Below are 91,287 nucleotides of genomic sequence, written 5' to 3' on the forward strand. Positions count from 1 at the left end.
TGTTGATGATTTTTACAGGCATATGGTTTATTATCTTGGCGAGGTTGAACCATATGATGCAATTATCGTCGGTGATGATGCAGCATTTAATTTTGCTGTAGATAATAAGGATACATTATTTAAAGATATTCCGATATTTTTTGAAGGTGTCAACAATGATGATAAGGCAGTTGCAGTCTCAGCATCATCGCAGATTACAGGTGTCATTGAAAGTCTTTCATACAAAAATACAATTAAGGCTGCATCAAAGATTATTCCGGATGCCAAAAAGATTGTTGCGATTCTTGATGATACTGTTACCGGTATGGGTGAGAGAATACAGTATTATAAATATAAAAATATTTATCCGCAATATGAGTTTGATGAAATTAATGCATCAAAACTAAGTCAGCATGATTTGATTGAAAAAGTAAAAAGTCTTGATTCGGATACGATTCTTATATATATAATGTGCAGCAGTGATAAAGACGGAAATACATATATAGATTCACAGGGAATAAAGCTTGTATCAGAAAATGCACCTGTTCCTACATTCAGTATTGTGTCTATAGGTATGGGAAAAGGCGTTATCGGTGGTGAGATGGTATCTCAGAAGGAGATGGCAAAAATTGCGGCGTCAATGGTACAGCAGTATTTTAATGGTACAGATGTTTCAAGTATTGGAATACAGACAGAACCGCCGAGAGTGATTATGTTTGATGAGAATGTTATGAAAAAATATGAAGTTTCATCAAAATTGCTTCCTAAAAATGCAATTATTATCAATCATGAACAGAATTTTTTTGAAAGAAATAGGGATATTATTATCTTTTCTGGAATTATAATAGCATTTCTAATTATTATATCTGTATGTCTGTTTGCATCTAATATGCATAAAGAGAAGATAAATAAGAATTTAAGTATTTCAACGGAAAAATATGAAAAGCTTGCAAATCATGATATGTTGACAGGTCTTCCGAACAGAATGGCATTTAAGGAAGATTTGATAAAGTATTTTGGTGATAATAAGCAATTTAGTGTATTTTTGTTTGATATTGATAAATTTAAACATATTAATGATACCTACGGACATAATAGCGGAGATATGGTTCTAAGGGAAGTTGCCCAGAGAATACAAAAAATAAATGATAATCTGTTCCGAGTATACAGATTTGCAGGTGATGAATTTACTGTTATCGTTGACAGTCATGATTATAACGTTGTAAGTCAGTATGCACATCGTATAATTGATTCTTTTAAAGAATCATATGAAGTTGACAATGCTATGATAAATATTCATTCAAGCCTTGGAATTGCAATGGTGCCCGAGAATGGAACAAATGAAGATTCTGTTGTAGCGGCAGCAGATGATGCAATGTATTTTATTAAAAAACTTGGTGGAAATAATTATCACTTTTCTGATAAATAATGGGAAGTCCGCTTATGGCGGACTTCCTATTATTTATAGTGCACCTTGCGGTACACGTTTCTCCCATTATTTATATTATTTACACTTAAATGAAGCACAGACTGTTTCTGATGCATCCTGTGCACAGATGCCTGAGATATCGATATGGTCGGCACTACATTTTTTGTCTTCGTTATATACACAATTAGAAGCCTCACATGAGATACTTAGATTGATTTTAGGAGATTCGCTTGCGTTTTTTGCTGTTTCACTGTCGGCTTCGTAGAAACTGCCGCAGCATGTTTCATCGCATTTACATGCACTGTTTCCATGAACTTTGATTGATGAAAGACAGCAGCAATTGTCTTTGTTGTGTGAACATGCGTTTACATTACATCCCAATGTTGTCATAAAATCCTCCTGTTCTGCGTAAATAATTATTTCCGCGAAAAAAACATGTCCGGATATTCCGGACATGTTTAATATGTGCAAAAATGTGTAGTTTATTCAAATCAATTAAATGAAAATTAATTAAATAATTTGAAATTAATTTTATGTCTTGACTGGTTGTAATATCTGAATATTACTTTTGCAAGAATTTTCTTTTCTGAAACATAATTACTTGTTTTCCAATATCTTGAATCCAAAGAATCATTACGGTTATCACCCATTACGAAATAGTGACCTTCAGGAACAACAAACACCTGTTCCTCTTCATTATCGTTCATAGGTTCACGTAAATAAGGTTCATCCAGCTCATTACCATTGACATAAACTTTTCCATGAATAATCTGAACGACATCACCTGGTATTCCGATTACACGTTTGACAAAATTTTGTTTTTCATCATCAGGATATTTGAAAATTATTACATCGCCACGTTCAGGTTTGCTAAACAAATAAGATAATCTGAAACCGATAAGCCTGTCACCCTCCATGATGGTATTTTTCATTGAACCTGTAGGTACTTCGGCATTTACAATAATATATTGTGTAAAAATAAATGCTATTATAAATGCAACGGCAATTAGTTTGATTATGCTTAAAGCCTCTTCAACAAAAGGATTGAGCTTTGGTTTTTGTTTATTTAATGATGATTTTTTATTTGTAGAATGATTTTGTCTATAAATATCGAAATCATCTAATTCCAGATCAAGAACATCATCATCTATATAATCATCATCATTTGTTTCTTCATATGTAATATAGTCATCATCATATAAATCGTCATTAGTATTGTTACTGTGTGTATTGTTATAATCTGACATAATAACCCTCATTTTAAAAAATTTAAAAGAAAGGCACTGAGGCAATATAATCCCAGTGCCTTTTTTTTATATAATACGTTAAAATTGCTTATTTAGCAAGCAATTCCATAATTTTATTACTTCTTGCAATAAAATTAGTCATCTGTTCAGGTGTGAGTGGTGCATGACTGAGCATAGCAAGATCATAAAGCTGTTCACACATGAGAGTTGTATTTTCGCCATCTTTATGTTCAGCAATATATTTGACAAGTTCATTATTGGCATTGAGGACAAGTGTCTGGCTGTTGGCACCAAACATAGATGGATCCATGCCATACATATTATACATTTTCATCATATCCTGCATACGTCTGTCCTGTTCAGATAGAGTAATCATTGATGAAATAGATGCATTCTTTAACTTTTCAACTTTGACATTAAGATTATCTTTGCCAAGAGCTTTCTTGAAAGTTTCAGTGAGTGTTTCAGATATTTCTTTCAATTCATCTTCACTTGTTTCTTCCTTGAAGCTGTCTGATAAGTCAGCATCTATTCTTGCGAATTTAACACCCTCGTTTTTAGACTCAAGGTGAGTTATGAATGGCTGATCAATGTTATGTGTAAGGATTACAGCATCAATACCGGCTTCTTTAAACATGTTGATATACTGGCTCTGTTCTGTTTCATCAGTAACATAGAATACAGTATTTTCATGATGTTCTTTATTCTCTTCAAGACATTCCTTGAGCGTGAGATATTTGCCGTCAATGTTCTTAAAGATAATATAATCATTCATTTTTTCTGCAAATTTTTCATCTTTTAAGCAGCCGAATTTGATAAATGGATTGATGTCATCCCAATATTTTTCATATGATTCTTTCTGTGTTTTGTACATTCCTGTGAGCTTGTCACCGACTTTTTTAGTAATATACTCAGAAATCTTCTTAACGAAACCATCATTTTGTAATGCACTTCTTGAAACATTAAGAGGAAGGTCAGGGCAGTCAATAACGCCTTTGAGAAGAAGCAGGAATTCAGGTATAACTTCTTTTATGTTATCAGCAACGAATACCTGATTATTATAAAGCTTTATTGTGCCTTCAATAGTTTCATACTCTGTGTTAATCTTTGGAAAATAAAGAATACCTTTTAAATTAAATGGATAATCCATGTTCAGATGAATCCAGAATAAAGGTTCTTTATAATCGTGGAATACATTGCGGTAAAATTCTTTGTAATCTTCATCGCTGCATTCGTTTGGATGTTTTGTCCAAAGTGGATGAATATCATTTAAAGGAACAGGACGTTTTACTATTTTAGCCATTTTTTTGGCAGGAGTTTTTTCGACTGTTTCCTTTGTTCCGTCTTCTTTTTCGACTTCTTCTGTCTCGGCTTCTTTTATAAATGTCTCAATAACAGTATCTTTTTCTGTAACTTCTTCCTCAGGAATTTCCTCTGTCTTTGGTTCTTCATCCTCGTTAGTTAAAAAGATAGGTACAGGCATGAATGAGCAGTATTTTTCAATAACTTCTCTTGCTTTATATTCATTTGCAAATTCATAACTGTCTTCATTAAGGTAAAGTGTGATTTCTGTGCCGACATTCTGTTTGTCAGAATCTTTCATGTCATATTCAGTACCGCCGTCACATTCCCAATGAACTGCTGTTGCATCTTTCTGGAAAGAGAACGTGTCGATAGTTACTTTGTCAGCAACCATAAATGCAGAGTAGAAACCGAGACCAAAATGACCGATAATCTGGTCTTCGTTAGTCTTGTCCTTGTATTTTTCAAGGAAAGCTTCTGCACCTGAAAATGCTATCTGGTTAATATATTCATTTACTTCATCCTTAGTCATACCAATACCATTATCAATGATTTTGATAGTCTTGTTTTTAGGACTTACTTTAACGTCAAGTTTATATTCAATATCATCAGGGGCTTCATACTCACCAATTAAAGAAAGTTTTTTTAGCTTTGTAATTGCATCACAACCATTAGAAATTAATTCTCTGTAGAAAATATCATGGTCAGAATACATCCATTTTTTAATTATAGGGAAAATATTCTGGCTGTTAATTGATAAATTACCATGTTCGTTTGCCATATTAATCAATCCTCCATTAAATATATTTAAAAGCCTGATAAGCTTTTATGTGCCTGTTAATTCAAAATGAATTTAACATAAATCAATCTAGAATGTAATTTAATACAGGAAATGAACAAAGTCAAGAAGAAATTAGCACTCAAAACAAATGAGTGCTAACAGGAAGGGGCGTAATACGCATAAATACACGGCTGCAGGAGATTATTAAAATTCTATGAAATTTCTTCATAGTTAATGCCGGAGGTTTCAAGGAATACTTTTACATATGAGTCAAAAGCATGTTCAAGTGACTTATCCAGTGTAAATGTTCTGACAGAGGTTCCTGTTACAAGCGTAAGTCCTGAGTCAGAATAGCGTATATTTATAAAAAGTCCGTTGATATCTTCTGGATTAATGTCGGTCTGCCCGGCCAGCTGTGATGTGTCACCTTCTGATAAGAGAAATATTATCTTCAATGATGTAGGAACTTTATTACCTTTAATGAGACCAAAACACACCGGCTTTATCTTAGACCACTGCGAATATGACGGGCTGGCCAGTGAAGCCAGCTCATCATCAGAGAAAAAAGAACGGTTGATTGAACCATTGATATTATAGGTGTTGCCTGTTACTATGGCTGCTTCTGATAGGAGCATATTATCAAATGTGTCTTTTATAAGAAGATGAGACATGAAAGTCTTAGTATCTTTGATAGTTAGTGAAATCATATTAAGTACCCCATTAAAATTTATATAATATATACTAATACGAATAATATAAAAAGTCAATAAAAATTATGAAAGGCTAATATAATTTTTCAACACATTTCTGTATTAAATCAATAATTTTAAAAAGTATCATTGAAATAATGCACAGAATAATTATTGACATTGCAATAGGATCCATATTAAAAATCTGACTGTTGTAAATTATTACATATCCAAGTCCGGCTCTTGCAGCAAGGAATTCACCAATGATTACGCCGACAAGACATAGACCGATATTGACTTTCATATTACTTACAATTGTGTTTAATGATGCCGGAAGGATAAGCTTTGTAAGAATCTGGAAACGGCTTCCACCGAAAGTTTTCATAAGCTTGATTTTATCAGGGTCTGTATCGGCAAAGCTTGTGTATATATTTAGTATTGTACCAAAAATTGCAACGGATATGGCTGTTACAATAATAGCTTTCGCATTGTTACCAAGCCATACAATGAGCATTGGTGCAAGTGCTGATTTAGGAAGACTGTTAAGAACTACAAGGTACGGTTCAAGTATGTCGGATAGTGGCTTGCAAAGCCATAAAAGCAGGGCGGTGCCAATACTGAATACAATTATGAGACCAAAGCTGAAAAAAGTTTCGCCGAGTGTAATAGCAGCATGCTTTAATATGCTTCCGTCAATCAGCATTTTATAAAAACATATGCAGATTCTTGATGGTGAACTGAATATAAAAGCTTCTATCAAGCCGAATCTTGCCGAAATTTCCCACAAAAAGAGGAAAATAACAAAAAGAAAAATCCTCGATAATGTGATAAATAATTTGTATTTTTTTATTTGTTTAAGGTAGGCCTGCTGTTGTGCACTCATTGTACCAGCTCCTTCCATATTGTGTTGAAATAATCAGAAAATCCGGGAGAACTTCTTGCTTTAAAAGGTGTGCGTCCGTCTGTCAGATTATCAAATGTTATATCTATAATTTTATTAATTCGTCCGGGTCTTGCACTTAAAATAATAACCTTGTCACCCATTGCAATTGCTTCGGAAATGTCATGAGTTACAAGGATTGCCGTTTTGTTCTGCTCTTTCAGAATTTTATATATGTCGTCGCTTACTTCAAGTCTGGTCTGATAATCAAGAGCAGAGAATGGTTCATCAAGAAGAAGTATATCAGGTTCAAGTGCGAGTGTTCTTATGAGGGCTACACGCTGCCTCATTCCACCTGAAAGCTGTGAAGGTTTTACATTTTTAAAATTGACAAGACCGTAAGTTTCAAGCATTTTATCAGCAAGTTCCTTTTTTTCCGATGTGAGCATATTTCTTGTTTCAAGACCAAGCAGGACATTTTTATAAACAGAACGCCACTCAAAAAGACTGTCTTTTTGAAGCATATATCCTATATGAAGAAGTGAACCGGATGAGCTACATCCATTTATATATATTTCACCGCTGTCGGGATGCAAAAGCCCTGAAATCAGGGAAAGAAGTGTAGATTTGCCGCATCCGGACGGACCGACAATACATGTGAAGCTTCCGGAGCTGACATCAAAACTTATGTCAGTCAGGGCGGGAGTTTCACCTTCCTGTGTATGATAAGAATAGCTTACATTTTTAATGGAAAGAATATTTTTCATAACAGGGCTCCAATCAGGTTATATCTTATATTATGCATTTGTGTTGGAAGTGTCCGGCATAAGCATTCATATGTCAGGAAAATGATAAAAGTTGTAAAAAATCTTTACTTTTTTTGTTTGATATGGTAACATATCTTTTGTTTCATGCTACCATGGCTCAGTCGGTAGAGCGTCTCACTCGTAATGAGAAGGTCGCCGGTTCGATTCCGGCTGGTAGCTTACATTAAGAATCCCCGCAAAACCTTGTAAATTAAGGCTTGCGGGGATTTTTACATGTAAAAAATATTTGTCGGTTTTAGGTGAAAATTAAGTGTTTTTTGGTAGTCAGAAGGTGTTCAACTATCGATCACATTGGCAAAACGCTGTTCGATTTCATTGGTCAGCTCGGAAATATATTTATCGTTGTGGACAGGGTCTGTAATACGTTTATCATAAGGAACGAAACCACCGGCCATATTTTCGTGTCCGCCGCCGCTTCCGATGCCCTCAAGTGCCTGATTGGCAACCTTTCCGGCGTTAATTGTTCCGACGCTTCGCACAGATATTTTTATTCCGTCATCTTTTACAGAGTAAACGACTGTGTTGTCAGTTGTGTCGAGCATCATAATAAAATCAGATATTGCAGCAATAAGCGGTTCTGGACTGTTATATCCGGTATTGGCATATGATGTTTTTCCATATGTTTTTATGCTGTTAATTGCTGAGGAATATGCAAGCAGGTCTGTCTGACGCAGAGTGCTGTTATCAAGTTCGGCAATCTTTTTGCGGTCGGCAAGATTGAATAATTTATAAAACATATCAAGGTCAAGATTGGACATACCACGGCTCAATCCGGCAGTATCAATACGTATTCCGTATAAAAGTGCTGTTGCAATATTGCCGGGTATCTGCAGACCTTCATCAAAAATATATTGTGCTATCATTGAAGCACATGCACCAACTTCAGGCCTTATATCAGAAAAAGTATATTGTGATTTGCCAAATATAGGATGATGGTCAATGCAGACCACCTCATTTCCGGGCATGTCGATTATATTGGCATTGCCTTTCTGCGAATCAACAAGAATTATTTCTGCATCCTGTGACATCTCAGTCATATCAGAATATTCAATGATTTCAATACCAAGCTTTTTAACCATTGCATTTGAACTTCCGTGTTCAACTTTTCCTTTGTAAATAATAGTAGATTCAAGACCTCTGCTGTGCAGAAGATACTGAAGACCGTAAGCACTTGCTATTGCATCGGGGTCAGGAAAATTGTGTGTTTGTATAAAAACATGCCTGTGTGTGAAACTGTCTATCATTTTTGTTAAATCAATCATCAGAGTTCTCCAATTCTGCGTTTAATTATATGCAAATTAAACTTTTGCCGCTTGTGTAAAAATTACATTTGAATAGAACTGTTTCAACAGTTCATAATTAAAAATTATATTTTATTTTAATATAAGCTGTCATTCATTGCAATATGTCTTAATGTGAATAGTATATCCATATGTGAATAAAAATAAATTTTAAAAGCACAATATTATTGAGTGTTAATATGTTTTAATTTATAAAAATGGGGGCAGTATATGGAAGAAAAGGAAAAAGATAAGAAAATTCAGGACTTTGGACAGGTAGTGCTTGAGAATAATAAAAAACATGGTAAAATACATTTAATGACGATTATCGGTGAAATAGAAGGACACGATGTTCTTCCGGCATCAAGTAAATCAACAAAGTATGAGCATATTCTGCCACAGCTTGCATCAATTGAAGATAATGAAGAGATAGATGGTGTATTATTTCTTATGAATACAGTTGGTGGTGATGTAAGTGCAGGGCTGGCTCTTGCAGAGATGATTGCTTCAATGTCAAAGCCGACAGTTTCGCTTGTGCTTGGTGATTCACACAGCATAGGAGTACCGCTTGCAGTGAGTACAGATTATAGTTTTATTGCACCGACGGCAACTATGATTATTCATCCTGTAAGAATGAATGGAACGATTATAGGTGCACCACAGACATTTGATTATTTTAAAATGATACAGGACAGGATTGTCAGGTTTATATCATCACATTCAAAGGTTTCGGAAGATGAACTGGAGAAAATGATGATGAACACCGGAATTCTGACAAAAGACTTAGGAACAATTCTTGTCGGACAGGAAGCTGTAGATAAAGGACTTGTAAATGGCGTCGGAGGAATAAAGGAAGCATTTGCGAAGATGCAGGAACTTATGAATGAAAAAGGAAAAGAACATGACTGAAAATATTGCGGATAAGGAAATGTCCGAATGTAAATTATGTCCAAGAAATTGTAAAAAAAACAGAAAAAATAAAGAAAAAGGCTACTGCCTTATGACGGATGAACTCTGTGTTGCAAGAGCGGCCCTGCATATGTGGGAAGAGCCATGTATTTCAGGAGAGGAAGGCTCAGGAGCTGTGTTTTTTTCAGGATGTACTTTAAGATGTGTATTTTGTCAGAACAGAAATATAGCTGCGGCACAAACAGGAAAGATTATCAGCATTGACAGGCTTGCTGATATTTTTCTGGAATTGCAGGAAAAAGGTGCCAATAATATTAATCTTGTAACGCCGACACATTTTGTGGTGCAGATTGCACAGGCTATAAAAAAAGCAAGAAGGAACGGACTGATAATTCCAATTGTATACAATACAGGCAGTTATGAAAACATAGAAACTTTAAAGCTTCTTGATGGTCTTATTGACATATATCTTCCGGATATGAAATATATGGACAGTTCACTGTCACTTAAATATTCCAATGCAAAAGATTATTTTGATGTTGCATCCAAAGCTCTTGATGAGATGTTTAAACAGGTTGGAAAACCAGTTTTTGATAAACGTGGAATTATGAAAAGAGGAATGATAGTAAGACATCTTATACTGCCGGGGATGACATATGATTCAAAAAATGTTATAAAGTATTTATATGAAACTTTTAAAGATGATATTTATATAAGTATTATGAACCAGTACACACCGCTGAAACAGGTTGAAAAGTACCCTGAGATAAACCGGAAAGTGACAGATAAAGAATATGATGAAGTTGTTGATTATGCCATTGAACTCGGAGTTGTAAACGGTTTTATCCAGGAGGGAGAGACTGCATCGGAAAGCTTTATCCCTGAATTTGACTGTGAGGGAGTTTGACTATATAATGAAAAAAGAAGTACATGGGCAGGATAATAAAATAAAACAAAATAGGGCACATATCTGGCAGATAGCCTTTTTTTCGCTTAATAATACATCGACTAATTTATTTCTGGCAATGATGGGATATGTATCATATTATGCCAATGGCATTGCGGGAATAGGTGTAGTTGTAATATCATTTATTCTTACCGGAATGAGAGTGTTTGATGGAATTACAGACCCTGTTATAGGATATATTCTTGATAAGACAAATGGCAGATTTGGAAAATTCAGGCCATTTATAGTTCTTGGATATATTCTTATGGCAGCAAGTTCACTGGTGCTTTTTTTTACAACACACCTTGTGCCTCGTTTTATACGTGCACCGTATTTTATAATAATTTATGCTGTGTATATAATAGGATATACTTTTCAGACAACAGTTGTAAAATCAGGTCAGTCAGTTATAACGAACGATGTAAACCAGAGACCGCTTATAACATTTTTTGATTCAACATTTATAATGTTCGCACATGGTCTTACAGCATTTTATGTTTCGGTATATCTTATACATAAATATAAAAATTTTAATTCCAGTGAGCTTTTTGCTGAATTTGTAATAACTGTTGTTATTTTATCGGCAATATGTACGGTTCTGGCTGTAATAGGAATATGGCAGAAAGATAGAAAAGAATTTTTTAATCTTGAAAATAATAATTCGGGTGATAAGCCCCAGAATATTAAATTCCGCGATTATGCTTCGATTTTAAAGCATAATAAACCTATAAGAATGCTTATAATTGCGGCTGCGTCAGATAAGTTCGCTGCTATGGTTTACGGCAATTCTACAGTTATTGTCATGCTATACGGCATACTTATGAAAAATTATCCTCTTGCTGGAATTATTGGCATAATAGTTGGAATACCTAATCTTGGAATTATTTATATAGGAATTAAATATGCACAGAAATATGGACAGAAAAAAGCAATGACAGGAGCGACATGGTTTGCAATTATATTCCAGTCTGTATTGATGATTATGATGATTTTTTGCGACCTTACAAAAGTATCAGTTACGAATATTAATCTTATAACGATAGTATTTTTGACAGTATTTGCACTGCTCAATGGTGTAAAATCAATAACAAACAATATGGTTGTGCCTATGATAGCTGACTGTACTGATTATGAATATACAATAAGCGGACATTTTGTTCCGGGAATCATGGGAGCTTTATTTTCATTTATTGACAAATCATTTTCGGCACTGGGAACATTTTTTGTGGGAATATCACTTTCACTTATAGGTTATTCAAAAGTGTTTCCACAGGTTGGCGACGAACTTACGCAGCCATTAAAATGGATGACAATTTTCTTTTATTGTATAATACCTATTATTGGCTGGCTTATAACTTTATTTGCAATGAGATATTATAAGCTCGACAAAGCTGCGATGAAAAATTTATACAGTCTGAAGGGTGGAAAAGAATGATAAATATAAAAAAAGGCAATCCGGCACAGCGTGGAGCACAAAAAACCGGAAGTATGTCATATAATTTTGCATTTGCAGGTGTTTCTGATAATATAACACTGCTGATATTTGACGGAAGAAAAAATCTGAAATGCAGAGTAGAGTTAGATGAAACATACAAGACAGGCGATGTGTTTTCATGTAATATTTCCGGTGAAAATCTTGATAAAGCAATGTACTGTTATGAGTTAGATGGAAAAATGATACCGGATTTGTATGCAAAGACAGTTACATGCTGCAGTGAATTTAATAAAATACAGGATAATGCCAGATATCTGAGCAGAATTGTGCTTGATGAATTTGACTGGGAAGGTGATATGCCTCTTCAGACTCCATATGAAGACAGTATTTTTTACAAAATTCATGTCCGTGGATATACTAAAAGCAGAACATCAATGGTAAAACATAAAGGGACTTTTGACGGTATTATCCAGAAAGCAGATTATCTTAAAGAACTTGGAATTACGGCGGTTGAACTTATGCCGGCTTATGAATATGATGAAGCCGGACGCTTTCCGGATTATGATGAAAATGAAAAACCATCAGGAATGTATAAAATGGCAGAGCAGGGACGTCCGCTTAATTACTGGGGATATTGCAATGCACTCCATTTTGCACCGAAAGCTTCTTTTACTTCGTGTGCATCATACAAAAATGATTACACATATGAGTTTAAAAATATGGTAAAGCAGCTTCATAAAAAAGGAATAGAAGTTATTATGGAGATGTATTTTAGCGATGAGACACCTGAACTTATCACAGATTGTATACGTTATTGGGTGATGGAATATCATATTGACGGAGTGCATCTGTATGGTCCGCCATGTGCATTAAATGTCTGTGCCACAGACCCTGTTCTTTCATATACCAAAATAATTACAGTGTTCTGGGATGGCAAGAGAGGACATGTGCGTCATATGGCAGATTATAATGATGGGTATCTTGGAATTATAAGACGTTTTCTGAAAGGTGACGATAACCAGCTTGAAGATTTTATAAATACACAGAGAAATAATCCACAGAATGCGGCGGTAATTAATTATATTACTAATCATAATGGATTTACATTAAACGACTGTGTGAGTTATGACAGGAAACATAATGAAGCAAATCATGAAAATAACCGTGATGGCGAGAGCTTCAATTACAGCTGGAACTGCGGATTTGAGGGCCGCACGAAAAAGAAAAAAGTTCTGGCTCTCAGGGAAAAGCAGATGAAAAATGCACTTATGATGCTTATGTTTTCAGCGGGAACACCACTTATTTTCGGTGGTGATGAATTCCTTAACAGTCAGCTTGGAAATAATAATCCATATTGCCTTGATAATGAAATTTCATGGGTAAACTGGAATGATAATGAAGTATCAAAAAGAATGACGGAATTTGTAAAGAAACTTATTTCATTCAGGAAAAAATATAATATCCTTCATATGAAAGACAAGCTGCTTGCCTCTGATTCACTTTCATGCGGTTACCCTGATATTTCTTATCATGGAAGCGGTGCATGGTATCAGGTTACAGAAAATTATAACAGGCATATTGGAATAATGTATTGTACAAAATATTCAGATTGTAAGACAAATGCAGGAAAAGATGATGAATTTGAGCTTATATATATTGCATACAACATGCATTGGGAAGCACATGAACTTGCACTTCCAAAAATTTCTGAATCATCATCATGGAATGTGAAAATATGTTCGGCGGATGATGAAAGTGTAAGCGTTACAGACAACAGAACACTTCATATCGCACCGAGGACATCAGCTGTATTAACAGCAACTATAAAAAATATTAAAAATATAAAAAGGGGTCATCGTGAATATAAATAATCCGGAAGAATTAAAAAAATATTTTGAGAAATTTAAAGAACTTGTAAAAAATGAAGAAGCAGATAAAGCAATGCATATGCTTGAAGAACTTCTTAAATCAATAGAAGAACAGGTGAAAGTAAGACGAGCTGGTTCTATAGATGCAAGAGGAAATATAAGCATCAGCGAACCACAGGATAATTGTGAACATATATATATGAGCCTTAATCATGTTATGGAATATTATATATATGCATTTTATTTCAAACCTGATTGCGATGTGGTACTAAGTGAACTTCCATATGGTGAATATTACAGGTCCTATGGCGATTTGTGTGTGAAAAGCGGGCGTTATAAAGCAGGTATTGAAGCATACAGCAACGCAATATGCTGGAATCCCGTAGATTTGGATGCAATTCTTGGACTTGCGGAATGTTACAAGTATCTTAATATGTTAAAAAGATATATGATAGCAACAAAAGAGGCGTACAGGCTTTGCTGCACAAGAGCAACAATGGCCAGATATTACAGAAATATGGGATTTTATTATCTTTCTGCATACAAGCCGGAAGTGGCAAGAGCCTGTTATATATATAGCAATATTTATTACAAAACAGATAATGCAGATGCAGAACTTTCTTATATTGAGCAGGCTTTAAATCAGGAGACACCTAAGCTTTCTGTTAAAGAAATGCAGAAAATGTTTGATGATGAAGGAATTGAGCCGGGACCATCATCAGATACTATAGGTGTAATATACCGTGTCGGACAGATAATGATGGAAAGTCAGGATTATCGACTTGCAAAAGATTGTTTTTCGATAGTTTATGACATAACACAGGAAGAACAGCTTGAAAAGCTTTTGGAGGAACTTGAAAATGTTTGATTCGATAATATTTGACCTTGACGGAACACTGTGGGATTCAACAGTGCCAATCTGCGAGTCATGGAATGTTGTATTAAAAAGACATGCTGAAATAAAAAGACCACCAGTTACAATAAACGAACTTGGTGAATGTATGGGACTTCCAATGTATGATATTGCAGCTAAACTTTTTCCGTTAGAATCAAAAGAAGTACAGACTGCGATTATGGATGAATTGTGTGCGTATGAAAATGAATATCTTTCAGAACATGGTGCGAGGCTTTTTGACGGACTTGAAAATGTATTATCATTATTATCAAAAAAATACAGGCTGTTTATAGTGAGCAACTGTCAGGACGGCTATATCGAAGCTTTTTTAAAGGCTCACAGGCTTGCAAAGTATTTTGAGGATACTGAGTGCTGGGGAAGAACCAGAACATGCAAGGGCGAGAGTAATAAGATTCTTATAAAAAGAAATAATCTTTGTAACCCTGTGTATGCAGGAGATACATCAGGTGATGCTGAATCGGCGGATTATGCGGGAATTCCGTTTATTTATGCAGCTTATGGTTTTGGAAATGTAAGCAGTGATAAATATATTGCGAAAATAGATGATATAAAAAATCTTCCAGAACTCATGGAAGAATTGTAAAAAAACATTGACATCAAAATTTTTTGGTGTTACAATCAGTCACAAGTTAAATAAATAGAAAAAGTCGTTGAACAAAATAGTACATTTAGCACGTACATCACAGAGAGTCAGGGCAGGTGTGAACTGATATGGAAGGCTTTATGGAATGGGTTTGGGAGATGCGTAGGTGAATTTATAAGTAGCTTACGACGTGGCCTCACGTTACAGGGGAAAGATATTATATACCGGCAGGTATTAAGTATCGGAATGAGACAAGATTTGTTTTTGTAAACGGTGGCATATCCAGTTTGGATATGTCTTTTTTTATACAGACATCAGAGCGGATGTCAATGTATAGACTACATTTTCAATCTTGTGAATAAGGGTGGCACCACGTTAATTCGTCCCTGGCAGCTTTTATGGCTGTCAGGGACTTTTTATATGCAAAGGAGTTGGATTATGAAAAAAGTTTTAAGAGCATACAAAAAGACAGTCAGTATAGTAAATGAAACTGCTATCTGGATGTATGAAAATCTCGGAAGTGACAGAGTTGGTTTCCTTATGGAAAGTAATGAAAAAGAAAGTGGAAAATATACATTTATGGGTGTTGATCCGCAGGCACTTGTTCAGTCACAAAAAGATGGTCTTGTGATAACTGAAAACAATGGAAATGTAACAAAATTAAAAGGAAATCCACTTGTTTTATTAAAAGAATATTTCAGCTCTTTTGAAGTACATTCAGATGAAACACAGGATGAATTTAATGGTGGACTTGTTGGAAGTCTGGGATATGATTTTATAAGATATACAGAAAATCTTCCGGATGATAATGAAGATGAGATTGGAATTGAGACAATCCAGCTTATGCTTGCTCTTAAATTCATTGCCATAGACCATATGGCAGAGACGGTTACGGCGGTCGTTCTTGACGAAGATAACGAAGAGGGAAAGAAAAGAGCACTTGCTGAGGCAGAAAAGCTTATTGATGAAGCGAGAACTCCTGAAAATGAAAATAAAAAGAGCTGTGAAATAAAAAATCATCACGATGGAGTGATAATAAAAAAGTCGGATACGCTTGAACAGTATTCTGAAAAAGTAAATAAAATAAAAGAATATATTAAGGAAGGTCATATTTTCCAGACAGTATTGTCACAAAGATGGACAATACAGACTAAACAGACAGGATTTGATTTGTATAAACAATTAAGAGTTCTTAATCCGTCACCGTATCTTTATTATTATAATTTCGGAAAATTTGAGATAATCGGAAGTTCACCGGAAATGATTGTAAAACAGACAGGTAACAATGTTTATACATGTCCTATTGCAGGAACGAGAAAAAGAGGAAAAACTAAAGAAGAGGATGAAGCATTGGAGCGAGAACTCCTTTCTGATGAAAAGGAAAAGGCAGAACATGTAATGCTTGTTGACCTTGCAAGAAACGATTGCGGAAGGGTATCGCAGATTGGCAGTGTCAAAGTTACAGAATTTATGAGAGTCCAGAGGTATTCACATGTAATGCATATTGTTTCACTTGTTGAGGGAAAAAAACACGGTTCATGTCATCCGCTTGATATGGTTTCCTCATTTTTACCGGCAGGAACATTAAGTGGTGCACCGAAAATCCGTGCAATGGAAATTATAGATGAATTAGAGACAGTAAGAAGAGGTCTTTATGGCGGTGCAACAGGATATCTTGCATTTGACGGAAATATGAATTTCTGTATAACAATCAGAACAATGATTAAAAAAGGCGATAAGGTATATCTTCAGGCAGGAGCCGGAATAGTTGCCGATTCGGTACCGGAAAACGAATATCAGGAATGCTGCAACAAAGTAATGGCACTTGCAAAAACGCTTGTTGAGGAGGAAAATTTATGATTTTGCTGATTGATAACTATGATTCATTTACATACAATCTTTATCAGTATATAGGTACATTTAATGATGATATAAAAGTTGTAAGGAATGATAAAATTACAATAGAAGAAATTGAAAAAATGAATCCAGAAAGAATCGTCATCTCTCCAGGACCTAAGAGCCCAAAAGAAGCCGGAATATGTCTTGATGTAATAAAAAAATTCGCACCGGCGATTCCGATTCTTGGCATATGTCTCGGACATCAGTGTATAGGTGAGGCGTTTGGAGCAACAATCGACCATGCAAAAAAGATATTTCACGGCAAGCAGTCGCTTGTCACACATACGGGAACAAGCGTGTTTACAGGAATTGATTCGCCTGTAAAGGTGGCAAGATATCATTCACTTGCAATAATACCTGAGACAGTTCCTGACTGCCTTTCGGTTATCGCAAAGACAGATGACGGTGAGATAATGGCTGTGAGACATAAAGAGTATAAAACAGTAGGTCTTCAGTTCCATCCTGAATCAATATATACAGAGCATGGCAAACGAATGATAGAAAACTTTGTAAATGACAGAATTTAAGCGGGAGGAAATGAAATGATTCTTGATGATATAGTAGCTGCAAAAAAGAAAAGACTTGTCCGGCATAAAGAAAATGTAAGTGAACAGGATATGAAAAATCTCGCATTAAATGAAAAACGCGTCCCGATAAGTTTTTATAATGCTTTAAAAAAGCAGGGGCTTTCAATTATAGGCGAATTTAAAAAGGCATCGCCAAGCCACGGAAAAATGAATAATAAAATTGAACTTACGGACAGAATAGACCAATATAATAATGCGGTTGATGCGATATCATGTCTCACTGAAGAAGATTATTTTCTCGGAAATACTGATTATCTTAAACAGATAAGAAAGATTACGAATCTTCCTATTATACGAAAAGATTTTATAATTGATGAATATCAGGTGTATGAGGCAAAAGTGATAGGGGCAGATGCAATACTTCTTATTGCTGCAATACTTGACGATGAAAAGTTCAAAGAATTATATGACCTGGCATACAGCCTTTCACTTGACGTTCTGTGTGAAGTTCATAACGAAGAGGAAATGCAAAGAATGATTAATCTCGGAGTTAAAATAATAGGAATTAACAACCGCAATCTAAAGACATTTGAAGTATCTTTGGATACAACAAAAAAACTCGCTTCATTAGCACCTGAAGGAACGGTTCTTGTATCCGAGAGCGGCGTTTTAGATGATGATGACATAAAAGTTTTGAAGGCAAGCGGTGCCGATGCACTTCTTATAGGAACAGCATTTATGGAAAACGAAAATCCAAAAGGACTCGCGTTGGAATGGAAGGCAATTTATGACGGGAATTAAAATATGCGGAATAAAATATGATGAGGATATTGGGATAATCAATGAATTAAAACCTGATTATGCCGGAATGGTGCTTTTCTTTGAAAAGAGCAAAAGAAATATTGCAATAGACAGGGCAGCAGAAATGATAAAAAAGCTTGATAAAAATATTCAAAAAACTGCTGTTGTTGTTTCACCCGACATAAATCAGATTAAAGCAATAACGGATGTGGGATTTGATTACATACAGATACACAAAGATATGCCTGATGATATTCTTGAAAAAATAACAATTCCGGTAATAAGGGCTGTCAATATGCCTGATGAAATTAACGGTGCAGAAACAGAAAGTAATTTTAATGATGAAATTGAAAAACTGATTAAAAATGACAAAATATATGGCATTCTTTTTGATGCCGGGGTGCCTGGAAGCGGAAAAACTTTCCGATGGCACCGCATAAATGGCATAAAAGAAAAAATAAAATACAGCGGAAAAAAATTTTTTCTTGCAGGCGGGCTTAATCCCGATAATGTAAAAGAGGCGGTATTACAGGTTAATCCTGATGTTGTCGATGTAAGTTCGGGTGTCGAAAAAGATACAGGTGCAGGAAAAGACAGAGAAAAAACAGAAAAATTCATAAAAAATATAAGGAAAGAGCAGGAGAAAAATTATGGATAAAAAAGATAACAGATATTATGGAGAATTTGGTGGACAGTATGTTTCTGAATCACTTATGAATACGCTTGATGAGCTTGAAAAAGCATTTGATGAGGCGATTAAGGACCCTGAATTTATTAAACAGTATAATTATTATCTCAAAGAGTATGTTGGAAGAGAAACACCTCTTTATTATGCAGAACGTCTCAGCGAAAAATATGGCCCGAAAATTTATTTGAAGAGAGAAGACTTAAATCATACGGGAGCTCATAAAATTAATAATGTAATAGGACAGATTCTTCTTGCAAAAAGAATGGGAAAAACAAAGGTTATAGCCGAGACAGGTGCAGGACAGCACGGCGTTGCGACAGCTACAGGTGCAGCACTTTTTAATATGGAATGTACAGTTTTTATGGGGGCTGAAGATATTGAGAGACAGAAGTTAAATGTATTCAGAATGGAAATGCTCGGTGCAAAAGTACAGCCTGTCACAAGTGGAAGTTCAACATTAAAGGATGCCACTAATGAGGCGATAAGAACATGGGCAGAAAGAGCAGAAGATACATTTTATATAATCGGTTCTGCCGTAGGTCCTCATCCATATCCTAAGATGGTAAAAGAATTCCAGCGTGTTATTTCAAAGGAAGCAAGAAAGCAGATTCTTGAAAAAGAAGGAAGACTTCCGGATGTTGTAATGGCATGTGTCGGCGGCGGTTCAAATTCTATCGGAATGTTTGCTGATTTTATAGATGATAAAGATGTGAAGCTTGTCGGAGTTGAGGCTGGCGGACTTGGAATTGAGACAGGAAAACATGCAAGTGCAATGGCACTTGGAGAAGTAGGAATTCTTCATGGAATGAAGACATATCTTTTACAGGATAAAGACGGTAATATTGAACTTGCACATTCAATTTCAGCAGGTCTTGATTATCCCGGTGTCGGACCGGAACATGCTTATCTTCGTGACAGCGGACGTGCACAGTATGTTTCTGTTACAGATGATGAGGCAATGCAGGCACTTCTTGAACTTTGTAAGCTTGAAGGAATAATTCCGGCTATTGAGAGTTCACATGCACTCGCGTATGCTATTAAAGCAGCAAAGACAATGGAAAAGGATAAAATAATTGTTGTATGCCTTTCAGGCCGCGGCGATAAAGATGTCAATACAGTACAAAGATACCTTAACGGAGAGGAGACAAACAAATAATGAACAGAATAGAATCAAGAATGAATTATTTAAAAGAAAATAATAAAAAGGCATTTATCACATATACGACAGCCGGATTTCCGGATATGAAAAAAACTAAAGAAATTATACTTGCACAGGAAGAAGCTGGAATTGATGTAATAGAGCTTGGAATTCCTTTTTCAGATCCTGTAGCTGACGGACCTGTAATTCAGGATGCTTCTGTAAAGGCAATTAATGCCGGTGCAAATCTTGAAAAAGTATTTGTTCTAATGAAAGAATTAAGAGATGAAAAATGTGAAGTTCCAATTCTTTTTATGATGTATTATAATACAGCATATCATTACGGACTTGATGCTTTTGTTAAGAAATGTGCCGAGTGCGGAGTTGACGGCCTTATCATTCCTGACCTGCCTTATGAGGAGCAGGATGAAATTCTTGCAATTATAGATAAAACTGAAAATGCACCTGTATTTATTGAGCTTGTTTCACCTGTTTCAAGAGGCAGAATTGCTAAAATTGTAAAACGCTCAAGAGGTTTTGTTTACTGCGTATCACAGATGGGTGTAACCGGTGGTGATGCACATGATTTTCATAAAAATCTTCATGATTATCTTGCAGAAGTTAAAAGACAGAGTGATGTTCCTGTAATGATGGGATTCGGAATAAAGACAGCAGCAGATGTAAAACCATTTGAAGATGTTATAGATGGTGCAATTGTCGGAAGCCGTTTCATTAAATTGCTTGAGGAGAGTAATTTCTCAACTGAAGCAGTAAAAGATTATATTAAAAAATTTAAGGAAGAGATGTAATAATGGTGACATTACTTGCTAAAAATGCTGTCCAGATAAAATGTGGTTTTGAAAATGCTATTATGACGGGAAATTATGAATGTGCATATGCACTGGGGGTGCTTTGTGCAATAAGCGGTCAGCAGCAGTATGAAAATTACGGAAATATAATAGAATTAAAGAAAAAAGTTTTCGACAATATGGGACAGTTTTCATCCGATGATAAAAAAATAAAAAGAATGGTTGAAATGCTTGAAGGCTATGAACCATCTGAACAAATGGACAATCAGATGGAAGAATTATACAGCTGCGGATTTAAAGACAAAAATGTATAAAAATTAACAAAAAAAATTATAGATGTTGACTTTAAAAGTTTAATAGAGTATATTTTGTTCATGTATTAAAAAAATATTAATTTAGAAAGTATAAGGTGAATGTTAATCTATGATAGCAATGGTAGAAGTGGCAGACATCAATAATGCTTATGGTAATCCGGTAGCAGAATTGGTACAGACTGCCTGCAGGTTTGACAGCCATATTACAGTTTCAAATAATGGCAAGTATATTAATGCTAAGAGTCTTATGGGTATGATGGCGTTTGGCTTAAAGAAGGGCATGCAGGTGGAAATTTCAGCTGACGGTGCAGATGAGACACAGGCAGTTGAAACTATAAAAAATTTTTTAGCATGTAAATAATGCTGGATGAGGAGGTAATCATAATGGGTAGAAAAGCATCTTACAGAAGGAATAATGTAAAGGAAGCAGTTAATGATGAGACTGCTGTGAAGAATGTTGAAACAGTAAAAGAAAAAGTTGAAGCTGTAAAAGATAAGGCGGAAGCTGTTGTTGAGGCTGTAAAAGAAAATGTAAAAGCTGAAGCAGTAAAGGCAGAAGCTGCTGTTACAGCAAAAGCAGAGACAGTAAAGTCTGCTGAAAAGAAAGAAACAGTAGAAGCAGAAGCTGAACAGCCAAAGCCAAGAAGAGGCAGACCTAAGAAATCAGAGACTACTGCAAAAGAGACAGCAGCAAAGGCAAAAACTCCGGTCAAGAAATCAGCTGGCAGATCTAAAAAGAGCACTGAAGCAAAGAAAGAATTTGTTATTCAGTTTGAGGGTAAATCAGTTAATCAGGCAGCAATTATTAAGCGTGTAGAAGCTGATTTAAAGGCACAGAACGTAATAGCAAAAGATATTAAGCTGTATGTTAAGCCTGAAGATAATAAATGCTATTATGTAGCTGATGAAAAAATAACAGGTGATGTTGAACTTTTTTAATAATTAAATAAATATTACATAAAAGGCGGGAGACGTATTGCTGTATATTTTATTTATATGCATCAGTCGTATATCCCGTTTTTTTATGCTTTTTAAATATGTTTTTTTAATATGTTAAAAATTTTCTTTTGAAAATTAATTAATAAAAGTGTATAATATATTACGAGGTATGAAATGCACGGGGATTGATTTGTTTACTTGTCAGAAACGGAGGAATAAAAATGTTTGAAGTAAATGATAAGGTTGTGTATGGAATAGTTGGTGTTTGTGAAGTTGAAGATATTGCAGCACCTCCTATAAAGGGAATTGAAGGAGATTATTATTTTTTACAGCCGGTATATGATGATAAAGGAATAATTTATTCTCCTGTAAATAGTACAAAAGTACAGATAAGAAGTATTATTTCAAAAAATGAATGTGAGAAAATTATTGAGAAGGCAAAAAACTGTGTGAAAGATGAATTACTTAATGAGAAACTTTCTCCGGCAAAGTACGATGAAATTGTAAAATCACAGGATATAGAGCAGCTTATGCATCTTGTAAGACATTTATATAATATTAAAAATGAGCGTGCAAAAGATTTAAGAAAAATGAAATCGGCAGACAGCAGGACTTTATCGCTTGCAAGAAAATTATTATATGGAGAGATTGCGGCAGCATCAGGAAAGGAACTGACAGAAGTTACACATGAGATGGACGCATATTTAGGCATATAGAATTAATGAATATTATTTTTTTATATTACATATATTTGCAATAAGATATTCTTGTGGTGAGCATATGTTTTCCAGTTTTGAATTTGCAAAAAAAAGAATTATTGTCAGAATGATTATATTATTTTTTTTAATTATGGCTATTGGTGCATTTATTATTATTGGATTTTTAACGAAAACGGATAATGTCAATGAATTAAAAAAAACGGATGCTTCAGGCGGCAATGATTATATGTATGACAGAATAGTTGCTATTACATTTGATGACGGACCGTGCAGCAGGACAACAAACAGACTGTTAGATGGGCTTAAAGAGAGAAATGTAAAAGCAACTTTTTTTCTTGTGGGCGAGAATGCAGAATCAAATGAGAAAGTTGTAAAGAGGATGTATGAGGAAGGGCATCTGATTGGAAATCATACATACTCGCATATAAAACTCGATGAATGTAATATTTCAAGTGCAGTTGGTGAAATAAATAAAACAAATGAAATTATAAAAAGTATAACAGGTGAAGATGTGAAATATATTAGACCGCCATATGGTGCATATAGTGACAAACTTCTTTCACATGTTAATATGACTCCTGTGTTGTGGAGTATAGACCCTGATGACTGGGCAACGACAGATACTGCATATGTTGTAAAAAATGTTGTGTATAAAGTTAAAAATGGTGATATTATTCTTTTACACGATATATATGATTCATCTGTGGAGGCGGCACTTGAAATAATAGACCGGTTATCATCGAAAGGATTCGTATTTGTGACAGTTGACCAGCTTATGCTGGATTAATAGTGTAACTTTTTTTGAAAAATGGTTGCTTTTTTTATTTGGTTAGATTATTATTAACTTAATAATGAAAAAATAAATGCAGTGAAAAAGAGGAGTAAGTCATTACTGCCAGAAGAGAGAGCTGTCCACAGGCTGGAAGGCAGCTTTGGAAATGTGTGGCTGAATGTAGCTTTGGAGCAGTATAGCTGAACTTAGAGTAAGCTATAACGGAGTTATTCACGTTAAAGAATATTAATAAGGATTGTACGATTTCCGCTTGATAATCAAAGCGGATTACGGCAATTGAACAAAGGTGGTACCGCGATTATTCGCCCTTTGCAAGGCATAAGCCCTGCAAAGGGCTTTTTTGTGCATATGTCGCAATAATATTTATGCGGACAATGAGAAAAAGGAGAATTTTATGAGCAAGGAATTAGAAAAGAATTATAATCCGTCTGAGATTGAGGACAGATTATATCAGAAGTGGCTTGATAAGAAATATTTTCATGCAGAAGTAGACAGAAGCAAGAAACCATTTACTATCGTTATGCCACCACCAAATATTACAGGTAAACTTCATATGGGACATGCACTTGATAACACAATGCAGGATATTCTTATCAGATTTAAGAGAATGCAGGGCTATGAAGCACTCTGGGTGCCCGGAACTGACCACGCAAGCATTTCAACAGAGGTAAAAGTTACAAATGCACTCAAAGAAGAAGGCATTGATAAGCATGAACTCGGAAGAGAAGGTTTCTTAAAGAGAACATGGGAATGGAAGAAAGAGTATGGCGGAACAATTACAAGCCAGCTTAGAAAAATTGGTTCTTCATGTGACTGGGACAGAGAGAGATTTACAATGGACGAGGGCTGTTCAAAGGCTGTCCAGACTGTATTTATCAATCTTTATAATAAGGGACTTATCTACAAAGGTTCAAGAATTGTAAACTGGTGTCCTGTATGTAATACATCTATTTCTGATGCGGAAGTTGAACATGAGGAGCAGGCTGGACATTTCTGGCATATTAATTATCCGGTTGTCGGCGAGGAGGGAAGATTTGTTGAAATTGCAACAACAAGACCTGAGACACTTCTTGGTGACTCTGCACTTGCTGTAAATCCTAAGGATGACAGATATAAGGATTTAATTGGAAAACAGGTACAGTTACCTCTCACAGACAGAACTATTCCTGTTATTGCAGATGAATATGTTGATATGGAATTTGGTACAGGCGTTGTTAAGATTACTCCTGCACACGACCCTAACGATTTTGAAGTGGGAAAGAGACATAATCTTCCTGAAATTAATATTTTAAATGATGATGCTACAATTAATAATCTCGGTGGAAAATATGCCGGAATGGACAGATACGAAGCAAGAAAGGCTATGGTCGCAGATCTTGATGCACTTGGACTTCTTGTAAAAGTAGAAGACCACGTTCACAATGTTGGTACACATGACAGATGTAAGACAACAGTTGAACCTATGATTAAACAGCAGTGGTTTGTAAAGATGGATGAACTTATCAAACCGGCAGTTGAAGGTGTAAAAAATGGCGATATTGAGCTTATGCCGGCATCTATGGATAAGACATATTTTAACTGGACAGACAATATCCGCGACTGGTGTATTTCAAGACAGTTATGGTGGGGACACAGAATTCCTGCATATTATTGTAAGGACTGCGGTGAGATGACAGTATCAGCTGAGAAAGTATGTACATGTCCTAAGTGTGGAAGCACTAATGTTGAACAGGATCCCGATACACTTGATACATGGTTTTCATCAGCACTCTGGCCATTCTCAACACTCGGCTGGCCTGAAAAGACAGAAGAACTTGATTATTTCTATCCTACAGATGTACTTGTAACAGGTTATGATATTATTTTCTTCTGGGTAATCAGAATGATTTTCTCAGGATATGAGCATATGGGCAAGAAGCCTTTCGGCAAAGTATTATTCCATGGTCTTGTAAGAGATTCACAGGGACGCAAGATGAGTAAGTCATTAGGCAATGGTATTGATCCACTTGAAGTTATCGAAAAGTATGGTGCAGATGCGTTAAGATATACGCTTATAACAGGTAATGCACCGGGTAACGATATGCGTTTTTATTGGGAAAGAGTTGAGGCAAGCCGTAACTTTGCCAATAAAGTATGGAATGCTTCTAGATTCATTATGATGAATGACCCTGATAATAAGATTAAGACAACAGATGAACAGCCGGATAATCTTACTGCAGCCGATAAGTGGATTTTATCAAAGATGAATCATCTTATTGCAGAAGTTACTGAAAATATGGAAAAATATGAGCTTGGTATTGCTGTTGCAAAACTTAACGATTTCATATGGGAAGAATTCTGCGACTGGTATATTGAGATGGTTAAGCCTCGTCTTTACAATGATGAAGATACAACAAAAAATGCAGCAATATGGACATTAAAGACTGTACTTATTGATGCTTTAAAGCTTCTTCATCCTTATATGCCATTCATTACAGAAGAGATTTTCTGCAATATCCAGGATGATGAGGAATCAATCATGATTTCAAGCTGGCCTGTATATGATGAAAAGTTCAATTTCCCTGATGAGGAAGTTGCAATACAGACAATAAAGGAAGCGGTAAGAAATATCCGTAATGTTCGTGCACAGATGAATGTTGCACCTAGCAGAAAAGCTAAGGTTTATGTTGTGTCAGAAGATGCTTTAATAAGAGATATATTTGAAAACGGCAGCGTGTTCTTTGCAACACTTGCATATGCAAGTGAAGTTGCAGTACAGAGCGATAAATCAGGTATACCTGATGATGCTGTGTCAGCAGTAATTCCGGGAGCTGTTCTTTATATTCCGTTTGCAGAACTTGTTGATATTGACAAAGAAATCGAGCGTTTAAAGAAAGAAGAAGGCAGATTAAACGGAGAAATCAAGCGTTGCGAAGGTATGCTTGGCAATGAAAAGTTTATATCAAAAGCACCACAGGCAAAGATTGATGAAGAAAAGGCAAAGCTTGAGAAGTATCAGCAGATGCTTGCACAGGTAAGAGAACGTTTACAGGCACTTACAAAGTAATATATGTAAAACGGCAATTTCACAAAGTTTGTCTTGCACATGATAATGTGCGGAAATGGAGGTTATTATGTCAGATATGCGAAGGATGCATTCAATACCTAATGGTCGTTATTCAATGGAGATGAGAAGCGGAAAGCTTCTCGATGTTGATGAAGGATTTACACAGCTTCTCGGTTATACTGATGAAGATATAAAAAATGGACTTATATTCAAACAGCTTATGCCTGATGTAGAATATAATGAAATAATTGCAGATTTGCGTGCCAAGTTTATAGAGAGCCGTTTTGCATGTTATCAGCATGAAATGGTGACAAAAGACGGAAAGGTTCTTGAGGTTGTTTCTTTTGTAAATATTCAGAATAAACTTTTGGAAGGACATCGTGTATTAGAGGTTGGAATGGCTGATATTACAGGATATACAAAGCCTGTTAAATAGGTTTTTGAGGGACAATAATGGAAATACAGTATTCAGAAAAAGCAAAGTTTTTTAAGCCGAATATTTTTAATATTTTAAATGAGCGTAAAGCAAAGATAGCACAGAAGGGAGTTAAGGTGTACGATTTATTTGTCGGGACACCTGACTTTCCACCGGCAGAGCATGTTATGAAAGTAGTGCAGGAAGCTGCTTTGGATCCTGAAAATTATAAGTATTCGCTTACTGATACACAGGAGTTAAAAGATGCAGTTAAAAACTGGTATGACCGTCGTTATGACGTCACTCTTAATGATGATGAGATTATGTCAATAAACGGTTCGCAGGAAGGATTTGCACATGTTGCTATGACAGTATGTAATCCGGGGGATCTCGTTTTAGTACCTAATCCGGGATATCCGATTTTTGAGGTCGGACCGTATCTTAACGATGCTTCAATTGATTATTACGAGCTTGACCCGGATAATCATTATATGCCTATGCTTGATAAAATAAGCGAGGAAAAGGCACAGCGTGCAAAGATGATTGTCGTGTCATATCCGCTTAATCCTACATGTACATGTGCTGATAAAGCATTTTATGAAAAACTTGTAGAATTTGCAAAAAAATATAATATTCTTGTTGTGCATGATAATGCATATTCCGAGATTGAATATGATGGAAGAAGAGGATTTTCGTTCCTTTCAATTCCGGGAGCAAAAGATGTGGGAATTGAATTTAATTCACTTTCAAAGACATACAATCTTACAGGATTAAGAATTTCTTTTGCATTGGGAAATGCAGATGTTATAAAACATTTTAAGACAATACGTTCACAGTTTGATTATGGTACAAGTTATATAGTACAGAAAGCTGCAGTGGCTGCATTAAACGGTCCACAGGATGGAGTTGTCAAGCAGCAGGCACAGTATCAGTCAAGAAGAGATGCACTCTGTGACGGACTTAATGCAATTGGCTGGAAAGTTCCATATTCAGAAGGAACAATGTTTGTGTGGGCTCCGGTTCCAAAGCAGTTTAAGAATTCTGATGAATTCTGTATACAGATGCTTGAAAATACAGGTGTTGTATGTACACCGGGAAGTGCATTCGGAAGTCTGGGCGAGAATCATGTAAGATTTGCACTTGTTCTCAATGAAAATCTTATAAAAGAAGCAGTTGAAAAGATAAAAGAATGGTTTGAAAAAGAAAATATTGAATTATAAGTAAGAAATATTCGGAAAAACAATAATCAGCATTGACTTGACTGCATTACAGTGTTATAGTAATGCAGTCAGCTGATAAAACAATTGAATAGAAGAGTGAGTTTTATACTCCAACCTTCAGGGCAAAGTGAGACAGTAATGTCAATTCTTGACCGGCGGTGATGTATCTGTATGCAGCATGATAATAAGTCCGCGAGCCAAAAAGGCCGATTAAGTGAGAATCTTAAACCGACAGTATAGTCTGGATGAAAGAAGAAGGAGCGTTTAAAAATGACTAATTTATCAAAATTATTTGATTCGTTACAGAAAAACATCGTATTTGTACTAGTGTCGCTTGTACTTATGGCAGTAGTATATTTTATAGCTTTTGGATTTGAAAAGCTAATCGAAAAGAAGAACAATATTAAGTTCTCATCAGAAAAAACCAGAGTAAACAAGATGGTTATCATGGCAATGCTTGCCGCAATTTCAGTTATTTTAATGTATTTTGAATTTCCATTGACTTTTATAGCACCATCATTTTATGAGATTGACCTTAGTGAAGTGCCAGTTCTTATTGGTTCATTTTTATTAGGACCATGTGCGGGAGTTGTTATTGAAGCGGTAAAAGTCATTCTGAAAATATGTATAAAAGGAACTACAACGGCATTTGTCGGTGATTTTGCTAATTTTATTCTGGGATGTTTTTTTGCAGTTCCTGCTTCAGTTGTATATCATTTTCACAGAACAAAGAAAAGAGCGGTATTGGGACTTGTTGCTGGAAGCCTTACACTTATAGTTTCAGGCGTATTTTTGAATGCATTTTATCTGCTTCCAAAATATTCAGAACTTTATGGAATGCCAATAGAGGCTTTTATTGCAATGGGTAATAAAATAAATGCAAATATTAATAATGTATTTACATTTGTTGTTCTTGCCGTTGCACCATTTAATTTTGTAAAAGCACTGATATCAAGTGTCATTACTTTTGTTTTGTATAAGTATCTGAGCAGACATTTAAAAGTTTCAGCATGATATGATTAAAAATAGAAATAAAGTCCATACTAAAAATAGTTCGTAAAAAGGAGGACTTTATGAAAAAATGTAAAATAATTATCATGGCGGCTCTTGCAGTTTTTGCAGTGGCGGCACTTGCGGGATGCGGCAATGCTGATAATGAGGAAACAGGGAGTAATCCTGATTCGGATAATGGAGTTGTTGAGCAGATAGTTACAGATGCAGCAACAGGAGCGAAAGAAGTTATAACGGATGCGGCAACAGGAGCGAAAGAAATAATTACTGATGCTGCAAAAGGAATAGAAGATGGTTTTACTGACGCTGTAAATGGTTCAGAGGAGCCGGTTACAGACGATTATGAAGGAATGAACCATGAGCGTTGAAAATCAATAATTATATGCTTGTTTTATGGCAGTATATCTATGCTTTATTGCAGATATGCTGCCATTTATGTATGGTGAACATTTGTTGAAAATTAATAAAAAATGTTGCTTAAATTCTTGGGAAATTGTATAATAAAACACATGATTTTATGATGCGTGATAAGTTACGCGGAAATGGGGAGAAGTTGAAAGATGGATTTGTAAGAGTCGCTGCCTTGACACCCAAAATCAAAGTGGCAGACTGTGATTATAATACCGAACGTATAATTGAACTTATAAAAGAAGCATCGCAAAAAAAGGCTTCACTTGTCGTGTTCCCTGAGATGTGTATAACAGGATATACATGTGGAGATTTATTTTTGCAGGAGACACTTCTTGAGAGTGCAAAGAGAAGTCTCATAAAAATATGTAATGAATCTTTAAAATATAAGAATATGCTTATATTTGCCGGACTTCCATTTGAATATAATTCAAAGCTTTATAATGTTGCTGCAGCAATAAATAATGGCAGGATTCTTGGACTTGTACCGAAAAAATATCTTCCGAATTATGGTGAATTTTATGAGAGACGACAGTTTACTCCGGGATTTGACAAGTGTGTAAATGTTGAAATAAACGGAATGTATACGTTATTTGGCACCAATATTCTGTTCAGATGTGCTGGAATGGATGAATTTGTTGTCGGGGCAGAAATCTGTGAGGATTTATGGACACCTGACCCACCAAGCACGAAGCTGGCACTTCATGGTGCTACTGTGCTAGTAAACTGTTCTGCAAGCAATGAGACAATCGGAAAAAGACAGTACAGGACAGAACTTGTCAAAAACCAGTCTGCAAGGCTTGTCTCATGTTATGTATATTCAAGTGCAGGAGATGGAGAGTCAACACAGGATATAGTATTCGGCGGACATGATATTATATGTGAAAATGGTACAATACTCGGGATGTCAGAGCTTTTTTCCGGACAGCAGATATATGCAGATATTGATTTAAAAAAGATAAAAGCTGAAAGACGGAGAATGACAACATTTGTTCCGGCTGATGATATGTCAGAATGGAATGAGGTCGTATTTGAAGCTTATACAGCCAGTCAGATAAAGCTTGAAAGACATTTTGATAAGACACCATTTGTTCCTAAGAATAAAAAGGAACGTAATGAAAGATGTGAAGAGATATTAAATATTCAGACATTTGGTCTTAAAAAGAGACTTGAACATACTAAATGTAAGAGTGCAGTAGTCGGCATATCAGGCGGACTTGATTCAACGCTCGCACTTATAGTTACTGTAAGGGCGTTTGACGCATGTGGAATTGACAGAAGCAATATAACATGTGTTACTATGCCGTGTTTTGGCACAACTGACAGAACTTACAATAATGCGGTAAGCCTTACAAAAAAGCTTGGTGCAACGCTTAGGGAAATTTCTATAGAAAAGGCTGTGCGGCAGCATTTTGCTGATATTGGACATGATGAGAGTGTCCATGATGTCACATATGAAAACGGACAGGCAAGAGAACGTACACAGATTCTAATGGATATCGCAAACCAGACAAACGGTATGGTTATAGGTACTGGTGATATGTCAGAGCTTGCACTTGGCTGGGCGACGTACAATGGAGACCATATGTCAATGTATGGAGTCAATGCGTCAGTTCCAAAGACGCTTGTAAGACATCTGGTACGTTATTATGCAGATATCTGTGACGACAGTGAGCTAAAGGGTATTTTCCTTGATGTCCTTGATACTCCTGTGAGTCCTGAACTTCTGCCGCCTCAGGAAGATGGAACAATAGCACAGAAAACGGAGGATTTGGTTGGACCATATGAATTGCATGATTTCTTTATGTATCATATATTGAGGTTCGGTGTTAATCCTAAGAAGCTTTTCAGAATTGCCAGATGTGCATTTAAAGGTGAATTTGAAGATAAGGAAATATATAAGTGGCTTCGCACATTTGTATGGAGATTTTTTGCACAGCAGTTTAAGCGTTCATGTCTTCCTGACGGACCTAAAGTCGGAAGCGTTGCAGTTTCGCCAAGAGGCGATTTAAGAATGCCGAGTGATGCAAGTTCAGCCGTATGGATGAAAGAATTAGATGAAATAAAAGAGGAAAATGGATTTTAGGAGGATTAGTAATGGCTAAGGTTAAAGGAAACAAGGCAGTACTTAATAATACAGAGGAAAAGATTGTTACAAAGTATGATAAAAAGGTTCAGAAAAAACAGGAGCAGGAGAAAAGAGATGCAAAAGCTAAAAAGATAACATCGATTGCTGCAACTGTAATTCTTGTAATTATTGTCGCTGTGGCAGGAACAGCAGCATGGATGAATTATGATAAGATACATAATGAATATATTGATGTTGACGGCGATAAGATAAGTAAGATTGAATTTGATTTCTATTATTCAATGACAAAGCAGAATATTCTTAATCAGGAATTATTCAGCGGAATGACTTATGGAAGTTATTTTGCATCATATATGGGATATGATACATCAAAGAGTGATTCGTCACAGACTTACGGTGGCAACTCTGATTATACATGGTATGACTATTTTGCTAATGCAGCACTCTCAACAATAAAAGAAGATAAAGCACTTTTAAAGGATGCTGACAAGAATGGGTTTACATATAATGCAGATGATGACTATAATAATTTTATTGACAATCTCAAGTCATCTGCAGATTCAGCAGGTTCATCCGTAAAAGATTATTACAAGACTGTATTTGGCGAAAATGCAACAGAAAAGAATATAAAAGGTTATTTGTGCAGTTACCTTAAAGCAGCGTCATATCAGGGAGAAATTCAGACTAAGTTAAAACCTGATGATGCAGAGATTGCTTCTTATTATGAGGAACACAAAGATGATTATGATACTGTAAATTACAGAATATTTGATATAAAAGCAGAGACAGAAAATGATGATAATTCACTTGCTGATGCAAAAGCAAAGGCTGATGAAATGGCAGCAAAAGCTACCGATGAATCATTGTTTGCAGACCTTTGTATAGAATATGCAGGTGATAATGCGGATACATATAAGAGTGATTCTAATGCTTCATTAAAGACACTTGTTAAAAAATCTTCAGTTGACGGTGATGAGGCTGACTGGCTGTTTGACAGCACAAGAAAGACAGGGGATGTAACTGTTGTGTCTGACTCATCTGCAAGTAAATGCAGTGTTGTAATGTTTGTTTCAAGAAGCTACGATTCATCAAATGATTCAACAATTTCAAATGCTATTATAACAGAAAAGTATAATGAACTTATTGCTTCATATGCTGATAATATGAGCGTTAAGAATATTAAGAACAGAATAAAAATGTATGAAGACTAGATTTGATTTTGGCAGATTCAGATGTGCCATATTTGATTTGGATGGCACTCTTTTGAATTCCACGGACGTGTGGGCGAAGGTTGATGTTGATTTTCTTGGTAAAAGAAATATTGAAGTGCCTGAAGATTTTATAAGAAAAATAAAAACACATAATTTTGCAACAGGTTCAAAATATGTAATTGAAAGATTTAATCTTGACGAGAAACCGGAAGATATTGCAAAAGAGTGGTTTGATATGGCTGTACAGGCATATGCTGATGATATAGATTTAAAACCGGGAGCAGCTGATTTTCTTGAGAATCTCAGACAAAAGGGATATAAAATATGTATAGCAACAGCGTCTGACAGGGAATTGTATGAGGCATGCCTAAAAAGAAATAAGATATTTGATTATTTTGATAATTTTACGCAGAGCGATGAGGTTGAAAGAGGAAAAGGATTTCCTGATGTATATGAACTTGCCGCAAAAAAATGCGGATTTGGGGCGGATGAATGTGTTGTTTTTGAGGATGTATATGAAGCTGTATGCGGAGCAGTAAATGGGGATTTTTATACGGTTGCTGTAAAGGATGATGCATCGAATGGCGACATTGAAAAGATAAAAGAAAAATGTAATCTGTTTATAAATGATTATTATGATTTACTTTAAGATTAGGTAAAATTTATGCAGGACAGATTCATTGAAAGGGAAAGAATATGAATAAGAAATATATTTTATTTGATCTGGACGGAACACTTACCGATACAGCTGAAGGGATTACGAAATCTGTCCAATATGCATTGGAAGCACAGGGGATTAAAGAGGAAAATCTTGATAACCTTACGTGTTATATAGGACCGCCGCTTGATGAAAGTTTTCAGAAGTTTCATGGCATGACAAAAGAACAGGCTTGGGAAGCAGTGGAAAAATATAGGGAGAGATATAAAGATACCGGTATATATGAAACCAGTGTGATAGAAGGAATGATTTTTGTCCTTGAGACACTCAAAGCAGCGGGAAAGACGCTTGCACTTGCAACATGTAAGCCTGAACCGTTTGCATTAAAAATACTTGAACATTTTAATCTTTCAAAGTATTTTACGGTAGCCTGCGGAAGTAATCTTGATGGGACAAGAAAATACAAAAATGAAATTATTGAAGAGGTTTTTGCAAGACTTAACAGACTTGAAGGAAATGGGGAACTCACAGAGGCTGTTCTTGATGAAATGAAAGCTGATTCTATAATGGTAGGCGACAGAAAAGATGATATATATGGAGCACATAATGCGGATATAGAGGCAGTCGGAGTAAGATTCGGATATGCGGCAGACGGTGAGCTTGAGGAAGCCGGTGCAGATTATATCGTAAATACAGTGTTTGAACTTACAGCACTGCTTCTTATGGATGATGATTCGGTATTGTGTGATTAAGATATATATAATGTATTAGAAAAGAGGTAGAAGAGAATGGTAGCACAGATTTTGGCGGTGACTATCTTCGTTGCAATGTTTGTTCTCATTGTAATTGATAAGATAGAGCGTCAGTACATAACACTAGGATGCGGGGTTATTACACTTGTAGTTGTATTTGGCTTATGTATGCACAGTGTTACAGCAATCACGGATACTCTTAATATTCACAGCATTTTTACCGGAACATTCTGGTATACAGGCGGTGCGGCAGAAGAGTCATCAAGTGGTATTAACTGGGCGACAATTATATTTGTTGCCGGAATGATGGTAATGGTAGAAGGAATGGCAAGAGTCGGCTTTTTCAGATGGCTCTGCATGAGAATTGCCAAACTTGTACATTACAAGACAATGGCGATTTTTATGACATTTATGATTATGTCAGCTGTATTATCAATGTTTATCGACAGCATTACTGTTATTTTGTTCCTTGCAGCAGTTACAGTCGAGTTGTCACAGCTTTTAAAATTTAATCCTGTGCCGATGATTCTGTCGGAGATTTTTTGTGCAAATCTTGGCGGTTCGGCAACAATGTGCGGAGACCCGCCTAATATCATAATTGGAACATCACTTGGATATTCATTTGCTGATTTTATAACAAATACAGGTCTTATTGCACTTGTGGCACTCGTTGCCGTGCTTGTATATTTTTATTTTGTGTTTCATTCAGATCTTTCGGCTTCTAACGGAGAAAATGTTGATATTTCTTCACTTCCGGACCCGAAAGAGGCAATTAAGGATAAAAAAGGATTTGCAATAAGCTGTATTATATTTGCAACAGCAGTAGTTCTGCTTATAACACATGCCATGACAGGTCTTACGGTTGCATTTATCGGACTTTTTATTGCTCTTGTTACAATTATTACAGCACCTAAACATATACATGAGATAATAAGCAAAGTTGATTATAAGACATTATTGTTTTTTATTGGTTTGTTTGTAGTTGTAGGAGGACTCGAGCAGACAGGAATTCTTGAGATAGCTGCTAATTTCATTGGAAAGATAAGTGGTGGAAATGCAATGCTTATGGTGGCAATAATTATATGGCTTTCAGCATTTGCAAGTGCATTTGTCGATAACATTCCTTTTGCAGCAACTATGATTCCTATTATAAAAGCACTTGCCGCAACAGAAGGCGTGAGCCTTTCTACACTGGCATGGGCATTATCAATGGGAACTGATATAGGTGGAAGTGCAACACCGATTGGTGCTTCTGCTAACGTAGTAGGTACATCTGTAGCTGCCAAAGCAGGACATCCTATTGGCTGGGGTATGTATTGCAAGAAAGTAGTTCCGGCTACAATTCTTGTGCTTGTTATTTCCACAGTTGGTATATTTGTAAGATATTTTTAAAGGAGGAGCAGGTGTATGGGAAAACAGCTGATTATAGCGGTAAGCCGTGAATTTGGAAGCGGCGGACATGAGATTGCGGATATTCTTGCAAAAAAATTTAATATTCCGATTTATGACAACAATCTTTTAACTGAAATTGCAAACAGTAAAAATCTTGATGTTGATACTTTGGAAAAATATGATGAAAAGCCAAAGAATATATTCCTTTCAAGAAGTGTAAGGGGCTACAGTAATTCACTTTCGGAAGTGCTTGCACAGATGCAGTTTGATTATATAAGAGAACTTGCAAACAAAGGTGAGTCTTTTGTAATTGTCGGCAGATGTGCGGAGACAGTGTTAAAAAATCATCCGGCACTTGTCTCTATATTTGTACTGGCTGACAAAGAGAGCAAGATTACAAGAGTTTCAAAGCATAATGATATTTCAAGGTCAGAAGCTGAATCACTTATAAATATGCAGAATAAGAAAAGAAAGACTTATCATAACAGATATTGCGAAGATAAGTGGGGCGATTCAAGAAATTATGATGTCTGCGTAAACAGTGCAAAGCTCGGAATAGAGCGTACAGCAGATGTTCTTGAAGAATATATAAAAGAATTTGCACAATAAATAGTTATTTAAATATTTATTACACATCTGTCATGTGAAAAATGGCAGATGTGTTTTTTTATGCCCTTGTTTTGACAGTTAAATACGCAGAATGTCAATTTGGAAAAATAAGAGTTCAATATTTGACAGATGTGTTGTATATTAATAATGCAAAAGAAATAATTAATATCATGAAACGGAGAAAGTAAGTGGAGAAACAGTTTATAGCTGTTATTATTATATTTATACTAATTGCTGTTACAGTTGTAATTTTCCTTGTAAAAGCTCTTCTTAAAAATATGGAAAAGTACAGGGCAGCGTTAGAGACAGTTAATAATCTAGAGCAGCTTAATGCACGCATGAGAAGCCAGAGACATGATTACATAAATCAGATGCAGGTTATATATGGACTTCTCGAACTTGAAGAGTATGATGAGGCACTCGATTATCTGAAACCGATTTTTACGGATATGATGAAAGTCGGTAAGGCATTAAAGACAAAGATTCCTGCTGTCAATGCACTTCTTATGGCAAAGATGCAGACGGCTGAAAAACAGAACATTGACATGTATGTTGAAGTTAAGTCCAACCTTGAAAATATAGGAGTTGAGGGCTGGGAATTGTGCAAAGTGATGTCTAACATAATTGATAATTCTATAGCTGCTTCGTTGCAGAGTGAGTATGAAAGCCGAAAGGTATATATAGAAATCAGTGAGTCAATTGATTCGTATATTATAAGAATAGGAAATAATGGTCCGGTTCTTACAGCTGATGATAAGAAAATTATATTTAAGTCAGGATATTCAACAAAGAAAGAACCGGGACACGGTGAGGGGCTTGCAATTGTAATGAATATATTAAAAAAATACAATGCAAAAATAAAAGTCGACTCATCAGATAAAGAAACTTTTTTTGAAATAGAATTTGTTAAAAAAGGAGATGGATTATTATGAACACAATGGAAGTTATTGGAATTATATTAATTATTGCCGGAATTATTCTTGCATCTGTCGAGATGTATATTCCGGGATTCGGAGTACCGGGAATATCAGCTGCAATATGTCTGGTGTCAGGTGTGCTTCTCACAGCAAAGAATGTTATGCAGGGAATTATAATTGTTATCGGAATTTTATGTATTCTTCTTGTTATATTTGTGATTATGTATTTTCTTATATTCAAGGCAAAAGTAAAATCGCCGATAGTTCTTGATAATGCGATAGACAGTAATGCCGGATATCTGGGGGAAGATGACCTCAGATACCTTCTTGGAAAAGAAGGCGTGGCAGTTACAGATTTAAGACCTGCCGGAAAAGGTAATTTCGAGGGTGTCGAATTTGATGTTAATTCTTCAGGACAGTTTATCCAGAAGGGTGCTAAAATAGTTATTTTTAGTATAAAAGATTCAAGACTTACTGTGAAAGAAGTGTAAGAGAGGCGGGAAAACTTTTATGAAAGTTATGATAGTTGAAGATGAAGAGGGCATAAGAAAACTTCTTGTAAAGATTGTTTCAAAAAATGAATCATTTCAGGTTGTTGCAGAATGTGCAGGTTTTCATGATGCTATAAAGATGTATTCTGAATGTCAGCCGGATATTATATTTATGGATATTGAGATAAAAGAAAATGAAGCAGATGAAAATGCAAGCGACAGGGTAAATGGTGTTGAGTGTGCAAGAATTCTAAGCAATATTAATCCTGATTTAAAAATTATATTTGTGACGGCACACAGTGAATATATGTCAAATGCTTTTGATATATATGCTTATGATTATATAGTAAAACCTTTTGATATACAGCGTGTTGAACGTACATTAAGAAGGATTGCCGCTTCTGGGGAAAATGTAACCAGTAGTGACAACACCGGTAAGGTAAAATCCTCGCCAGGCAGAAAAATGATGATACGTGGCAGGGAGAGTACGAATTTTATAGATATAGATGAGATTGTAATGGTTGAAAGACAGGGCAAATCTACAATAATACATACAATCCGGGATGAATATAATACGTCAATGGGGCTTGGCGATATTGAGGAAAAGCTGACTGACAGTAAGTTTATAAGAAGTCATAAATCTTTTATAATTAATATGGATTATGTGAGCAGAATAGAACCATATGGACGCTGGACATACATTGTCAAGTTTAACGGAAAAGATTATGACGCACTTATTACATCGTCAAAGTATGACGAGATAAAGAAAATCTATGGGTAAGAAAGTATAGTGCAATGTACATTACGAAAAAATTAAACGGACAGGAGGAATTTTATGAATAATGTTTTTTGGCGTGACAGGATGGAAAGAAATAATTCCGATTTTGAGGGAAGCGGAATCGGAGAAGGCAGATTCGATGAATATGAGGAAGAAAAGGCAAAATTTTCTGATGCAATACTTCCATTTATAATTCTTACATTTATGATTATCGGACTTGCAGGAATTATTTATCTTCATATTACGGAAATTAGAAAAATATCCGGTGCGACGGCAGTTGAGATTGAATATGACGGAAAACAGCAGTTTGTTACATGGAAAGCACCGGATGGAAGAACATATTCTTACAATGCTTCGTATGCACCTGAAAAAAGCAATTCAGTGACGCTTTATTATAAAGGAACTGACTATAGAAATGGAATTATAAAAACCGACGTTGCGTCGTGGATAAAGTTCTATGCAGCTTTTACGGTTATCATCGGCGGTTTGATTTTTTGGATTTATAAGATTTTTCATAAGAAAAAACATGTTATATCAAAATAATGCTGTGCCAATATAATAATATCTGTTGGTTAAAGGCTCTGAGACATCACATTTGTGTGTTTCGGAGTCTTTTTTGTTACGGCTGTGTAAGGTTACGCTGTTGCAACGGTAGGAAGATGTCAGCGATGACACGGCAATAATTCCGCTGTGGTGCACTAATCGCAGTTTTATAAAAAATTTTGAATTTAAGTATTGAATTTGGCAAAGAATCATAATATAATGTTTCAAGAATTCCTAGTAAGCCAATCGGAATTCTGAAAAATAACAAGATTGTGAAAGGATGAAAAATGATGAGCAATAATTTGTTGGAAGTAAAAGACTTGTCAGTAAATGTTGAAGAACAGCAGATTCTTCGTGGTATAAATTTGAATATTGGTAAAGGGGAGACTCATGTGCTTATGGGACCTAACGGTGCAGGTAAATCTACACTCGGATACACTATAATGGGTAATCCTAAGTACAGCGTCACAGGCGGCGAGATTATATTTAACGGAAAGAATATAGTTGATGAAGAGGTTAATGTAAGAGCAAAAGACGGAATATTCTTATCATTCCAGAATCCTATCGAAATACCGGGAATTTCACTCAGCAATTTTATAAGAAGTGCATTGGAGCAGAGAAATGGTAAGAGAATCCGTCTCTGGGAATTCAAGAAAGAATTAAAAAAGGCAATGGAAGTTCTTGATATGGATGAGTCATATGCGGAAAGAGACCTTAATGTGGGATTTTCAGGTGGTGAGAAAAAGAAGGCAGAGATTTTACAGCTTCTTATGTTAAAGCCGTCTCTTGCTATTCTTGACGAGACAGATTCTGGCCTTGATGTAGATGCGGTGCGTACAGTATCTAAGGGTGTCTGTGAATATCAGAAGGACAAGGAGGGTTCTCTTCTTATTATCACACATAATACTAAGATACTTGAATCACTCCACGTTGATTACACACATGTTCTTGTGGATGGTAAGATTGTTACAACAGGCGGAGCAGGACTTGTTGAAGAGATTAACAATAACGGATTTGACAGATTTGTGAAGGGAGAGTAATTACCCATGAGAGAAAAGACGAACGTCAATGATGTAGACAGAAGTATGTATGACTTCCGAAATGAAGAAAAAGATGTATACAGAGTAAAAGAAGGACTTACACCAGCGATTGTAGAAAAGATTTCATCTGAGAAACATGACCCTGTGTGGATGCAGAATTTCAGACTTGAGTCACTTCAGATTTACAATGAGATGAAAGTTCCTGACTGGGGTCCGTCAATTGAGGAACTCAATATGGACGATATTGTAACTTATGTCCGTCCAAATACTAAAATGAGTGCAAAGTGGTCTGATGTTCCGGAAGATATTAAGGATACATTTGAAAAACTTGGTATTCCTCAGGCAGAAAGAAAATCACTTGCCGGGGTTGGTGCACAGTATGACTCAGAACTTGTATACCACAATGTCCGTGAAGAAGTTGCAGCACAGGGGGTTGTATACACAGATATGGAAAGTGCATTGACAGGTGAGTATGCAGATATGGTTAAAAAGCATTTTATGAAGCTTGTAACACCTAGAGACCATAAATTTGCCGCACTTCACGGAGCTGTATGGTCAGGCGGTTCATTTGTATATGTACCACCCGGAGTTTCAGTTGAGATTCCGTTACAGTCGTATTTCAGACTTAATGCACCGGGTGCAGGACAGTTTGAACATACGCTTATTATTGTAGATGAGGGTGCATATCTTCACTTTATTGAAGGATGTTCAGCACCAAAATATAATGTTGCCAATCTTCATGCCGGTTGCGTTGAATTATTTGTTGGTAAGAATGCGAAACTCAGATATTCAACTATAGAGAACTGGTCAAAGAATATGTATAACCTTAATACAAAGCGTGCATTAGTAGAAGAAGGCGGTACTATTGAGTGGGTATCAGGTTCATTTGGCTCACATGTTTCATACCTTTATCCTATGAGTGTATTAAACGGAGAAGGTGCGAGAGCAGAATTTACAGGAATAACATTTGCTGGAAAAGGACAGAATCTTGATACAGGTACAAAAGTTGTCCACAATGCACCTAAGACGACATCATATGTCAATACAAAGTCAATTTCAAAAGATGGTGGCATAAGTACATTCAGAAGCTCTGTTGTTGTAAAACCACAGGCAAAGCAAAGCAAGTCTGCAGTATCATGCCAGTCACTTATGCTTGATGATATTTCCCGCTCAGATACAATTCCGGCAATGGATATAAGAACAAAGGATGCTGATGTCGGACATGAAGCAAGAATTGGAAGAATCAGCGATGAGGCTGTATTCTATCTTATGTCGAGAGGTATTTCCGAGGAAGAGGCAAGAGCAATGATTGTAAGTGGTTTTGCCGATAATGTATCAAAAGAACTTCCTCTTGAATATGCAGTTGAAATGAATAATCTTATCCGCCTTGAAATGAAGGGCAGCATAGGTTAATGATGCAGAAATGGAGAGTAATATGGATATTAAGATAAATGAATTGTCAGCAAAAACATTTAACTGGCTGGGAATGAATGAAAGCGTTGTCAAAGATGTGCCGGAATTTGAGTGCGGAAGCATGGTTGTGACAACTCCTGACGAAGTTACATGTGAAAGAGAACTTGTGGACAGTATTGCACTTTCCGGCATTGACAAAGAAACAAGTGGCATGGGAAGAGATATTGATGAACTTATAAGTGATTCAGGCGTAAACAGCTTTGTTTTAAAGACAAAACCGGGAATTACATCGTCAAAACCGGCTATAGTAAAAGTGCCTGCTGATGCGGGAACAATTAACAAGCTTGTTATTGAGACGGATAAGGACAGCATAATAACTGTTGTGATGGATTATCTTTCAGACAGTCTGCATGATGAAGAAAAAAATAAAATGTTTGGTGTCCAGACAAGAATACAGGCCGGAAGCGGCTCAAAAGTTAATCTTGTCCAGCTGTTAAGACATTCTTCAGATTATTCATGCCTTAATGATATCGGGGCGGTTCTTGATGATAATGCACGACTTAACATAGTACAGGTTATACTTGATGGCGATAAAAATTATATGGGTTGCCGTGTTGTTCTTAAAGGAAAAGGAAGTTCATTAAAGACTGATATCGGTTATATGGTAAACAATGACGGCAGACTTGATATGAACTATGAAGCCGTTCATGAAGGAAAAGTTACAGAGAGTGAAATAAATGCAGCCGGTGTATTGAAAAACGGTGCATTTAAGCTGTTCAGAGGTACAATTGATTTTAAGAAAGGGGCAGCCGGTGCTGTAGGTAACGAAAAAGAGGATGTGCTCTTGCTTGATGATAATGTTGTAAACCAGACAATTCCTATTATTTTATGTGCTGAGGAAGATGTTGAAGGTAACCATGGTGCAACAATAGGTGAGCTTGATGAGCAGATAATGCTTTATATGCAGTCAAGAGGTCTCAGCCGTGAACAGGTATATGAAGAAATGTCAAAGGCAAGAATTAAGGCGGTATGTAATCTTATACCGGATGAGGATACTAAAAATATGATGAGTGATTACCTTGAAGGTGAACAGTTACTTGAAAATGGAGGCGAGCAGGAGAATGAATAAAGAGCAGTTCAGACAACAGGGGATTGAAATAAGAAAAGATTTTCCGCTTTTTAATTCTGCTGATGTTGTATATCTTGACAATGCTGCAACTTCACAAAAGCCTGAATGTGTAATACAGGCAGAGCGTGATTTCTATGAAAAGTCAAATGCAAATCCGCTTCGAGGTCTTTACGCACTTGCTGAGAAAGCAACAAAAGAGTATGAAGATGCAAGAAAGACAGTTGCAGATTTTATCGGTGCAGCAGATTCATCAGAAATCATATTTACAAGAAATGCAACTGAAGGACTTAATCTTGCCGCATACTGCCTTTCACAGATAATGTTAAAAGAAGACGATGAGATTGTTGTAAGCATCATGGAACATCACAGCAATCTTTTACCATGGCAGCAGGCCGCAAGAAGAACAGGTGCGGTTCTTAAATTTATTGAATGTTCAAAAGACGGCGTTATAACAGATGAAGCTTTTGAAAATGCTATAACAGATAAGACGAAAATAGTTGCAATGACACAGATTTCCAATGTACTTGGAAGTAAGAATGATATAAAGAAATATGCTTCATATTGCCATGACAGAGGAATTGTTTTTGTTGCTGATGGAGCACAGAGTGTTCCGCATATTCCTGTTAATGTCCAGGAACTTGGAGTGGACTTCCTTTCATTTTCGGGACATAAAATGTTTGCACCTATGGGAATTGGCGTATTATATGGAAGGAAATCACTTCTTGAGCAGATGCCACCATTTCTTTATGGTGGTGAAATGATTGAATCCGTTACAAGAGAAAGTGCGGTATATGCGGAGATTCCTCACAAGTTTGAAGCGGGAACAGTTAATGCGTCAGGTGCGGTTGCACTGGCAGAGGCGATAAGATATATCAACAAAACCGGATTTGATGTTATACAGGAAAGAGAAGATTATCTTACAAAGTATGCTTTTGAAAAAATGACAGCCGTAAATGGTGTGCATATTATAGGCTCGCCTGATGCATCATCACATCACGGAATATTATCATTTACACTTGACGGAGTACATCCGCATGATGTAGCATCTATACTTGATGCAGATAATATAGGAGTGCGTGCCGGACACCACTGTGCACAGCCGCTTCTTGCATATCTTGGTATTTCTTCATCTACAAGAGTGAGTCTTGCATTTTACAATACATGTGAAGAAATAGATACATTTGTGGATAGTCTTTCACAGATAAGGAGACAGATGGGTTATGGAGAATAAGACATTCTATAATGAGGTACTGACAGACCACAATCTTCATCCTGGTCATAAGCATGCACTTGATGATGCCAATATGATTCTTGAGGGTGTTAATCCAAGCTGTGGTGATGACATTTTTCTCAATCTTAAATTTGAGGACGGAGTTATCAAAGATGGTTCATTTCAGGGTGACGGCTGTGCTATATCACAGGCTTCAGCTGATATGATGCTTGATCTGATTGTTGGAAAAACAAAAGAAGAAGCTTTACAGCTTGCTGATATTTTTTTGAGAATGATAAAGGGTGAAGCATCAGATGATGAAATTGACCAGCTTGAGGAAGCATCAGTATTAAAGGATATTTCGCATATGCCGGCAAGAGTAAAATGTGCTGTGCTTGGATGGCGTACATTAAATGAAATGTTTAAAGATGGTAAATAAGTACTATTGGTGAGCTTATATTTCCCTGTTACATTTACAGCTAATATATTTAGGTGTTATAATTATATGCAACAAAGATGTATTAGCTAATGATGTAATCAGGGGATTTTATTTTATGAAACAGAAGAAAAACGGTTTTTTTATTACAATTATGCTGCTTTTGATATCGTTGGCTTTTATTGTGACGGTATCAGTTGTATTTAATAATATAAAGACAAATCTTGAACTCGAAATTATTTCGAGTCTCAGTGAGGAAGCTGAAGAGAATGCAGCTTTGATTAAAAAAGAGATTGATGCAAAATTTGGTGTATTGCAAAGTTTTGCAAATGAATTATCGTCAACAGGTGATGAGATTGCAGAGATTCGCGATATGCAGAGTTTCGTTGAAGTGTATAATTTTAGAAGAATGGGATTTGTTGACCTTAATGGTATTGCGAAGACGACAGATGGATTTGAAAAAGATTTGTCATTCAGGGAATTCTATCAGGTTGGTCTTAAAGGTGAATCATTTATTACAGAATCGCTTCAGGAGACTGTAGGTGATTATACAGAAGATATGATAAATATTCTCAGCGTTCCTGTATATGATAATAAAGGTGAGATTAAGGGCGTGTTGTTTGCTACATATCTTACAGAAAAATTTCACGAAGTGATATTTTCAGATTCATTTCAGGGTGAAGGATATACATATATTGTTGCCGGCGATGGTGATGTAATATCATCATATGGTGACGGGATGCAGAAAGAATATGATAATATTTTCATATATACAGGTGATGCGGCACAATATGACGATGCCATACAGGAAAAAGTTGAAAATGATATGCGGGAGAAGCTTAGCAGGGTTGGTATAGGTGTTAATGAGGATAACGATAAGTATTTTTATTGCTATAAACCACTCGAGATTGAGTCTGCTGATATGAATTGGTATATTTTCTCTATTGAACCAAAGAGTGTTCTTGATGAAAGAATGCATCCTATAATGAGAGATATACAGTTTCTTACAGTTATCCTTATATGTATCCTTGTTATGGCTAATATTATATTCTTATATTACAATGTAAGAAGAAGACAGGAATTATTCAGGCTTGCATATAAAGATAGTATTACAGGTGGAGATAATTTCTCAAATTTCAAGGAAAAAGCAAAGAAGTATGAAAATACAGAAGGATATGTAATTGCACTTGATATAAGTGAGTTTAAGCTCGTCAATAATGTATGCGGCAACGCCCGTGGTGATGAAGTATTAAAGGCTATATGGGATGTCATAATGGCTAATTGCAATGATAATGAGCAGGCAGCCAGAGTTAATGCTGACAGGTTTGTAATATTTTGGATTGAAAGAAGCAAAAAGACAGTTACTTACCGTATCGAAAAGCTGATAAATGAGATTGAAGGCATATCAGAGCAGTTGAGCGTGCCTAGATTGTATCCTGTAATAGGAATACGTGCTGTAGAAAAGCTTGATGATGCAGATAAACGTTATGGTGAGGCATTGAGAGCTAAAGCACTTGTAAAGAACAGACGTGACCGTCATTATGCTTTTTATGATGAGATTGATTATGATACAATAGTTGAGAATAAAAAGCTGGAGAATGGTTTTGAGAAAGCACTTGCAGATAAGAAATTTGAAGTGTGGTATCAGCCTAAATTTAACTCACATACAGGTAAAATAGTTGGCTCAGAGGCACTTATCAGATGGCGTGCGGACGATGGTTCACTTATTTCACCCGGACGGTTTATTCCTTTGTTTGAAAAAAATGGTAATATAATAAGACTTGATGAATATGTATTCCGTGAAGTGTGCAGACAGCAGAAAGAATGGCAGGAAGAAGGGATTCAGATACTTCCTGTATCTGTAAACATTTCCAGATTCAGCCTCTACTATTCAAATGTTGTAGAAAAATATGAGAGGATAATTAACTATTATGATGTGGATCATAAGTATGTACAGATAGAGATTACAGAGAGTGCAATAATTGAAAATACTGTGATTGTTGAACTTATACAGAAATTCCATGATGCAGGTTTCGATATTCTTCTGGACGATTTTGGAAGTGGATATTCATCACTTGCATCTCTTAACCAGATGCCATTTGATACAATTAAGCTTGATAAAAGCCTTGTTGATTATGTTGGCAATGAAAATGGTGAGAAGCTTCTTAAATTTATTGTACAGCTTGTCCAGAGTCTTGGAATGAAGATAACAGCAGAAGGGGTAGAATATAAAGAACAGCTTGATTTTCTTGAAAATCTTAACTGTGATGACATACAGGGGTTCTATTTTTCAAAACCTCTTATGTTAGCAGATTTTTCAGCAAAACTGACGGAAAATAATTAATAAATAAAACTATTGAAATGCTAGGAAATAAAGTGATAAGCGGATGCCTGAAGCATCCGCTTATATTATGAAAGAGGATAGAATCTATGCTTACACAATTTTCAAGAACAGAGCTTCTGCTTGGTAAAGAAGCAATGGATAAACTTGCAGCTTCAAGAGTTGCGGTGTTCGGAGTCGGCGGAGTCGGCGGATATGTATGCGAGGCACTTGTGAGAAGTGGTGTCGGTGCATTTGACCTGATAGATGATGATAAGGTTTGTCTTACAAACCTTAATAGACAGATAATTGCGACAAGAAAAACAGTCGGGCAGTATAAAACAGAAGTTATGCGTGACAGAATCCTTGAAATTAATCCTAAGGCGGATGTGAGAATTCACAAATGTTTTTTTCTGCCTGAAAATGCAGATGAATTTCCATTTGATGAGTATGACTATATAGTTGATGCAGTTGATACTGTTACAGCAAAAATTGAGCTTGTAATGAAAGCCAACGAGATGAATATTCCGATTATAAGCAGCATGGGAGCAGGAAATAAACTTGAACCAAGCATGTTTCAGGTGGCTGATATATATAAGACAAAGGTATGCCCTCTTGCAAAAGTTATGCGAAGAGAGTTAAAGAAACGTGGAATTAAGAAGCTGAAAGTTGTATATTCAGAAGAAAAGCCGGTAAGACCTCTTGAAGATATGGCGATAAGCTGTCGTACAAACTGCATATGTCCACCTGGTGCACAGCATAAATGCACGGAGAGAAGAGTTATTCCGGGCAGTACAGCATTTGTTCCGTCTGTTGTTGGACTTATAATAGCAGGTGAAGTTGTTAAAGATTTATGTGATTATAAAAGACGTGACGAATAAAGCAAGGAGAATTTATGGCAGATATTACAGAAAACCAGCAGATTAAATATGAAAAGCTGAAGCAGTATATTAAAGAATTAGGCTCTGTTGCAGTGGCATTTTCAAGTGGAGTTGATTCTACGTTTTTGTTAAAGGCAGCACATGATGTGCTCGGTGATAACGCCATAGCTGTCACAGCACGTTCATGTTCATTTCCTAAAAGAGAACTCAATGAGGCAGTGGATTTCTGCAAAAAAGAGGGAATAAGACATTTTATATGTGATTCTGAAGAATTAAAAATAGAAGGATTTGCCCAGAATCCGAAAAACAGATGTTATCTTTGTAAACATGAACTTTTTGAAGAAATCAAAAAAATTGCTGATGAAAATGGAATTGCATGTATTGCAGAAGGCTCCAATATGGACGATAATGGGGATTACAGGCCAGGACTTAAAGCAGTTGCCGAGCTTGGCATAAAGAGCCCATTAAGAGAGAGCAAAATGACAAAGGACGATATAAGAGCATTGTCAAAAATGCTGGGACTTCCTACATGGAACAAACAGTCATTTGCCTGTCTTTCTTCAAGATTTGTATATGGAGAGACTATTAATGAAGAGAAGCTGGGAATGGTAGACAAAGCAGAGCAGCTTCTTCTTGATATGGGATTTCATCAGGTAAGAGTAAGAATTCATGGTATGATGGCAAGAATTGAAATTGAACCGGCTGAATTTGATAAACTTATGAAAGAAGAAAACAGATTTAAAATTGTGCAGGAATTTAAAAAGTATGGTTTTACATATGTTACACTGGACCTTTTGGGATACAGATGTGGAAGTATGAATGAGACACTTAAAGACGAGGAGAAAAGATAAGTGAAAATTAGCAGTATTGTGGGAAAAGACAAATTGACACTGTCATTTGAAGTATTTCCGCCTAAGACGGATTCAGATTTTGAAAAAGTTAAAGAAGCTGCTTTTGGAGTGGCAGCAATAAAGCCGGCATATATAAGTGTTACATATGGTGCCGGTGGAAGTACAAGCACAAATACGCTTGCAATAGCAAAAGGAATTCAGGAAAAATACGGTGTTGCAACAATTGCACATCTTACATGCGTTGGAGCATCAAAAGATTCAATTATAAAATCACTTTCTGATATGAGAGATGCAGGAATAGAAAATGTACTTGCACTTCGTGGTGATAAGCCTAAGTGGTTTGATGGAGAACCTTTTAAAGAATACAAATATGCATCTGAACTTGTATCAACAATAAAAGAGTTTGGTGGTTTTTCTGTAGGTGGTGCATGTTATCCTGAAGTACACCCTGATTCAGCAAACAGACAGGAAGATATAATTAATCTTAAAAAGAAGGTTGATGCCGGATGTGAATTTCTTACAACACAGATGTTTTTTGATAACAGCGTTTATTATGATTTTGTTGAAAATGTGCGTAAAGCAGGAATTGATGTGCCGGTAATTCCGGGAATAATGCCTATTACAAGAGAATCACAGATTGAAAATGTAATAAAACTTTCAGGCTGTAAGATGCCACAGCAGTTTATTAAAATTGTAGACAGATTTAAAGAAGACAAAGCATCAATGAAGCAGGCAGGAATTATATATGCGACACAACAGATACTTGATTTATATGCAAACGGAGTGAAAAACGTCCATGTATATTCAATGAATGATTCATCTGTTGCAGGTGCAATTTACAATAATCTGTCTGATATTTTATCAATGTAAATAACGGAGTGCAGAGTATGAGTATATCAGTAAAAAGAATGAAAAAACTTTTAAAAGATGATTATCAGATTATAGATATAAGAAGTGCTGCTGAGATTGCACACGGCGAAATTCCGGGAGCAGTAATCGTGGCATCTGAAAATGTACTTGATAATAAAAATATAGATTATTCTAAAAAACTCATTATATGTTGTGCAAGAGGCGAGAAAAGCGAGGAGACAGCCAGGCTTTTACAGTCGGAAGGTTACGATGCACAAAGTCTTGAAGGTGGATTTGGGGCATGGCTTCTTGATAAAATGAGCATGACTGATGAAAATGAGAAGGCTTTTGAAGTAGAAAAGAGTCTCCGTAAAAAATTCAGAAAAGAAATATGGTCAAAGTTCACAAAGGCAGTTAATACATATGAACTTGTGAAACCAGGTGATAAAATTGCAGTCTGCATTTCAGGTGGCAAAGATTCAATGCTCATGGCAAAATGTTTTCAGGAATTAAAGCTTCATGACAAGTTTGATTTCGATGTGAAATTCCTTGTTATGGATCCGGGCTACAGTCCGAGAAACAGGCAGGTAATAGAGGAAAATGCAAGGATTCTTAATATACCGATTACCGTATTTGAATCTGATATTTTTGAGTCTGTATACAATATTGAAAAATCACCTTGTTATCTGTGTGCGAGAATGAGAAGAGGACATCTTTATGCGTATGCTAAAGAACTCGGATGTAATAAGATTGCACTTGGACATCATTATGATGATGTTATAGAGACGATACTTATGGGAATGCTTTACGGTGCACAGGTACAGACAATGATGCCTAAACTTCACAGCACGAATTTTGAGGGAATGGAGCTTATCCGCCCACTCTATCTTGTGAGAGAAGATGATATAAAAGCATGGCGTGATTATAATGGACTTAATTTTATCCAGTGTGCCTGCAAATTTACAGATACATGTACAACATGTAATAATGAAGAAAACCAGTCAAAGCGGGTTGAAATCAAGGAACTGATAAAAACATTGAAGCAGGTTAATCCTCATGTTGAGAGTAATATTTTCAGAAGCGTTGAAAATGTTAATATTGACACAGTTATTGCTTATAAGCAGAACGGTGTAAAGCATAATTTCCTTGATGAGTATGATAATAAATGAAATTTTCAGATATAAGTTTTGGGTCTTTTGGGAGTGAATGAGAATGATTTATCTTGATAATGCCGCAACAACAAAAGTAAACAAAAAAGTTTTAGAGTCAATGATGCCGTATTTTTCGGAAATTTACTGCAATCCTTCGGCTGCATACAGCTTTGCAACGAAGGGCAGGATTGCGATTGAAGAAGCGAGAAATCATGCGGCAAAGCTGATAGGTGCTTCTGATATGGAAATATATTTCACAAGCGGTGGAAGTGAATCTGATAATTGGGCGATTAAGGCTGTAGCAGAATCATTTTCTGATAAAGGGAAACATATTATTACAACAAAAATTGAGCATCATGCAGTGCTTCATACATGTGAATATCTTGAAAGACATGGATTTGATATAACATATCTGAATGTTGATTCAGATGGCAAAGTAAGATTGGATGAACTTAAAAAATCGATAAGAGAAGATACAATTCTTATTTCAGTAATGACAGCAAATAACGAAATAGGAACAATACAGCCGGTTGCAGAAATCGGTAAAATAGCACATGAAAAAGGAATACTTTTCCATACAGATGCAGTTCAGGCATATGGACATATACCAATTAATGTTGACGAGATGAATATTGATTTGCTGTCTGCAAGCGGACATAAGTTTAATGGTCCTAAGGGTGTCGGGATAATGTATATAAGAAAAGGAGTGAAAATCCGTTCATTCATACATGGCGGTTCGCAGGAGCGTGGCAGACGTGCCGGAACTTATAATGTACCGGGAATTGCAGGGCTTGGAACAGCGGCAAAGCTTGCAATGGAAAATATGGCAAAACGTGCTGAAAAAGAAAAAGAATTAAGAGATTATTTTATTGACAGAATATCTGCGGAAATTCCATATACTGTATTAAACGGACACAGAGAAGACAGGCTTCCTAACAATATTAATTTCTGTTTTCGATTTGTTGAGGGTGAGTCAGTACTTATAATGCTTGACCAGGCAGGAATCTGTGCATCGAGCGGTTCAGCGTGTACATCCGGTGCAATAGACCCGTCGCATGTTCTTCGTGCAATAGGTTTAAGCGATGAGATGGCACATGAATCACTCCGCCTCACTTTGTCATATGAGAATACAAAGGAAGAAATAGATACAGTAGTTGGGGAACTGAAGCGGATTGTTGAAAGACTTCGTGGAATGTCTCCGGCTTATAAGGCATTTTTAGGTGGGGAAAAAGAGTGAGTTTTGTTATTTGTAATATAATTGGTTAATAATTTTAAAATTGCTGTCGATATATTAAACACAAGGATGGTACTTTATTTCAACGGATTGATGTGAAATGGAGTGCTATCCTTTTTTATTTATTTACTGTTCGGACCTATTTGGAGAACAGGGTGGCTGTGAATGACGGAGCGGCCACGGAAAGGAGTTATATGGAGGTCAGCACAAGATATGCAAACGGTTTTTTGAATGAATATGGACAGGATTTGCATAAGGAAGAGAAAACGGAGTATGATTTTGCTTCGGAACTAAAAAACAAAATGCAGGAACATTCAGAATCAAAAAAAGAAACGGTTGATTCGAGAGAACTGTATTACAGGCAGGTATCGTATGCATCAGCGGATATTAAAAAGGCTGAAGATGAGCCGGCACAGGATGTTAAGATGAAAAATCTCGGAGTGGGATTTTTATTCGTTGGAGGTGTCGGACTTGGAATGTCAGCAGGGCAGATAATAAGTGACGATTCGGAAGATGTAATAGTAAGGGTTAAAATTGCCGTGGGAGAGGGCAAATGTGAAACTGTCGATGTCAATCTTTCGGAAGTCGATGTAAGAAATGCGTCAGCAGTTGAAATGTTTGCATTTTGTCAATATGCCGACAGTAACGGCACAGGTATCGATAACAAATGGGGAAGCTGGCATGCCTTAAAACAGGTATTATCGGCAAGTGGAAATGATTTACAGTATGCGACGCTAAACGATGCGGTTAATGAAAAACGTGATTGGGCAGCAGCATTGGCATCTTCAGGCAGTGTTCTTAAAAAAGAAGCAACGGGTGAATCAATAAGTGCGGCTGATATTTTGCGTATGCTTGAAGAAAATATCAGTAAGAATGCAAATGTTAAAGAATGTGTGTCTGTAAGCGAAGATGAAGATAAAAAACAAAGATACACAATTACGGCATTTGGTCCTGACGGCATAATAAGCAAGGAATATTGCGACGGTGTAGAGATTGGCTCATGGAGAATCAAGTACAAAAATGCAGGTGACTACGACAAAGTTATGGGGTTTTTGAATCGCTTTGACAATGACATAAATTTAGCATTTGCAGGCTCGCTGAAATTCTGGGAGAATTTTCTTAACGGTGATGTAAAAGAAGAAAAGTTACGGGTAACACATGAGGCATTTTTTAAGAATTTCGGACCAAATGCACCACAGAGCGTAAAAGATGCGTGGATAAAGGCGGCACAAAAGGTCGGTGTAAACAATCCCGGACAAAAAGAAAACGGTATGATGACTCATATTACGCAGTTGGATATACAAAGATTCATGCAGTGGAATAAAGGAATTTATGATACAGATGTGCTCGGCTCGACTGTGGAATCTGCAAGAAGTGCGGTTGAAAGTGCACTGTATGCTCTTGAAAATCCATTGTCTTTATCAGCAGATATTTCAGATGAAGCACGTGCGGCAAAGCAAAAAGAACGCGAATTTTATGAGGAATTTTTAAAACTGTTATAAATCACATGATGTTAAAAGCCACGTGGCTGGCACAAAACGGGCAAACGAAGATATGATGTTATAAAAACAGACATTTTATCACCATTTGCCTGTTTTTTTATGCTTTTATTTTTGTTAAAATAAAGACAAATAAAAGAAAGGCGGCGGTAGTTATGAAGATATTAAAGAAAATTAAAATTGATATGTGGATTAATGCTATTATGACTTTGATAATCGGAATTTTATTTATAGCAAGACCACAGGGAGCAATGGAAGTCACAGCGATTGTTGCTGGTGCTGTTATTTTTGCAAACGGACTTATAGACCTTATATATTATATGAACATATGGAGTGAATTGTATGTAAGAGGTGTGTTGTTTGAAGGAATATTAAAGTGTATATTGGGAATTTTTATTATTACACATTCAGGAATAACATCAATTCTGTTTTCGTATATATTCAGTATTTATATTATAATAAGTGGAATCATATGTCTGGAGACGGCAGTTTATATGCAGAAGGCATTTGGATTTAATGCGGGAATTTATGTAGTATTATCGTGTGTAGTTGTCATTGCCGGTATAATTATGATGTTTTTTTCTCCGGATACTGTAAAATCAGCTGCTCTCATGGCTGGGGTGATTTTTGTTATAAGTGGTGTTATTGATAGTATAATGTTATACCGCATACATAAGATAAGCAAAAATTTTGTTGGTGAAATTAAAGATATCGTTGATGAGATAGATGATATAAGATGAAAAAGTTAAGAAAAATAATTCCTGTTATTGCAATTTGTATAATAGGAATAATGCTTACGGTTATTGTTAAAAAATCCGGGCATCCGTTGACGGTAGATACAATTATTGAATACACGCCGGATAATACACTGCTTGCAATAGTTGTTATGCTTACATTTTTTGCGTTAAAAAGTCTTACGGTGGTTCTGCCGCTTTCTGTACTATATTTTGCATGTGGCATGATGTTTTCGCCATTTAGTGCATTGTTAGTAAGTACGGCAGGACTTGCTGTTACTATAACAATACCATATCTGATTGGCAAATATGCAGGTAAGCAGACAGTTAAAAGTATTTGTGAAAAGTATCCAAAAGCGGCACAGGTTGCGGTATATCAGCACAAAAATAATTTTTTCGCATGTTTTATAACAAGGATAGTTGGCTTTCTTCCGGGAGATATTGTAAGCCTTTATTTTGGGGCATGTGACGCACCATATGCGGAGTATCTTGCGGCGGGCATAGCGGGGTCAATGCTCAGCATTGTGACAACGACTTTATTGGGTGAAAAAATAAATAATCCGTTTTCAGTTGAATTTTTGATTATTCTGCTTTGCAGAATAGCGGTGTCTGTTGGGGCGATTGTGGTTAATTATGTTATGAATCACAGAAAATAATTTGAATTAACAACAAAAGAAGATCGAATGAGAACATGTTATATGCAGGCTTGTCTGGCATATGTTAATTTTGAAGGAATTTCTAATTCGGATGTTCGCAAAATATTTGGATTGGGAGAGAAAGAGAAAGCAAAGGCTTCAAGACTTCTTAACAGTGCTGTTGAAAGTGGATATATTAAAGTGATGAATCCCGACACTGCACCAAGATATAAAAAATATATCCCATATTGGGCGTGATTTAAGTTTCACTTTTATAAATTTATACAATAAACCAGATAAATAATATGTGATAAAGTGCCATAAAAATGCTTGTTTTGGGCGTTTGCATTTAACTGAATATGAAAATGTAATGATTTTTAAGTTTCGCTAATTTTCACTTTAAATAAAAAAATTTAAAAAAATTAGCACTCACCTCTTGACATTGCTAATAAAAAGGTATATAACATAGTCAAGAACAAAGGAAGAGAACAAAAAGAGATTAGGTAATGATTGAAAGAATCTATGAGTTTTCTATCCGGTTCCGAAAAAACTTGGTGTAATACATTGGGAAACCAATGCAGGCATAGCTGCTAGTGTTAAACAGATATGTAGGTTTGATATTAAAAAGGAGAGATGACTTATGTTAATGCCTAGTATTTTTGGAGAAAACTTATTTAACGATGATTGGATGAATTTTTCATTTCCTGAAGTTGACAAAGAACTTTATGGTAAACATGCAGGCAATGTTATGAAGACTGATGTAAGAGAAACAGATTCAGGCTATGAAGTAGATATTGATTTACCTGGATTTAAGAAAGATGAAATCAATGCACAGCTTGATAATGGTTATCTTACAATAAGTGCTTCTAAGGGTCTTGATAAGGAAGAGAAGAATAAAGAAGGCAAGTATATCCGTAAGGAACGTTATGCCGGTGCTATGAGCAGAAGCTTCTATGTTGGTGATGAAGTAACTCAGGCTGATATTAAGGCCAGATATGAAGATGGTATTTTAAGACTTTCAGTTCCTAAGAAAGAAAAGAAAGCTGTTGAAAATAACAAGTATATTGCTATTGAAGGGTAATAGCTGAAGTTTTTTAATAAAAATTTATCAATTATATTAAATAAAATGGAAAGGAAGCGATTGTTATGGATAAGAATCCAAAACATCCATTAAAGAAAAAGAAAGTTCATCAGAAGGTAAATGCAACAGCTGACCACAATATTGAGGAACAGTCAGTTACAGGAAAACATAAAAAACATATTTATGATTAATATGAACTATAATAATCCAATTTGATAGAATTGAAAACTGAATAAAATATTAAAGCCGTCAGGATTCGTTGATGTACGAATTCCGATGGCTTTTTTAATTAAATAACATTAGATATAAAAATTATGTTATAATTTAGAAAAATTATTAAGGTATTAAGAGTACAGTGCTTCGGCAGGAATCAATACAGACTGGCTGAATTTACAATTGGAAAGCTGAATAAAGCTTTATAATTATGGGAGAAATATATGATAAAAATTGATTTGATTACAGGATTTTTAGGAGCAGGCAAAACAACATTTATAAAAAAATATGCATCATATTTTATAAAACAGGGACAGACAGTTGGAATTCTTGAAAATGATTATGGTGCAATTAATGTTGATATGATGCTTTTGCAGGATTTGATGAGCGACAATTGTGAATTGGAGATGATTTCTGGCGGATGTGATGAAGAAACCCACAGGAGGCGTTTTAAGACAAAGCTGATTTCAATGGGAATGTGCGGCTATGACCGTGTTATAGTAGAACCATCAGGAGTATATGATATAGATGAATTTTTTGATGTTATACATGATGAGCCGCTTGATAAATGGTATGAGCCGGGAAATATCATTGCGATTGCCGATGCGTCAGCAGCAGATAATTTATCAGAAAAATCGTCATATGTTCTGGCATCTGAGATTTCATGTGCCGGAAAAATCATACTTAGCCATTCAGATGAAGCGGACGAACAAAAAATAAAAGACACAATTGATTATATTAATTTATCATTAAAGGACATTGGCTGCAAAAGACAGATAGGAATGAGTGATATAAAAAAAGGAATTCTTAATCTGACTGATGAAGATTTAAAAGAAATTGCAGAATGTGGATACAGACTTAATTCGTACCAGAAGCAGGATATTAATATGCAGGACGGAAAATTTGCTTCACTTTATTTTATGAATACAGGGTTGGGAAGTGAAGATGTAAAAAAGGCAGCGGAAAATATATTTGCTGATAAAAAATGTGGAAATATAATCCGCATAAAAGGATTTTTTAAAGAAAATGACAAATGGTATGAAGTCAATGCGATAAAGAAAAAAACCAGTATTAATGAAATACAGGAAGGACAGGATGTTATAATTATTATAGGTGAAAATCTCAATGCTGACATTGTTGGAAATTATATAGGAAAGCATGATTAATCTGAAAATATATTCATATTTATGTAAGCTTTCATATGTAATTGCAAGAGCATACCAGAATGGAGACTTTTAAAAATTTCATGCAAAAGCATAATATTTACACAAAAACGACATATTTTTTTACAGGCGGTGCCTATTATAATCTTAGAAAAAAGATTAGGAGGTGTCGCTTGTGTTATTTAATCGGAAAAAAACGGGAAAAGGCCATTTGGCGTGGGGGGGATTTTCTATGGCATAGCATTGACGGGATTTACAGTGTATACATTGCTGATGTTACAGTGAGTGATGTGTCATTTCTGCGGGCGGGGCTTGCAAATGGTGTTTTTTGAAGAAATATAAAAGAGACAACATCAGATATTGCAAAAGAAAATAATGCGATTTTTGCGATTAACGGTGATTTTTATGGCAGGAAAAATATATCTTAAAACAAACACAAAGCATAATTCACAAAAATATAAAAAAATATTATGCAATTTTGTGAATTGTGCTTAAAAATGTAATGTGATACAATCAAGGAAACTAGAACTGTGAAAATAGTTTCCTTGATTTTTTGTTATGGTAACGATGGCAACGGAGGTGATGATGTACGGAAAATACAAAAGAAAGAATTTTACAGGCGGCAATTACCGCTTTTAATGAAAAAGGACTGAAGTTTACTATGGACGACCTTGCAGCGATTCTTGGTATGAGCAAGAAAACGATTTATAATGTGTTTTCTGATAAGAATTCGCTGTTTCTTGATATGGTTGATTACCTTTTTGACACGATAAAGGAAAGCGAACAAAAAATAGTGAAGGATACATCGCTTTCTACGATTGAGAAAATAAGGCATATTCTCGGTGTTATGCCGGAAAGCTATAAAGAAATCGATTTTGAGCAGCTTTATCTTTTAAAAGATAAATATCCGGACATATACAGGAAAGTTGAAAAAAGGCTTGAAAGTGGCTGGGAGACTACACTTGGACTTCTTGAACAGGGGATGAATGAGGGTGTGATAAGACATGTTAATCTTACAGTGTTTAAGATGATGATGGAGGCTTCGCTTGAGCAGTTTTTCCAAAGAGATATACTTGTGCGTGCGGATATGACATATGCACAGGGACTTAATGAAGTTGTAAGTATATTGCTTAATGGCATAGAGGAGGCGGATTATGGAAGATAAGTCAAAGAAAATTTATGGAAATGATATTGACAGGAGAGCATACAGAAAAGCTGTCAATTCTAAAAAGAGATTTGCAAAAAAATATGGGGATGATTCTAGGAAAAATTACCCGGTAACGGTAAATAAGAATAAGTATATCGGTGATGCACTCGGAGTTTACGATGTCCGTGTCGGCGATAAGTCAGAAGTTAAGGAAACAGAAAAATTTGATACAAAGTCGGGAATTATTGTAGGTAATATAAGAATGGGGTTCGGACATTACCGTATTTCAATGGCGATTGCATCCGCAGCTAATGCTATGGGATATGTCCCTTACTGGATGGATTTGAATTCTTACGAAGATACAACATGTACAAAGGTTATAAAAGCACAGAATGATTTATATTCGCTTGGTTCAAGACTTTCGCAGAAAAGCAGGCTGTTTAACCATTTTGTATGGGAACCCATGAATTACGAGGGTTTCAGAAAGCTTTCATATAATGCATCAGACCAGAAAAATGCCGAGCTTATGGCTCCTGTATATAAAAATGTTCCGAAAGAAATACCTGTAGTTGCGACGCATGTCTGGCCTGCACAGGCAGCAGTCCATGCAGGAATGAAATATGTTGTCAATGCGATTCCTGATAACTGGCCGATGGCACTTCATTTATCAGAGGGAAGCATACATACGATCCAGACACATTTTGCATATCAGGGATATAGGATTTTGAACGGAATGAATGGTAAAAAGGTTCTGAATCCAATGCCGTCAGAAAGTCTTATATACACAGGACATTATATAGACCATGAACTTGTTGCTGGTATAGAGACTGATTGTAAAGCAAGAAGGGAAAGAAAGAAAAATAAAAAGCCTATGAGATTTCTTCTTACAATAGGTGGTGCCGGTGCACAGAAAGAAATTTTTGCACATATAATCAGGTATCTGCTTCCTTATGTTAAGTCAGAAAAAGCAGCTCTTTATGTTAATGTCGGTGATTATAAAAATGTGTGGGATGATTTGGAACGTGAAATTCCTGAAATGTCAGATATTGCAATAAAACATTTCGATGACTGGGATGATACAACAAAGTTTGCAAATGATGCACTGACAGGTGACGTTACGGGAATTCACGGATTTTTCCATAAAAATATTTTTGAGGCGGTTTATTGTACTAATCTTTTGATGAGAAGTGCAGATGTGCTTGTCACAAAGCCAAGTGAACTTGCATTTTATCCGGTTCCGAAGCTTTTTATCAGGCGTGTCGGCGGACATGAGCAGTGGGGAGCAATCCATTCTGCCGAGATTGGAGACGGAACACTTGAATGTAGGGATATTCCGCATACATTGCAGATGATAAAGCTATTTATGAATGATGATAAGCTGCTTTGCGATATGTGCGATAATATCGAAGCAAATAAAAAAGCGGGTATTTACAACGGTGCATATGAGGCAGTCAAAATTGCTATGAATATGAAGAAGGAGTGAGATGAGTATGGGGCTTAATAAAAAAGAAATGGCATCATATGGTATTGGTGCGGTTGGAAAAGACATGGTATACATGTTCTGTGCAAGTTATATTTTATATTATTATCAGGATATTCTTGGGGTTAGTGCGATTGCCATGGGAATTATTCTTATGGCTGCGAGAGTATTTGATGCATTTAATGATCCTGTGATGGGTGTGATAGTTGCAAAGACGAGAACACGCTGGGGAAAGTTCCGCCCGTGGCTTTTTGTGGGAACTGCACTTAATGCGGTAGTTTTATATCTTATGTTTGCTGCACCACCTGCATTAAACGGAAGCGGTCTTGTTGCATATGCAGCGGTTACATATATTTTATGGGGTGTTACATATACGATGATGGACATTCCGTACTGGTCAATGATTCCTGCATTTACGGAAGGAGGCAGGGAGCGGGAAAATATGTCTACAATGGCTCGTTCATGTGCAGGAGCAGGTTCTGCAATTGTTACAGTAATAACAATGCAGTGTGTTTATCTTCTTGGAAATGGAAATGAATATACAGGATTTAAGTGGTTTGCACTTATAATTTCAATATTGTTTTTTGTATCAATTCTTATAACTTGTGTTAATATAAAAGAAAAGTCTACGGTTAATGTTGAAAGTGTATCAGTAAAGCAGATGTTTAAGGCACTCGTACAGAATGACCAGGCAGTTGCTGTGGTTGTGACAATTGTGCTTATCAATGCCTCTGTATACATAACTTCAAATCTTGTAATTTACTTTTTTAAATATGACTTTGGTGGTGCTGATTGGTATAATGGATATACACTTTTTAACACATTCGGCGGTGCGGTTCAGATTCTGTCAATGATGGTTCTGTTTCCGCTTCTTAGAAAATTCATGAACACAATGAAAATATTCTATGTAAGTTTTGCAATGGCAATCACAGGATATATAGTGCTTTTAATACTTGTATTTACATCAATGTCAAGCGTATTTGTTTTATTTATACCTGCATTTTTCATATTTGCGGCAAATGGAATGTTACTTGTACTGACTACGATTTTCCTTGCAAATACTGTAGATTATGGTGAACTTAAAAATAACAGGCGTGATGAGAGCGTGATTTTTTCTATGCAGACATTTGTTGTTAAACTGGCATCGGGTGTTGCTGCACTTGTAGTTTCAATCTGTCTGTCACTGAGCCATCTTAGCAGTAATACTGATGCAGATGCAGCTGTCACAACGGGCGGTTCGGTTGCAGGACTCAGAATGACAATGACTGTAATTCCTATAATCGGTCTTATTATTGCACTGATTTATTTTCACAAAAAATATATTCTTACAGACAAGAAAATGGAAGAGATTACAAAAGGCATTAAAGAGCGTAGAAACTGATTACTTATAAGGATGGATAAATTATGATTACTGCACAAAATGGCATTTATAAGCTTGATACAGATAATACATCATATATATTCAGGGAGTGCGAGAGCGGACATTTACAGCATCTGTATTATGGAAGAAAAATTCATGCGGATGCACAGGTTCTTTGCGAAAAACATGTTAGCATACCCGGAAATACTAATATATACAGTCCTGATTTTAATAATTTTTCACTTGAGGATATGTGCCTTGAAATGTCTTCATGGGGAAAGGGTGATATAAGGGAGCCGTTTATAGAAGTAAGCCATGCTGACGGAAGTAGTACGTCTGATTTTTTATTTGAAAGTTCTAAGATTACATTGGGAAAAGAAGAATCAGAAACGCTTCCTGGCTCGTATGATGAAGATGGAAATGTCGGACATCTTACAGTTATTTTAAAAGATTCAAATTATAATCTGAAGCTGGAATTACACTATTATGTATATGAAAAATGTAATGTTATTACAAGAAGTGCAAAGTTTATAAATGAGAGTACAGATGATGTCAGATTAAACCGTCTTATGAGTATGCAGCTGGATTTTAATGATTCTGATTATGAACTTTCGTCTTTTAATGGTGCATGGATAAGAGAGATGAATAGGAATATTATCAGCCTAGAGGCTGGAAAATATGTCAATGAATCAGTTACGGGAACATCATCAAACCGTGCAAATCCGTTTGTTATGATTGCAAGACATAATACATCGGAGAATTTCGGAGAGTGTTTTGGATTTAATCTTATTTACAGCGGCAATCATTATGAGGCAGCACAGGTTAATTCTTATGGAAAGTTAAGAATTGTAACAGGGATTAATCCGTCATTATTTTCCTATAAAATCAGTGTCGGAGAAAGTTTTGAAACTCCTGAGGCAGTTATGACTTATGGATATGCTGGATTTAATTCAATGAGCCATAATATGCATGATTTTGTAAATAATCATATTGTACGCGGCAAATGGAAAAATAGAGTGCGTCCCATATTGTTGAACAGCTGGGAGGCAGCATACTTTAATATTAATGAGAAAAAGCTTTTAAGACTTGCAAAAGCCGGAAAAGAAGCCGGCGTCGAGCTTTTTGTAATGGATGATGGCTGGTTTGGCGAAAGAAATGATGATACGTCATCGCTTGGGGACTGGACACCGAATGAAAAGAAACTTCCCGGTGGCATTAGGGAGATTGCGGATAAAATCAAAGCACTAGGGCTTGACTTTGGAATATGGGTTGAGCCTGAGATGGTTAATGTTAAGAGCCGGTTATATGAAAAACATCCGGAGTGGGTTGTTGATATTCCTGAAAAACCACATTCAGAAGGCAGAAACCAGAGAATTCTTGACCTTTCAAATACTGAGGTTCAGGATTACATAATAGAGCAGATGAGCAATATTTTTTCATCGGCTGACATTTCCTATGTGAAATGGGATATGAACAGGATTTTCAGTGATTATTATTCAAAAAATCTCCCACCTGAAAGGCAGGGAGAGATGGCACACAGATATGTATGCGGATTGTACCATTGTATGAGAGAGCTTACAAAAAGATTTCCTGATATTTTATTTGAGGGCTGTTCAGCTGGCGGTAACAGGTTTGATCTTGGGATTCTTTGTTATTTTCCGCAAATCTGGGCAAGCGATAACACAGATGCACTTTGTCGTACACAGATTCAGTATAATTACAGTTATGGCTATCCGCTAAGCTGCATTTCAGCACATGTTTCGGCGAGTCCTAATCATCAGACATTAAGAAATATGCCGCTTGAGACAAGATTTGCTGTTGCGGCGTTTGGAAATCTCGGATATGAATTTAATCTATGTGATTTGCCAAAAGACGAATTTATGGCAGTTAAAGCTCAGATTGAATTGTATAAAAAATGGCGTGAAGTTATACAGTATGGTACTTTTTACCGCAGAGAATGTTTTGATAACAGAAATTCACGTAATCATGGTGTGCTTAATAACGGAGCTGGCAACAATGCTTCATGGTGCGTTGCATCAAAGGATATGAGCAAAGCTGTCGGGTTTACTATGCAGAAACTTGTCGTGCCTAATACACAATTCGCCTGTTTTTTTGCGAATGGCTTAAAGGACGATGCTGTATATCATTTTTACAACAGAAGGTTAAAGCATAATATTAAAGAGTTTGGGGAGCTTGTAAATATGGTTTCACCTGTTCACATAAAGCAGGGCTCTCTTGTTCAGGAACTTGCCTCAAAATTTGTAAAACTGGATGGTGAGACAGAAGATTATACGGCTTACGGAGACACACTTATGTATGCCGGAGTTAAGTTAAAACAGTCTTTTTCCGCTACAGGATACAGTGAAGATGTAAGGCTGTATCAGGATTTTGCTGCAAGATTGTATTTTATGGAGGAAGTAAATGCAGACGATAACGCTTGAAACAAATGAAAGATATAAGCATTTGGAAAAAGAATTTATTGAAAAATTCGGACATGCCACGGAATATGAAAATGGTGGAAATTGTACAATTCAGTTTTTTTCAGCACCGGGACGCAGTGAAATAATAGGAAATCATACCGACCACAACGGCGGCAGGGTGATAGCGGCAGCTATTGATATGGATACAATTGCGGCAGCGGCTCCAAATGAAACTGATATTATTAGAATTTACAGCGAGGGACATGAATATATTGAAGTTGACCTTAAATCTATCGCTGATTATGTTAATAACTATAATACAGATGCAAAAGTATGCTATTTATACGACGGCAGCAGATCGCTTGTTGCGGGAATATGTACGTATATTATGAAAAATGGATTTGATGTGGGCGGTTTTGATGCGTATGTGACAACGCAGGTTATCCCATCGGCGGGAGTAAGTTCATCGGCTTCGTATGAAATGCTTATATGTGCAATTATTAATTTTATGTTTAATGATAATAAAATGACTGAAAATGACTGTGCAAAAGCAGGGCAGTACGCGGAAAATGAGTTCTGGCATAAGTCGTCAGGCCTTATGGACCAGATAACATGTGCTGTCGGTGGTGCCGTATATATGGATTTTTCTGATGAAAATGAAGTGAAGTTTACGAAGAAAAATCTTTCCTTTGAAAAATTCGGATACAGCCTTGTTATTGTAAATACAGGAAAAGGACATGCCGACTTAAGTGAAGAGTATTCGGCAATTCCTAAGGAAATGTTTTCGGTGGCAGAAGTGCTTGGATGTAAGCGTCTGTGTGAAACTAATATAGATGAATTAATGAAAGTGATTTTAAATCATGATAGTTACAATGACGCCGGTTCGATATTACACAGTGACAGAGCCGTGCTTCGTGCAATACATTTTTTTGAAGAAAATGAGCGTGTGGACAGAATGGCGGAAGCGATTGACAATGATGATTTTGATTTGATAAAAAGAATGATTGATGAATCAGGAAAATCTTCGTGGGAACTTTTGCAGAACTGTTACTGTCCAAATAACCCTTCAGAACAAAAAATTTCACTGGCATTGACACTTACAAGGCGTTTCCTCAAAGGAACGGACAGCGTGTGCCGCGTACATGGTGGAGGTTTCGCCGGAGTAATTATGTGCATACTGCCAGTGAAAGATGTTTATTCATATAAAGATTATATGGAACACATTTTCGGAAAAGGAAATGTGTATGTGGCATCAATAAGAAATTATGGTGCCGTAAAAGTCGAATTGGTATGATAAAATGTGTGCATGATGCAAATTTATTAACCAATTCCCCCGAACACGATTCCGAGTATTAAAACAAGAATACAGACAGGACAATAAATATATTTGCAGACAGGGTAAAACTTGTCTGTAAATTTGTTTGTGCGTCCAAGATTCACCTGATTTTCTACATATTTCTTACCTAAAACCCAGAAGAACATTATTCCTGCGAGTCCTGCTCCGAGAGGGCAGATATAGATTGAAAGCACATCCATCCATTCGGATACAATTCCCTGTATACAAAGTGATACTATTAATGCGAATACTGCAATGACTGAGCATGATATTTTACGGTTTAACTTGAATTTTTCCTGAATTGTTGCAACAGGTGCTTCATACAGATTGATAAGAGATGAAAGTCCTGCCAAGAACACTGCAACAAAGAAAATAACTGCAATTATATAACCACCAGGCATTGATTTAAAAAGTGATGGAAGATATATAAATAAAAGTCCCGGACCGCCCTGATTTAATCTGGCACCGGTTGTAGCCATTGCGGGAATAATAACGAGTGCCGCGAGCATTGCGGCGATTGTGTCAAATAATGCAACTCTGCCTGCCGCTTTTGGAATGTCTTCGTTATCAGAAAGGTATGAGCCGTAAATTAAAGTTCCGCTGCCTGCTACCGATAATGAGAAAAATGCCTGACCAAGAGCATATACCCATGTCTTTGGTGAAAATAAGTATTTTGTATCTATTGTAAAAATGTATTTATATCCGTCTGCTGAACCGGACTGGAAGAATACATAGATGCCAAGAATAATGAAAAGTACAAAAAATACAGGCATCATAAATTTGTTAGCTTTTTCAATTCCTCTTCCTACACCGAACATTAATATTCCAATGCCTGCTGCAAGTGCAAAAAACTGCCATAAATTATTGCCAAATGAAGATGCCATGTTTCCGAATTTTCCGGCAAAATCGGCTGTATCCTGAGGTGATAATGTTGAACCTGTAAATGAGCCAATCATGTATTTTAAAATCCAGCCCATTACCACGGTGTATCCGATTGCCATTGCAAGCGAGCCGAGAACAGGAATAAGTCCGAGTATTTCGCCGAGCTTTCTTTTTCCTTTTGATTCGCAGGCAAGACCAAAAGCATCTATAGGACCTGATTTTGCAGCACGTCCGAAACTCATCTCACCGATTACGCCTGTGAAACCGATAAGTGCTACAAAGATTATGTATAACAGAAGATATGCACCACCGCCATACATGGAAACGCGGGTAGGAAACATCCATATATTTCCCATTCCGACTGCAGAGCCTATACATGCAAGTATAAAGCCCCACTGATTGTTAAATGATTCTCTTTTTTTCATAAAGTTAAAAAGCCTCCCGATGTTTTTTAATTAATAAACAATGTATTTACTATACAGCATATTAATGTAAATGTAAAATACATATTGTAATGTTTGATTATTCAAATGTGGCTGTGATTGTGTTGATTGGACAATTTTGTATACAATAATGGAAACTTGTAAAACGGCATAAATACCGGGTTTATATTTTTTTAATAAAATAATTAGCACTCACCTGTTGACAGTGCTAACAATGGGTGATATAACGTATTTGTAGTTAAGAAACAGACATCAAAGGAGGTTGTGTTATGAATATAAACAAATTTACTCAGAAGTCAATTGAAGCAGTAAACAATTGTGAGAAAATCGCTTACGATTATGGCAATCAGGAAATTGACCAGGAGCATTTTCTTTACAGCCTTATGACAATAGAAGACAGCCTTATTGCAAATCTCATTGAAAAAATGGATATCAATAAGGACACATTTATAAAAAATATCGAGACACTTCTTTCACAGAAGACAAAGGTTTCGGGAAATGTGAATCTTTATGTAAGTAATGATTTGAATAAGGTTCTTGTTAATGCAGAAGATGAGGCAAAAAGAATGGGTGATGCATATGTTTCAGTTGAGCATCTTATGCTTGCAATGATAGCAGCACCTAACAAAGCAATTAAACAACTTTTTAAAACTTATGGAATTACAAGGGATAAGTTCTTATCAGTTCTTGCAACAGTAAGAGGTAATCAGTCAGTTAATTCCGATAATCCGGAAGCTACGTATGACACACTTAATAAATACGGACAGGATTTGGTTGAAAAGGCAAAGGAAGGAAAGCTTGACCCTGTAATAGGCAGGGATAATGAGATTAGAAATGTAATCCGTATCCTTTCAAGAAAGACAAAGAACAATCCGGTTCTTATCGGTGAACCTGGTGTAGGTAAAACTGCAGTTGTCGAAGGACTGGCACAGCGAATTGTAAGAGGTGATGTTCCGGAAGGACTGAAGGATAAGAAGATATTTGCACTTGATATGGGTGCTCTTGTAGCAGGTGCAAAGTATCGTGGTGAATTTGAGGAGAGATTAAAAGCTGTTCTTGATGAGGTTAAGAAAAGCGAAGGCAGCATAATTCTTTTCATCGATGAAATCCATACAATAGTAGGTGCTGGTAAGACAGAAGGTTCTATGGACGCAGGCAATATGTTAAAACCTATGCTTGCAAGAGGTGAGCTTCACTGTATTGGTGCGACAACGCTTGATGAACATCGTCAGTATATTGAAAAAGACCCTGCACTTGAACGTCGTTTCCAGCCTGTTATGGTTGATGAACCTTCAGTAGAAGATACAATATCAATCCTTCGTGGTCTTAAAGACAGGTACGAAGTTTATCATGGTGTTAAGATTACAGATGGTGCGTTAGTTTCTGCTGCAACATTGTCTGACCGTTATATTTCAGAGCGTTACCTGCCTGATAAGGCTATTGACCTTGTCGATGAGGCATGTGCAATGATAAAGACAGAACTTGATTCAATGCCGGCTGAACTTGATGAATTGCAGCGTAAGATAATGCAGCTTGAAATTGAAGAGGCAGCTCTTAAAAAAGAGACAGACAATCTCAGCAAAGAGCGTCTGGGTAATCTTGAAAAAGAATTGTCAGAACTTCGTTCACAATTTAACCAGCAGAAAGCAAAATGGGACAACGAAAAAGCAAGCGTTGATTCCATAAGCAAGATTAAGGAAGAATTAGACCAGTTAAATAACGAGATAGCAAAGGCAAAGAGAAATTATGACCTTGAAAAAGCCGCAGAACTTCAGTATGGTAAGCTTCCAGCATTGCAGAAGAAGTTAAATGATGCAGAAGAAAAGGTTAAAAATAAGAATCTTGACCTTGTACATGAGAGTGTAACAGAGGAAGAAATCGCCAAGATTATATCAAGATGGACAGGTATTCCGGTTGCAAAACTTTCTGAAACAGAGCGTCAGAAGACACTTCATCTTGAAGATGAACTTCACAAGCGTGTAGTAGGACAGGATGAAGGTGTTACAAAAGTAACAGAAGCTATTATTCGTTCTAAGGCAGGTATAAAAGATCCTACAAAGCCTATCGGTTCATTTATGTTTTTGGGACCTACTGGTGTCGGTAAGACAGAACTTGCAAAGGCACTGGCTCAGAGCCTATTTGATGATGAAAATAACATTGTAAGACTTGATATGTCCGAGTATATGGAGAAGTATTCAGTATCACGTCTTATAGGAGCACCTCCTGGATATGTAGGATATGACGAAGGTGGCCAGCTTACAGAGGCAGTACGTAGAAAACCTTACTCCGTTGTACTTTTTGATGAAGTTGAAAAAGCTCATCCGGATGTATTTAATGTGCTTTTACAGGTGCTTGATGATGGACGTATCACAGATTCACAGGGCAGAACGGTAGATTTTAAAAACACAATTATTATCATGACAAGTAATATCGGTTCAACATATCTTCTTGATGGTATTGATGAAAATGGTCAGATTAAGCCTGATGCCGAAAATCTTGTTATGCAGGATTTGAGGGCACATTTCAGACCTGAATTTCTTAACCGTCTTGATGAGATAATAATGTTTAAGCCACTTACAAAGGCTAATATTGGTAATATTGTTGATTTGCTTATTGCAGATGTAAATAAGCGACTTGCGGATAAGGAATTAAAGGTTGAGCTTACACCTGAGGCAAAGGAGTTTGTTGTATCGCATGGATTTGACCCGACATATGGTGCAAGACCACTTAAAAGATATATCCAGAAAACAGTTGAGACACTTGCAGCAAAGCTTATTCTTGCAGGTAATATCAGTACAGGTACGATACTGATTGATGTTGACGGAGATAAGCTTGAAGCTCGCAGCAAGGGTGAAGTACAGAAATAATAAAAATACAGCAGCAGCCAAATTCCGGTGTAAGCACAGATTTTGGTGTGTACGTGTAGATTAAATGACAGCCGTATGAATCAGATAAACTGATTTGTACGGCTGTCATATTCATAATCAATATTACTTAATGCAGATATTATATCTTTTTTATCTATCATAAATGATTTGCAGAATTCATCAAGTGATGAATAATTATCCCTCAGCTGCATATTTGTAAAAGAAAGCAGCATTACAGGGTCTTTGGGTAAAGTAGTCACAGTATCTCTCCTTATTGACGTTTTCCAATATATTTGCACATTTATTGAAAAAAGTAAAGAGTAATTTTGGTTGATAAAAGTTACAGGTCTGTTATAATACAAATATAAGAGTTAAACAATTAACAATGTATGGAGTTATATTTTTTGTTTGGTGCATTTTGGCACAAGAATGGAGATTGTTATGTCGGTTCAGGATTATATGTCAGCTTTAAAGCTGGGGAAAAAAGAGTATCATGCATGTGTCAATAAGGGAGCATATCCATATCTTCCGGTTCTTGAGAATCTTGTTTCAGATGATGAGATTGATTCTGAAGTAAGCCTTTCGGTTGACCAGATTCCGTTAAGGCTTGTTGTCGGAACATGTAATGCTTCAAGAACTAATGCATTTGCGGGCAATTTCATGCCGCTTCTTGACTGGGGAACGGAATTTTCTGCAAAATGGGCGAGTCTTAGTGACAGCCAGGTTAATGAAGGAATAAGAGACCCGATTAAAGTATATGAATATATGAACAAGTTTTATGTACTTGAAGGAAATAAACGTGTAAGTGTATTAAAGTATTTTAATGCAGTTACAGTCAATGCAGAAGTAATACGAAAGATTCCCAAAAAGTCAGATAATCCGGAAGTTAAGATTTATTATGAATTTATGGAATTTTACAAATGCACAAGGCTCAATGATATATATTTCAGCGAAGTGGGAAGTTTTCCGTCACTTATGAAGCTTGTGGGAATTGAGCCGGATAAAAAGATGGATGAGGATGCCAAAAAAGATTTTGTGTCATGCTTTTTATCATTTAAGAATGCTTTTGATTCAAGAGGCGGCGACAGATTTGATTATCCGGTAGGAGACGCATTCCTGAGATTTATTCACATTTTCGGATATGATACAGTTAAAAAGATGACACCGTCAGATATGGCAAAGAATGTTGCAAAATCATGGGCTGAATTCGTATTGTTGTCAGAAGACAGTGCAGTTGATTTAAAGATGGATCCTACTGTAAATGAGCCTAAGAAAAACATTTTGAGTTATCTCCTTCCTAGGCCAGACAGCGGAAGCAAGAAACTGAAAGTTGGATTTATATATGAAAATACACCACAGGATTCGGAATGGTGTTATGCACATGAACTTGGAAGACAGTATATAGATGATACATTTGGTAAGCAGATAGAGACGATAAGCATTACTAATGTCAAGCCGGAAAAAGATGATGAGCATGCTATTGAGATGATGATAAAAAATGGTGCAGACCTTATATTTGTCACATCTCCGGCAATGACTATAGCAAGTGTAAAGATGGCGATTGCACATCCGGATGTAAAGATTCTTAACTGTTCTCTCAATACATCGCATAAGTATATAAGGACATATTATGCAAGAATGTATGAAGCAAAGTTTCTTACAGGGGTTCTTGCAGGAGCACTGGCAACACAGAATAAGATTGGCTATGTTGCACAGTATCCTGTTTATGGTACAGTTGCTAATATTAATGCATTTGCACTTGGAGCGAAGTTTGTTAATCCAAGAGCGAAGATTTATCTGAAATGGTCGTCTGTAAAAGGTATCAATATTGAAGAAGAATTCAAGAAAGAAGATATTCACTATATTTCTGACCAGGATATGATAACTCCACAGTGTGGTTCAAGACGTTTTGGATTATATAATAATGAAGGCGTCGGCAACAGACAGCATATAGCAATGCCTGTATGGCACTGGGGTGTATTTTATGAAAAGCTTATACAGAGCATACTCAGCGGCTCATGGAAGAAAGATGAGGATTCTGACAGCGGCAGGGCTCTTAATTACTGGTGGGGCATGTCATCGGGAGTTGTTGATTTAATCTGTTCTAATAAAGTTCCGGTAGAGACAAGAAGACTGGTTGAACTATTTAGAAAAGTTATCTGTAACAATGAATTTGAACCATTTTCTGATGAGTTATATGACCAGAACCGACATCTTCAGAATAAAAAGGGACATGAGATGAGCCCGGAGGATATTATCACAATGGATTGGCTTCTTGATAATGTAGTTGGTGATATTCCTGCAATTGATGAGCTTGATGAAAGTGCAAGAGCAATAATGGTAAGTCAGGGAATTACGAGAGAATAAACATAAGTTGGGATTGAGTTGATTATGAGAATACTTGTATTAGCAGATGTTGAGTCTAAATATTTATGGGATTATTTTGAAAAGGAAAAGCTGGATGGAATTGATCTTATATTGTCTTGTGGCGATTTAAAACCGCAATATCTGTCATTTCTTGCTTCATTTTCAAAGGTGCCTATTCTTTATGTCCATGGCAATCATGATGACTGTTATGAGATTGCACCACCTGATGGATGCATCTGTATTGAAAATAAGATATATGTATACCGTGGAGTCCGTATTATGGGGCTTGGAGGTTCTATAAGATATAATAACGGTAAGAATCAGTATACGCAGGCACAAATGAAACAGAGGGTAAGAAAAATGTGGCTTTCAATAAAGAAACATAAAGGAATTGATATCCTGCTTACACATTCACCGGCGGCCGGAGTTAATGATGGTGAAGATCATGTTCATAAAGGATTTGACGCTTTTGTTGATATATTGGACGAATATCAGCCAAAATATTTTATACATGGTCATGTTCATAAGAGTTATAGCAATGGTTTTAAGAGAGAGGACAAATATAAAAATACAGTTGTTATAAATGGCTACGACAGGTATATAATTGACGTAGACATATAAAAATATAAGGAGGGACACTATATGGCAAAATGGGTTTACAAATTTTCAGAAGGAAATGCTTCAATGAGGAATCTGCTCGGCGGAAAAGGTGCTAATCTTGCCGAGATGACAGGCCTTGGAATGCCTATACCACAAGGATTTACTGTAACAACGGAGGCTTGTACGGATTATTATGCAAGCAGCAGAAAAATCAGGGAAGAAATCGTAAACCAGATTTTTGATGCAGTTTCTTGGTTGGAGGAGATTAATGGTAAGAAGTTCGGCGATACACAAGAACCTTTGCTTGTTTCAGTGCGTTCAGGTGCAAGAGCTTCAATGCCGGGTATGATGGATACTATTCTTAATCTCGGACTTAATGATGAATCTGTTGAAGGATTTGCTAAAAAGACCGGAAATGCAAGATTTGCGTACGATTCTTACAGAAGATTTATCCAGATGTTTTCAGATGTTGTAATGGAAGTTCCTAAGTCATATTTTGAAAAAATCATTGATGAGATTAAGGAAAAGAGAGGAATAAAGTACGATACTGAACTTACAGAGGATGATTTAAAAGAGCTTATTGTAAGATTCAAGCAGGTTTACAAGGAAAATAAAAATCAGGATTTTCCACAGGAGCCAAAGGAACAGCTTATAGAAGCTGTCAAGGCGGTATTCCGTTCATGGGATAATCCGAGAGCCATTGTATACAGAAGAATGAATGATATTCCCGGTGACTGGGGTACTGCTGTTAATGTTCAGACAATGGTATTTGGAAATAAGGGCATGACATCAGGAACAGGTGTTGCATTTACAAGGAATCCGTCTACGGGTGAAAAAGGTATATATGGCGAATATCTTATCAATGCACAAGGCGAGGATGTTGTCGCAGGTGTCCGTACACCACAGCCGATTTCCAAGCTTGAAGAGGACCTTCCGGAATGTTATAAGCAATTTATGGAACTTGCATTAAAACTTGAAAATCATTATCGTGATATGCAGGATATGGAATTCACCATTGAAGAAGGTAAGCTGTATTTTCTCCAGACAAGAAATGGCAAGCGTACAGCTCAGGCAGCAATTAAGATAGCATGTGATCTGGTTGATGAAAATATGATAACTCCGCAGGAAGCTGTTATGAGAATTGATGCAAAGTCACTTGATCAGCTGCTTCATCCGACTTTTGATGAGGAGTCCTTAAAAGCTGGAAATGTGGTTGGTGAGGCATTGCCTGCATCACCGGGAGCTGCTGCCGGAAAGATTTTATTTACAGCTGATGAGGCAAAAGAAGAAGGTATCGGAGGAAAAGGTGAGCGTGTAATTCTTGTAAGACTTGAGACATCACCTGAAGATATAGAAGGTATGCATGCTTCACAGGGTATTCTTACTGTGCGTGGCGGCATGACTTCACATGCTGCTGTAGTTGCCAGAGGAATGGGAACATGCTGTGTTTCAGGATGCTCTGATATTGTGATTGATGAAGAAAAAGAAGTATTTACACTTGGAGGAGAAGAATTCCACAAGGGTGATTATATTTCTCTTGACGGAACAACAGGCAAGATTTATAAGGGCGACATTAAGACAGTAGAAGCAACTGTAAGCGGTAATTTTGAAAGAATTATGAATTGGGCAGATGAGTACAGAGAGCTTGGTGTCCGCACAAATGCAGATACACCTAAGGATACGCTCAATGCTGTAAAACTTGGAGCGGAAGGAATCGGACTGTGCCGTACTGAGCATATGTTCTTTGAACCTGACAGAATACCTAAGATTCGTAAGATGATTCTTTCAAAGACTGTTGAGGGAAGAAAAGAGGCTCTTAATGAACTTCTCGTCTTCCAGAAGGCGGACTTTAAAGCCATGTATGAGGCGTTGGAAGGAAAGCCGATGACGGTTCGTTACCTTGACCCGCCACTTCATGAATTCCTGCCTACTGCAGAAGAGGATATTAAGGCACTTGCCGAAGATATGAATATTTCGGTTGATGAGATAAAAGCAACATGTGATGCACTTCATGAATTTAATCCTATGATGGGACACAGAGGCTGTCGTCTTGCAGTGACATATCCAGAGATTGCCGAAATGCAGACAAGGGCAGTTATGGAAGCAGCAATTGAAGTCCATGAAGAAAAAGGATATAATATTGTACCGGAGATTATGATTCCGCTTGTAGGTGAGAAAAAAGAATTAAAGTTTGTAAAAGATATTGTTGTAAATACTGCAGAGGCTGTTAAAGCTGAAAAGAATTCAGATATGCATTACAAAATCGGAACAATGATTGAGATTCCAAGAGCTGCACTTCTTGCAGATGAGATTGCAAGTGAGGCTGAATTTTTCTCATTCGGAACAAATGACCTTACGCAGATGACATTCGGATTTTCAAGAGATGACGCTGGCAAATTCCTTGACTCATATTATAAGAATAAGATATATGAATCAGACCCATTTGCACGTCTTGACAAAAACGGTGTCGGACAGCTTGTAAAAATGGCAGTTGAAAAAGGAAGAAGTGTACGTCCTGATTTGAAATGCGGTATATGCGGTGAGCATGGCGGAGACCCTTCAAGTATTGAATTCTGTCATCAGGCAGGACTTGACTATGTAAGCTGCTCTCCATTCAGAGTTCCTATTGCAAGACTTGCAGCAGCACAGGCGGCACTGACATATCCGGAGTGTAGACAGTCATGTAAGAGTTACGATATTGATATGGATGAAATTAAGGAAAAAGCTAAAAAGGCAGCAGGAGAGGCTGCCAAGGTCGGAAAAGAAGTTGCTAAGGAAGCAGTCAAGGCAGGAAAAGAAGCTGCAAGAGTCGGCAAGGAAGTTGCGAAAGCTGCAGTTGCCGGAATTAAAGCCGGAGTTGCCGAAGGCAGAAAGGCTTATGAAGAAAATAAGAAAAATTAATTAAAAGTCTGTCATTGAACAAGGCTTTGGCGACTGTCATGATATCCTATAACCAACAAAAAATCGCACCTGCATAAAATTGCAGGTGCGATATTTTTTTAATATTAACGAGTCCTGTGCAGCTTACGGACGGAACAATTCTTTTCTGCTTGACATAATCATCATAATGGATAAATATTAATATCAGGAGGAAGAGTGATGAAAAAGATTCTTATAGTGGAAGATGACAAAGATATAAGTATAGAATTAAAAGCATTACTTGAAAATTCAGGGTATGAGGCATCAATTCTTACTGATTTTAAAAATGCAAGTGATGAGATATTAAGAAATGAGCCTGATTTGGTGCTTCTTGATATTAATATCCCTTATATGAACGGAGAGATGTTGTTAAGGGATTTGAGACAAAAGACAGATGTTCCGGTTATTATGGTTACAAGCAGGGATTCAGAGGCGGACGAGGTATTATCAATGAGTTATGGAGCAGACGATTATATTACAAAGCCGTATAATCCTACAATATTGTTGTTAAGAATTAATGCTTTGTTAAAAAGAGCAGCGTCATCGTCAGCAAATAACAGCACATTTTACAGGGGAATGGAAATTCTGCCTCAGAAAGGTGTTATAAAATATAATGACGGAAGAGACGAGATGCTTCTTACCAAAAATGAAATGACAATATTTATGTGTCTGTTGGCAAAGAAAGACAGAATCGTATCGAGAGATGAACTTATGACTGAACTGTGGAATAATGAAGAATATTTAAACGATAACGCACTGACTGTTAATATAAGCAGATTAAGGGCAAGATTTAAAGATATAGGCATAGAAGATGTTATTGAGACAAGAAAAGGTCAGGGATATATATTGGTATGAAATTTGGAAAGTATCTGAAAGACAGGCTGTATTCACTTATTATTTATATATTTGTTATTATTGCAGTTATATTGCTTATGACTGCGTTTAAGTCGCAGATTGAGTTGAAAATAACGGTTGGAATTATAGTTACATTATTGTGGATATCGGAAATTTTTATAGATTTTTTTAGAAAGAAAAGATATTTTGATGAGTTTGTAAATAATACGCAGAATCTTGAACAGAAATATCTAGTTATGGAAACGCTCAGTGAGCCGTCGTTTTATGAGGGTAAAATTATATACGATGTGATAAGCGATATAGATAAATCGATGGTGGAAAATGTTAAAAAATATTGTCATGCTACGCAGGATTTCAAAGAATATGTTGAGATGTGGATACATGAAATAAAGCTTCCGATAGCATCAATGACTTTGATTCTGCATAATTATAAAGAAAAATATCCTGATGTGACAGAAAGAATGACACATCACGTAAACAGAGTGAATAATTATCTTGAACAGATTCTGTATTATGTGAGAAGCGAAAATGCACAGAAAGATTACATTATAAGCGACTGTCGTCTTTCCAAGCTGATTGCGGCCGTGGCGGTAAAAAATAAAGACGATATTCTTGAAAATAATATTGATTTTCAGGTTGAAAATGCAGATGCTGACGTATGCACCGATTCAAAATGGCTTGAATTTATACTTAATCAGATAATAAGCAACAGCATAAAATACCGTGACGAAAAGAAAACGGACGGCAGCGTAATAAAAATATATGTCGTAAAAAATGATAAATCGACAGTACTTAATATTTATGATAACGGAATAGGAATACCGGCGGCCGATTTGCCAAGAGTGTTTGACAAATCATTTACGGGAGAAAATGGACATGCCTACTCAAAAGCTACCGGAATGGGAATGTATATAGTAAAGAATCTTTGTGAAAAACTGGGACACAAAATAACAATCGAATCTGTAAAAGGTGAGTATACACTTGTAAGTATTGAGTTTTTTAAAAATGATTTTTATAAAGAGACATTATTATTACGCAATATTATGTAATGTTACAAAATTGTAATGTTGTGTAATATTAGTCGAACGACCGAATTAATAAAAAGTGGTAAAACATAATTAATCTAAATGAAAGGACAGATTATTTATGGAAACGATACTTAGAATTGACAATATTGAAAAGTATTATGGAAACAAATCGAGCCTGACAAAAGCGATTGACAATATTTCTTTTGAGGTAGAAAAAGGCGAATTTGTATCTATAATGGGAGCGAGTGGCTCTGGAAAGACCACGCTGCTTAATTGTATCTCTACACTTGATAAAGTTACGTCCGGCAGAATATTTGTTGGCGGATATGATATTACGGGATTAAAGGGAAATAAGTTAAACAAGTTCCGAAGAGAGGAGCTGGGATTTATTTTTCAGGATTTCAATCTGCTTGATACACTTACAGCCTATGAAAATATTGCACTGGCACTTTCTATTCAGAATGTAAAAGCCGGTGAAATTGACAGACGTGTGAAAAAAGTTGCAAATGAACTTGGAATTTATGAAGTGTTAAATAAATATCCGTATCAGATGTCAGGTGGACAGAAGCAGAGAGTTGCAAGTGCTAGAGCGATTATCACTAATCCAAAGCTGATTCTTGCTGATGAACCTACAGGAGCACTCGATTCAAAATCTTCAAGAATGTTACTTGAAAGTTTTAACTATCTTAATGCAGAACTGGAAGCAACAATACTTATGGTTACACATGATGCGTTTACTGCAAGTTATGCAGACAGGGTAATATTTATCAAGGACGGCAAAATTTTTAACGAGATTAATAAAGGCGACAATACCCGTAAAGAATTTTTTGATAAAATTATTGATGTTGTAACACTGCTCGGAGGAGATTTGAACAATGCTCTTTAAAATTTCTGTAAAAAACATCAGAAAGAGTTTTAAAGATTATGCCGTTTATTTCTTTACTCTTATACTTGGTGTTGCGGTATTTTATGTATTTAATGCGATTGACAGTCAGACAGTAATGCTTGATGTCAGGAAGAACGTTTATGATATAATAAAGCTTATGAATGAGATGCTTAGCGGTGTGAGCGTATTTGTGTCATGTGTTTTGGGCTTCTTGATTATTTATGCAAGCAGATTTCTTATCAAAAGAAGAAATAAGGAATTTGGAATTTATCTTACGCTTGGAATGAGTAAGAGAAAAATATCGATAATTCTTTTCTTTGAGACATTATTAATCGGCATTGTTTCACTTGTTGTGGGACTTTTTCTCGGAGCAGTATTATCTCAGTTTATGAGCATCCTTGTGGCAAATCTTTTTGATGCGGATATGACAAAATTCAAGTTTACATTTTCGTCAAAAGCATGTGTGAAAACACTCTTATATTTCACAATTATGTATTTACTTGTAATGGTATTTAATGTTGTGAATATAAGCAGATGCAAGCTGATAGACCTTCTTAATGCAGGAAAAAAGACAGAGAAAGTCAAAATGAAAAATCCTGTTATATGCACAATCGTATTTGTAATCGGAGTGGGAATTCTTTCGTATGCGTATTGGATGGTAACTGCCGGATTTTCAAATATGGATATGGCGGATAAGATAATTATTCCTATTGCTATGGGCTGTGTTGCTACATTTTTGATATTCTGGTCGCTGTCGGGACTTCTTATAAAAATATTTACAAGTATTAAGAGTGTATATTACAAGGGCGTTAACAGCTTTGTGTTAAGACAGTTTTGCAGCAAGATTAATACAACGGTATTTTCAACAACGATTATATGTTTAATGCTTTTTATAACAATAAGTGTTTTGTCGGCTGCTTTGTCAATGAAAAATTCAATGTCTTCGGATTTGAAAAAAATGTGTCCTGTAGACATTCAGTTTACAAAAATCAGCTATGAAGCGTTAAGAGAGGCTTATGCGACAGCTGATAAGGATAGTGATGATTATGAAAAGGCAACAAAAATCCTTGAGGATTCAAAGCTTAGTATAAGTGATACGCTTAAAAATAACGGATTTGACGTTAATGAATATTTAAAAAATATGACAGAATACAGTGTTTATCAGACCGGGCTTGAAGAAATGGATACATTGGGAAGTCTGGCAGATGAAATTCGTGAAAAATATCCGATGGTTTCTTTTTTGTCATCCGTCAATTTTATGAAATTAAGCGATTATAATAAAATTGCAACGCTTTACGGTAATGAAACTTATTCGCTTGGTGACAATGAATATTTAATTGTTGCCAATTTTAAAACAGTGGCAGATATAAGAAATATGGCATTAAAGGCAGGTACAAAGATTGATATAAACGGGAAAACATATTCTCCGAAATATAAGGAATGTAAGGATGGATTTATTGAACTTGCTTCGCAGCATATAAATGATGGAATTTTTATCGTACCCGATGACGCACTGACAGATGCACAGGTATATAAATGCGGAATGACAGCGGATTATAAGGCTGATTCAAAAGAAGAAAAATATGATATAGAAAATAAACTTGATGATATATCAAAAAATATTTTTAATCAGACGAGCTATCTTTCATATAATTCAAAAATTGATTTGGCAGAGGCGAGTGTAGGACTTGGTGCACTGGTAACATTTATCGCATTGTATCTTGGAATTATATTTCTTATAAGCAGTGCAGCAATACTTGCTTTAAAAGAATTATCTGACAGTGCGGATAATAGGGAAAGATATGGAATGATTAGGAAAATCGGTGTTGATGAGAAAATGATCAACATGGCGTTATTTAAGCAGATTGGAATATTTTTTGCTTTTCCGTTGCTTCTTGCAATAATTCATTCTGTATTCGGAATTAAATTCATTAATTTGATTCTTCAGACAATGGGTATGAGTTCAATGCTTGCGTCGGTTGGTATAACATTTGTATTTCTAGTTGTTATTTACGGAGGATATTTTATTATCACATATCTTTGCAGTAAAAGCATTATAAGACCATAATAATAAAAAATAAGCCGGGCAGTATAAGCTGTCCGGCTTAAAGTATTTTTATTTACGCGTGTAACGAGCCAAAGTCCGTGCTTGCACGAGACCTTGGCGACTGCCGCGATAACTTGAGAAACTCGCAGAGCATGTTTCTCATAGTTGTTTGTGTCTGTGGATATGAATTTCCGGAATTGCCATATTTTCATACTGGGTGTCTATGTGTTTACTGTCTGAATCCTGAGTGTCTTCATTGGCAGGGGGTTCATTTTTCTTTTTACCTGTATGAATTTCCGGAATTGCCAGGTTATCATAAGTCAAATCATAGTCGCTTTTTTTTTCAGAATGTTTTTTACCAAACTTAAACATAATATACCTCCATTATAAAAAGTTAATGAAAAATGTAATTACTAAGCTGTTAATAAAATCTGCAAAAAGGCTTCCGATAAGAGGAATAAGAAGATAAGCCTTTACAGAAGGTGCATACTTATCACATATTGCCTGCATATTTGCCATGGCATTAGGTGTCGCACCCATACCAAAACCGCACGTTCCGGCCACAAGAACTGCTGCATCATAATTTCTTCCCATAATATTAAATTCGATAAAATATGTAAAAATACACATAAACAATGCCTGTGAAGAAAGCAGTATTATGAGAGGAAGAGCGAGTGATGCAAGTTCCCACAGTTTTAAAGTTATCATTGCCATACCGAGGAAAAGTGAGAGTGAAATACCACCAAGGTCATTAATTTCACCCATGTGTATTGTACCTTTTCCGGAGTATTCTGATATATTTCGTATAAGTGCTGCTGCAATCATTGCTCCGATATATATTGGAAATGTAAGTCCGGTCTTTGTAAGCATCCATGAAAAAATTGTTCCGAGACCAATTGCAAGTATAAGCTGGAATACAGCTGAGGCATACATGCTTGTGTGACGCTCATGTTTCTTTTCATCTTCAACAAGAAGGCTGTCATCTTCAGGAACTACTGTTGATAAAAGATTTCTTTTTTCAATGAGGAGTTTTCCCAAAGGACCGCCGATAAGGCTTCCTGCGATAAGACCGAATGTTGCTGCAGCTGTACTTATTGTTGTTGCTCCGTTTACATTAAAATCTTCAAGTACGGGACCGAAAGCACCTGCCGTACCATGACCGCCAACCATTGAGATTGAACCTGTACACATACCTATAAGCGGGTTGATGTGCATGAGCCTGGAAAGACCTACAGCCAGGAAATTCTGCGCTATTATTAATGTAATTACAAGTCCTAAAAATACAGCCATTGATTTGCCGCCGCTTTTTAAGACTTTAAGATTTGCCTGAAATCCTACGGATGTGAAAAATAAAACCATACAGATTTCGCGAAGTGTGTCATCGAATGTAAATTCAATAATTCCCGTTACATGGCATATGCAAGTAAATATCGCAAATAAAAGACCGCCGATTACAGGTGCGGGAATACAGAATTTTTCAAGAAAATATATTCTTTTTTTCAAAAAACTTCCAAGTAAAAGAACCAGAACAGCCACAGCGACTGTCTGATACATATCTAAAGATAAAAGCATGTGAGTCCTCCTGCCTATTCTGTTATAACATCAATTCCGTGTTCGGAATAATATGCTGCCGCACCCGCATGGAAGGGGATTGTTATTCCTTCTGCTGCGTTACTGATATTAAGGTTGATGTCAACAGAAGTCGCATATTGCAGCTGTTTTGAATTGTCAAAAAGTGATGATGTTATCTGTTTAACCGTATCCTTCGAAAGACTGTCGGACGCAAGAAGCACTGATTTGACGCCGAGTGTTTTTACCGATTCAGTTTGTCCGTTGTATGTATACGCGGGAATTATATATTCTGAATAAAAAGGACATGCGGCTTTTAATTTGTCCATGCAGTTATCGTCAATATTTAAAAGACGTACATCACATTCTTTTGAAAGCTCTTCAATTACGGTTGTTTTAATTCCTGCCGTGATAAAAAGAGCGTCGATTTTTCCCGCGGTAAATTCCTGTGCAGCATCACTGTAATCAAGGTTGACGGTCTTGATTATCTCGTCGGTAAGACCGCTGTATTTAAGAATCTGCTTTGCGTTGCTCTCGGAACCTGATTCCTCGGAGCCGATGCTTACAGTTTTTCCCTGCAAATCATTAAGGGAATAGATGTCAGAATCCTCTTTTACAACAATCTGGCATGCCTCTGTATAAAGCGTTGCGATTGCTTTGTAACCCTGATATTTTTTTTCGTCTGATGGTCCGTTGCCATTGTAGGCACTGTCAGCAATATCCATCTGTGCAATTCCTAAGTCAATATATCTGCCTGACAAAAGACGAATATTGGCAGCCGAACCTGCCGTGTTTTTCAGTTCTATTTTTGAGGCGGTGTTATCCTGGTTGAATACACCGGCAAACGCACCGGAAAATGAATAATAAATTCCGCCTATGTCGCCGGCACCCATGCGTATGTTTTTATTTGCTGAGCCACAGCCGCCAAGTACAGTCATAAGCACAAGCGGAATACACAGCAGAATACTTAATTTTTTATTCATACGTTTAGTTCCTTTCACTTTCTTTGTAATATATTTTACATTAATTCATAAAAGTTGACAAGAAAACACGGTGAAATTAAATTTCTTAATAAAATTTTAATAATAGGGTTGCATTATCTTATAACTTATGATAGTATCATCTAAGTGCAAAATACAAATGTCCGTCACAGAAAGACAGAATGAAAGATTTGCAAAAAGAAGATAAAAAGGGAGATATTTAACATGAGTGATAAGTTGAGAGTTGGTATACTTGGTGGTACAGGTATGGTTGGACAGCGTTTTATAACATTGCTTGAAAACCACCCTTGGTTTGAAGTTGTGCTTGTTGCGGCAAGCGGACGTTCAGCAGGCAAGCTTTACGAAGAAGCTGTAGACGGACGTTGGAAGATGGCAGTAGATATGCCTGAATATGTTAAGAAGATGACAGTTTACGATATGGATAAGGATTTCGATGAAATCGTATCAAAGGTAGATTTCGTATTCTGTGCTGTAAATATGCCTAAGGATGAGATTAAGGCTCTTGAGGAAAGATATGCAAAGGCAGAAGTTCCTGTAGTTTCTAATAACAGTGCTAATCGTTGGACACCTGATGTTCCTATGGTTGTACCTGAAATCAATCCTGAACATCTTGAAGTTATCGAGTCACAGAAGAAGAGACTCGGAACAACAAGAGGTTTTATATGTGTAAAGCCTAACTGTTCAATCCAGAGCTACACACCTGCATTAAACGCACTTAAAGAATTCGAGCCTAAGCTTGTAGTTGCTACAACATATCAGGCTATCTCAGGTGCAGGCAAGACATTCAAAGAATGGCCTGAAATGGTTGAAAATATCATCCCATACATTGGCGGTGAGGAAGAAAAGAGTGAGAAAGAGCCATTAAGACTCTGGGGTAAAGTTGAGAATGGACAGATTGTTCCGGCAACAGAACCTGTTATTACATGCCAGTGTATCAGAGTTCCTGTTCTTGATGGACATACAGCAGCTGTATTTGTGAACTTTGAAAAGAAGCCTACAAAAGAGCAGATTATTGAAAAATGGAGAAATTTCAAGGGACTTCCACAGGAACTTGAACTTCCAAGTGCTCCAAAGCAGTTCATCCAGTATATTGAAGAAGACAACCGTCCTCAGGTTAAGCTTGATGTTAATTATGAAAATGGTATGGGAATTTCACTTGGCCGTTTAAGAGAAGATAGCGTATTTGATTACAAATTCGTAGGTCTTTCTCATAATACATTAAGAGGTGCAGCAGGCGGTGCCGTTCTTATCGCTGAACTCTTAAAGGCTCAGGGTTACATCACAAAGAAGTAATTAATAATATAAAATGTTTAATAAAGAAAACGGTGACTCCGGTAAGGGGTCACCATTTTTGTCGTGATAACGAAAAAATTATGCACATGTGTGGTATCTCTGTTATGGACAAAAGTTTATTTTTACTGTATGATATTTCACACAGATAACAGGTGAAATAATATGGGATTGCAGCCCGGTTAGGAGAATATAGTGGAAAATAATCAGTTTTATGCGATGCTGTCAAGAATGAAATATGTGAACAGATGGGGAACCATGCGTAACACAAGCAATGAAAATATTTGCGAGCACAGTCTTAATGTTGCATTCATAGCACATGCACTTGGTATTATAAATAATGAAGAATTTAACGGAAATATAGATGCACAAAGACTTGCTGTTCTTGGTATGTACCATGATGTTACAGAGATTATAACAGGAGACCTGCCTACGCCGGTAAAATATTACAGTCCTGTGATAAGAGAGGCATATGCTGATGTTGAGCGTGTTGCAAAAGACGAGCTTTTGAGTGGAATACCTGAGAAAATGAGAAAATATTATGACAGTGTTCTTCTTGAAACAGAAGAGGAAAATGAATTGTGGAAATATGTTAAGGCGGCTGACAAAATATCTGCACTTATCAAGTGTCTTGAGGAAGAACAGATGGGTAACAGTGATTTTGCCGATGCAAAACTTACGATAGAAGAATATCTTAAAAATATGAATATGAAGGAAGTTGATTTCTTTATGGAAAAGTTCCTTCCTGCGTACAGTATGACGCTTGATGAATCAGTTACAAGGTTAGAAGGTTAATTTATGGGAAAATCAGTATTTATAGCGGAGAAGCCGAGCGTAGCACAGGAATTCGGCAAGGCACTGCATGAAAATTTTACAAGAAGAGACGGTTTTTTGGAATCCGACAATTATATTGTAACATGGTGTGTCGGACATCTTGTAACAATGAGTTATCCTGAAAAATATGATGAAAAATTGAAAAGATGGAGCTTTGATACACTGCCGTTTCTTCCGGAAAAATTTCTCTACGAAGTAATTCCTTCGGTTGAAAAACAGTTCAATATTGTAAAGGGAGTGCTTAACAGGGAAGATGTTGAGACTATCTATGTCTGTACCGATTCGGGACGTGAGGGAGAGTATATTTACAGGCTTGTTGAACAGATGGCGGGCGTGCACGATAAAAAAGAAAAACGTGTATGGATAGACTCGCAGACAGAAGAAGAAATATTAAAAGGAATAAGAACGGCAAAAGATTTGTCGGAATATAATAATCTGAGCGATGCTGCTTACCTTAGGGCAAAAGAAGATTATCTCATGGGAATTAATTTTTCGAGAGTGCTTACGTTAAAATATGGAAGAAATATTTCTAACTATCTCAAAACTGACAGGACAGTTGTTTCTGTAGGACGTGTAATGACATGTGTTCTTGGAATGATTGTAAGACGTGAAAGAGAGATTCGTGCATTTGTAAAAACTCCTTTTTTCCGTGTTATAACAAAAGCACAGATAGCCGAGTCATCATTTGAGGCAGAATGGCGTGTGACTGAGAAGAGCAGATACTATCAGACACCGTATTTATATAAGGAAAATGGTTTTAAAGAAAGAAAGTATGCAGAGGAACTTGCAGCCTTTCTTAGTGAACCTCTTCCGGCAGAAGGAACTGTTGAGAGCATAGAACGTAAAAAGGAGACAAAGAATCCTCCGCTTTTATACAATCTTGCTGAAATCCAGAATGAGTGTTCAAAGCTTTTTAAAATTAGTCCGGACCAGACACTCAATATAATTCAGGAACTTTATGAAAAGAAGCTTGTTACATATCCAAGAACAGATGCCAGAGTTTTATCAAGTGCGGTCTGTAAAGAGATAAGTAAAAATATCTCAGGACTTATAAATTATGAGCCGGTAAAAGCATTTGCACAGGATATAATTTCAGGTGAAAAATTTAAAAATATTGAAAAAACACGTTACTGTGACGATAAAAAAATAACGGACCATTATGCGATAATACCGACGGGACAGGGGCTTGGTGCATTGAAGAATCTTTCACAGACTGCAGCAAGGACGTATGAGATTATAGTGAGAAGATTTCTTAGCATATTTTATCCGGCGGCTGTATACAGCAGGGTTTCGCTGGCACTTGAATGTAAAAATGAGCGTTTTAACGCATCATTTAAAGTGCTTGTAGATGAGGGGTATCTTAAAGTGGCAAAAAATTCATTTGCAAAAGCATCAAAACAGGATGATCCGGATGGCAACGGCACAGATGACGGCAAGGCTGACGCGGCTTTACTTGAGGCATTGAAAAAGTGCAGAAAAAATGATAAACTCAGTCTTGTAGGTTTTGATATAAAAGAAGGTGAGACATCACCGCCTAAGCGGTATAATTCCGGTTCTATCATTCTTGCAATGGAAAATGCAGGACAGCTTATAGAGGATGAGGAATTGAGAGCACAGATAAAAGGTTCCGGTATAGGAACGAGTGCAACGCGTGCAGAGATTTTAAAGAAACTTAATAATATAGGATATATTTCAACTAATAAGAAAACACAGATAATAACGCCTACACAGCTGGGAGAGATTATATATGAAGTTGTTGAAAAGTCTATAGTTCATCTTCTAAATCCTGAACTTACAGCGAGCTGGGAAAAAGGTCTTAATTATGTAGCTGAAGGTTCCATTACATCTGATGAGTATCTTCAAAAACTTGAAGGTTTTGTAAGAAGACGTACAGTTGCGGTTATGAGGCTTAATAACCAGTCACAGCTTGTTGGAAGATTTAATGAAATTTCTAAAAATTATAAATAGAGTGTATTTTCAGTAAATAATATTGTATACACGGAAAAGGAGTATTTATGTGCGGTATTGTTGGTTACATCGGAGACAGGGATTGTGCTGATGTTTTAGTAAATTCGCTTGAAAAACTTGAATACAGAGGCTATGACTCAGCAGGAATCGCTGTTCTTGAAAATGGTGTGATTAAGGTTGAAAAGTGCAAGGGAAGACTTGAAAATCTTAGAAACAAGATGGCAGCAGACGGAAAGCCTTATGGTCATGTAGGTATCGGTCATACACGCTGGGCAACACATGGAGAACCATCTGATATTAATTCACATCCACATGGTAATAAACGTGTAACTATTGTACATAACGGAATTATAGAAAATTACAGACAGATAAAGGAATTTCTTATATCTGAGGGATACAGTTTTGTAAGTGAGACTGATACTGAAACAGTTGCAAAGCTTCTTGATTATTATTATACGGGAGACCCTGTTGATACAATTATCAAAGTGCTTGCAGAAATTAAAGGTTCATATGCACTTGGCATAATGTTCAGGGATTTTCCTGACAGAATATTTGCAGTAAGAAAAGATAGTCCTCTTATAGTTGGAAAAGGTGAGCATGAAAACTTTATTGCATCAGATGTTCCGGCTATTATGCAGTATACAAGGGATTATTATCTGCTTGATACTAATGATATTGCTGTTTTGACAAAAGAAAATATTGAGTTTTTTAACATCCATAAAGAAAGACTTGAAAAGAAGCTTAATACTGCTGATTGGGATGTTGATGCTGCCGAAAAAGGCGGATATGAGCATTTTATGTTAAAAGAAATTAATGAACAGCCTACAGCAGTAAAGACAACGATAACACCAAGAATCACGGATTCAATGCCGGATTTTTCCGCAGAAGGATTTGATGCGGCTAAGTTAAGTTCATATAATAAAATATATATTGTTGCATGTGGAACTGCTATGCATGCAGGAATGGTTGGAAAGTATGTTATTGAAAAGCTGGCACGAATACCTGTTATAGTGGATATTGCGTCTGAATTCAGATACAGGGACCCTCTTATTGACAAGGGTGATTTAGTAATATTGATTTCACAGTCAGGAGAAACTGCTGATACAAAGGCAGCACTTGAACTTGCAAAATTAAATGGTGCCGATACACTCGCAATTGTTAATGTAAAAGGTTCATCAATTGCAAGAGCCGCTGATATGGTAGTATATACTCATGCCGGTCCTGAAATTTCGGTTGCATCTACAAAGGCATATATGGTTCAGATTTCAGTTATGTATCTTCTTGCATTTGAACTTGCATACGGAACAGGAAGGATTTCTAAAGAACAGTGTGAGAAATATACAAAAGAACTTCAAAATATTCCTTCGGTTATCAAAGAGGCAATAGGTCTTGAAAAAGACTGTCAGTTTATTGCTTCAAAGCTTCTTAATGCAGACAGCCTTCTTTATATAGGAAGAGGTCTTGATTATGCATCAAGCATGGAAGGTTCATTAAAGTTAAAAGAGATTTCTTATATTCATTCTGAATCATATGCTGCCGGTGAATTAAAGCACGGCACAATTTCACTTATAACTGAAAACATGCCTGTAATTGCTGTTGTTACACAAAAAGACCTTGAAGAAAAAACAATAAGCAATATTAAGGAAGTCAAGGCAAGAGGTGCTATGGTTATACTTGTCTGCGGCGAAGATGTAGTTGTTGAAGATAAAGTTGCAGATTATATAATCAGGCTTCCAAAAGCAGAACAGATGTTAATGCCGATGGTTGCAGCTGTTCCGCTTCAGCTTATAGCATATTACACAGCTGTTCTTAAAGGAAATGATGTTGATAAGCCGAGAAATCTGGCAAAATCAGTAACGGTTGAATAGGCAGTATAAAATAAATCTGGTGGTAGTGTGAGGAATTATATATTATGAATGACAGTATAAAAATAAGTGAGCTTTTTGATTTGAACGAGACAATTGCAGCAGATATTTTTGACGGATGTACATTTCCGTGGGAAGTTTTATCAAAGATAGGCGATTTTATCGTAAAACTTGGAAATACACTTCCTGAATCAGAATATGAAAAAAGAGGGGAAAATGTATGGGTTGCCAAAAGTGCAAAAGTATTTGATTCGGCATATATCAACGGACCATGCATAATAGGAAAGGATGCAGAAGTACGTCACTGTGCATTTATACGTGGAAATGCAATTGTAGGCGAGGGTGCAGTTGTAGGTAATTCTACAGAACTTAAAAATGTAATTTTGTTTAACAAAGTTCAGGTGCCGCATTATAATTATGTGGGAGATTCAATATTGGGATTCAGGGCACATATGGGTGCAGGTTCGATAACATCTAATGTGAAATCTGATAAAAAGCTTATTGTAATTAAAGGACCGGACGGGAATGTTGAGACAGGAATTAAGAAAATAGGAGCATTTCTTGGAGATAATGTTGAGGTTGGATGTGGAAGTGTTCTTAACCCAGGTACGATAGTCGGAAGAGAATCTAATATTTATCCGCTTTCAAGTGTGCGTGGATGTGTTCCTGCTAAAAGTATTTACAAAAATAAAAATGAAATTGTAGAAAAGAATAATGATTAAATTGTTTCAAAGAAACATGAAATTAATGTAAAAATACGTAAAGGTCGTTGACTATTCGGAAGGTTTGTGAGAAAATAATCAAAGTACGGATAGAGAAGTACATAAAGAAGAACCTTTAGATTACGAAAGGAGTATGAAAATGATTTATACACAGGAAGTAGAAAACATGTGTCCAGTAGCACAGGGCGTTCATCATGGTGCCGCTCCAGTTCCTACAGAGGGAAAATGGGTACAGAATAAGGAAGTTAAGGATATTTCAGGCTTTACACATGGTGTGGGCTGGTGTGCTCCACAGCAGGGTGCCTGCAAACTTACATTAAATGTTAAGGAAGGTATTATTCAGGAAGCATTAGTTGAGACAATCGGATGTTCAGGCATGACACATTCAGCAGCTATGGCATCAGAAATTTTACCAGGTTTAACAGTTATGGAAGCATTAAATACAGACCTTGTCTGTGATGCTATCAATACAGCTATGAGAGAGCTTTTCTTACAGATTGTATACGGAAGAACTCAGAGTGCATTCTCAGAAGACGGTCTTGCAGTTGGTGCAGGCCTTGAAGATCTTGGTAAGGGACTTCGTTCACAGGTTGGTACTATGTATGGTACACTTGCAAAAGGTCCTCGTTATCTTGAGATGGCAGAAGGTTATGTAACAGGTATCGCTCTTGACAAGGATAACCAGATTATTGGTTACAAGTTTGTAAACCTTGGTAAGATGACAGATTTCATCAAGAAGGGTGACGATGCTAACACAGCTTATGAAAAGGCTTGTGGACAGTACGGCAGAGTTGCTGATGCTGTTAAGATTATCGATCCAAGAACAGACGAAGAAGTAAAGTAAGGAGGAGATACGACAATGGCTTTATTTGAATCATATGAAAGAAGAATAGATAAAATTAATTCAGTATTAAACAGCTATGGCATTTCTTCAATCGAAGAAGCAGAGAAGATTACAAAGGATGCTGGATTAGACGTATATAACATGGTAAAGGGAATTCAGCCAATCTGTTTTGAGAACGCTTGCTGGGCTTATACTGTAGGTGCTGCAATCGCAATCAAGAAGGGTGCAAGAAAGGCTTCAGAAGCCGCTGCAGCTCTTGGTGAAGGTCTTCAGGCTTTCTGTATTCCGGGTTCAGTTGCTGATCAGCGTAAGGTTGGTTTAGGTCATGGTAACCTTGGTAAGATGCTTCTTGAGGAAGATACAGAATGCTTCGCATTCCTTGCAGGTCATGAGTCATTCGCAGCTGCTGAGGGTGCTATCGGTATCGCAGAAAAGGCTAACAAGGTACGTAAAAAACCATTAAGAGTTATCTTAAATGGTCTTGGTAAAGATGCAGCTAAGATTATCTCAAGAATTAACGGATTTACATTCGTTGAGACAGAGATGGATTACAAGACAGGTGAAGTTAAGGAAATCGAAAGAATTGCTTACTCAGATGGTCTTCGTTCAAAGGTAAACTGCTACGGTGCTAATGATGTAACAGAAGGTGTTGCTATCATGTGGAAAGAAAATGTTGATATCTCTATCACAGGTAACTCAACAAACCCTACAAGATTCCAGCATCCAGTTGCAGGTACATATAAGAAGGAAAGACTTGAAGCAGGCAAGAAGTATTTCTCAGTTGCTTCAGGCGGTGGTACAGGTCGTACACTTCATCCAGATAACATGGCAGCAGGTCCTGCTTCTTATGGTATGACAGATACTATGGGACGTATGCACTCAGATGCTCAGTTCGCTGGTTCTTCTTCAGTTCCTGCTCATGTTGAGATGATGGGTCTTATCGGTATGGGTAATAACCCTATGGTTGGTGCTACAGTAGCAGTTGCAGTTGCGATTCAGGAAGCTGCTGACAACGGCAAGTTCTAATTGTGAAAGTTTAAAAACATGCATAAAAGCCGCAGTCTCAAGGGATTGCGGCTTTTTTACGTGCGTATGGCATCAATAATGAAATACCCTAGAATATATGAAATCTCAATTAATGTCTGTAATTTGGAAAAAAGATGAAGATAAAATAAAAATAAGATTTGAATGATGAAAATGTGCGATTCATAAGGAGAAAAATTAGGGAATATCCCAAAGTTTGTGTAAACCTCCAAACTGATGTAAGATAAAATTACTCAGTTTGGAGGTTATTTTTATGGCAAAAAGAAAAGACAGCCCACAAAAAGCAGCAATGAGAGAAATGATGCGTGACTATCTGAAAAATAATGATATCAGCATCAAAGACGACACCGATGTAAATAGCATCATGCGTGACATGATGTCTGTCCTTTTGGAAGGTGCTTTGGATGAAGAACTGGATGAGGAATTAGGATATTCC

84 protein-coding genes, 1 tRNA gene, 1 pseudogene, 1 riboswitch and 2 other annotated features (1 of these 89 only partly in view) are annotated in these 91,287 nt (G+C 36.4%); of the genes and pseudogenes, 74 read left to right on the top strand and 12 right to left on the bottom strand.

Going from position 1 to position 91,287, the window contains the following annotated elements:
* Positions 1-1,408, top strand: the 3' portion of a protein-coding gene (locus WMO38_RS01295) for a diguanylate cyclase domain-containing protein (protein ID WP_349161087.1). It extends 299 nt beyond the left edge of the window; only the last 1,408 of its 1,707 coding nucleotides appear in the window; the start codon falls outside the window, past its left edge; its stop codon occupies positions 1,406-1,408.
* Positions 1,409-1,483: 75 nt separating this feature from the next.
* Here the strand turns inward: WMO38_RS01295 and WMO38_RS01300 are convergent, their stop codons facing one another.
* The 6 genes from WMO38_RS01300 to WMO38_RS01325 all read right to left on the bottom strand — a co-directional run bounded on the left by WMO38_RS01300 (position 1,484) and on the right by WMO38_RS01325 (position 7,074).
* Positions 1,484-1,798, bottom strand: coding sequence for a DUF1540 domain-containing protein (locus WMO38_RS01300; protein WP_349161088.1), 315 nt, complete (start codon positions 1,796-1,798; stop codon positions 1,484-1,486).
* A gap of 116 nt (positions 1,799-1,914) precedes the next feature.
* Positions 1,915-2,655 (bottom strand): signal peptidase I, encoded by a 741-nt coding sequence (lepB, locus tag WMO38_RS01305; RefSeq protein ID WP_349161089.1) that lies wholly within the window; start codon positions 2,653-2,655, stop codon positions 1,915-1,917.
* Between the two features lie 88 nt (positions 2,656-2,743).
* On the bottom strand, positions 2,744-4,738 hold the full coding sequence (gene htpG, locus WMO38_RS01310; RefSeq protein ID WP_349161090.1) for a molecular chaperone HtpG: 1,995 nt from the start codon (positions 4,736-4,738) through the stop codon (positions 2,744-2,746).
* Between the two features lie 212 nt (positions 4,739-4,950).
* Positions 4,951-5,445: a DUF5721 family protein gene (locus WMO38_RS01315; RefSeq protein ID WP_021865940.1), complete on the bottom strand. Its 495-nt coding sequence runs from the start codon at positions 5,443-5,445 to the stop codon at positions 4,951-4,953.
* Between the two features lie 76 nt (positions 5,446-5,521).
* Positions 5,522-6,310, bottom strand: coding sequence for an ABC transporter permease (locus tag WMO38_RS01320; protein ID WP_021865939.1), 789 nt, complete (start codon positions 6,308-6,310; stop codon positions 5,522-5,524).
* On the bottom strand, positions 6,307-7,074 hold the full coding sequence (locus tag WMO38_RS01325; protein ID WP_349161092.1) for an ABC transporter ATP-binding protein: 768 nt from the start codon (positions 7,072-7,074) through the stop codon (positions 6,307-6,309). The genes WMO38_RS01320 and WMO38_RS01325 overlap by 4 nt, the downstream gene beginning before the upstream one ends.
* Positions 7,075-7,220: 146 nt before the next feature.
* Here WMO38_RS01325 and WMO38_RS01330 point away from each other — a divergent pair.
* A tRNA-Thr gene (locus WMO38_RS01330) sits at positions 7,221-7,293 on the top strand.
* Positions 7,294-7,409: 116 nt separating this feature from the next.
* Here WMO38_RS01330 and WMO38_RS01335 read toward each other — a convergent pair.
* Complete coding sequence (locus WMO38_RS01335) at positions 7,410-8,396, bottom strand: DHH family phosphoesterase (protein WP_349161093.1); 987 nt, start codon at positions 8,394-8,396, stop codon at positions 7,410-7,412.
* A 249-nt stretch (positions 8,397-8,645) separates the two neighbouring features.
* On the opposite strand from WMO38_RS01335, the gene WMO38_RS01340 reads away from it, so the two are divergent.
* From WMO38_RS01340 to WMO38_RS01615, 56 genes are all read left to right on the top strand, one after another.
* A complete protein-coding gene (locus WMO38_RS01340; protein ID WP_021865936.1) occupies positions 8,646-9,323 on the top strand; it encodes a ClpP family protease in 678 nt (225 codons plus the stop codon).
* Entirely contained in the window at positions 9,298-10,230 is a 933-nt protein-coding gene (locus WMO38_RS01345) for a radical SAM protein (RefSeq protein ID WP_349161094.1), read from the top strand. Before WMO38_RS01340 ends, WMO38_RS01345 begins: the two co-directional genes overlap by 26 nt.
* A 7-nt stretch (positions 10,231-10,237) precedes the next feature.
* Positions 10,238-11,704 carry an MFS transporter gene (locus tag WMO38_RS01350; protein WP_349161096.1) on the top strand — a complete coding sequence of 489 codons (1,467 nt, stop codon included), beginning with the start codon at positions 10,238-10,240 and terminating at the stop codon, positions 11,702-11,704.
* Entirely contained in the window at positions 11,701-13,575 is a 1,875-nt protein-coding gene (locus WMO38_RS01355; RefSeq protein WP_349161098.1) for an alpha-amylase family glycosyl hydrolase, read from the top strand. Before WMO38_RS01350 ends, WMO38_RS01355 begins: the two co-directional genes overlap by 4 nt.
* Positions 13,562-14,440, top strand: coding sequence for a tetratricopeptide repeat protein (locus tag WMO38_RS01360; RefSeq protein ID WP_349161100.1), 879 nt, complete (start codon positions 13,562-13,564; stop codon positions 14,438-14,440). Before WMO38_RS01355 ends, WMO38_RS01360 begins: the two co-directional genes overlap by 14 nt.
* A complete protein-coding gene (locus WMO38_RS01365) occupies positions 14,433-15,071 on the top strand; it encodes an HAD family hydrolase (RefSeq protein WP_349161103.1) in 639 nt (212 codons plus the stop codon). The genes WMO38_RS01360 and WMO38_RS01365 overlap by 8 nt, the downstream gene beginning before the upstream one ends.
* A gap of 58 nt (positions 15,072-15,129) precedes the next feature.
* Positions 15,130-15,462: a binding site (T-box leader), on the top strand.
* Positions 15,463-15,509: 47 nt separating this feature from the next.
* The gene (gene trpE / locus WMO38_RS01370) at positions 15,510-16,931 is read left to right on the top strand and encodes an anthranilate synthase component I (RefSeq protein WP_349161105.1); all 1,422 of its coding nucleotides are present in this window, start codon (positions 15,510-15,512) and stop codon (positions 16,929-16,931) included.
* The gene (locus tag WMO38_RS01375) at positions 16,928-17,497 is read left to right on the top strand and encodes an anthranilate synthase component II (protein WP_021865424.1); all 570 of its coding nucleotides are present in this window, start codon (positions 16,928-16,930) and stop codon (positions 17,495-17,497) included. Before trpE ends, WMO38_RS01375 begins: the two co-directional genes overlap by 4 nt.
* A gap of 15 nt (positions 17,498-17,512) precedes the next feature.
* Entirely contained in the window at positions 17,513-18,298 is a 786-nt protein-coding gene (gene trpC / locus WMO38_RS01380) for an indole-3-glycerol phosphate synthase TrpC (protein WP_349161107.1), read from the top strand.
* On the top strand, positions 18,285-18,956 hold the full coding sequence (locus tag WMO38_RS01385; protein ID WP_349161109.1) for a phosphoribosylanthranilate isomerase: 672 nt from the start codon (positions 18,285-18,287) through the stop codon (positions 18,954-18,956). Before trpC ends, WMO38_RS01385 begins: the two co-directional genes overlap by 14 nt.
* The gene (gene trpB / locus WMO38_RS01390; RefSeq protein ID WP_021865421.1) at positions 18,949-20,142 is read left to right on the top strand and encodes a tryptophan synthase subunit beta; all 1,194 of its coding nucleotides are present in this window, start codon (positions 18,949-18,951) and stop codon (positions 20,140-20,142) included. Before WMO38_RS01385 ends, trpB begins: the two co-directional genes overlap by 8 nt.
* Positions 20,142-20,933, top strand: a complete 792-nt coding sequence (trpA, locus tag WMO38_RS01395) for a tryptophan synthase subunit alpha (protein ID WP_349161111.1) — start codon at positions 20,142-20,144, stop codon at positions 20,931-20,933. The genes trpB and trpA overlap by 1 nt, the downstream gene beginning before the upstream one ends.
* A gap of 2 nt (positions 20,934-20,935) precedes the next feature.
* The gene (locus WMO38_RS01400; protein WP_021865419.1) at positions 20,936-21,247 is read left to right on the top strand and encodes a DUF3837 domain-containing protein; all 312 of its coding nucleotides are present in this window, start codon (positions 20,936-20,938) and stop codon (positions 21,245-21,247) included.
* A 109-nt stretch (positions 21,248-21,356) separates the two neighbouring features.
* On the top strand, positions 21,357-21,608 hold the full coding sequence (locus WMO38_RS01405) for an HPr family phosphocarrier protein (RefSeq protein WP_349161114.1): 252 nt from the start codon (positions 21,357-21,359) through the stop codon (positions 21,606-21,608).
* Positions 21,609-21,631: 23 nt separating this feature from the next.
* Positions 21,632-22,186, top strand: a complete 555-nt coding sequence (locus tag WMO38_RS01410; RefSeq protein WP_349161116.1) for a DUF6465 family protein — start codon at positions 21,632-21,634, stop codon at positions 22,184-22,186.
* 221 nt (positions 22,187-22,407) lie between these two features.
* Positions 22,408-22,902, top strand: a complete 495-nt coding sequence (locus WMO38_RS01415; RefSeq protein WP_021865416.1) for a CarD family transcriptional regulator — start codon at positions 22,408-22,410, stop codon at positions 22,900-22,902.
* A gap of 64 nt (positions 22,903-22,966) precedes the next feature.
* The gene (locus WMO38_RS01420) at positions 22,967-23,692 is read left to right on the top strand and encodes a polysaccharide deacetylase family protein (RefSeq protein WP_349161118.1); all 726 of its coding nucleotides are present in this window, start codon (positions 22,967-22,969) and stop codon (positions 23,690-23,692) included.
* A 72-nt stretch (positions 23,693-23,764) separates the two neighbouring features.
* Positions 23,765-24,011 (top strand) — a binding site (T-box leader).
* 81 nt (positions 24,012-24,092) lie between these two features.
* Entirely contained in the window at positions 24,093-26,744 is a 2,652-nt protein-coding gene (locus WMO38_RS01425) for a valine--tRNA ligase (RefSeq protein ID WP_349161120.1), read from the top strand.
* Between the two features lie 67 nt (positions 26,745-26,811).
* Positions 26,812-27,180 carry a PAS domain S-box protein gene (locus WMO38_RS01430; RefSeq protein WP_349161122.1) on the top strand — a complete coding sequence of 123 codons (369 nt, stop codon included), beginning with the start codon at positions 26,812-26,814 and terminating at the stop codon, positions 27,178-27,180.
* Between the two features lie 17 nt (positions 27,181-27,197).
* On the top strand, positions 27,198-28,379 hold the full coding sequence (locus WMO38_RS01435; RefSeq protein ID WP_349161124.1) for a pyridoxal phosphate-dependent aminotransferase: 1,182 nt from the start codon (positions 27,198-27,200) through the stop codon (positions 28,377-28,379).
* 109 nt (positions 28,380-28,488) lie between these two features.
* Positions 28,489-28,640: riboswitch (FMN riboswitch) on the top strand.
* Between the two features lie 9 nt (positions 28,641-28,649).
* Positions 28,650-29,393, top strand: coding sequence for an ECF transporter S component (locus WMO38_RS01440; protein ID WP_349161126.1), 744 nt, complete (start codon positions 28,650-28,652; stop codon positions 29,391-29,393).
* A 59-nt stretch (positions 29,394-29,452) separates the two neighbouring features.
* Entirely contained in the window at positions 29,453-29,758 is a 306-nt protein-coding gene (locus WMO38_RS01445; protein ID WP_021865410.1) for a hypothetical protein, read from the top strand.
* 152 nt (positions 29,759-29,910) lie between these two features.
* Positions 29,911-31,884, top strand: a complete 1,974-nt coding sequence (locus tag WMO38_RS01450) for an NAD(+) synthase (RefSeq protein WP_349161192.1) — start codon at positions 29,911-29,913, stop codon at positions 31,882-31,884.
* Between the two features lie 11 nt (positions 31,885-31,895).
* Positions 31,896-33,098: a peptidylprolyl isomerase gene (locus WMO38_RS01455; protein ID WP_349161128.1), complete on the top strand. Its 1,203-nt coding sequence runs from the start codon at positions 31,896-31,898 to the stop codon at positions 33,096-33,098.
* A complete protein-coding gene (locus WMO38_RS01460; RefSeq protein ID WP_349161130.1) occupies positions 33,088-33,747 on the top strand; it encodes an HAD family hydrolase in 660 nt (219 codons plus the stop codon). Before WMO38_RS01455 ends, WMO38_RS01460 begins: the two co-directional genes overlap by 11 nt.
* Before the next feature lie 47 nt (positions 33,748-33,794).
* Positions 33,795-34,508 (top strand): HAD hydrolase-like protein, encoded by a 714-nt coding sequence (locus WMO38_RS01465; protein WP_349161132.1) that lies wholly within the window; start codon positions 33,795-33,797, stop codon positions 34,506-34,508.
* Between the two features lie 36 nt (positions 34,509-34,544).
* Positions 34,545-35,900: an ArsB/NhaD family transporter gene (locus WMO38_RS01470; protein ID WP_349161134.1), complete on the top strand. Its 1,356-nt coding sequence runs from the start codon at positions 34,545-34,547 to the stop codon at positions 35,898-35,900.
* A 15-nt stretch (positions 35,901-35,915) separates the two neighbouring features.
* Complete coding sequence (locus WMO38_RS01475) at positions 35,916-36,509, top strand: cytidylate kinase-like family protein (protein WP_349161136.1); 594 nt, start codon at positions 35,916-35,918, stop codon at positions 36,507-36,509.
* Positions 36,510-36,697: 188 nt separating this feature from the next.
* Complete coding sequence (locus WMO38_RS01480) at positions 36,698-37,441, top strand: sensor histidine kinase (RefSeq protein ID WP_021865403.1); 744 nt, start codon at positions 36,698-36,700, stop codon at positions 37,439-37,441.
* Positions 37,438-37,917, top strand: a complete 480-nt coding sequence (locus WMO38_RS01485) for an NfeD family protein (protein ID WP_349161138.1) — start codon at positions 37,438-37,440, stop codon at positions 37,915-37,917. Before WMO38_RS01480 ends, WMO38_RS01485 begins: the two co-directional genes overlap by 4 nt.
* 19 nt (positions 37,918-37,936) lie before the next feature.
* A complete protein-coding gene (locus tag WMO38_RS01490; RefSeq protein ID WP_021865401.1) occupies positions 37,937-38,698 on the top strand; it encodes a LytR/AlgR family response regulator transcription factor in 762 nt (253 codons plus the stop codon).
* Between the two features lie 54 nt (positions 38,699-38,752).
* Positions 38,753-39,238 carry a hypothetical protein gene (locus WMO38_RS01495; protein ID WP_349161140.1) on the top strand — a complete coding sequence of 162 codons (486 nt, stop codon included), beginning with the start codon at positions 38,753-38,755 and terminating at the stop codon, positions 39,236-39,238.
* Positions 39,239-39,525: 287 nt separating this feature from the next.
* A complete protein-coding gene (gene sufC, locus WMO38_RS01500) occupies positions 39,526-40,278 on the top strand; it encodes a Fe-S cluster assembly ATPase SufC (protein ID WP_435390967.1) in 753 nt (250 codons plus the stop codon).
* A gap of 6 nt (positions 40,279-40,284) precedes the next feature.
* The gene (gene sufB, locus WMO38_RS01505; RefSeq protein ID WP_349161141.1) at positions 40,285-41,691 is read left to right on the top strand and encodes a Fe-S cluster assembly protein SufB; all 1,407 of its coding nucleotides are present in this window, start codon (positions 40,285-40,287) and stop codon (positions 41,689-41,691) included.
* 22 nt (positions 41,692-41,713) lie between these two features.
* Positions 41,714-42,820: a SufB/SufD family protein gene (locus WMO38_RS01510; protein ID WP_349161142.1), complete on the top strand. Its 1,107-nt coding sequence runs from the start codon at positions 41,714-41,716 to the stop codon at positions 42,818-42,820.
* On the top strand, positions 42,813-44,051 hold the full coding sequence (locus WMO38_RS01515; protein WP_349161143.1) for an aminotransferase class V-fold PLP-dependent enzyme: 1,239 nt from the start codon (positions 42,813-42,815) through the stop codon (positions 44,049-44,051). Before WMO38_RS01510 ends, WMO38_RS01515 begins: the two co-directional genes overlap by 8 nt.
* Positions 44,041-44,469, top strand: coding sequence for a Fe-S cluster assembly sulfur transfer protein SufU (sufU, locus tag WMO38_RS01520; protein WP_021865395.1), 429 nt, complete (start codon positions 44,041-44,043; stop codon positions 44,467-44,469). The genes WMO38_RS01515 and sufU overlap by 11 nt, the downstream gene beginning before the upstream one ends.
* 115 nt (positions 44,470-44,584) lie before the next feature.
* The gene (locus tag WMO38_RS01525; RefSeq protein WP_349161145.1) at positions 44,585-46,810 is read left to right on the top strand and encodes a bifunctional diguanylate cyclase/phosphodiesterase; all 2,226 of its coding nucleotides are present in this window, start codon (positions 44,585-44,587) and stop codon (positions 46,808-46,810) included.
* An 86-nt stretch (positions 46,811-46,896) separates the two neighbouring features.
* Complete coding sequence (locus WMO38_RS01530) at positions 46,897-47,667, top strand: tRNA threonylcarbamoyladenosine dehydratase (protein WP_021865393.1); 771 nt, start codon at positions 46,897-46,899, stop codon at positions 47,665-47,667.
* Between the two features lie 14 nt (positions 47,668-47,681).
* Entirely contained in the window at positions 47,682-48,518 is an 837-nt protein-coding gene (gene larE, locus WMO38_RS01535) for an ATP-dependent sacrificial sulfur transferase LarE (protein WP_349161146.1), read from the top strand.
* Positions 48,519-49,388, top strand: coding sequence for a methylenetetrahydrofolate reductase [NAD(P)H] (gene metF, locus WMO38_RS01540; RefSeq protein WP_021865391.1), 870 nt, complete (start codon positions 48,519-48,521; stop codon positions 49,386-49,388).
* Between the two features lie 17 nt (positions 49,389-49,405).
* Positions 49,406-50,536, top strand: coding sequence for a PP-loop family protein (locus WMO38_RS01545; protein ID WP_349161148.1), 1,131 nt, complete (start codon positions 49,406-49,408; stop codon positions 50,534-50,536).
* A 37-nt stretch (positions 50,537-50,573) separates the two neighbouring features.
* Positions 50,574-51,755, top strand: a complete 1,182-nt coding sequence (gene nifS / locus WMO38_RS01550; protein ID WP_349161149.1) for a cysteine desulfurase NifS — start codon at positions 50,574-50,576, stop codon at positions 51,753-51,755.
* A 158-nt stretch (positions 51,756-51,913) separates the two neighbouring features.
* A complete protein-coding gene (locus WMO38_RS01555; protein WP_349161150.1) occupies positions 51,914-53,254 on the top strand; it encodes a hypothetical protein in 1,341 nt (446 codons plus the stop codon).
* A 152-nt stretch (positions 53,255-53,406) separates the two neighbouring features.
* Positions 53,407-53,991, top strand: a complete 585-nt coding sequence (locus WMO38_RS01560; protein WP_349161152.1) for a DUF308 domain-containing protein — start codon at positions 53,407-53,409, stop codon at positions 53,989-53,991.
* Entirely contained in the window at positions 53,988-54,641 is a 654-nt protein-coding gene (locus WMO38_RS01565) for a TVP38/TMEM64 family protein (RefSeq protein WP_349161154.1), read from the top strand. The genes WMO38_RS01560 and WMO38_RS01565 overlap by 4 nt, the downstream gene beginning before the upstream one ends.
* Before the next feature lie 27 nt (positions 54,642-54,668).
* On the top strand, positions 54,669-54,878 hold the full coding sequence (locus tag WMO38_RS01570; protein ID WP_349161155.1) for a hypothetical protein: 210 nt from the start codon (positions 54,669-54,671) through the stop codon (positions 54,876-54,878).
* A 382-nt stretch (positions 54,879-55,260) separates the two neighbouring features.
* Positions 55,261-55,701: an Hsp20/alpha crystallin family protein gene (locus WMO38_RS01575; RefSeq protein WP_021866253.1), complete on the top strand. Its 441-nt coding sequence runs from the start codon at positions 55,261-55,263 to the stop codon at positions 55,699-55,701.
* A gap of 65 nt (positions 55,702-55,766) precedes the next feature.
* Entirely contained in the window at positions 55,767-55,892 is a 126-nt protein-coding gene (locus WMO38_RS01580; protein WP_349161157.1) for a hypothetical protein, read from the top strand.
* Positions 55,893-56,138: 246 nt separating this feature from the next.
* Positions 56,139-57,080: a GTP-binding protein gene (locus WMO38_RS01585; RefSeq protein ID WP_349161159.1), complete on the top strand. Its 942-nt coding sequence runs from the start codon at positions 56,139-56,141 to the stop codon at positions 57,078-57,080.
* Positions 57,081-57,250: 170 nt separating this feature from the next.
* Complete coding sequence (locus WMO38_RS01590) at positions 57,251-57,409, top strand: hypothetical protein (RefSeq protein WP_349161160.1); 159 nt, start codon at positions 57,251-57,253, stop codon at positions 57,407-57,409.
* Between the two features lie 278 nt (positions 57,410-57,687).
* Positions 57,688-58,242, top strand: coding sequence for a TetR/AcrR family transcriptional regulator (locus tag WMO38_RS01595; protein ID WP_349161196.1), 555 nt, complete (start codon positions 57,688-57,690; stop codon positions 58,240-58,242).
* On the top strand, positions 58,232-59,707 hold the full coding sequence (locus WMO38_RS01600; RefSeq protein WP_349161161.1) for a DUF6937 domain-containing protein: 1,476 nt from the start codon (positions 58,232-58,234) through the stop codon (positions 59,705-59,707). Before WMO38_RS01595 ends, WMO38_RS01600 begins: the two co-directional genes overlap by 11 nt.
* Before the next feature lie 7 nt (positions 59,708-59,714).
* The gene (locus WMO38_RS01605) at positions 59,715-61,085 is read left to right on the top strand and encodes a glycoside-pentoside-hexuronide (GPH):cation symporter (protein ID WP_349161163.1); all 1,371 of its coding nucleotides are present in this window, start codon (positions 59,715-59,717) and stop codon (positions 61,083-61,085) included.
* A gap of 23 nt (positions 61,086-61,108) precedes the next feature.
* Positions 61,109-63,505 carry an alpha-galactosidase gene (locus WMO38_RS01610; protein ID WP_349161164.1) on the top strand — a complete coding sequence of 799 codons (2,397 nt, stop codon included), beginning with the start codon at positions 61,109-61,111 and terminating at the stop codon, positions 63,503-63,505.
* Positions 63,486-64,778 (top strand): galactokinase, encoded by a 1,293-nt coding sequence (locus WMO38_RS01615; protein WP_349161166.1) that lies wholly within the window; start codon positions 63,486-63,488, stop codon positions 64,776-64,778. Before WMO38_RS01610 ends, WMO38_RS01615 begins: the two co-directional genes overlap by 20 nt.
* A 26-nt stretch (positions 64,779-64,804) precedes the next feature.
* On the opposite strand, the gene WMO38_RS01620 is transcribed toward WMO38_RS01615, so the two are convergent.
* Positions 64,805-66,127, bottom strand: a complete 1,323-nt coding sequence (locus WMO38_RS01620) for a sodium-dependent transporter (RefSeq protein ID WP_349161167.1) — start codon at positions 66,125-66,127, stop codon at positions 64,805-64,807.
* Positions 66,128-66,414: 287 nt separating this feature from the next.
* Between WMO38_RS01620 and clpB the strand changes: the two genes are divergently transcribed.
* Positions 66,415-69,012: an ATP-dependent chaperone ClpB gene (clpB, locus tag WMO38_RS01625; RefSeq protein WP_349161168.1), complete on the top strand. Its 2,598-nt coding sequence runs from the start codon at positions 66,415-66,417 to the stop codon at positions 69,010-69,012.
* Positions 69,013-69,092: 80 nt separating this feature from the next.
* On the opposite strand, the gene WMO38_RS01630 is transcribed toward clpB, so the two are convergent.
* Positions 69,093-69,272, bottom strand: a complete 180-nt coding sequence (locus tag WMO38_RS01630; RefSeq protein WP_186836142.1) for a DUF4250 domain-containing protein — start codon at positions 69,270-69,272, stop codon at positions 69,093-69,095.
* 181 nt (positions 69,273-69,453) lie between these two features.
* Here WMO38_RS01630 and WMO38_RS01635 point away from each other — a divergent pair, with 181 nt between their 5' ends.
* The 7 genes from WMO38_RS01635 (at position 69,454) to WMO38_RS01665 (ending at position 79,735) form a co-directional block, all read left to right on the top strand.
* Positions 69,454-71,379 carry a BMP family ABC transporter substrate-binding protein gene (locus tag WMO38_RS01635; RefSeq protein ID WP_349161170.1) on the top strand — a complete coding sequence of 642 codons (1,926 nt, stop codon included), beginning with the start codon at positions 69,454-69,456 and terminating at the stop codon, positions 71,377-71,379.
* Positions 71,380-71,403: 24 nt separating this feature from the next.
* Positions 71,404-72,000: a metallophosphoesterase family protein gene (locus tag WMO38_RS01640; protein WP_349161171.1), complete on the top strand. Its 597-nt coding sequence runs from the start codon at positions 71,404-71,406 to the stop codon at positions 71,998-72,000.
* 21 nt (positions 72,001-72,021) lie between these two features.
* Positions 72,022-74,880, top strand: coding sequence for a pyruvate, phosphate dikinase (ppdK, locus tag WMO38_RS01645; protein ID WP_349161172.1), 2,859 nt, complete (start codon positions 72,022-72,024; stop codon positions 74,878-74,880).
* A gap of 198 nt (positions 74,881-75,078) precedes the next feature.
* A complete protein-coding gene (locus WMO38_RS01650) occupies positions 75,079-75,753 on the top strand; it encodes a response regulator transcription factor (protein ID WP_349161174.1) in 675 nt (224 codons plus the stop codon).
* The gene (locus WMO38_RS01655) at positions 75,750-76,802 is read left to right on the top strand and encodes a sensor histidine kinase (protein ID WP_349161176.1); all 1,053 of its coding nucleotides are present in this window, start codon (positions 75,750-75,752) and stop codon (positions 76,800-76,802) included. The genes WMO38_RS01650 and WMO38_RS01655 overlap by 4 nt, the downstream gene beginning before the upstream one ends.
* Before the next feature lie 97 nt (positions 76,803-76,899).
* Positions 76,900-77,667, top strand: a complete 768-nt coding sequence (locus WMO38_RS01660) for an ABC transporter ATP-binding protein (protein WP_021866234.1) — start codon at positions 76,900-76,902, stop codon at positions 77,665-77,667.
* Positions 77,657-79,735, top strand: a complete 2,079-nt coding sequence (locus tag WMO38_RS01665) for an ABC transporter permease (RefSeq protein WP_349161177.1) — start codon at positions 77,657-77,659, stop codon at positions 79,733-79,735. The genes WMO38_RS01660 and WMO38_RS01665 overlap by 11 nt, the downstream gene beginning before the upstream one ends.
* 138 nt (positions 79,736-79,873) lie before the next feature.
* Here WMO38_RS01665 and WMO38_RS01670 read toward each other — a convergent pair whose 3' ends face one another.
* Genes WMO38_RS01670 through WMO38_RS01680 form a run of 3 tightly spaced genes read right to left on the bottom strand, consistent with a single transcriptional unit; the run spans position 79,874 to position 82,266 of the window.
* On the bottom strand, positions 79,874-80,086 hold the full coding sequence (locus WMO38_RS01670; RefSeq protein ID WP_349161179.1) for a hypothetical protein: 213 nt from the start codon (positions 80,084-80,086) through the stop codon (positions 79,874-79,876).
* Positions 80,087-80,098: 12 nt separating this feature from the next.
* Complete coding sequence (gene gltS, locus WMO38_RS01675) at positions 80,099-81,286, bottom strand: sodium/glutamate symporter (protein WP_349161180.1); 1,188 nt, start codon at positions 81,284-81,286, stop codon at positions 80,099-80,101.
* A 14-nt stretch (positions 81,287-81,300) separates the two neighbouring features.
* Positions 81,301-82,266, bottom strand: a complete 966-nt coding sequence (locus WMO38_RS01680) for a TAXI family TRAP transporter solute-binding subunit (protein ID WP_349161181.1) — start codon at positions 82,264-82,266, stop codon at positions 81,301-81,303.
* Between the two features lie 222 nt (positions 82,267-82,488).
* Between WMO38_RS01680 and asd the strand changes: the two genes are divergently transcribed.
* The 8 genes and pseudogenes from asd to WMO38_RS01720 form a co-directional block, all read left to right on the top strand.
* Positions 82,489-83,577, top strand: a complete 1,089-nt coding sequence (asd, locus tag WMO38_RS01685) for an aspartate-semialdehyde dehydrogenase (protein ID WP_349161183.1) — start codon at positions 82,489-82,491, stop codon at positions 83,575-83,577.
* A gap of 192 nt (positions 83,578-83,769) precedes the next feature.
* Entirely contained in the window at positions 83,770-84,369 is a 600-nt protein-coding gene (gene yfbR, locus WMO38_RS01690; RefSeq protein ID WP_349161184.1) for a 5'-deoxynucleotidase, read from the top strand.
* Positions 84,370-84,372: 3 nt separating this feature from the next.
* A complete protein-coding gene (locus WMO38_RS01695) occupies positions 84,373-86,376 on the top strand; it encodes a DNA topoisomerase (RefSeq protein WP_349161185.1) in 2,004 nt (667 codons plus the stop codon).
* A gap of 47 nt (positions 86,377-86,423) precedes the next feature.
* Positions 86,424-88,244: a glutamine--fructose-6-phosphate transaminase (isomerizing) gene (gene glmS / locus WMO38_RS01700; protein ID WP_349161186.1), complete on the top strand. Its 1,821-nt coding sequence runs from the start codon at positions 86,424-86,426 to the stop codon at positions 88,242-88,244.
* A 44-nt stretch (positions 88,245-88,288) separates the two neighbouring features.
* A complete protein-coding gene (locus WMO38_RS01705; protein WP_021866244.1) occupies positions 88,289-88,963 on the top strand; it encodes an LbetaH domain-containing protein in 675 nt (224 codons plus the stop codon).
* Between the two features lie 139 nt (positions 88,964-89,102).
* Positions 89,103-89,807: an iron-sulfur cluster assembly scaffold protein gene (locus WMO38_RS01710; RefSeq protein WP_186836131.1), complete on the top strand. Its 705-nt coding sequence runs from the start codon at positions 89,103-89,105 to the stop codon at positions 89,805-89,807.
* Between the two features lie 15 nt (positions 89,808-89,822).
* Entirely contained in the window at positions 89,823-90,833 is a 1,011-nt protein-coding gene (locus tag WMO38_RS01715) for a GGGtGRT protein (protein WP_186836130.1), read from the top strand.
* A 271-nt stretch (positions 90,834-91,104) separates the two neighbouring features.
* A pseudogene (locus WMO38_RS01720) lies at positions 91,105-91,287 on the top strand (IS256 family transposase); the annotation flags it as partial.

This window comes from Lachnospira hominis (ex Hitch et al. 2025) (assembly GCF_040096395.1).
GTDB lineage: Bacteria > Bacillota > Clostridia > Lachnospirales > Lachnospiraceae > Lachnospira > Lachnospira hominis.

Coding starts and splice junctions, on each gene's coding strand:
- trpC (WP_349161107.1), top strand. CDS start 17,513: ATGATTCTTGATGATATAGTAGCTGCAAAAAAGAAAAGACTTGTCCGG.
- clpB (WP_349161168.1), top strand. CDS start 66,415: ATGAATATAAACAAATTTACTCAGAAGTCAATTGAAGCAGTAAACAAT.
- WMO38_RS01425 (WP_349161120.1), top strand. CDS start 24,093: ATGAGCAAGGAATTAGAAAAGAATTATAATCCGTCTGAGATTGAGGAC.
- WMO38_RS01680 (WP_349161181.1), bottom strand. CDS start 82,266: ATGAATAAAAAATTAAGTATTCTGCTGTGTATTCCGCTTGTGCTTATG.
- WMO38_RS01515 (WP_349161143.1), top strand. CDS start 42,813: ATGAATAAAGAGCAGTTCAGACAACAGGGGATTGAAATAAGAAAAGAT.
- WMO38_RS01640 (WP_349161171.1), top strand. CDS start 71,404: ATGAGAATACTTGTATTAGCAGATGTTGAGTCTAAATATTTATGGGAT.
- WMO38_RS01510 (WP_349161142.1), top strand. CDS start 41,714: ATGGATATTAAGATAAATGAATTGTCAGCAAAAACATTTAACTGGCTG.
- WMO38_RS01710 (WP_186836131.1), top strand. CDS start 89,103: ATGATTTATACACAGGAAGTAGAAAACATGTGTCCAGTAGCACAGGGC.
- WMO38_RS01695 (WP_349161185.1), top strand. CDS start 84,373: ATGGGAAAATCAGTATTTATAGCGGAGAAGCCGAGCGTAGCACAGGAA.
- WMO38_RS01415 (WP_021865416.1), top strand. CDS start 22,408: ATGTTTGAAGTAAATGATAAGGTTGTGTATGGAATAGTTGGTGTTTGT.
- WMO38_RS01410 (WP_349161116.1), top strand. CDS start 21,632: ATGGGTAGAAAAGCATCTTACAGAAGGAATAATGTAAAGGAAGCAGTT.
- htpG (WP_349161090.1), bottom strand. CDS start 4,738: ATGGCAAACGAACATGGTAATTTATCAATTAACAGCCAGAATATTTTC.
- WMO38_RS01470 (WP_349161134.1), top strand. CDS start 34,545: ATGGTAGCACAGATTTTGGCGGTGACTATCTTCGTTGCAATGTTTGTT.
- WMO38_RS01525 (WP_349161145.1), top strand. CDS start 44,585: ATGAAACAGAAGAAAAACGGTTTTTTTATTACAATTATGCTGCTTTTG.
- WMO38_RS01355 (WP_349161098.1), top strand. CDS start 11,701: ATGATAAATATAAAAAAAGGCAATCCGGCACAGCGTGGAGCACAAAAA.
- WMO38_RS01340 (WP_021865936.1), top strand. CDS start 8,646: ATGGAAGAAAAGGAAAAAGATAAGAAAATTCAGGACTTTGGACAGGTA.
- WMO38_RS01485 (WP_349161138.1), top strand. CDS start 37,438: ATGAACACAATGGAAGTTATTGGAATTATATTAATTATTGCCGGAATT.
- WMO38_RS01320 (WP_021865939.1), bottom strand. CDS start 6,310: ATGAGTGCACAACAGCAGGCCTACCTTAAACAAATAAAAAAATACAAA.
- WMO38_RS01610 (WP_349161164.1), top strand. CDS start 61,109: ATGATTACTGCACAAAATGGCATTTATAAGCTTGATACAGATAATACA.
- glmS (WP_349161186.1), top strand. CDS start 86,424: ATGTGCGGTATTGTTGGTTACATCGGAGACAGGGATTGTGCTGATGTT.
- sufB (WP_349161141.1), top strand. CDS start 40,285: ATGAGAGAAAAGACGAACGTCAATGATGTAGACAGAAGTATGTATGAC.
- WMO38_RS01650 (WP_349161174.1), top strand. CDS start 75,079: ATGAAAAAGATTCTTATAGTGGAAGATGACAAAGATATAAGTATAGAA.
- WMO38_RS01620 (WP_349161167.1), bottom strand. CDS start 66,127: ATGAAAAAAAGAGAATCATTTAACAATCAGTGGGGCTTTATACTTGCA.
- sufC (WP_435390967.1), top strand. CDS start 39,526: ATGATGAGCAATAATTTGTTGGAAGTAAAAGACTTGTCAGTAAATGTT.
- trpA (WP_349161111.1), top strand. CDS start 20,142: ATGAACAGAATAGAATCAAGAATGAATTATTTAAAAGAAAATAATAAA.
- WMO38_RS01600 (WP_349161161.1), top strand. CDS start 58,232: ATGGAAGATAAGTCAAAGAAAATTTATGGAAATGATATTGACAGGAGA.
- ppdK (WP_349161172.1), top strand. CDS start 72,022: ATGGCAAAATGGGTTTACAAATTTTCAGAAGGAAATGCTTCAATGAGG.
- WMO38_RS01580 (WP_349161157.1), top strand. CDS start 55,767: ATGGATAAGAATCCAAAACATCCATTAAAGAAAAAGAAAGTTCATCAG.
- WMO38_RS01420 (WP_349161118.1), top strand. CDS start 22,967: ATGTTTTCCAGTTTTGAATTTGCAAAAAAAAGAATTATTGTCAGAATG.
- nifS (WP_349161149.1), top strand. CDS start 50,574: ATGAGAATGATTTATCTTGATAATGCCGCAACAACAAAAGTAAACAAA.
- WMO38_RS01570 (WP_349161155.1), top strand. CDS start 54,669: ATGAGAACATGTTATATGCAGGCTTGTCTGGCATATGTTAATTTTGAA.
- WMO38_RS01365 (WP_349161103.1), top strand. CDS start 14,433: ATGTTTGATTCGATAATATTTGACCTTGACGGAACACTGTGGGATTCA.
- WMO38_RS01400 (WP_021865419.1), top strand. CDS start 20,936: ATGGTGACATTACTTGCTAAAAATGCTGTCCAGATAAAATGTGGTTTT.
- WMO38_RS01635 (WP_349161170.1), top strand. CDS start 69,454: ATGTCGGTTCAGGATTATATGTCAGCTTTAAAGCTGGGGAAAAAAGAG.
- sufU (WP_021865395.1), top strand. CDS start 44,041: ATGGAGAATAAGACATTCTATAATGAGGTACTGACAGACCACAATCTT.
- WMO38_RS01475 (WP_349161136.1), top strand. CDS start 35,916: ATGGGAAAACAGCTGATTATAGCGGTAAGCCGTGAATTTGGAAGCGGC.
- asd (WP_349161183.1), top strand. CDS start 82,489: ATGAGTGATAAGTTGAGAGTTGGTATACTTGGTGGTACAGGTATGGTT.
- WMO38_RS01565 (WP_349161154.1), top strand. CDS start 53,988: ATGAAAAAGTTAAGAAAAATAATTCCTGTTATTGCAATTTGTATAATA.
- WMO38_RS01445 (WP_021865410.1), top strand. CDS start 29,453: ATGAAAAAATGTAAAATAATTATCATGGCGGCTCTTGCAGTTTTTGCA.
- WMO38_RS01345 (WP_349161094.1), top strand. CDS start 9,298: ATGAAAAAGGAAAAGAACATGACTGAAAATATTGCGGATAAGGAAATG.
- larE (WP_349161146.1), top strand. CDS start 47,682: ATGGCAGATATTACAGAAAACCAGCAGATTAAATATGAAAAGCTGAAG.
- WMO38_RS01585 (WP_349161159.1), top strand. CDS start 56,139: ATGATAAAAATTGATTTGATTACAGGATTTTTAGGAGCAGGCAAAACA.
- WMO38_RS01375 (WP_021865424.1), top strand. CDS start 16,928: ATGATTTTGCTGATTGATAACTATGATTCATTTACATACAATCTTTAT.
- WMO38_RS01430 (WP_349161122.1), top strand. CDS start 26,812: ATGTCAGATATGCGAAGGATGCATTCAATACCTAATGGTCGTTATTCA.
- WMO38_RS01665 (WP_349161177.1), top strand. CDS start 77,657: ATGCTCTTTAAAATTTCTGTAAAAAACATCAGAAAGAGTTTTAAAGAT.
- WMO38_RS01315 (WP_021865940.1), bottom strand. CDS start 5,445: ATGATTTCACTAACTATCAAAGATACTAAGACTTTCATGTCTCATCTT.
- WMO38_RS01495 (WP_349161140.1), top strand. CDS start 38,753: ATGAATAATGTTTTTTGGCGTGACAGGATGGAAAGAAATAATTCCGAT.
- WMO38_RS01465 (WP_349161132.1), top strand. CDS start 33,795: ATGAATAAGAAATATATTTTATTTGATCTGGACGGAACACTTACCGAT.
- WMO38_RS01440 (WP_349161126.1), top strand. CDS start 28,650: ATGACTAATTTATCAAAATTATTTGATTCGTTACAGAAAAACATCGTA.
- WMO38_RS01350 (WP_349161096.1), top strand. CDS start 10,238: ATGAAAAAAGAAGTACATGGGCAGGATAATAAAATAAAACAAAATAGG.
- WMO38_RS01605 (WP_349161163.1), top strand. CDS start 59,715: ATGGGGCTTAATAAAAAAGAAATGGCATCATATGGTATTGGTGCGGTT.
- WMO38_RS01435 (WP_349161124.1), top strand. CDS start 27,198: ATGGAAATACAGTATTCAGAAAAAGCAAAGTTTTTTAAGCCGAATATT.
- trpB (WP_021865421.1), top strand. CDS start 18,949: ATGGATAAAAAAGATAACAGATATTATGGAGAATTTGGTGGACAGTAT.
- WMO38_RS01545 (WP_349161148.1), top strand. CDS start 49,406: ATGAGTATATCAGTAAAAAGAATGAAAAAACTTTTAAAAGATGATTAT.
- WMO38_RS01385 (WP_349161109.1), top strand. CDS start 18,285: ATGACGGGAATTAAAATATGCGGAATAAAATATGATGAGGATATTGGG.
- WMO38_RS01405 (WP_349161114.1), top strand. CDS start 21,357: ATGATAGCAATGGTAGAAGTGGCAGACATCAATAATGCTTATGGTAAT.
- WMO38_RS01450 (WP_349161192.1), top strand. CDS start 29,911: ATGCGTGATAAGTTACGCGGAAATGGGGAGAAGTTGAAAGATGGATTT.
- WMO38_RS01615 (WP_349161166.1), top strand. CDS start 63,486: ATGCAGACGATAACGCTTGAAACAAATGAAAGATATAAGCATTTGGAA.
- WMO38_RS01575 (WP_021866253.1), top strand. CDS start 55,261: ATGTTAATGCCTAGTATTTTTGGAGAAAACTTATTTAACGATGATTGG.
- WMO38_RS01490 (WP_021865401.1), top strand. CDS start 37,937: ATGAAAGTTATGATAGTTGAAGATGAAGAGGGCATAAGAAAACTTCTT.
- WMO38_RS01460 (WP_349161130.1), top strand. CDS start 33,088: ATGAAGACTAGATTTGATTTTGGCAGATTCAGATGTGCCATATTTGAT.
- lepB (WP_349161089.1), bottom strand. CDS start 2,655: ATGTCAGATTATAACAATACACACAGTAACAATACTAATGACGATTTA.
- trpE (WP_349161105.1), top strand. CDS start 15,510: ATGAAAAAAGTTTTAAGAGCATACAAAAAGACAGTCAGTATAGTAAAT.
- gltS (WP_349161180.1), bottom strand. CDS start 81,286: ATGCTTTTATCTTTAGATATGTATCAGACAGTCGCTGTGGCTGTTCTG.
- WMO38_RS01670 (WP_349161179.1), bottom strand. CDS start 80,086: ATGTTTAAGTTTGGTAAAAAACATTCTGAAAAAAAAAGCGACTATGAT.
- WMO38_RS01660 (WP_021866234.1), top strand. CDS start 76,900: ATGGAAACGATACTTAGAATTGACAATATTGAAAAGTATTATGGAAAC.
- WMO38_RS01560 (WP_349161152.1), top strand. CDS start 53,407: ATGAAGATATTAAAGAAAATTAAAATTGATATGTGGATTAATGCTATT.
- WMO38_RS01655 (WP_349161176.1), top strand. CDS start 75,750: ATGAAATTTGGAAAGTATCTGAAAGACAGGCTGTATTCACTTATTATT.
- WMO38_RS01715 (WP_186836130.1), top strand. CDS start 89,823: ATGGCTTTATTTGAATCATATGAAAGAAGAATAGATAAAATTAATTCA.
- WMO38_RS01530 (WP_021865393.1), top strand. CDS start 46,897: ATGCTTACACAATTTTCAAGAACAGAGCTTCTGCTTGGTAAAGAAGCA.
- WMO38_RS01300 (WP_349161088.1), bottom strand. CDS start 1,798: ATGACAACATTGGGATGTAATGTAAACGCATGTTCACACAACAAAGAC.
- WMO38_RS01335 (WP_349161093.1), bottom strand. CDS start 8,396: ATGATTGATTTAACAAAAATGATAGACAGTTTCACACACAGGCATGTT.
- WMO38_RS01455 (WP_349161128.1), top strand. CDS start 31,896: ATGGCTAAGGTTAAAGGAAACAAGGCAGTACTTAATAATACAGAGGAA.
- WMO38_RS01325 (WP_349161092.1), bottom strand. CDS start 7,074: ATGAAAAATATTCTTTCCATTAAAAATGTAAGCTATTCTTATCATACA.
- WMO38_RS01705 (WP_021866244.1), top strand. CDS start 88,289: ATGAATGACAGTATAAAAATAAGTGAGCTTTTTGATTTGAACGAGACA.